The 114,479-nt window shown below is 59.9% G+C and carries 110 protein-coding genes (1 of these 110 running past the window's edge); 56 read left to right on the forward strand and 54 right to left on the reverse strand.

Annotated elements, in window-relative coordinates; translation table 11 throughout:
- Positions 1-133 precede the first annotated feature (133 nt).
- Together JH25_RS13435 and JH25_RS13430 are read right to left on the reverse strand one after the other, a co-directional pair.
- Positions 134-1,354, reverse strand: a complete 1,221-nt coding sequence (locus tag JH25_RS13435) for a CaiB/BaiF CoA transferase family protein (protein ID WP_032878530.1) — start codon at positions 1,352-1,354, stop codon at positions 134-136.
- Between the two features lie 13 nt (positions 1,355-1,367).
- A complete protein-coding gene (locus JH25_RS13430; RefSeq protein ID WP_005783512.1) occupies positions 1,368-2,549 on the reverse strand; it encodes an acyl-CoA dehydrogenase in 1,182 nt (393 codons plus the stop codon).
- A gap of 156 nt (positions 2,550-2,705) precedes the next feature.
- Between JH25_RS13430 and JH25_RS13425 the strand changes: the two genes are divergently transcribed.
- The 19 genes from JH25_RS13425 to JH25_RS13335 all read left to right on the forward strand — a co-directional run bounded on the left by JH25_RS13425 (position 2,706) and on the right by JH25_RS13335 (position 23,003).
- A complete protein-coding gene (locus JH25_RS13425; RefSeq protein WP_005783510.1) occupies positions 2,706-3,605 on the forward strand; it encodes a LysR family transcriptional regulator in 900 nt (299 codons plus the stop codon).
- A 452-nt stretch (positions 3,606-4,057) separates the two neighbouring features.
- Positions 4,058-5,179, forward strand: a complete 1,122-nt coding sequence (locus tag JH25_RS13420) for a Re/Si-specific NAD(P)(+) transhydrogenase subunit alpha (RefSeq protein WP_005783509.1) — start codon at positions 4,058-4,060, stop codon at positions 5,177-5,179.
- 15 nt (positions 5,180-5,194) lie between these two features.
- A complete protein-coding gene (locus tag JH25_RS13415; RefSeq protein ID WP_005783507.1) occupies positions 5,195-5,518 on the forward strand; it encodes an NAD(P) transhydrogenase subunit alpha in 324 nt (107 codons plus the stop codon).
- Positions 5,518-6,954, forward strand: coding sequence for an NAD(P)(+) transhydrogenase (Re/Si-specific) subunit beta (locus tag JH25_RS13410; protein ID WP_005783504.1), 1,437 nt, complete (start codon positions 5,518-5,520; stop codon positions 6,952-6,954). Before JH25_RS13415 ends, JH25_RS13410 begins: the two co-directional genes overlap by 1 nt.
- A 179-nt stretch (positions 6,955-7,133) precedes the next feature.
- Positions 7,134-8,627, forward strand: a complete 1,494-nt coding sequence (locus tag JH25_RS13405; protein ID WP_032878531.1) for an acetyl-CoA hydrolase/transferase family protein — start codon at positions 7,134-7,136, stop codon at positions 8,625-8,627.
- Between the two features lie 318 nt (positions 8,628-8,945).
- Entirely contained in the window at positions 8,946-9,161 is a 216-nt protein-coding gene (locus JH25_RS13400) for a DUF1127 domain-containing protein (protein WP_005783500.1), read from the forward strand.
- Positions 9,162-9,489: 328 nt separating this feature from the next.
- Positions 9,490-9,810, forward strand: a complete 321-nt coding sequence (locus JH25_RS13395) for a DUF2388 domain-containing protein (RefSeq protein WP_032878532.1) — start codon at positions 9,490-9,492, stop codon at positions 9,808-9,810.
- A gap of 105 nt (positions 9,811-9,915) precedes the next feature.
- Positions 9,916-10,224 carry a DUF2388 domain-containing protein gene (locus JH25_RS13390; protein ID WP_032878533.1) on the forward strand — a complete coding sequence of 103 codons (309 nt, stop codon included), beginning with the start codon at positions 9,916-9,918 and terminating at the stop codon, positions 10,222-10,224.
- Positions 10,225-10,250: 26 nt separating this feature from the next.
- Positions 10,251-10,571, forward strand: a complete 321-nt coding sequence (locus tag JH25_RS13385) for a DUF2388 domain-containing protein (RefSeq protein ID WP_005783494.1) — start codon at positions 10,251-10,253, stop codon at positions 10,569-10,571.
- On the forward strand, positions 10,568-12,529 hold the full coding sequence (locus JH25_RS13380) for a DUF7844 domain-containing protein (RefSeq protein ID WP_032878535.1): 1,962 nt from the start codon (positions 10,568-10,570) through the stop codon (positions 12,527-12,529). The genes JH25_RS13385 and JH25_RS13380 overlap by 4 nt, the downstream gene beginning before the upstream one ends.
- 367 nt (positions 12,530-12,896) lie before the next feature.
- Positions 12,897-14,204, forward strand: a complete 1,308-nt coding sequence (locus JH25_RS13375; protein WP_003187405.1) for a CitMHS family transporter — start codon at positions 12,897-12,899, stop codon at positions 14,202-14,204.
- Positions 14,205-14,268: 64 nt separating this feature from the next.
- Positions 14,269-15,036: a TerC family protein gene (locus JH25_RS13370; protein ID WP_005783489.1), complete on the forward strand. Its 768-nt coding sequence runs from the start codon at positions 14,269-14,271 to the stop codon at positions 15,034-15,036.
- Between the two features lie 212 nt (positions 15,037-15,248).
- On the forward strand, positions 15,249-16,907 hold the full coding sequence (locus JH25_RS13365) for a Na/Pi cotransporter family protein (RefSeq protein WP_005783487.1): 1,659 nt from the start codon (positions 15,249-15,251) through the stop codon (positions 16,905-16,907).
- Positions 16,908-16,965: 58 nt separating this feature from the next.
- On the forward strand, positions 16,966-18,351 hold the full coding sequence (locus tag JH25_RS13360; protein ID WP_032878537.1) for a M16 family metallopeptidase: 1,386 nt from the start codon (positions 16,966-16,968) through the stop codon (positions 18,349-18,351).
- Positions 18,352-18,420: 69 nt separating this feature from the next.
- Complete coding sequence (locus tag JH25_RS13355) at positions 18,421-19,452, forward strand: DUF5924 family protein (RefSeq protein ID WP_005783485.1); 1,032 nt, start codon at positions 18,421-18,423, stop codon at positions 19,450-19,452.
- 54 nt (positions 19,453-19,506) lie between these two features.
- A complete protein-coding gene (locus JH25_RS13350) occupies positions 19,507-20,655 on the forward strand; it encodes an MlaE family ABC transporter permease (RefSeq protein ID WP_032878538.1) in 1,149 nt (382 codons plus the stop codon).
- Positions 20,652-21,455 (forward strand): ABC transporter ATP-binding protein, encoded by an 804-nt coding sequence (locus JH25_RS13345; protein WP_014716351.1) that lies wholly within the window; start codon positions 20,652-20,654, stop codon positions 21,453-21,455. The genes JH25_RS13350 and JH25_RS13345 overlap by 4 nt, the downstream gene beginning before the upstream one ends.
- Position 21,456: 1 nt before the next feature.
- A complete protein-coding gene (locus JH25_RS13340; RefSeq protein ID WP_005783479.1) occupies positions 21,457-22,395 on the forward strand; it encodes an MlaD family protein in 939 nt (312 codons plus the stop codon).
- The gene (locus JH25_RS13335; RefSeq protein WP_032878540.1) at positions 22,392-23,003 is read left to right on the forward strand and encodes an ABC-type transport auxiliary lipoprotein family protein; all 612 of its coding nucleotides are present in this window, start codon (positions 22,392-22,394) and stop codon (positions 23,001-23,003) included. Before JH25_RS13340 ends, JH25_RS13335 begins: the two co-directional genes overlap by 4 nt.
- 92 nt (positions 23,004-23,095) lie before the next feature.
- Here JH25_RS13335 and JH25_RS13330 read toward each other — a convergent pair whose 3' ends face one another.
- The 5 genes from JH25_RS13330 to JH25_RS13310 all read right to left on the reverse strand — a co-directional run bounded on the left by JH25_RS13330 (position 23,096) and on the right by JH25_RS13310 (position 27,523).
- A complete protein-coding gene (locus tag JH25_RS13330) occupies positions 23,096-24,325 on the reverse strand; it encodes a nucleoside recognition domain-containing protein (RefSeq protein ID WP_005783476.1) in 1,230 nt (409 codons plus the stop codon).
- Positions 24,326-24,424: 99 nt separating this feature from the next.
- Complete coding sequence (gene gltP / locus JH25_RS13325; protein ID WP_005783475.1) at positions 24,425-25,756, reverse strand: glutamate/aspartate:proton symporter GltP; 1,332 nt, start codon at positions 25,754-25,756, stop codon at positions 24,425-24,427.
- A gap of 769 nt (positions 25,757-26,525) precedes the next feature.
- Complete coding sequence (locus JH25_RS13320; RefSeq protein ID WP_032878541.1) at positions 26,526-26,993, reverse strand: inhibitor of vertebrate lysozyme family protein; 468 nt, start codon at positions 26,991-26,993, stop codon at positions 26,526-26,528.
- A 2-nt stretch (positions 26,994-26,995) separates the two neighbouring features.
- On the reverse strand, positions 26,996-27,160 hold the full coding sequence (locus JH25_RS28110; protein WP_003187386.1) for a DUF1328 domain-containing protein: 165 nt from the start codon (positions 27,158-27,160) through the stop codon (positions 26,996-26,998).
- 78 nt (positions 27,161-27,238) lie between these two features.
- Complete coding sequence (locus JH25_RS13310; RefSeq protein WP_032881167.1) at positions 27,239-27,523, reverse strand: hypothetical protein; 285 nt, start codon at positions 27,521-27,523, stop codon at positions 27,239-27,241.
- Positions 27,524-27,915: 392 nt separating this feature from the next.
- Here JH25_RS13310 and algB point away from each other — a divergent pair, with 392 nt between their 5' ends.
- Together algB and JH25_RS13300 are read left to right on the forward strand one after the other, a co-directional pair.
- Entirely contained in the window at positions 27,916-29,262 is a 1,347-nt protein-coding gene (gene algB / locus JH25_RS13305) for a sigma-54-dependent response regulator transcription factor AlgB (RefSeq protein ID WP_032878543.1), read from the forward strand.
- Positions 29,263-29,272: 10 nt separating this feature from the next.
- The gene (locus tag JH25_RS13300) at positions 29,273-31,060 is read left to right on the forward strand and encodes an ATP-binding protein (RefSeq protein ID WP_032878545.1); all 1,788 of its coding nucleotides are present in this window, start codon (positions 29,273-29,275) and stop codon (positions 31,058-31,060) included.
- A gap of 65 nt (positions 31,061-31,125) precedes the next feature.
- Here JH25_RS13300 and JH25_RS13295 read toward each other — a convergent pair whose 3' ends face one another.
- The 6 genes from JH25_RS13295 to JH25_RS13270 all read right to left on the reverse strand — a co-directional run bounded on the left by JH25_RS13295 (position 31,126) and on the right by JH25_RS13270 (position 36,606).
- A complete protein-coding gene (locus JH25_RS13295; RefSeq protein WP_032878546.1) occupies positions 31,126-31,902 on the reverse strand; it encodes an N-acetylmuramoyl-L-alanine amidase in 777 nt (258 codons plus the stop codon).
- Between the two features lie 88 nt (positions 31,903-31,990).
- Positions 31,991-34,036, reverse strand: coding sequence for a GGDEF domain-containing protein (locus JH25_RS13290; protein WP_032878547.1), 2,046 nt, complete (start codon positions 34,034-34,036; stop codon positions 31,991-31,993).
- Positions 34,033-34,911, reverse strand: coding sequence for an endonuclease/exonuclease/phosphatase family protein (locus JH25_RS13285; protein WP_005783460.1), 879 nt, complete (start codon positions 34,909-34,911; stop codon positions 34,033-34,035). Before JH25_RS13285 ends, JH25_RS13290 begins: the two co-directional genes overlap by 4 nt.
- A gap of 10 nt (positions 34,912-34,921) precedes the next feature.
- Positions 34,922-35,557, reverse strand: coding sequence for a thiol:disulfide interchange protein DsbA (dsbA, locus tag JH25_RS13280; RefSeq protein WP_032878548.1), 636 nt, complete (start codon positions 35,555-35,557; stop codon positions 34,922-34,924).
- Positions 35,558-35,724: 167 nt separating this feature from the next.
- Positions 35,725-36,351 (reverse strand): c-type cytochrome, encoded by a 627-nt coding sequence (locus JH25_RS13275; RefSeq protein WP_032878549.1) that lies wholly within the window; start codon positions 36,349-36,351, stop codon positions 35,725-35,727.
- A gap of 33 nt (positions 36,352-36,384) precedes the next feature.
- Complete coding sequence (locus tag JH25_RS13270) at positions 36,385-36,606, reverse strand: cytochrome (protein WP_032878550.1); 222 nt, start codon at positions 36,604-36,606, stop codon at positions 36,385-36,387.
- 192 nt (positions 36,607-36,798) lie between these two features.
- Here JH25_RS13270 and yihA point away from each other — a divergent pair, with 192 nt between their 5' ends.
- A complete protein-coding gene (yihA, locus tag JH25_RS13265) occupies positions 36,799-37,440 on the forward strand; it encodes a ribosome biogenesis GTP-binding protein YihA/YsxC (protein ID WP_005783451.1) in 642 nt (213 codons plus the stop codon).
- A 268-nt stretch (positions 37,441-37,708) separates the two neighbouring features.
- Here yihA and polA read toward each other — a convergent pair whose 3' ends face one another.
- Entirely contained in the window at positions 37,709-40,504 is a 2,796-nt protein-coding gene (polA, locus tag JH25_RS13260; RefSeq protein ID WP_032878551.1) for a DNA polymerase I, read from the reverse strand.
- Between the two features lie 74 nt (positions 40,505-40,578).
- Between polA and JH25_RS13255 the strand changes: the two genes are divergently transcribed.
- Positions 40,579-40,869 (forward strand): DUF2782 domain-containing protein, encoded by a 291-nt coding sequence (locus tag JH25_RS13255; RefSeq protein WP_032878552.1) that lies wholly within the window; start codon positions 40,579-40,581, stop codon positions 40,867-40,869.
- A gap of 55 nt (positions 40,870-40,924) precedes the next feature.
- On the forward strand, positions 40,925-41,878 hold the full coding sequence (locus JH25_RS13250) for a homoserine kinase (protein ID WP_032878553.1): 954 nt from the start codon (positions 40,925-40,927) through the stop codon (positions 41,876-41,878).
- A 112-nt stretch (positions 41,879-41,990) separates the two neighbouring features.
- Here JH25_RS13250 and JH25_RS13245 read toward each other — a convergent pair whose 3' ends face one another.
- On the reverse strand, positions 41,991-42,920 hold the full coding sequence (locus JH25_RS13245) for a zinc ABC transporter substrate-binding protein ZnuA (RefSeq protein ID WP_032878554.1): 930 nt from the start codon (positions 42,918-42,920) through the stop codon (positions 41,991-41,993).
- Positions 42,921-42,978: 58 nt separating this feature from the next.
- Here JH25_RS13245 and zur point away from each other — a divergent pair, with 58 nt between their 5' ends.
- From zur to JH25_RS13225, 4 genes are read left to right on the forward strand one after another with little or no spacing between them, the layout of a single operon-like run.
- Positions 42,979-43,461, forward strand: coding sequence for a zinc uptake transcriptional repressor Zur (gene zur / locus JH25_RS13240; RefSeq protein WP_005783442.1), 483 nt, complete (start codon positions 42,979-42,981; stop codon positions 43,459-43,461).
- A complete protein-coding gene (gene znuC / locus JH25_RS13235; RefSeq protein ID WP_032878555.1) occupies positions 43,461-44,231 on the forward strand; it encodes a zinc ABC transporter ATP-binding protein ZnuC in 771 nt (256 codons plus the stop codon). The genes zur and znuC overlap by 1 nt, the downstream gene beginning before the upstream one ends.
- Positions 44,224-45,012, forward strand: coding sequence for a zinc ABC transporter permease subunit ZnuB (znuB, locus tag JH25_RS13230; RefSeq protein ID WP_032878556.1), 789 nt, complete (start codon positions 44,224-44,226; stop codon positions 45,010-45,012). Before znuC ends, znuB begins: the two co-directional genes overlap by 8 nt.
- 37 nt (positions 45,013-45,049) lie before the next feature.
- Positions 45,050-45,769 (forward strand): PA5502 family lipoprotein, encoded by a 720-nt coding sequence (locus tag JH25_RS13225; RefSeq protein ID WP_032878557.1) that lies wholly within the window; start codon positions 45,050-45,052, stop codon positions 45,767-45,769.
- 100 nt (positions 45,770-45,869) lie between these two features.
- Here the strand turns inward: JH25_RS13225 and katE are convergent, their stop codons facing one another.
- Positions 45,870-48,011, reverse strand: a complete 2,142-nt coding sequence (gene katE / locus JH25_RS13220) for a catalase HPII (RefSeq protein WP_032878558.1) — start codon at positions 48,009-48,011, stop codon at positions 45,870-45,872.
- Between the two features lie 265 nt (positions 48,012-48,276).
- Here katE and JH25_RS13215 point away from each other — a divergent pair, with 265 nt between their 5' ends.
- The 3 genes from JH25_RS13215 to JH25_RS13205 are packed head-to-tail and all read left to right on the forward strand — an operon-like array spanning position 48,277 to position 50,780.
- Positions 48,277-49,284 (forward strand): methionine ABC transporter ATP-binding protein, encoded by a 1,008-nt coding sequence (locus JH25_RS13215; protein WP_032878559.1) that lies wholly within the window; start codon positions 48,277-48,279, stop codon positions 49,282-49,284.
- On the forward strand, positions 49,284-49,958 hold the full coding sequence (locus tag JH25_RS13210; protein ID WP_005783435.1) for a methionine ABC transporter permease: 675 nt from the start codon (positions 49,284-49,286) through the stop codon (positions 49,956-49,958). The genes JH25_RS13215 and JH25_RS13210 overlap by 1 nt, the downstream gene beginning before the upstream one ends.
- Before the next feature lie 51 nt (positions 49,959-50,009).
- Positions 50,010-50,780, forward strand: a complete 771-nt coding sequence (locus JH25_RS13205; protein ID WP_032878561.1) for a MetQ/NlpA family ABC transporter substrate-binding protein — start codon at positions 50,010-50,012, stop codon at positions 50,778-50,780.
- 143 nt (positions 50,781-50,923) lie between these two features.
- On the opposite strand, the gene JH25_RS13200 is transcribed toward JH25_RS13205, so the two are convergent.
- From JH25_RS13200 to JH25_RS13180, 5 genes are read right to left on the reverse strand one after another with little or no spacing between them, the layout of a single operon-like run.
- Positions 50,924-51,559, reverse strand: a complete 636-nt coding sequence (locus tag JH25_RS13200; RefSeq protein ID WP_005783433.1) for an SCO family protein — start codon at positions 51,557-51,559, stop codon at positions 50,924-50,926.
- Positions 51,556-52,455, reverse strand: a complete 900-nt coding sequence (cyoE, locus tag JH25_RS13195; protein ID WP_032878562.1) for a heme o synthase — start codon at positions 52,453-52,455, stop codon at positions 51,556-51,558. The genes JH25_RS13200 and cyoE overlap by 4 nt, the downstream gene beginning before the upstream one ends.
- A complete protein-coding gene (locus JH25_RS13190) occupies positions 52,443-53,522 on the reverse strand; it encodes a COX15/CtaA family protein (RefSeq protein WP_032878564.1) in 1,080 nt (359 codons plus the stop codon). The genes cyoE and JH25_RS13190 overlap by 13 nt, the downstream gene beginning before the upstream one ends.
- Before the next feature lie 10 nt (positions 53,523-53,532).
- On the reverse strand, positions 53,533-54,117 hold the full coding sequence (locus JH25_RS13185; RefSeq protein WP_005783430.1) for a hypothetical protein: 585 nt from the start codon (positions 54,115-54,117) through the stop codon (positions 53,533-53,535).
- Entirely contained in the window at positions 54,083-54,847 is a 765-nt protein-coding gene (locus JH25_RS13180) for an SURF1 family protein (protein ID WP_032878565.1), read from the reverse strand. Before JH25_RS13180 ends, JH25_RS13185 begins: the two co-directional genes overlap by 35 nt.
- 32 nt (positions 54,848-54,879) lie before the next feature.
- On the opposite strand from JH25_RS13180, the gene JH25_RS13175 reads away from it, so the two are divergent.
- Positions 54,880-55,083, forward strand: coding sequence for a twin transmembrane helix small protein (locus JH25_RS13175; RefSeq protein ID WP_032878566.1), 204 nt, complete (start codon positions 54,880-54,882; stop codon positions 55,081-55,083).
- Between the two features lie 6 nt (positions 55,084-55,089).
- Here the strand turns inward: JH25_RS13175 and JH25_RS13170 are convergent, their stop codons facing one another.
- From JH25_RS13170 to coxB, 4 genes are all read right to left on the reverse strand, one after another.
- Positions 55,090-55,977: a cytochrome c oxidase subunit 3 gene (locus tag JH25_RS13170; RefSeq protein WP_005783427.1), complete on the reverse strand. Its 888-nt coding sequence runs from the start codon at positions 55,975-55,977 to the stop codon at positions 55,090-55,092.
- Positions 55,978-56,012: 35 nt separating this feature from the next.
- Positions 56,013-56,564 carry a cytochrome c oxidase assembly protein gene (locus JH25_RS13165; RefSeq protein WP_032878568.1) on the reverse strand — a complete coding sequence of 184 codons (552 nt, stop codon included), beginning with the start codon at positions 56,562-56,564 and terminating at the stop codon, positions 56,013-56,015.
- A gap of 63 nt (positions 56,565-56,627) precedes the next feature.
- Positions 56,628-58,211, reverse strand: a complete 1,584-nt coding sequence (gene ctaD, locus JH25_RS13160) for a cytochrome c oxidase subunit I (protein WP_005783425.1) — start codon at positions 58,209-58,211, stop codon at positions 56,628-56,630.
- Between the two features lie 58 nt (positions 58,212-58,269).
- Positions 58,270-59,397 (reverse strand): cytochrome c oxidase subunit II, encoded by a 1,128-nt coding sequence (coxB, locus tag JH25_RS13155; protein ID WP_005783424.1) that lies wholly within the window; start codon positions 59,395-59,397, stop codon positions 58,270-58,272.
- Between the two features lie 369 nt (positions 59,398-59,766).
- Between coxB and JH25_RS13150 the strand changes: the two genes are divergently transcribed.
- Positions 59,767-60,414, forward strand: a complete 648-nt coding sequence (locus JH25_RS13150) for a hypothetical protein (protein WP_032878569.1) — start codon at positions 59,767-59,769, stop codon at positions 60,412-60,414.
- Between the two features lie 131 nt (positions 60,415-60,545).
- Here JH25_RS13150 and JH25_RS13145 read toward each other — a convergent pair whose 3' ends face one another.
- The 6 genes from JH25_RS13145 to JH25_RS13120 form a co-directional block, all read right to left on the reverse strand.
- A complete protein-coding gene (locus JH25_RS13145; protein WP_032878570.1) occupies positions 60,546-62,093 on the reverse strand; it encodes a SulP family inorganic anion transporter in 1,548 nt (515 codons plus the stop codon).
- Positions 62,094-62,178: 85 nt separating this feature from the next.
- The gene (locus JH25_RS13140; RefSeq protein WP_005783421.1) at positions 62,179-62,907 is read right to left on the reverse strand and encodes a carbonic anhydrase; all 729 of its coding nucleotides are present in this window, start codon (positions 62,905-62,907) and stop codon (positions 62,179-62,181) included.
- Between the two features lie 228 nt (positions 62,908-63,135).
- On the reverse strand, positions 63,136-64,194 hold the full coding sequence (locus JH25_RS13135; protein ID WP_032878571.1) for a PA0069 family radical SAM protein: 1,059 nt from the start codon (positions 64,192-64,194) through the stop codon (positions 63,136-63,138).
- 81 nt (positions 64,195-64,275) lie between these two features.
- Entirely contained in the window at positions 64,276-65,574 is a 1,299-nt protein-coding gene (locus JH25_RS13130) for a cytochrome c (protein ID WP_032878572.1), read from the reverse strand.
- Between the two features lie 12 nt (positions 65,575-65,586).
- Complete coding sequence (locus tag JH25_RS13125; RefSeq protein WP_005783418.1) at positions 65,587-67,371, reverse strand: GMC family oxidoreductase; 1,785 nt, start codon at positions 67,369-67,371, stop codon at positions 65,587-65,589.
- Positions 67,372-67,373: 2 nt separating this feature from the next.
- On the reverse strand, positions 67,374-68,126 hold the full coding sequence (locus tag JH25_RS13120) for a gluconate 2-dehydrogenase subunit 3 family protein (protein WP_032878573.1): 753 nt from the start codon (positions 68,124-68,126) through the stop codon (positions 67,374-67,376).
- Positions 68,127-68,401: 275 nt separating this feature from the next.
- On the opposite strand from JH25_RS13120, the gene JH25_RS13115 reads away from it, so the two are divergent.
- Positions 68,402-69,058 carry a dual specificity protein phosphatase family protein gene (locus JH25_RS13115; protein ID WP_032878574.1) on the forward strand — a complete coding sequence of 219 codons (657 nt, stop codon included), beginning with the start codon at positions 68,402-68,404 and terminating at the stop codon, positions 69,056-69,058.
- Positions 69,059-69,164: 106 nt separating this feature from the next.
- Here the strand turns inward: JH25_RS13115 and JH25_RS13110 are convergent, their stop codons facing one another.
- Together JH25_RS13110 and prlC are read right to left on the reverse strand one after the other, a co-directional pair.
- On the reverse strand, positions 69,165-69,440 hold the full coding sequence (locus tag JH25_RS13110; protein ID WP_032878575.1) for a YheV family putative zinc ribbon protein: 276 nt from the start codon (positions 69,438-69,440) through the stop codon (positions 69,165-69,167).
- The gene (gene prlC / locus JH25_RS13105) at positions 69,437-71,488 is read right to left on the reverse strand and encodes an oligopeptidase A (RefSeq protein WP_032878576.1); all 2,052 of its coding nucleotides are present in this window, start codon (positions 71,486-71,488) and stop codon (positions 69,437-69,439) included. Before prlC ends, JH25_RS13110 begins: the two co-directional genes overlap by 4 nt.
- 102 nt (positions 71,489-71,590) lie before the next feature.
- Here prlC and JH25_RS13100 point away from each other — a divergent pair, with 102 nt between their 5' ends.
- Together JH25_RS13100 and JH25_RS13095 are read left to right on the forward strand one after the other, a co-directional pair.
- Positions 71,591-72,133 carry a gamma carbonic anhydrase family protein gene (locus JH25_RS13100; protein WP_005783413.1) on the forward strand — a complete coding sequence of 181 codons (543 nt, stop codon included), beginning with the start codon at positions 71,591-71,593 and terminating at the stop codon, positions 72,131-72,133.
- Positions 72,130-72,789 carry an HAD family hydrolase gene (locus JH25_RS13095; RefSeq protein WP_032878577.1) on the forward strand — a complete coding sequence of 220 codons (660 nt, stop codon included), beginning with the start codon at positions 72,130-72,132 and terminating at the stop codon, positions 72,787-72,789. Before JH25_RS13100 ends, JH25_RS13095 begins: the two co-directional genes overlap by 4 nt.
- Positions 72,790-72,884: 95 nt before the next feature.
- On the opposite strand, the gene JH25_RS13090 is transcribed toward JH25_RS13095, so the two are convergent.
- A complete protein-coding gene (locus tag JH25_RS13090) occupies positions 72,885-73,928 on the reverse strand; it encodes an aminopeptidase (protein ID WP_032878578.1) in 1,044 nt (347 codons plus the stop codon).
- A gap of 110 nt (positions 73,929-74,038) precedes the next feature.
- On the opposite strand from JH25_RS13090, the gene JH25_RS13085 reads away from it, so the two are divergent.
- Positions 74,039-74,461 (forward strand): PA0061/PA0062 family lipoprotein, encoded by a 423-nt coding sequence (locus tag JH25_RS13085; protein ID WP_005783410.1) that lies wholly within the window; start codon positions 74,039-74,041, stop codon positions 74,459-74,461.
- A 1-nt stretch (position 74,462) separates the two neighbouring features.
- Here the strand turns inward: JH25_RS13085 and JH25_RS13080 are convergent, their stop codons facing one another.
- On the reverse strand, positions 74,463-74,702 hold the full coding sequence (locus JH25_RS13080) for a DUF1161 domain-containing protein (protein ID WP_005783409.1): 240 nt from the start codon (positions 74,700-74,702) through the stop codon (positions 74,463-74,465).
- 211 nt (positions 74,703-74,913) lie between these two features.
- Complete coding sequence (locus tag JH25_RS13075) at positions 74,914-75,345, reverse strand: OsmC family protein (RefSeq protein ID WP_032878579.1); 432 nt, start codon at positions 75,343-75,345, stop codon at positions 74,914-74,916.
- A gap of 220 nt (positions 75,346-75,565) precedes the next feature.
- On the opposite strand from JH25_RS13075, the gene JH25_RS13070 reads away from it, so the two are divergent.
- The gene (locus JH25_RS13070; RefSeq protein ID WP_032878580.1) at positions 75,566-76,567 is read left to right on the forward strand and encodes an LLM class flavin-dependent oxidoreductase; all 1,002 of its coding nucleotides are present in this window, start codon (positions 75,566-75,568) and stop codon (positions 76,565-76,567) included.
- 57 nt (positions 76,568-76,624) lie between these two features.
- Here the strand turns inward: JH25_RS13070 and JH25_RS13065 are convergent, their stop codons facing one another.
- A complete protein-coding gene (locus JH25_RS13065) occupies positions 76,625-76,846 on the reverse strand; it encodes a DUF1161 domain-containing protein (RefSeq protein ID WP_032878581.1) in 222 nt (73 codons plus the stop codon).
- Between the two features lie 116 nt (positions 76,847-76,962).
- Positions 76,963-77,178, reverse strand: coding sequence for a dodecin (locus tag JH25_RS13060; RefSeq protein WP_005783406.1), 216 nt, complete (start codon positions 77,176-77,178; stop codon positions 76,963-76,965).
- Between the two features lie 157 nt (positions 77,179-77,335).
- On the opposite strand from JH25_RS13060, the gene JH25_RS13055 reads away from it, so the two are divergent.
- On the forward strand, positions 77,336-77,662 hold the full coding sequence (locus JH25_RS13055) for a DUF883 family protein (protein ID WP_003187304.1): 327 nt from the start codon (positions 77,336-77,338) through the stop codon (positions 77,660-77,662).
- An 8-nt stretch (positions 77,663-77,670) separates the two neighbouring features.
- Here JH25_RS13055 and JH25_RS13050 read toward each other — a convergent pair whose 3' ends face one another.
- Entirely contained in the window at positions 77,671-78,567 is an 897-nt protein-coding gene (locus JH25_RS13050; protein ID WP_032878583.1) for a LysR family transcriptional regulator, read from the reverse strand.
- A gap of 111 nt (positions 78,568-78,678) precedes the next feature.
- On the opposite strand from JH25_RS13050, the gene trpB reads away from it, so the two are divergent.
- The 3 genes from trpB to JH25_RS13035 all read left to right on the forward strand — a co-directional run bounded on the left by trpB (position 78,679) and on the right by JH25_RS13035 (position 82,543).
- Positions 78,679-79,905 carry a tryptophan synthase subunit beta gene (trpB, locus tag JH25_RS13045; RefSeq protein WP_005783404.1) on the forward strand — a complete coding sequence of 409 codons (1,227 nt, stop codon included), beginning with the start codon at positions 78,679-78,681 and terminating at the stop codon, positions 79,903-79,905.
- Positions 79,906-80,715 (forward strand): tryptophan synthase subunit alpha, encoded by an 810-nt coding sequence (gene trpA, locus JH25_RS13040; RefSeq protein ID WP_005783403.1) that lies wholly within the window; start codon positions 79,906-79,908, stop codon positions 80,713-80,715.
- A gap of 169 nt (positions 80,716-80,884) precedes the next feature.
- Complete coding sequence (locus JH25_RS13035; RefSeq protein ID WP_032878584.1) at positions 80,885-82,543, forward strand: FAD-dependent oxidoreductase; 1,659 nt, start codon at positions 80,885-80,887, stop codon at positions 82,541-82,543.
- 35 nt (positions 82,544-82,578) lie between these two features.
- Here JH25_RS13035 and JH25_RS13030 read toward each other — a convergent pair whose 3' ends face one another.
- The 6 genes from JH25_RS13030 to JH25_RS13005 all read right to left on the reverse strand — a co-directional run bounded on the left by JH25_RS13030 (position 82,579) and on the right by JH25_RS13005 (position 88,230).
- A complete protein-coding gene (locus JH25_RS13030) occupies positions 82,579-83,883 on the reverse strand; it encodes an MFS transporter (protein ID WP_005783401.1) in 1,305 nt (434 codons plus the stop codon).
- Positions 83,884-83,967: 84 nt separating this feature from the next.
- Positions 83,968-85,116, reverse strand: coding sequence for a galactonate dehydratase (dgoD, locus tag JH25_RS13025; protein ID WP_005783400.1), 1,149 nt, complete (start codon positions 85,114-85,116; stop codon positions 83,968-83,970).
- Between the two features lie 48 nt (positions 85,117-85,164).
- Complete coding sequence (locus JH25_RS13020; RefSeq protein WP_005783399.1) at positions 85,165-85,785, reverse strand: 2-dehydro-3-deoxy-6-phosphogalactonate aldolase; 621 nt, start codon at positions 85,783-85,785, stop codon at positions 85,165-85,167.
- A 1-nt stretch (position 85,786) separates the two neighbouring features.
- Positions 85,787-86,746: a 2-dehydro-3-deoxygalactonokinase gene (locus tag JH25_RS13015; protein ID WP_032878585.1), complete on the reverse strand. Its 960-nt coding sequence runs from the start codon at positions 86,744-86,746 to the stop codon at positions 85,787-85,789.
- A gap of 176 nt (positions 86,747-86,922) precedes the next feature.
- A complete protein-coding gene (locus JH25_RS13010; RefSeq protein ID WP_032878586.1) occupies positions 86,923-87,249 on the reverse strand; it encodes a DOPA 4,5-dioxygenase family protein in 327 nt (108 codons plus the stop codon).
- Between the two features lie 30 nt (positions 87,250-87,279).
- Positions 87,280-88,230, reverse strand: coding sequence for a choline sulfate utilization transcriptional regulator (locus tag JH25_RS13005; protein ID WP_032878587.1), 951 nt, complete (start codon positions 88,228-88,230; stop codon positions 87,280-87,282).
- A 103-nt stretch (positions 88,231-88,333) separates the two neighbouring features.
- Between JH25_RS13005 and betC the strand changes: the two genes are divergently transcribed.
- The 3 genes from betC to JH25_RS12990 all read left to right on the forward strand — a co-directional run bounded on the left by betC (position 88,334) and on the right by JH25_RS12990 (position 92,509).
- The gene (betC, locus tag JH25_RS13000) at positions 88,334-89,848 is read left to right on the forward strand and encodes a choline-sulfatase (protein WP_032878588.1); all 1,515 of its coding nucleotides are present in this window, start codon (positions 88,334-88,336) and stop codon (positions 89,846-89,848) included.
- A gap of 18 nt (positions 89,849-89,866) precedes the next feature.
- Positions 89,867-90,781 carry a choline ABC transporter substrate-binding protein gene (choX, locus tag JH25_RS12995; protein ID WP_032878589.1) on the forward strand — a complete coding sequence of 305 codons (915 nt, stop codon included), beginning with the start codon at positions 89,867-89,869 and terminating at the stop codon, positions 90,779-90,781.
- A gap of 159 nt (positions 90,782-90,940) precedes the next feature.
- Positions 90,941-92,509, forward strand: coding sequence for a SulP family inorganic anion transporter (locus tag JH25_RS12990; protein ID WP_032878591.1), 1,569 nt, complete (start codon positions 90,941-90,943; stop codon positions 92,507-92,509).
- A gap of 6 nt (positions 92,510-92,515) precedes the next feature.
- Here the strand turns inward: JH25_RS12990 and aroE are convergent, their stop codons facing one another.
- Together aroE and hemF are read right to left on the reverse strand one after the other, a co-directional pair.
- Complete coding sequence (aroE, locus tag JH25_RS12985) at positions 92,516-93,334, reverse strand: shikimate dehydrogenase (RefSeq protein WP_032878592.1); 819 nt, start codon at positions 93,332-93,334, stop codon at positions 92,516-92,518.
- Complete coding sequence (gene hemF, locus JH25_RS12980; RefSeq protein WP_032878593.1) at positions 93,334-94,266, reverse strand: oxygen-dependent coproporphyrinogen oxidase; 933 nt, start codon at positions 94,264-94,266, stop codon at positions 93,334-93,336. The genes aroE and hemF overlap by 1 nt, the downstream gene beginning before the upstream one ends.
- 177 nt (positions 94,267-94,443) lie before the next feature.
- Between hemF and JH25_RS12975 the strand changes: the two genes are divergently transcribed.
- Positions 94,444-95,421: a quinone oxidoreductase family protein gene (locus JH25_RS12975; RefSeq protein ID WP_032878594.1), complete on the forward strand. Its 978-nt coding sequence runs from the start codon at positions 94,444-94,446 to the stop codon at positions 95,419-95,421.
- Between the two features lie 94 nt (positions 95,422-95,515).
- Here the strand turns inward: JH25_RS12975 and JH25_RS12970 are convergent, their stop codons facing one another.
- The 3 genes from JH25_RS12970 to JH25_RS12960 form a co-directional block, all read right to left on the reverse strand.
- Positions 95,516-96,073, reverse strand: a complete 558-nt coding sequence (locus JH25_RS12970) for an L-threonylcarbamoyladenylate synthase (protein ID WP_032878595.1) — start codon at positions 96,071-96,073, stop codon at positions 95,516-95,518.
- A gap of 77 nt (positions 96,074-96,150) precedes the next feature.
- Positions 96,151-97,251, reverse strand: a complete 1,101-nt coding sequence (gene dprA, locus JH25_RS12965; RefSeq protein ID WP_032878597.1) for a DNA-processing protein DprA — start codon at positions 97,249-97,251, stop codon at positions 96,151-96,153.
- Between the two features lie 63 nt (positions 97,252-97,314).
- Complete coding sequence (locus JH25_RS12960) at positions 97,315-98,091, reverse strand: hypothetical protein (protein ID WP_032878598.1); 777 nt, start codon at positions 98,089-98,091, stop codon at positions 97,315-97,317.
- 135 nt (positions 98,092-98,226) lie between these two features.
- Between JH25_RS12960 and def the strand changes: the two genes are divergently transcribed.
- From def to JH25_RS12935, 5 genes are all read left to right on the forward strand, one after another.
- Positions 98,227-98,733: a peptide deformylase gene (gene def, locus JH25_RS12955; protein WP_005783383.1), complete on the forward strand. Its 507-nt coding sequence runs from the start codon at positions 98,227-98,229 to the stop codon at positions 98,731-98,733.
- Between the two features lie 69 nt (positions 98,734-98,802).
- A complete protein-coding gene (fmt, locus tag JH25_RS12950) occupies positions 98,803-99,756 on the forward strand; it encodes a methionyl-tRNA formyltransferase (RefSeq protein ID WP_032878599.1) in 954 nt (317 codons plus the stop codon).
- The gene (gene rsmB, locus JH25_RS12945; RefSeq protein ID WP_032878600.1) at positions 99,753-101,063 is read left to right on the forward strand and encodes a 16S rRNA (cytosine(967)-C(5))-methyltransferase RsmB; all 1,311 of its coding nucleotides are present in this window, start codon (positions 99,753-99,755) and stop codon (positions 101,061-101,063) included. The genes fmt and rsmB overlap by 4 nt, the downstream gene beginning before the upstream one ends.
- Positions 101,064-101,085: 22 nt before the next feature.
- Positions 101,086-102,459, forward strand: coding sequence for a Trk system potassium transporter TrkA (gene trkA / locus JH25_RS12940; protein WP_032878602.1), 1,374 nt, complete (start codon positions 101,086-101,088; stop codon positions 102,457-102,459).
- An 18-nt stretch (positions 102,460-102,477) separates the two neighbouring features.
- Positions 102,478-102,789, forward strand: coding sequence for a tetratricopeptide repeat protein (locus JH25_RS12935; RefSeq protein ID WP_032878603.1), 312 nt, complete (start codon positions 102,478-102,480; stop codon positions 102,787-102,789).
- A gap of 134 nt (positions 102,790-102,923) precedes the next feature.
- Here the strand turns inward: JH25_RS12935 and JH25_RS12930 are convergent, their stop codons facing one another.
- On the reverse strand, positions 102,924-103,811 hold the full coding sequence (locus tag JH25_RS12930; protein WP_005783378.1) for a lysophospholipid acyltransferase: 888 nt from the start codon (positions 103,809-103,811) through the stop codon (positions 102,924-102,926).
- A 40-nt stretch (positions 103,812-103,851) separates the two neighbouring features.
- A complete protein-coding gene (locus tag JH25_RS12925) occupies positions 103,852-104,409 on the reverse strand; it encodes a DNA-3-methyladenine glycosylase I (protein ID WP_005783377.1) in 558 nt (185 codons plus the stop codon).
- An 81-nt stretch (positions 104,410-104,490) separates the two neighbouring features.
- Between JH25_RS12925 and glyQ the strand changes: the two genes are divergently transcribed.
- The 4 genes from glyQ to JH25_RS12905 all read left to right on the forward strand — a co-directional run bounded on the left by glyQ (position 104,491) and on the right by JH25_RS12905 (position 108,887).
- Positions 104,491-105,444 carry a glycine--tRNA ligase subunit alpha gene (glyQ, locus tag JH25_RS12920; protein WP_003213601.1) on the forward strand — a complete coding sequence of 318 codons (954 nt, stop codon included), beginning with the start codon at positions 104,491-104,493 and terminating at the stop codon, positions 105,442-105,444.
- Entirely contained in the window at positions 105,441-107,495 is a 2,055-nt protein-coding gene (gene glyS / locus JH25_RS12915; protein WP_032878605.1) for a glycine--tRNA ligase subunit beta, read from the forward strand. Before glyQ ends, glyS begins: the two co-directional genes overlap by 4 nt.
- The gene (gene gmhB / locus JH25_RS12910) at positions 107,495-108,034 is read left to right on the forward strand and encodes a D-glycero-beta-D-manno-heptose 1,7-bisphosphate 7-phosphatase (protein ID WP_177327431.1); all 540 of its coding nucleotides are present in this window, start codon (positions 107,495-107,497) and stop codon (positions 108,032-108,034) included. Before glyS ends, gmhB begins: the two co-directional genes overlap by 1 nt.
- 82 nt (positions 108,035-108,116) lie before the next feature.
- On the forward strand, positions 108,117-108,887 hold the full coding sequence (locus tag JH25_RS12905; RefSeq protein ID WP_005783374.1) for a lysophospholipid acyltransferase family protein: 771 nt from the start codon (positions 108,117-108,119) through the stop codon (positions 108,885-108,887).
- 181 nt (positions 108,888-109,068) lie between these two features.
- On the opposite strand, the gene JH25_RS12900 is transcribed toward JH25_RS12905, so the two are convergent.
- On the reverse strand, positions 109,069-111,348 hold the full coding sequence (locus tag JH25_RS12900) for a CHASE2 domain-containing protein (protein ID WP_032881171.1): 2,280 nt from the start codon (positions 111,346-111,348) through the stop codon (positions 109,069-109,071).
- A gap of 371 nt (positions 111,349-111,719) precedes the next feature.
- On the opposite strand from JH25_RS12900, the gene JH25_RS12895 reads away from it, so the two are divergent.
- Complete coding sequence (locus JH25_RS12895; protein ID WP_005783372.1) at positions 111,720-112,442, forward strand: response regulator transcription factor; 723 nt, start codon at positions 111,720-111,722, stop codon at positions 112,440-112,442.
- A 103-nt stretch (positions 112,443-112,545) separates the two neighbouring features.
- Here the strand turns inward: JH25_RS12895 and gyrB are convergent, their stop codons facing one another.
- On the reverse strand, positions 112,546-114,479 hold the 3' portion of the coding sequence (gene gyrB, locus JH25_RS12890; protein ID WP_005783347.1) for a DNA topoisomerase (ATP-hydrolyzing) subunit B. It continues 484 nt past the right edge of the window; only the last 1,934 of its 2,418 coding nucleotides appear in the window; its start codon lies off the right edge, out of view — the gene reads right to left on this strand; it ends in the stop codon at positions 112,546-112,548.

Consider the following 114,479-nt stretch of genomic DNA (forward strand, 5'->3'; position numbering starts at 1 on the left):
GCGGCGAATTATAGGCTTCCAGAATCTGCCGTCAACTCTTAATTCTGCTTTTCTATCAATTAGTTAGAATTGATTAAAAAACCACCACCACTTATAGGAACGCCATGAGTGCCCTCTATATAGAAGGAATCATTCAGACGATGCCCGCCTCCTTCAACGCAGCCACATTAGCTGCCCCTAACCCCAAAATCCCCTGCAGCACCTGAAGCGTGTGCTCCCCCAGGAGAGGTGGTGCATTTCGATATTCCACTGGCGTCTTGGACAAGCGTATCGGGCTGGCAACCTGAGGCACCATCCCCGCCAGCGCATGGGGAAGCTCCATCGCCAGGCCGCGCGCCTGGACCTGAGGATCGGAGAAAACTTGCGCCAGATCATTGATCGGTCCACACGGCACGCCCACTCGCTCCAATTGCGACACCCACTCAGCCGTTGTCTTGAAGACAGTCGCCTGGCGGATCAACGGAATCAGCGCAGCACGGTTGGCCACTCGCGCCTGGTTAGTGGCGAAACGCGGGTCATCCCCCCATTGCGGCTGCCCAGCAACTTCAGCGAACTTGCGGAACTGGCCGTCATTACCCACCGTCAGGATGAAATCACCATCAGCCGTAGGAAAGTCCTGATACGGCACGATGTTCGGATGCGCATTGCCCAGGCGTTTTGGCGAGACTCCGGTGGTCAGGTAATTCATCGCCTGATTAGCCAGGCAAGCCACCTGCACATCCAGCAGCGCCATATCGATATGTTGCCCACCGCCATCATGATCGCGGTGAGCCAACGCTGCCAGGATCGCGACGGTCGAATAGAGTCCCGTGAGAATATCGGTCAATGCCACACCGACTTTCACCGGCCCTGCGCCCTCATCACCTTCAGGCCGGCCGGTCAGGCTCATCAACCCACCCAGCCCTTGAATCATGAAGTCGTAGCCGGCACGCGCGGCATAAGGCCCCGTCTGCCCAAAGCCCGTGATCGAGCAGTAGATCAACTCAGGATTTATCTCCTTGAGCGACTCGTAATCCAGCCCATAAGCCGCCAGACCACCCACTTTGAAGTTCTCGATCAGGATGTCTGACTTGGCCGCCAGATCACGCACCAGTTTCTGCCCTTCAGGCTTAGTGAAGTCGATGGTCACCGATTCTTTATTTCGGTTGGCGGACAGATAGTACGCCGCCTCACTGGTATTTTCGCCGTATGCGTCCTTGAGGAAGGGCGGCCCCCAGGCGCGCGTGTCATCACCGCTGCCTGGCCTTTCGACCTTGATCACCTCGGCCCCAAGGTCCGCAAGAATCTGCCCGGACCAAGGGCCCGCCAGTACACGCGATAAATCCAGTACCCGCAGGTGGGAAAGCGCGCCCATGTCCGTGCTCCTATTAATAGAACGCCTGAAGACCGGTCTGTGCGCGCCCAAGAATCAAGGCATGCACGTCGTGGGTTCCCTCATAGGTATTGACCACTTCGAGGTTGACCAGGTGGCGCGCCACCCCGAATTCGTCGGAGATGCCGTTGCCGCCCAACATATCGCGGGCCATGCGGGCGATGTCCAGGGACTTGCCACACGAGTTACGCTTCATGATCGATGTAATCTCGACCGCTGCGGTCCCCTCGTCTTTCATCCGCCCCAGACGCAGGCAACCTTGCAGAGCCAAGGTGATCTCGGTCTGCATATCGGCCAGCTTCTTCTGGATCAACTGCGTTGCAGCCAATGGCCGACCAAACTGCTGACGATCCAGGGTGTACTGGCGCGCGGTATGCCAGCAGAACTCAGCAGCCCCCAACGCCCCCCAGGAGATACCGTAGCGCGCCGAATTCAGGCAAGTAAAAGGCCCCTTCAAGCCACGCACATCCGGAAAAATGTTCTCGTCCGGCACAAACACGTTATCCATGACAATTTCGCCGGTAATGGACGCTCGCAAGCCGACCTTGCCGTGAATCGCCGGGGCGCTAAGGCCCTTCCAACCTTTTTCCAGGACGAAACCACGGATATCGCCTGCATCATCTTTGCCCCACACCACAAACACGTCGGCTATCGGGCTGTTGGTGATCCACATCTTCGCGCCGGTCAGGCTGTAGCCGCCATCTACCTTTCGCGCACGGGTAATCATCGCGCCCGGATCAGAACCATGGTTGGGTTCGGTGAGCCCGAAACAGCCAATCCATTCTCCGGACGCCAATTTCGGCAGGTATTTTTGTTTTTGCGCCTCGGTGCCGAACTCATTGATCGGCACCATGACCAGTGACGACTGAACACTCATCATCGAACGATAGCCGGAGTCGACACGCTCCACCTCACGCGCAATCAGCCCGTAGCTGACGTAGTTCAAGCCGCTGCCACCGTACTGCTCGGGAATCATCGCCCCCAGCAAACCGGTTTCTCCCATCTCACGGAAAATAGCGGGATCAGTCTTTTCATGACGGAAGGCTTCGAGCACGCGAGGGGCCAGCTTGTCCTGAGCAAACTGCTCGGCACTGTCACGCACCATGCGCTCCTCTTCGGTGAGCTGTTGATCCAGCAGCAGTGGATCGATCCAGTTGAAGCTTGCCTTGCCAGCCATGAATAAGTCCTCGCGGATAAAAACTGAAGTCGTGATTCAGACTAGGCCGGCCACGCGCAGAGGGCAAACGAGGTTTCTGCATAGGGTTGTGCTAATTTCTCACTCCGTAATACTCGAAAAGCCCATAAATGCGCCTTATCTGTGAGGGCAACGTACATGCGCAGAAAAATCCCTAGCACCACCGCGCTTATCAGCTTCGAAGCGGCAGCCCGTCACGAAAGCTTCACCAAGGCGGCACAGGAGCTTTCCATCACCCAAGGCGCCATCTGTCGACAGATCGCCAGCCTTGAGGAGTTTTTAAGTGTCGAACTGTTTCGCCGCTCGCGTCGCGGGGTGAAGCTGACAGAGGCAGGGCTCTCTTACAGCCGCAGAGTTGCTACACAGCTGGACGCCGTAGAGCGCGACACCCTCTCGGTCATGGGTCAGCAGGGCACCAACGCCATCGAGTTGGCGGTGGTACCGACCTTCGGCACGCAATGGCTGATTCCACGCCTCAAGGACTTTCAGGACCGGCACCCGGAGGTGACCGTGAATCTGACCAATCGGACACGCCCGTTCCTGTTCGCCGACACCGCGTTCGACGCCGCGATCTACTTCGGCGATGCCGATTGGTCCGGCACAGAGTCACACCGGCTGATGGGAGAAAACCCTGTCCCGGTGTGCAGTCCACACTTACTTGGAGGCCGCGCGCACTTAACTCCTCAAGAGATCGCCGAATTACCGCTGCTACAGCAGACAACACGCCCCTATGCCTGGCGTCAGTGGTTCAACGCGCAACAGCTGAGTCTGCCTCGCGACATGACAGGCCCTCGATACGAGCTATTCTCGATGTTGTCCCAAGCGGCTATGCATGACATGGGCATCGCACTGATACCACCCTTCCTCATCCAGCGCGAGCTGAAGGAGCAGCGACTGGTGATTGCGAGCACCGAAACGCTAAGCAGCGAAAAGGCGTACTACCTCATGATTCCCGATAAAAAAGTCGAATCGGCCTCCCTACACGCATTCAAGGACTGGCTGATTGAACAATCAAAGCGCTATAACCCCGGCATTTAAAGGATAAAGCTGCCTTGTTGACCCTGTAGTCAGGTTAATTTGAATCCTACAGATATACGTATATGTCGCATTTAGACAGTCTGTACCGGTTGAGCAAAAACAAGGCTCAAAGCCATGATCTACATGGCTTGTAGCGACTAATACCAGCCTATAAGCGACCATTCACATCGGCGATTGGAAAACATCGAATAAATACCCTTGACCCTTTAAAGACTTGTATTTAAAGAGGTTATTCAAGGCGGTTGCGACAATCAGTCACAGGGTGACTTGTAGTTAATTTTTCGTCACCCGTCATAATCTCTTGAAGGCCGTAAAGTTCGCCTGCAAAATGCCGCGCCCCGCTGTCATTTCAGCGGGATCGTGCTGATCGGTCGCCCCAGTTGCGCCACTCGCGGTGCACTGGCCTTTTTACAAAAAGATCAAAAGCAAAAAGATCATGCAGGAGATTTGACGTGCACATTGGTGTTCCTCTCGAAACCCAGACCGGTGAAACGCGGGTGGCTGCCACCCCGGAAACCATCAAGAAGCTGATCGGCCAGGGCCATAAGGTCACTGTACAAAGCGGTGCAGGCATCAACGCCAGCATCGTCGACAGTGCTTATGAAACGGCAGGCGCAACCATTGGCAGTGCCAGCGATGCGTTCGGCGCCGAGCTGATCCTCAAGGTGGTTGCCCCCAGCGACAGCGAACTGGCGCTGATCAAAAGCGGCACCGTATTGGTGGGCATGCTCAATCCGTTCAGCAACGAAACCATCGCCAAGCTTGCCGAATGCGGCATCACCGCCTTCGCCCTCGAAGCCGCGCCACGCACTTCACGGGCCCAAAGCCTCGACGTGCTGTCTTCGCAAGCCAATATCGCCGGTTACAAGGCTGTGTTGCTGGCCGCTCATCACTACCCGCGCTTCATGCCGATGCTGATGACCGCCGCCGGCACTGTGAAAGCTGCGCGCGTGTTGATCCTCGGCGCCGGTGTCGCGGGCCTGCAAGCTATCGCCACGGCAAAACGCCTGGGCGCGGTCATCGAAGCGTCCGACGTCCGTCCGGCGGTAAAAGAGCAAATCGAATCCCTGGGCGCCAAGTTCGTCGACGTGCCCTACGAAACCGATGAAGAGCGTGAATGCGCCGTCGGTGTCGGCGGCTACGCGCGCCCGATGCCCACCAGCTGGATGCAGCGCCAGGCCCTGGCCGTGCACGAACGCGCGAAGCAGGCCGACATCGTCATCACCACCGCACTGATTCCAGGCCGCAAGGCACCTACCCTGCTTAGCGCCGATACCGTCGCGCAGATGAAACCCGGCTCGGTGGTCATCGACCTCGCCGCAGCTCAGGGCGGCAACTGCCCGTTGACCGTCGCTGACCAAGTCGTGGTGGAAAACGGTGTGATCATCTGCGGCCCGACCAACCTGGCAGGCGCTGTCGCCGCAGATGCCTCGGCCTTGTACGCGCGCAACCTGCTGGACTTCCTGAAGCTGGTCTTCACCAAGGAAGGGCAGTTTGAAATCAACCTCGAAGACGACATCGTCGCCGCGTGCCTGATGTGCCGCGACGGCCAAGTCATCCGCAAAAACGCCTAAGCAGGGATTCAGACGATGGAAGAGCTTATCTCCCCCGGTATCTACAACCTGATCATCTTTGTGCTGGCGATTTATGTCGGTTACCACGTGGTCTGGAACGTTACCCCCGCGCTGCATACGCCATTAATGGCAGTGACAAACGCGATTTCCGCGATCGTGATTGTGGGCGCCATGCTGGCCGCCGCCCTCACCGTGACGCCGTTGGGCAAGACGATGGGCACCCTGGCGGTAGCTTTGGCTGCGGTTAACGTGTTCGGCGGTTTCCTGGTTACGCGTAGGATGCTTGAGATGTTCAAGAAGAAAGCGCCCAAAGCTGTGAAAGAAGAGGTGCAGAAGTAATGAGCATGAATCTGGTGACGACGCTCTACCTGATCGCGTCGATCTGCTTCATCCAGGCCCTCAAAGGCCTGTCGCACCCCACCACCTCCCGACGCGGCAACCTGTTCGGCATGCTCGGCATGGCACTGGCGGTGCTGACCACCGTAGGCCTGATCTATAAGCTCGGCGCGGAGCTGGCCACCGCCGGTATCGGCTACGTCATCGTCGGCCTGCTGGTCGGCGGCACGGCCGGCTCGATCATGGCCAAACGCGTAGAAATGACCAAGATGCCGGAGCTGGTGGCGTTCATGCATAGCATGATCGGCCTGGCAGCGGTGTTTATCGCGATTGCAGCGGTCGTCGAGCCGCAATCCTTGGGTATCGTCAAACACTTGGGCGATTCGATCCCGGCCGGTAACCGCCTGGAGCTGTTCCTCGGTGCCGCCATCGGTGCTATCACCTTCTCCGGCTCGGTGATCGCATTCGGCAAGCTGTCGGGTAAGTACAAGTTCCGCCTGTTCCAAGGCGCACCGGTACAGTTTGGTGGGCAACACAAGCTGAACCTTGTGCTCGGCTTGGCAACCCTGGGCCTGGGCCTGGCGTTCATGTTCACCGGCAACCTCACTGCGTTCGCGCTGATGCTGGCCCTGGCCTTCGTGCTGGGCGTGCTGATCATCATCCCGATCGGCGGCGCCGACATGCCGGTAGTGGTATCGATGCTCAACAGTTATTCCGGCTGGGCAGCGGCGGGCATTGGTTTCTCGCTGAACAACTCGATGCTGATCATCGCCGGCTCCCTGGTCGGCTCCAGCGGCGCGATCCTGTCTTACATCATGTGCAAGGCGATGAACCGCTCCTTCTTTAATGTACTGCTGGGCGGTTTCGGCAATACGCCAGACGCCGGTGCAGCAGCTGGCTCGAAAGAAGCTCGGCCGGTGAAGTCCGGCTCGGCCGACGACGCTACCTTCCTGCTGACCAACGCCGACACGGTCATCATCGTGCCGGGCTATGGCTTGGCTGTCGCACGGGCACAACACGCGCTTAAAGAGCTGACCGAGAAGCTCACCCATCGCGGCGTCACCGTGAAGTACGCGATCCACCCGGTGGCGGGCCGTATGCCTGGACATATGAACGTGCTGCTGGCCGAGGCCGAAGTGCCTTACGACCAGGTGTTCGAGATGGAAGACATCAACTCTGAGTTCGGCCAGGCTGACGTGGTGCTGGTGTTGGGCGCCAACGATGTGGTCAACCCGGCGGCCAAGAACGATCCGAACTCACCGATTGCCGGTATGCCGATCCTCGAGGCGTTCAAGGCCAAGACCATCATCGTCAACAAGCGCTCGATGGCCAGCGGCTATGCAGGCCTGGATAACGAGTTGTTCTACCTGGACAAGACCATGATGGTCTTCGGTGATGCCAAGAAGGTCATCGAAGATATGGTCAAAGCCGTCGAATAACACTGCGCCAGCGCAATACCCGAAACCCTGGCCTCACGTAGGCTGGGGTTTTTTATTAGCGGATGAAACCCGACCAAAGGCTCTAAATCGCCACCTGGCATTCGACCATGGTAGCGGGCCGAAACTTTTTGAAATCACTACACTGCCCACCTTGCTTCCGTAGCCTGAGATAACAATTCATGTACCGTGATCGTATCCGCTTGCCTTCGTTGTTGAACAAGGTCATGAGCGCGGCAGACGCCGCTGCACTGATCGAGGACGGCATGACCGTCGGCATGAGCGGCTTCACCCGCGCCGGTGAAGCCAAGGCCGTCCCCCACGCCCTGGCCGAACGCGCCAAGACTTCGCCCCTCAAAATCACCCTGATGACCGGCGCCAGCCTGGGCAACGACCTGGACAAGCAACTGACTGAAGCTGGCGTACTGTCGCGACGCATGCCGTTTCAAGTCGACAGCACGCTACGCAAAGCGATCAATGCTGGCGAGGTGATGTTTATTGACCAGCACCTATCGGAAACCGTCGAGCAACTGCGCAACAACCAGCTCAAGTTGCCGGACATTGCGGTAATCGAAGCGGTCGCCATCACTGAACAAGGGCACATCGTGCCCACCACGTCCGTAGGCAACTCAGCCAGCTTCGCAATTTTTGCCAAGCACGTGATCGTCGAGATCAACCTCGCGCACAATCCGAACCTGGAAGGGCTGCATGACATCTATATCCCGACCTACCGGCCGACGCGCACGCCTATCCCGCTGGTGAAGGTCGACGACCGCATTGGCAGCACTGCGATTCCGATCCCGCCAGAGAAAATCGTCGCTATCGTGGTCACTAACCAGGCCGACTCTGCCTCAACCGTGACGCCGCCTGACGGTGACACTCAAGGCATCGCCAACCACCTGATCAACTTCCTCAAGCAGGAAGTTGACGCCGGACGCATGACCAACAAACTCGGCCCGCTGCAAGCCGGGATCGGCAACATTGCCAACGCGGTGATGTGTGGCTTGATCGATTCGCCCTTCGAAGATCTGACGATGTACTCGGAAGTGCTGCAGGATTCGACCTTCGACCTGATCGACGCCGGTAAGCTGAGCTTCGCATCCGGCAGCTCGATTACCTTGTCGGAGCGCCGCAATGCCGACGTTTTCGGCAACCTGGAGCACTACAAAGACAAGCTGGTACTGCGCCCACAGGAAATCTCCAACCATCCTGAAGTGGTGCGCCGCCTGGGCATCATCGGTATCAACACCGCGCTGGAGTTCGATATCTACGGCAACGTCAACTCCACCCACGTCTGCGGCACGCGGATGATGAATGGCATTGGCGGCTCCGGGGACTTCGCGCGCAACGCGCACCTGGCAATCTTTGTCACCAAATCGATTGCCAAGGGGGGCGCGATTTCCAGCGTGGTGCCGATGGTCAGCCATGTGGACCACACCGAACATGACGTGGACATCCTCGTCACCGAAGTGGGCTTGGCCGATCTGCGCGGCCTGGCACCGCGGGAGCGTGCGCGGGTGATCATCGACAACTGTGTGCATCCGGCCTACCGCGACGCGCTCAATACTTACTTCGAAGCCGCCTGCGCCATCGGTGGGCACACGCCGCATATCCTGCGCCAGGCACTGAGTTGGCACATCAACCTGGAAGAAACCGGGCATATGCTCAAGGCTTGATGAATACAGATCCGAGCTGATGCAACTACAGTTTCATCAGCTCGGCAGCCTAGCCAGTGTCTATGCAAAAAACTGTACTACTGTACCGCTCATTTCCTACTTAAATATCCCACAACTCATCTTGAAAACACCAATTTCGCACCTTTTGGGTGCGCACAGGTACAGTTGCCCCATTTCCGTACCGTACAGCCGTATTAAACAGTTAACTGGCCCCTCACAATACAGGTGAACTGTATCTAGAGAGTCTTGCGCCGGGGGAGGATCATTAGCATCAGTTAAACCACTACCTAATCCCGCCACAAGCGGAAGGATGTCATCATGGAACGTACACTCAGTTCCGAACTGTTCTTCGAAGAGAAAGCTGTAAACACCAACGCTTCCCTGCCTTTGCGCGTTCTCGCCAACCTGATGTTGTGGCAGCGCCGCATCTCCAGCCGCCACCAATTGGCTCGCCTGGATTCGCGTCTGCTGGCTGACGCCGGTATCAGCGAAGCTCAACGCTACGAAGAGCTGAGCAAGCCGTTCTGGCGCTAAGCAGCGCCCGCTGGCCCTGACCCACCGGGTCCACCGCCAGCACTCTGATTTGTTAAAGCAAAGCCCGCCCCGGGTAACCGGAGGCGGGCTTTGTTGTTTCTGCGAAAGGGCATTGAATCGGTAGGATTTCCACCTACAGGTACAGTTTTAATAAAATTATTATTAACCAGTACAGTTAAATTACAGGCTTCCTGTTGCACCGGTCCAAGCCTAATATCCACTCACCACGTGGCGAACCCTGTAGAGCGAGCGTCTGATGCTCAACAGTCCCAGTCCGTCTCACTGTGGCCGCGTCGCGCCACCTTATTTCGTCTACAGGAGTTACCCCATGTCCCGCCTTCGCCTGCTGTGCACCGCCGCTGTGCTGACCCTGGCCGCCAACGCTAACGCGAGCAGCTTCATCATGACCACCGACTCGATCGTTGGCGCCCTGAAAGCCACTTCCGACGCCACCTCCGATGCGACCTCCTCCCTGCGCGACAATAAGGTCGTACAGGCCGCCCGTGATGACGCAGCCAGCTTCGTCGCCAGCGAAGGCGCTATCCGTGGCGTGAAACTGGAAAGCGCCCTGGCCCACATCCGCCAGCAAGCGCCGCAACTGGCCATCGCTACCGATGCACAGCTGGCACAGGCAATCCTGGCGATCTGATCTGCGGCAACAGACGGGAGCGCCTGCCGCTCCCGAATGCCTCGGCGCTGGCCCTCGCCTGGTCATTGCGCTAGCCTTGGCGCTCGTTTTCAGTTGTCGAGTCCCATGGCTTTTTCATACCGCCTGTTGATTGTTCCCGTACTGTTTTGCGCCTGCTGGTCACCCTTGGCTTTGGCCATGGATGTGTCCACCCAGAGCACCGTTGTCAGCGTGTATGCCACCGGCAAGGTGACCTCTGCGCCGTTCGACAACAAGTTGGTGATGGCCGCTCAGGATGATGCTGCCGCTTTCATTGCCACTGACGGCCAATGGCGGGGCGCACGCCTGGAGTCCGCGCTGGATTATCTGCGCCACAGTCGGCCAAAACTTCATGCGAGCGACCTTGAACTGGCGCAAGCAATTCTCGTCCAATAGTTATCTTTGTATTTCGGAGTCACTCGATGCGTAGCCCGTTGATCGTCGCCGCCCTCGGCCTGCTGTTTTTGGTCGATGTCGCCCAGGCGCAAACCTTGAAGGCCACCAGCAACATCATCGTGCGTGCGTCGGCGCGCACCATTGATTTCACCTCAGACACCACCACGTCCATCCGCGACTCCAAAATCGTGCGCGAAGCCCACGACGACGCCGCCAGCTTCGTAGCCACAAATGGAGAGATCCGTGGTGCCCAGCTTGAAGCTGCGTTCGATACCCTTCGCACCCGCGTGCCAGAAGCCCGTGATGCCAGCGACCAGACCCTCGCCGAAGCTATCCTCGCTCTGTGAGGCGCATCAAAACCTGGCTCCTGGCCGGGGTTGTGCTGTTGTGTGCAAGTACAGCCCAGGCCAGCCTGCAACTGCGGCTCAAAACCGATGGTTTGAGCCCGGCCGAACAGCAGGCCAGCCAGGCATTGCTCGATGAAGCGCTGCGCGCCTTGCCGCCACGTTTTGTCGAGCAATTGGATCGGCGGATTGATGTCGGCTGGACCGACAAGATGCCTGAAAATGCCTATGGCCAGGCGTCCCTGGTGTCCGAGCTGGACCTTAATCAAAACCTGCTCGCCAGCCTGACCGACGGCAGCGCCGCCACCCTCAAAACCAATCGCCCCCACGGCACCGTGCGCCAGGAATTGCTCGCCACGGTGCTGCATGAACTGACCCACATCTATGACCGCGCACGCCTGTGGCCCAAAGACGAGCGCGCACTGATCCAGCGTTGCAGTCGCCAGAACAACATTACCGGCTTGATCGGCCTGCCCGATCAATGCCGTGGCCAGAACGACCGGCGCTTCACTCTCAGTGATGATCCCCGCCTGCTGGACCTCGCCGGCTGGCCACAATATGTCGGCCGCCGCGGCGAGCGTGAACAGCATAACAATCAGGTGGTGCGCAGCCCGGACATCTACGAAACCACCAGCCCGTTGGAGTTCGTGGCGGTCAACATGGAGTACTTCCTCCTCGACCCCAGCTACGCCTGCCGACGCCCCGCGCTGTTCCGCTATTACAAGGAACATTTCGGCTGGGCGCCGCCCGAACAGCAACCCTGTGCCAAGACATACCCGTTCCTGAACGCCGGCAATGACTTCGCCAAGACGCCACTGGGGCAAATAGACCCGGAGCGGGTGTATGAAATCGACTACCTGCTCGCCGAAGCCAACCAGAATCTGGTGAGCCGCTGGGGCCATAGCATGCTGCGGCTGGTGATCTGCGCGCCAGGTCGCCCGCGTGGCCCTGACTGTCGGCTGGATCTGGACCGCCACCTGGTGCTGTCCTACCGCGCCTTCGTCGGTGACGTACAGCTGTCGAGCTGGGATGGCCTGGTGGGCAAGTACCCGTCGCGATTGTTCGTATTGCCGCTGGCCCAGGTCATCGATGAATACACCAAGACCGAATTACGAGGCCTGGCGTCGGTACCGCTGAAGCTCAACCGCCAGGAAATCAACGACACCGTCGAGCATGCGGCTGAAATGCACTGGAGCTATGACGGCAACTATTTCTTTATCTCCAACAACTGTGCGGTTGAAAGCCTGAAACTGTTACGCAGTGGCAGTGCCAACCCGCAACTGACCGGCCTGGACAACATCACCCCCAACGGTTTGCTGCAAGTGCTCAGCGCACGTGGCCTGGCCGATACCAGCGTATTGAATGACAAGCGTGAGGCGTTGCGCCTGGGGTACCACTTCGACTCATTCCGCGAACGCTACCAGGCGATGTTCGATGTACTGCGCAAGCGCCTGCCGATCAAGCAGACCCAGGTCGAAGACTGGCTGGCCCTGGATGCGCAAGCGCGCCGCCAGTGGTTCAGCCAGGCCGACCTGCGTACCAGCGCTGCATTGTTGTTGCTTGAACAAGCCAGCTATCGCAAGCAACTGATGCTCGCTCAGGACGAAGTCAAACAGCGCTATCTCAATGCCCGCGAGCTGAAAAATGGCGGCATGGAGAAAGCCAACAACACGCTGCAACAGATCCTCGCCAACAGTGGCTTTCTCAGTCGCCCGGCCGAGTTGCTCGACAGTGGCGGCTATGGCCTACCGCAACCTTCGGAAGCCAAGCGCCTGGAGTCGGAGAGCGCCGAACGTCAGAAGCAGTTGCAATCATTGACCGGCGAGCTGGATAAAGAGGTGAGGGCGCTGCTCGATCCGGCCCGCGCTGCCGAGATTGCGGCGTGTGAGGCCAACCTCAAGCAGTTGGGTGAGCATCTGCGTGCGCTGCATAAAGCGGCCGGCGGCCTCGAACTGCCCTAAAAACATAGCGGTACACAATCAGATTGTGGGAGGGGGCTTGCTCCCGATAGCGGTGTATCAGTCACTGGAAATATTGACTGAACTCCAGCTATCGGGAGCAAGCCCCCTCCCACATTTTTATCTGCATGAGCCTTAAAACCGTGTGTCACCAGTTTCTCCAGCGAAAGCTGGCTGAAAGCTTACCCGTCTAGGATCGCCCCAACTGCCGGCAACAGACCGGCTGTAAACAACAACAATGGTGATTCCCGATGTCCGCTCGTACCCGCCTGTTCGCACCCACTCCACCCGTACGCCTCGTGCCTTTCGTTCTGCGCTGACCCTCACCCGGTTCGCCATTCCCTAGCCGCGCTACGCCTGGAGTATTCCTATGCTGACTTTCCTTGGCTTTGCCATGGTCATCACGTTCATGTTCCTGATCATGACCAAGCGCCTGTCTGCGCTGATCGCCTTGATCATCGTGCCCATCCTGTTTGCACTGTTCGGCGGTTTCGCGCCGAAGATCGGCCCAATGATGCTCGAAGGCATCACCAAGCTCGCGCCAACTGGCGTGATGCTGATGTTCGCCATCCTCTACTTTGCCTTGATGATCGACTCCGGCCTGTTCGACCCGGCCGTGCGCAAGATCCTCAAGATGGTCAAGGGCGACCCGCTGAAAGTCTCGGTCGGCACTGCCGTGCTGGCTTTGGTGGTATCCCTGGACGGTGATGGCGCCACCACCTACATGATCTGCGTCGCCGCCATGCTGCCGCTGTACCAGCGCATAGGCATGAGCCCGCGGATCATGGCCGGTCTGATCATTCTCGCCGGCGGTGTAATGAACATGACACCCTGGGGTGGCCCGACGGCTCGTGCGGCCAGTGCGTTGCATGTTGATCCGTCCGACATCTTCGTACCGATGATTCCGGCCATGGCCGCTGGCGTCGTGGCGATCCTGGTAATTGCCTACATGTACGGCAAGCGTGAGCGCGCACGCCTGGGTGAACTGCACCTGCAGGGCGACGAGATCGACCACAGCGAAATCAGCGTGTCGCAATTCCCCGACGCCCGCCGCCCGAAACTGATCTGGTTCAACGGCGCCCTCACCCTGGCCCTGATGTGCACCCTGATTGCCGGCCTGTTGCCGCTGCCGGTGCTGTTTATGGTGGCGTTCAGTATCGCGATGATCGTCAACTACCCGTGCCTGCAACAGCAGAAAGACCGCGTCGCGGCCCACGCCGGCAGCGTCTTGGCGGTCGTCGGATTGATCTTCGCCGCCGGGATCTTCACAGGCATCCTGTCGGGCACCGGCATGGTCGACGCCATGTCAAAAAGCCTGCTGGCGGTCATCCCGGAAGCCATGGGCCCGTACCTGGCAGTGATCACTGCGCTGGTGAGCATGCCGTTCACCTTCTTCATGTCCAACGATGCGTTCTATTACGGCGTACTGCCAGTATTGGCCGAAGCGGCCAGTCACTACGGCATCACCGCGGTAGAAATGGCCCGTGCGTCGATCGTCGGGCAACCCGTGCACCTGCTCAGCCCGCTGGTACCTTCGACTTACTTGCTGGTGGCGCTGGCGGGTATTGAGTTCGGCGACCACCAACGCTTCACCTTGAAGTGGGCAGTGCTGGTATGCCTGTGCATAATGTTCGCCGCATTGCTGATGGGGATTTTTCCGCTGTTCAGCACTCTATAATCGTACTGACTCACCGCGCGGCGCTACAGCTTGCGCGGTTTAACACTTGCTCAAAGGAATACACATGGAATGGCTGACCAATCCGGAAATCTGGATTGCCTTCTTCACCCTGACGGCTCTCGAGATCGTCCTGGGCATCGATAACATCATCATGATTTCGATCCTGGTCAGCCGCATGCCCAAGCATATGCAGGCGCGCACCCGGATCTTCGGCCTGGCACTGGCCATGGTCACGCGCATCCTGTTGCTGCTGTCGATCACCTGGGTCATGCAACTGACCGCCGACCTGTTCGTGGTGTTTGGCCAGGGCATTTCCGGCCGTGACCTGATCCTGTTCTTCGGTGGCCTGTTCCTGCTGTGGAAAAGCTCCCAAGAGATGTACCATGCCCTGGAAGGGGAAGACGAAACCAACGACGAGCCCAAAGGCGCCGGTGGCAAGTTCATCTACACCATCATCCAGATCGCCATCATCGACATCGTGTTCTCCCTGGACTCGGTGATCACCGCCGTCGGCATGGTTTCCCATGTGCCGGTGATGGTAGCTGCAATCGTCGTGGCCGTACTGGTGATGATGCTGGCTGCCGGCACCATCAGCGAGTTCATCGACAAGCACCCGTCGCTGAAAATGCTGGCGCTGTCGTTCCTGCTGGTGGTGGGTACCGTGCTGATCGCCGAATCCTTCGACGTGCATGTGCCAAAAGGCTATGTCTACTTCGCCATGGCGTTCTCGCTGGCAGTGGAAGCGGTGAACATCAAGATGCGTACCGCCATCGCCAAAAAGAAGAAGCAGCAGGATCCAGTGAAACTGCGTAAAGACATTCCGGGTCAATAAACCTGACCCGCTGCTGAAATGGGGCGCTTGCGCCCCATTTTTTCGTCTGCCAAAAAGCTGATTTCATGACAGTTTTGTTTCAATCCCCACTTTAGCTATGCGATGCTGGCGCAGAGCCCATTCGCCAACTACAGCTTAAGTACAAGACGTAGAACGGCACGCGGTAACTTTCCTTCGCTCCTCCTGGAGCGCACCCACACGGGGGGCCGAGCATGCTGACCCTGCTCAATCTGCTTTCCGCCGTGACCCTGCTTATCTGGGGCACGCACATCGTCCGTACCGGCATCCTGCGGGTCTACGGCTCCAACTTGCGCCAAGTCATCGGGCAGAACATGTCCAAGCGCTGGCTGGCCTTTATCGCCGGGATCCTGGTGACCGCCATGGTGCAAAGCAGCAACGCCACGGCGATGCTGGTCACTTCCTTTGTCGGCCAGGGTTTGATGAGCCTTACACCGGCCTTGGCCACCATGCTTGGCGCCGACGTCGGTACCGCGCTGATGGCGCGGGTGCTGACCTTCGACTTGTCCTGGCTGTCGCCGCTGCTGATCTTCCTTGGGGTGATTTTCTTCCTGTCGCGCAAACAGACGCGGGCAGGGCAGTTGGGCCGGGTGGGGATCGGCCTTGGGCTGATCATCCTCGCGCTGCAATTGATCGTCGAGGCCGCCGGGCCCATCACCCATGCCCAGGGCGTCAAGGTGATCTTCGCCTCGCTGACCGGCGATATCTTGCTCGACGCCTTGGTCGGCGCGCTGTTCGCAATGATTTCCTACTCCAGCCTCGCAGCCGTGCTGCTTACGGCCACCCTGGCCGGCGCCGGCGTGATCGGTTTGCACGTGGCCATCGGCCTGGTGATCGGCGCGAATATCGGCAGCGGTGTGCTGGCATTTCTAAGCACCAGCATGCAAAACACCGCCGGCCGCCAAGTGGCCCTGGGCAGCCTGTTGTACAAACTGATCGGCCTGTTGCTGATCATTCCTGTGCTTGACCCGCTCGTGGGCTGGATGGACGGTCTGGACTACAGCGCACAAGGCATGGTCATCACCTTTCACCTGCTCTATAACGTCACGCGCTGCTTGATTCTGCTGCCCACCATTGGCCCTATGGCGCGGCTGTGCGCCTGGCTGTTGCCCGAGCGCGAAGAAACCAATGGCAAGGCCAAACCACGCCACCTCGACCTGGCCGCGCTCACCACGCCGAGCCTGGCCTTAGCCAACGCCGCGCGAGAAACCCTGCGTCTGGGTGACCTGATCGACAATATGCTCACCTCCATGCAGGAGGTGCTGCGCGGTAATCAAACCGCAATCACCCAGCAAATGCGCAGCCTCAGCGATGATGTCGAGGCGCTCTACAGCGCGATCAAACTCTATCTGGCGCAAATGCCCCGTGAAGACCTGAGCGAACAAGACAACCGCCGCTGGGCGGAGATCATCGAGCTGTCGATCAACTTGAAGTTGGCAGGTGACTTGATCGAACGCATGTTGCGCAAGGTCCAGCAGCAGAAAACCTCGCAGCGGCGGCAATTTTCCGAAGTGGGCCTGGAAGAACTCAGCGGTTTGCACAGCCAGCTGATCGCCAACCTGCGCCTGGGTCTGTCGGTGTTCCTCAGCGGCGACCCGGAGAGCGCTCGCCAATTGCTGCGTGAAAAGCGCCGCTTCCGCGCCCAGGAACGTCGCCTGGCTCACGCCCACGTCAGCCGCCTGCAGCGCAAGATCGTACAGAGCCTGGAAACCAGCTCCCTGCACCTGGAGCTGATCGCCGACATGAAACGCTTGAACTCGTTGTTTTGCAGCAGCGCTTATGTAGTCTTGGAAACGTCCGACACTGGCGCACTCTCCACCGAAGATATTGCCGACATCACCCATTCGCCCTGAACGTACGACGGCCAGTGAAGTCAGTTAACAATGGACCTCACTCGCCAGGAAGCTTGTTATGCGTCGCCTGTTACTCGCCTGCCTGCTTCTAGGATCGGCACACACCTTTGCCTTCGACCGTCAGCAAGTCGAGGGCTACACCTTGCCCAACGGCCTGCAGCTGCTGCTCAAACCGGGCACCGAACGCGGGCACGTGGCCATCCGCCTGGTGGTCGGCGTGGGCCTGGATGATTTCGGTTGCGAAGACAAAGAGCTGCCCCACCTGTTCGAACACCTGCTGTTCAGCGGCATCGACGGCGGTGGCGAAGGCGACCTCGAAGACCGCATGCAAGCGTTGGGCGGCGAATGGAACGCCTACACCAGCAACGCCGACACCACATTCGTCATCGAGGCCCCCGCGCACAACCAACGCAAGGTGCTGGACCTGCTGCTGGCAATCCTGACCCGCACGCAGTTGACCGATGCCAATATCAACGCCGCCAAGCAGGTGGTCGAGCGCGAAGACGGCGGCCATTATTCGCACCTGCAACGTTTGCTGGATCGCCAAGACCTGGGCCACAGCGCCAGCAACCAATTAGCCGTCGAGTTGGGGCTCAAATGCGCCGAACGCGCGCAGGTCGGCCACCTGACCCGCGATCAGTTGGAGAAACTGCGCAAAGCCTGGTACGCGCCCAACAACATGACCCTGATCGTCGTCGGCGATCTGGACAAGCTGCTGCCAGCCTACCTGGAACGCACCTACGGCCAGCTCGACCCGGTAGACCCGAGCGAGCATCGCCCGCTGCCGCAGATCCAGCACACCGCCGCCCGCCAGCGCGACCTGGTGCATGGCTGGGTCGGCGATGGCGCCAAACTGCACTGGCTGTTCCCCGAGCCGGTGCTGGACGACCAGCATGACGAAACCTACGACCTGCTCAAGGACTATCTCGATTGGGCGCTGTATCGACAACTGCGTCTGAAGCACGGTTTGTCCTACGGTCCGTGGAGCGAACGCGAAGTGCTGGGCGGCGTAGGCTTCCTGAGCCTGAACGCCGACCTCGAACGGGAAAATCTCCCTGAAGCCGAGCAAGTCTTGCAAGACCTCAAGGCCCAACTGCTCAAGGACGGCCTCGACCCGAAGGTGTTCACTCGCCTGCAGCAGGCTGCCATTGCCCGCCAAGCCTGGGCGGTACAGGGCAACAGTGCGTTGGCCGATTATTACTGGAGTGCCGCCGGCGACTACGCTGACGGCCGCTTCAGCGACCCGGCCAAGCGCATCAAGGCAGTGAGCCTTTCGCAAACCAACCAGGCGATGCGCGAGGTCTTCAAGCAACCGGGCTACTGGCGCATCGAAAAGCCGTTGTTGAGCTATGACGCCCTGACCTGGATAGGTGCGGGCGTGCTTGGGCTCATCGCCATAGTGTTGATTGGCGTTCGGCGTTATCGCCAACGGATCATGGAATGAAGCACCGAGCCCAGCGCTAAGACGTTATTCTGTCTGGGATTTTTTCCTACAAAGACTGCGAACCGCCGAATGCCAAACCTGACCCATCTAATCCAGCGCATCCTCGAACTGATCAAGCGCTACCCAGGGGTAATTGCACTCGGCGGTTTTATCTCGGGTGTGGGCAGCTTCATCCTGGTGGACCGCCAGCAAGGCATGGCCAGCTGGATCGCCGTCATCATGCTGGTCAGTTGGTTGTGGCTGATGCTGGAAAACAGCTTCACCCAACTGTTTGCCAAGCTCTTCAAGCGCGAGATCCCGGAACCGCTGCTGCGCTATGCCACGCAGATGATCCACCAGGAAAGCCTGTTCTTTGTGCTGCCGTTCTTTTTCGTCACCACCGCCTGGAACAGCGGCCAATCGCTGTTCACCGGCCTGCTCGGCGCGGCGGCACTGGTGTCGATCATCGACCCGCTGTACTACAAGTGGCTGGCGCCCAAGCGCTCGCTGTTCCTGGCCCTGCACACCCTGACCTTGTTTGCCGCATTGCTCACCGCGCTGCCGATTATCATGCACCTGACCACTGCCCAGAGTTACAAGCTGGCGCTGGGCGTGGCCATGGCGCTGTCGATCCCGAGCCTGGCGGTCAGCCTGCCGCTGCGCAGCCTCAAAGGCTGGGCGATGCTGCTGGGGGTCACGGCGGCGATCGGATGCGCCGGCTGGTTCCTGCGCAGTTGGGTGCCGCCGGCCACCCTGTGGATGACCGAAGTCGCCATCAGCACCCAACTGCAGGACCGCACCCCGGGCGATGACCTCAAGGAGGTCACCGCCGACCAGTTGCGCAGCGGTGGCCTCTACGCCTACACCGCAATCAATGCCCCACGCGGGCTGGATGAGCGGATCTACCATGTGTGGAAATTCAACGGCAAGGAAGTCGACCGCATTGCCCTGGATATCCATGGTGGGCGCAAGGAGGGCTATCGCGCCTGGACGCACAAGCAGAATTTCCCGGGCGACGCAGCGGGGCGCTGGCAAGTGCAGGTCCTCACCGAGGACGGCCAGGTGATCGGCGTCTTGCGCTTCAAGGTGATCGACACAGCACAAGCGGACAACCCAAAGTAGGTCAGATCGTGCTATTACGTAGCCATTGTGGATAGCCAAACAAGCTCGGAGCTTATGACCACTCGCACGACCGCCGGCGCAGCCCATCTTGATACGTCCAGCACCCCGCCTTCGCTGCGGATTACCGGCGACTGGACGCTTGCCCACTACGCCAACCTGAAAAAGCTGTCGGACACACTCGACGGCCAATACGACGCCGGCGCCCGAATCGACCTTAACGGCCTCGGTGCGCTGGATACCGCCGGCGCGTCACTGCTGGTCGAGCTGCTGGGCCCCGACCGCATCCAGCACTGCGCCGAGCAGACCGATTGCAGCCTGTCGGCCGCCGACCGGGCGCTGCTCAAGACGGTCTACCGCTCCCTCAATGATTTTTGCGTCCCGCTCAAAGAGCCGGAAGAAAGCGCCGGCATCCAGGTGCTGGCCCGTATCGGCCGCGCGGTGGACACCGTCTGGCAAGACGCCAAGAAACTCCTGGGTTTTATTGGCCTGATCCTTGAGACCTTCGTCCGCGGGATGTTTCGACCCAAGCGCTGGCGCCTTACGCCGATGGTCGCCCATATCGAACAGACCGGTCTCGATGCCGCACCTATCGTGGCCCTCCTGACCTTTCTGGTGGGCGCGGTGGTGGCGTTTCTTGGCGCCACCGTGCTCAAGAGTTTTGGCGCAACGATTTTTACCGTGGACCTGGTGGCGTTCTCTTTCCTGCGCGAATTCGGCGTGCTGCTCACCGCGATCCTGATCGCTGGCCGTACCGCCAGTGCGTTCACCGCGCAAATCGGCTCAATGAAGGCCAACGAAGAAATCGACGCCATCCGCACCCTGGGCCTGGACCCGATGGAGCTGCTGGTATTGCCGCGGGTTCTGGCGCTGCTGGTGGCGCTGCCGATGCTGACTTTCCTGGCGATGCTCTCGGGGATTGTCGGCGGCGGCGTGGTGTGTGCGGTGGCCCTGGATATTTCACCGGCGATGTTCCTCTCGCTGTTGCAATCGGACATTGGCGTGCAGCACTTTTTGGTGGGCATGGTGAAGGCGCCGATCTTCGCTTTCCTGATCGCGGCCATTGGTTGCCTGGAAGGCTTCAAGGTCAGCGGCAGCGCCGAATCAGTCGGCGCGCACACCACCTCCAGCGTGGTGCAATCGATTTTTGTGGTGATCGTGCTGGATGCGGTCGCCGCGATGTTCTTCATGGAGATGGGCTGGTGAGTCGTCTACACCGTGCGCCCACTGAGGCGGTGATTGAAGTGCGCGGCTTGTGCAACCGCTTTGGTAGCCAGAGCGTGCATGAAAACCTCGACCTGGATTTATACAAAGGCGAGATTCTGGCAGTGGTCGGCGGCTCCGGCAGCGGCAAGTCGGTGCTGCTGCGCAGCATCGTCGGCCTGCGTCGGCCCAGCGAAGGTGAGGTGCGGGTGTTCGGCAAGAATCTGCCCAGCCTGCCTGAGCACGAACGCTCGCTGGTGGAGCGGCGCTTTGGCGTGCTGTTCCAGAAGGGCGCGCTGTTTTCCTCGCTGACCGTTACCGAGAACGTTGCCCTGCCATTGATCGAACATGCCGGCCTCAGCCGCGCCGACGCCGAGCACTTGGCGGCAGTCAAGCTGGCCCTGGCCGGGCTACCCCTGTCGGCCGCCGACAAATACCCGGCTTCGTTGTCCGGCGGCATGATCAAGCGCGCGGCCCTGGCCCGTGCGCTGGCACTGGACCCGGACATCCTGTTTCTCGATGAACCCACCGCTGGCCTCGATCCGATTGGCGCAGCGCAGTTCGACCAACTGATCCTGACCCTGCGCGATGCGTTGGGCTTGAGCGTGTTCCTGGTCACCCACGACCTCGACACGCTGTACACCATCACCGACCGCGTGGCGGTGCTGGCGCAGAAGAAAGTGCTGGTGGCCGACGCCATCGATGTCGTCTCGGAAACGGACGACGCCTGGATTCACGAATATTTCCACGGCCCCCGGGGCCGCGCGGCATTGGATGCCGCTCAATCGCTCAACGAGGTATGACATGGAAACCCGAGCCCATCATGTGATGATCGGACTGTTCAGCGTAATTGTGGTGGTCGGCGCTATGCTCTTCGGCCTATGGCTGGCCAAATCCAGCGTCGACAGCGCCTTCCAGGATTACGAAGTGATCTTCAACGAAGCGGTCAGCGGCCTGTCCCAAGGCAGTGCGGTGCAGTACAGCGGGATCAAGGTAGGCGACGTCACCAGCCTGCGCCTGGACCCCAAAGACCCGCGTCGCGTCCTCGCCCGCATCCGCCTGGCCGGGCAGACGCCGATCAAGGAAGACACCCAGGCCAAGCTGGCGCTGACCGGCATCACCGGCACCTCGATCATCCAGCTCAGCGGCGGCACCCCGCAGAGCCCGGAACTCAAGGGCAAGAACGGCAACCTGCCGGAAATCATCGCCTCGCCATCGCCCATCGCGCGCCTGCTCAATAACAGCAACGACCTGATGACCAGCGTCAACCTGCTGCTGCACAACGCCAACCACATGTTCTCCCGGGAAAACGTCGAACGCTTGAGCAACACCCTGGATAACCTGCAACAAACCACCGGTGCCATCGCCGAGCAACGCGGCGACATCAAGGTGGTAATGCAGCAATTGATGCAGGTGAGCAAACAGGCGGGTGCCGCGCTGGAACAAACCACCGTGTTGATGCGCAGCGCCAATGGCCTGCTCAACGAGCAAGGCAAGCAAGCCTTCGGCAGCGCCGAGCAGGCGATGAAATCCCTGGAACAAAGCACCGCCACCATCAACAGCTTGCTGACCAACAACCAGGACTCGGTGAACAGCGGTATGCAGGGCCTCAACGAACTGGCGCCAGCGGTGCGTGAGCTGCGTGAAACCCTCGGTTCGCTGCGCGCCATCTCCCGTCGCCTGGAAGCCAACCCCAGCGGTTACCTGCTGGGCAGTGACAAGAATAAGGAGTTCACGCCATGAAGCGTGCTTACCTGATGATCGCCCCTGTGGCCCTGGCACTGCTCAGCGCCTGCTCGATTCTGCCCAAGCCTGACCCGTCAGACGTGTACCGCCTGGTGTCCACCCAACCAACCACCCAAGGCACGCCGGTGAGTTGGTCGCTGCGCGTAGCCAAACCCCAGACCAGCGAGTTTCTCGACAGTCCACGCATTGCCGTGGTGCCTGACGGCAACCTGATCAGCAGCTATGCGAACTCACGCTGGAGCGACCCGGCGCCGGTACTCTTACGCAACCGCCTGCTGGACGGCTTCCAACGCGATGGACGGGTAACGCTGCTGAGTACTGACGAGACCAACCTGCAAGCCGACTATGAGTTGGGCGGGCAGTTGCAGGCGTTTCAAAGTGAATACCGGGGTGACGCGGTGGAGGTGGTGATTCGCCTGGATGCGCGTTTGGTGCGCGGCAGCGATCAGCGGATTATTGCCAGCCGGCGGTTTGAGGTAAGGCAGCCGGTGGGTGATACCAAGGTGCCGGCGGTGGTGGCAGCCTTTGGAAAGGTGGGGGATCAGTTGAACAAGCAGGTGGTGGATTGGGTGGTGCAGCAAGGCAAGGCTTCCTCTAAACGCTGACAGCCTCATCGGGGGCAAGCCCCCTCCCACACTTGATCTGCGAATGCATTCAAAATGTGGGAGGGGGCTTGCCCCCGATAGCAATCTAAGGCTTAACCGAAGAACCAGTAGCACACCGCAATAGCCGCCACGACACCGGCAAACTCCGCCAGCAACGCACAGCCCACCGCATGTCGTGCGCGCTGGATGCCCACCGAACCAAAGTACACCGCCAACACATAGAAAGTGGTCTCAGTACTGCCCTGTATTGTCGCCGCCACCAAGGCCGGGAAGCTGTCCACACCCTGGGTCTGCATGGTCTCGATCAGCATCGCCCGTGCCGCACTGCCGGAGAAAGGCTTGACCATCGCAGTCGGTAGCGCGTCGACAAACCGCGTATCCATGCCCGTCCAGGCCACCACATGGCGAATCCCTTCCAGGCCGAAGTCCAACGCCCCCGAGGCCCGCAACACGCCCACCGCACACAGCATCGCCACAAGGTAGGGCAACAGGTTCTTGGCCACGTCGAAGCCTTCCTTGGCCCCTTCGACGAAGGCCTCGTACACCTTGACCTTGCGCAACGCGCCAATCACCAGAAACAGCATGATCAGGCCAAACAACGTGAGGTTGCCCAGGATCGAGGATAAACCGGCCAGCGCCGTGGCCGAGAGTGTCGCCAGCAGCGCCATGAAGCCGCCCAGCACCAACGCGCCAGGAATCAGATAAGCCAGCACCACCGGGTCCCACAACCGCAGGCGTTGCATCACCGCCACCGACAGCAGGCCCACCAGGGTCGATGCGCTGGTGGCCAGCAGGATCGGCAGGAACACCAGCGTCGGGTCGGCGGCGCCTTGCTGGGCGCGGTACATGAAGATGGTCACCGGCAACAGGGTCAGCGAGGACGCATTGAGCACCAGGAACAGGATCTGCGCGTTGCTCGCCGTGTTGGGGATGGGGTTGAGTTCCTGCAAGGCCTTCATGGCTTTCAGGCCGATGGGCGTGGCGGCGTTGTCCAGGCCCAAACCGTTGGCGGCGAAGTTGAGGGTGATCAGGCCGATGGCAGGGTGACCGGCAGGCACTTCCGGCATCAGCCTTCGAAACAACGGGCCGAGCGCCTTGGCCAGCCAATCGACGATCCCGGCTTTTTCAGCGATGCGCAAAAAGCCCAGCCACAAGGTCAGGGTGCCGAACAGCAGCACCATGACTTCCACCGACAATTTGGCCATGGCGAAAATGCTTTCGACCATCGCCGCAAAAATCCCGGCGTTACCGCCCACCAGCCATTGCGCCAGTGCTGACACCATTGCCACGACAAAGAAGCCAAGCCACAGGCCATTTAGCATCAGTTGAATCCCCCCGAAAGATGGGGCGAATGATAACGGGGCTGACAGAAACGACAAACCCCGGAATTATCCGGGGTTCGTGTCAGCGCAATCGTGCTATCAGCCGCGAGTAGTCTCGCCGGCTGGCAACGCTTCCTTGCTGCGCCAGTGCGGCAGGGAGTTCCAGTAGCGCTCGCCCTTGGCGTCGTCGTACATGCCTTCCCAACGGGAGATGACCAATACGGCCAAGGCATTGCCGATCACGTTCAGTGCGGTACGCGCCATGTCCATCACACGGTCGACACCGGCGATAAACGCCAAGCCTTCCAGCGGGATGCCCACGCTGCCCAGGGTAGCCAGCAACACTACAAAGGACACACCCGGCACGCCGGCGATACCTTTGGAGGTAACCATCAGGGTCAGAACCAGCATCAGTTGCTGGCCGATCGACAGGTCAATGCCATACAGCTGGGCAATAAAGATTGCCGCGATGCTCTGGTACAGGGTCGAACCGTCGAGGTTGAACGAATAACCGGTCGGCACCACGAAGCTGCAGATCGCCTTCGGCGCGCCGTAGGCTTCCATCTTCTCGATCACCCGGGGCAGCACAGTTTCGGAACTGGCGGTGGAGTAAGCCAGTACCAGCTCATCCTTGAAGATGCGCATCACTTTCAGGATCGAGAAGCCAAACAGACGGGCGATCAGGCCCAATACCGCGAAGGCGAAGAACAGAATGGCGACGTAAACCAGGATCACCAGCTTGGCCAGCGGCAGCAAGGAGGCAAAGCCGAAGTTGGCGACGGTCACCGCGATCAGGGCAAACACGCCGATAGGGGCGTACTTCATGATCATGTGAGTGACTTTGAACATGCTCTCGGACACGCCCTGGAACATCGTCACCAGCGGCTCGCGCAGCTCAGGCTTGAGGCTCGACAAGCCCAGGCCGAACAGCACCGAGAAGAAGATGATCGGCAGCATTTCACCACGGGCAACCGCCGCGAAGATGTTCGATGGGATCAGGTTGAGGATGGTTTCGATGAACGCATGTTCATGCTGCACCTCGGCGGCGGTGGCCTGGTACTTGGAGATGTCGACGGTACCCAGGGTACTCATGTCGATGCCGGCGCCCGGGTGGAACAGGTTGGCCAGCAGCAGGCCAACCACGATGGCGATGGTAGTGACCACTTCGAAGTAAAGGATGGTTTTGACGCCGATGCGACCGAGCTTTTTCGCGTCGCCCACACCGGCAATGCCGACGATCAGCGAGGAAATCACAATCGGGATCACGATCATCTTGATCAGGCGGATAAAGATATCGCCTGCCGGCTGCAATACATTGCTGATCCACCAGGCCTTTTCAGCACTGAAATGGTTGAGCACTGCACCGATTGCGATCCCCAGTACCAAACCGATGAGGATCTGCCAGGCGAGGCTTAGCTTTGCCTTCTTCATGTCATTACCCTTACTTCAAGTGGACTTATGGCAAATGCGCCAGCTGCAACGCTCGAAAGCGAAAAAGTGTGTGCATCAGCCTCCATGGAAGGTCACCGCAGCGTGGCCGAAATGGCTTACTGGTAGGCGAAAAAAGGCGCAACTATTCCCATGCAAGGGAGCGACGTCTAATGCCGTAAACGCCTACCCTATGCCGAATCGGCATGGCTTTTTTTGAAAATAATTGTCCAAACGGTCAGTTCGAATACGCCATTCAGGCGGGTGAATATGCCGTGAGGCGGCCAAATCAGGCTCGCTCAGTGATACTGAACGACTTGCAACGTTTGGCAGAAATGCGTGAGAAATCCATCACCTAGCACCGGAAATGTCCTATGGCGCGTCTGAAAATTTCTCGATAGATGGTCGCGTCGACATACCCGGTAATGGTTGGCGAGAGGCAAAAAGCAAAATTGCGACTATGAGAGGCATAAAGCGAGAGCCATAAAGCGAGAGCCATGAAGCGAGAGCCATGAAGCGAGAGCCAAGCGCGGGCATGAGAGTCATAAGCCCGCCGCAAGTTCAGCAAGCTTGAGGACTTGTGAACTTGCGTCGCAGCTTTTCCCCTGACCCGGCCCTTTCGCAGGCACTCCCTGTGCCCGTAGGTCACGCCGATCTTGATCGATCAGAGCAACCCGGCCCCCTGGTCATGCACCACCCTTGGCGAGTGATGCAAACAGAAAGAAGCGCAGGGGCTTCTTTCTATGGACGCTGGCTCCGTCTCAGACGGAACCTAGTACCAATTCGGATCTTTCTTCAGTTGTTCCATCAACAGCTTTTGCATGCCTTCATCCGGCGTACCGAGGAAACGGTAATCGGCATGCCGTGTCGGGGACTTGTCGGCCGGCAAACCGGCTGGGACTTCCACCAACATCGCGTAGGCATCTTCCTTATCGAAACTGAAGGCCACGATCAAACGCTTGCTCCGGCAGGTATCCGCGGTTTCACACAGCGGCCCGACCAAGTACTTGTCGCCATCTTCCTCGACAGCGTTCATTTGCTCAGCGGTGCCGGACAGGTTCATCACCCATTCCGGCAGACGCTCTTCTTTCTTCACCACGCCTTGCCAGGTTTCACGGTATTGCGGATCCGAATTGAGCAATTCGTTCGCCCGGGATTGCCCGTCATTGGCGGCCATCGCCAGACCGCTGCCGCCCAGTAGCAGGGCGGCAGCCAAGGCTTTAAACGGCAGAGTGGTCATATTCAACCTCGGCCTTTACGACCAAAGAAGAACGAAGCAATGAACATCACCAGGAAGACGACAAACAGGATCTTGGCGATGCCGGTGGCGGTGCCAGCGATACCACCGAAGCCCAGGACTGCAGCGACAATGGCGATGATCAGAAATGTGATTGCCCAACTCAACATGGTGATTCTCCTTATGCTTCTATAGGGGTAACAGCGGTAGTGCCGTGCAGTCGCTCAACACAAGCGACTTGTTCTTGCCTAGAACACCCAGCGCTCTTGAGCAGGCAGTTCATCCAGGGTGGAATCCTGATCGACCAAGCTCAATTGCGGGGCAGTTACATTAGCGCTGGCGCTGCCAATGGAACGGAAATGGTTCTGGGTCATCACCGGACGCTCAAATTGCGGGGCTGGCTGCTCACTCTGCTGCCAGTGCTGCATCTGCTGGCCGGCAATCAACGTGACCATCAAGGCCAGGCTGGCAAACAGGCCCTGCTGCATACGCAGCGGCGATACACGCAATTGGCTGAGGCTTTGGCGAGTCATGCTGCTGTTCTCCCGCATTCTGATTATTCGTTCATGACACTCTTGGGAGGGATATTGCAGACTGCGTGCCAGCTTTATTGCAAAATAAAACACAATAAAATCAATAGGTTATGTGACATGAAAGGATGTTGCACCCAGCATCCTGCACGATGCCTCTTTAGATGCCGTGCGAAATGCACGATGGCCAGTGGTCGGGTCAGGGGATCGAAAGCGCACGCTCAGTTGCCGAAGTCGCGATAACGCACAAAAAGGCTATCAGCCGGCGCTTTGTAGGAAGGCGTGTAGATACCTACACGAAGATGCCTTTTATGAATCAGAATAAACCATGCAACTTGCCCGATTATTCCGGGACTAAACACCATCTTATTTAATAGTTAAGGAGCGCGGGACAGATGGATTCAGCCAAGGAGCTTCAAGGCCGCATTCTTTTAGTGGATGACGAATCCGCAATCCTCCGCACGTTCCGTTATTGCCTGGAAGACGAGGGCTACACCGTTGCCACCGCCAACAGCGCCGCCCAGGCCGATGCCCTGATGCAGCGCCAGGTGTTTGACCTGTGCTTTCTGGACTTGCGCCTGGGCGAGGACAACGGCCTGGATGTACTCGCGCAGATGCGTATCCAGGCTCCGTGGATGCGTGTGGTGATCGTCACGGCCCACTCCGCCGTGGATACCGCCGTGGACGCAATCCAGGCCGGTGCCGCCGACTACCTGGTCAAACCTTGCAGTCCGGACCAATTGCGCCTGGCCACCGCCAAGCAACTGGAAGTACGCCAGCTCTCTGCGCGACTGGAGGCCCTGGAAGGCGCAGTGCGCCAGCCCAAGGATGGCCTCGACTCTCACAGCCCGTCGATGATGGTAGTACTGGAAACTGCGCGCCAAGTGGCCGGGACCGATGCAAACATCTTGATCCTTGGCGAGTCCGGCACCGGTAAAGGTGAGCTGGCCCGTGCCATTCACGGCTGGAGCAAACGCTCCAAGAAGTCTTGCGTGACCATCAACTGCCCGTCACTGACCGCCGAGCTGATGGAGAGCGAACTGTTCGGCCATAGTCGCGGCGCGTTCACCGGCGCCAGTGAAAGCACCTTGGGACGCGTTAACCAGGCTGACGGCGGCACGTTGTTTCTCGACGAGATCGGCGATTTTCCCCTCACGTTGCAACCAAAGCTGCTGCGCTTCATTCAGGATAAGGAATATGAGCGTGTGGGCGACCCAGTCACTCGCCGCGCCGACGTGCGCATCCTCGCCGCCACCAACCTGAACCTGGAAGACATGGTGCGCGACGGCCGCTTCCGGGAAGACTTGCTGTACCGCCTCAATGTCATCACCCTGCACCTGCCGCCGCTGCGCGAACGCAGTGAAGACATCCTTACCCTGGCTGACCGCTTCCTGGCACGCTTCGTCAAGGAATACGCCCGCCCCGCGCGCGGATTCAGTGATCAGGCCCGTGAAGCGCTGCTCAACTATCGCTGGCCCGGCAACATTCGCGAGCTGCGTAACGTAGTGGAGCGCGCCAGCATCATCTGCCCTCAGGAGAAGGTAGAGATCAGCCATTTGGGGATGGCTGAGCAACCGACCAACAACGCGCCCCGTATCGGCGCGGCGTTGAGCCTGGACGAACTGGAAAAAGCCCACATCGGCGCCGTGCTCGCCACCAGTGACACGCTGGATCAAGCAGCCCGCACCCTCGGCATCGACGCGTCGACCCTGTACCGCAAACGCAAACAGTACAACCTGTGAGCAGGACCTTATGAAGCTCGCGATGAAACTGCGCACTCGGTTATTTCTGAGCATTTCAGCGCTGATCACCGTGGCCTTGCTGGGATTGATCCTGGGCCTGGTCAGCGTCATGCAAATGGCCAAGACCCAGGAATCGCTGATTCGCAGTAACTTCATCACCCTGGATCTGGGACTCAAATTGCGTCAGAGCCTGGGCGACCAGCTGATCATGATGCTGGAGAAACGACCCGACCCTGAGGCCCTGAGGGCCTCCAAGCAGCATTATTTCGACCTGCTGGACCAAGGCGTTGCCCATGAGCAGTCGATCGGTAAAAGCCATGGCTTTGGCCAGGCCCGCTCCGACTACCAGAACCTGCTCGAAGCGTTCGACCAATCCCAGCAGGAAACACCGCCGCCGGGCAGCAAGGAAAAAATCACTGAAACCTTCAACATACTGCGCAACGGACTGATTGCCGATCACAAGCAGGCACTGGAGAACATCAGCGCCAGCGAGCACAAGTCCCGTGAGCGCGCGTTATTGATTGCAGGGCTGCTCGGGTTGGTGGGCCTCGCAGTGTTGATCATTGGCTTTGTCACGGCCCATGGCATCGCGCGGCGTTTTGGCGGACCGATCGAGGCACTGGCCAAAGCCGCCGACAAGATCGGACAGGGCGATTTTGAAGTGACGCTGCCTATCTCCTCAGCAGCGGAAATGAATCAGCTGACCCGCCGTTTCGGCATCATGGCCGAAGCATTGCGCCAGCATCAGGCCACCAATGTCGATGAACTGCTGGCCGGCCAACAGCGCCTGCAAGCCGTGCTCGACAGTATTGATGACGGCCTGCTGATGATTGATCGGCAGGGCTGCCTGGAGCACCTCAACCCGGTAGCCCAGCGCCAACTGGGCTGGGACCAAGAGCGCCTAGGTCAGGGCCTGGGCGAAGCCCTGGGTCGTGCAGAAATGGATGAACAACTGCAACTGGTGCTGCGCGGCGGCAACCTGGAGCGGGCGCCGGATGATCTGGAAGTAGAGGTCGAGGGCGAACTGCGCCTGCTGACCTACAGCCTGACCCCTGTGAGCCATACACAGGGTCATATTCTGGGGGCTGTGATGGTGCTGCATGACGTTACCGAACAGCGCGCCTTCGAACGAGTGCGTAGCGAGTTCGTGTTACGCGCCTCTCATGAGCTGCGCACGCCGGTGACAGGCATGCACATGGCCTTCGGCCTGTTTCGCGAGCGAGCCAAGTTCCCGGCCGACTCCCGTGAAGCGGACCTGCTGGATACGGTCAACGAAGAAATGCAGCGCCTGATGCAGTTGATCAACGACTTGCTCAACTTCTCGCGCTACCAGAACGGCCTGCAAAAACTCACCCTGGGGGCCTGCGATGTGACCGATCTGTTGGAACACGCACGGGCGCGATTTGCCGAGCCCGCCAATGCGCAGCACATTGAGTTGCTGGTGGAAGCTCAGCCGGAGTTGCCGCGACTGTATGCCGACCAGGTGCAACTGGAGCGCGTACTCGACAATTTGCTCGGCAACGCGTTGCGCCACACCGCCGAAGGCGGGCAGATTCGCCTGCAGGCACGGCGTCATGGCGAGCGTGTGATTATCAGCGTTGAAGACAACGGCGAAGGTATTGCCTATGGCCAGCAAGGGCGGATCTTCGAGCCCTTTGTGCAGGTGGGTCGCAAGAAAGGCGGCGCAGGCCTGGGGCTGGCCCTGTGCAAGGAGATCGTGCAGTTGCACGGCGGCCGCATGGGCGTGTATTCACGACCAGGGCAGGGTACGCAGTTCTATATGGCATTACCGTTGTAAAAAAACAGCGCTCTGTGGCGAGCAAGCTCCCTCGCCACAGCAAGCTCGCTCCTACATCTACACAATCAGCGCTGGTTCAAGGCCCGCAGGATCGCAGCACTTTCAGCATCCGGAGTGCCATCAAACAATGAAGGGCGGAAGCGCATCTGGAAGGCGGCGATCACGTGCCGCGTGGCCACATCCAGCTCCCCGGTCTGCGGCGTCTGATAGCCCAGGCGAGCGAGTTCTTCCTGGAACCAGGTGACGCTCGGCAGCTGAGCGCCGTACTGCACCTGGAATCGTGCCACGGCCTGTGCATCCGGCCAGACGGCCAGACCTTCTGCGGCCAGACGCTTCCAGGGGAACAGCGGCCCCGGGTCCAGCTTGCGCAGTGGGGCAATGTCGCTATGCCCGATGATGTTCTTGGGGTCGATGCCGTTACGCTTGCTGATGTCCTTGAGCAGCACGATCAGCGACTGCACCTGCGCTTCGGAATACGGGTACCACACACGCCCTGTCGGCGTATCACGGAACCCAGGGTTGACGATCTCGATGCCGATGGAGCTGGAATTGAGCCAGGTGCGCCCCATCCACTCGCTTTCCCCCGCGTGCCAGGCACGCTGGCTTTCATCCACCAGCTTGTAGATGGTGCCTGAGGCGTCGTCGCCGATCAGGTAATGGCTGCTCACCTGGCCATGGGTCAGCAATGCCAGCGAGCGCTCAAGGTTGGTAGAGGTGTAATGCACGACAACAAACTGCACGCGGTTGTCGTGGTTCACCGAAGGGTGGCTGGTATTCAGCCGCGGGCCGCTGGCGCAACCGGCGAGCAGGAGAAACACAAAAGCAATAGACAAGGATTTCATGGCAGGAGCAGTACACTGAGAGACGATAATGCAACAGTGTAACGTAACGTAATTAGCCCGGCGGTCAAATTACAAAATGGAACATCTTTTATGCCACCTGCACTTGATTGCGTCCCGCTGCCTTGGCCCTGTAAAGCGCTTCATCGGCTCGCTTGAGGGCCAAGTCGCTGCGCTCGCCAGGTTGAAACTGCGCTACGCCCATGGACACCGTGATCGTCACCGGCTCGCCCTTGAAGTGGAACGGGCATGCCTCGATGGCCGCGCGCAATACTTGAGCGACAGCCAAGGCATCCGCCAAGGCTGAGTCGGGCATCAGCAGCACAAACTCCTCACCGCCGAAACGCGCGATGAAGTCGGTGGGCCGCAGGCGCTTGCTCAGCACGTTGGCGATGATCTTGAGCACCTTGTCACCCGCCAGATGACCGTAGCCATCATTGATGCGCTTGAAATGATCCAGGTCGAGCATCGCCAGCGACAGGCTGTTGCCGCGTTGATGCCAGGCGTTGACCTCGTGATCAAGGCGTTCGCTCCACGCTGCCCGGTTGGGCAGGCCGGTTAGCGGATCGAGCAAGGCCTTCTGGCGCTGTACTTCCAGGTGCTCACGGTAGCCCTGGGCTTCCTGCTCCATGTTGGCCACCCGCTCAGCCAGGGTTTTGAGGCGCGCCGCCACTTCCTGCTCACGTTGGTCACGCTGCTGCTGATGCTCGTCCATGGTCCCGAGCAAGCCTTCGAGATGGCTTTCGAGTACCTGCTTGAGGCTGCTCAGATCGGCGGCTTCCTGCACGCTGCTTTGCAACCCGTCGACCTGTTCACGAATCTGCGTATCCAGCTCCCGCGCGGCCAGGCTGCTATCGGCGTGGCCCTCGCTGGCAACCTGCAGGTGGCCCTGAAATGCCTCAAGGCGCTCGTTGAGTTGCTTGAGATAAGCCTCGAACTCATGCTGGCCACTGTCGGTGATCGCCAGCATCAGCACCGCCAGGTCATCCAGGATCGGGATCAGCTCGTACCAATTCAAGCCGTGGGCAAGCCGCTCGCGCATGGCTTCGGCCTGGGGCCGGTGACGTTCAGGCAGGGACAGATCTTCCAACAGGCCCAGTAACGTATCTTCAATGTGCTTGGCCACCGAGCTGTAGGACGGCTCAGGCGAGTCGGGCAGGGCGTATATCCCATCGGGCTGCAGTTCGTCGGGCTCGGGAACTTCCAGCACAGGGGGGAGAGACAGGCTACCTATGCTGGTTTGATCCGGCGCGTCGACTTCAACCTGCGGCGCTTCAATAAAGGCGGCGAGCGCGCTTTCAGGGGCTGGCTCTTCTATCGGCGGCTCAGGGGCCTGCACAGGTGAAGCAATCGGGGCTGCAGAAGGCGGTGCCTCGAATGCGAAGGTGTCGCGAGCCGCTTCCACCGGGGCCGGCGCTACCAGTTCCGATGCGGGAGCGAGCGGCGTTTGTGGTTGCGGTGCAAAGGCACGCAAGGCCTGGGTCAACTCTTCGGACTGTACGGGCTCCTGCGGCTCGGGCGAAGGTGGCGGCGCAGCGGGCTTTGACGGCGCCACCTGCGCGGTGGGCAGTGGCGCAGCGTCAACCTGCGGCGCTTCACTCGATGCCTCCTTACTGCCAAACAGGCGCTGCAGCAGCCCAGGACCCGCGCGTGAGGCTTCGCTTTCAGGCTCCAGATTATTCAGCGCCTGCCCTTGCAGGCTGCTTAGCTCACTGAGCAACAGCGGTATCTCCCGCGCCTGGCCGACGCGGCTATCGAGCTGTTTGGCAAAGGCCTTCAGCGGGCGGGCCACCTCGCGGGGCAACGCAAGCTTTTGCAGCTGGGCAACCAGGGCCGTGAGTGCGGTGCTGATCTGGTCAACCCGGGTTTCGCGGCGCTGCTCGGAATCCAGCACAGCCTTTTCCAGGCGCGGCAACAGCGCTGCGAGGGCTGCGTCCATGTCGTCCGTGCGCACTACATCACGCATTTCTTTCATGCATTGATCAACAGCGCGGTCAGTCCCTTCAGCCGCCAGCGTGCTGCGCACCAGGCCGCGGCGCAGCAGGTCGAGGCGGGCGGCCCAGCGGCGTTCGAGCTTGTCTTGTTGCTCGATGCTCTTGAGGTATTTCTCTTTCCAGCGCTGGGCGTCGTCGCTCATGCAAGAGGTCCGCGAGGGCCTGGGCTCAACGCGGGTAATGCATCAGCGGTAAGCGAACCCGGCAGACGAATCTCTACCGCGACGGGCAGGTGATCGGAAATGGGCTGCGCCAGCACTCGCACACTTTCCAGTGTAAGGCTCGGGCTGAGCAGGATGTGGTCAAGGCAGCGCTGCGGGCGCCAGCTGGGAAATGTGGCTTCGACTTGCGGGGCCAACAGGCCCAGGTCGCGCAGCGGGGAATTCTGCAACAGGTCGTTGGCATGGGTGTTCATGTCCCCCATCAACACCTGGTGCTTGTAGTTACCAATCAGGTCACGCACATAGGCAAGCTGCAGGTTGCGGGTACGTCCGCCGAGTGCCAGGTGCATCATCACCACCACCAAGGCTTCAGGACCTTCACCGAAACGCACGAGGATCGCACCGCGGCCTTTCGGACCCGGCAGCGGGTGATCCTCGATGGCGGTCGGCTTCAAGCGGCTGAGCACACCATTACTGTGCTGTGCCAGGCGCCCCAGGTTGCGGTTGAGCTGCTGATACCAGTACGGAAACGCGCCGAGCTGGGCAAGATGCTCCACCTGGTTGATGTAGCCCGAGCGCAGGCTACCGCCGTCAGCCTCCTGCAAGGCGACCAGGTCGAAGTCGCTGAGCAGGTCGCCGATCTTCTGCAGGTTACCGGTACGCCCCTTGTGCGGTAGAACGTGCTGCCAGCCACGGGTGAGGTAGTGCCGGTATTTCTCGGTACTGTTGCCCACCTGAATGTTGAAGCTGAGCAGGCGCAAGCGGCTGTCTGCCGGCAGGCCCGTGGCTTGCAGGTGGTGTTCGTTGACCTGCGGCTCGTGCAGGCCAACGACGCGTTCGGTACCCCAACGGCGCATGGCGGGCCCCTTACTTGGCTGCGCGTTCTTTAGCGATCAGTTGGTCGGCAACATTGAGGACCGCTTCAGGACCACCGGCAGTGCCCAGGTCGAAACGATACTTGCCGTTGACGATCAGGGTTGGAACGCCTTGCACACCGTACTTCTGCGCGAGCTCCTTGGCCTGCTTGATCTGGCCCTGGATGGCGAAGGAATTGAAAGTGGCCATGAACTTGTCCTTGTCCACGCCCTGGGTGGCGACGAAGTCAGCCATTTCGTCCGGCTTGGTCAGGCGCTTGCCCTGCTTCTGGATCGCTTCGAAAACAGCGTTGTGTACTTTGTGTTCCACGCCCATGGCTTCGAGCGTCAGGAACAGTTGGCCGTGGGCATCCCATGGGCCACCAAACATGGCGGGAAGGCGACGGAAGTTAACGTCCTTGGGCAGCTTTTCAACCCATGGGTTGATGGTCGGCTCAAAAGCGTAGCAATGCGGGCAGCCATACCAGAACAGCTCCACCACTTCGATTTTGCCGGGTACCGACACCGGTACAGGGTTAGCCAATTCAACGTAGGTTTTACCGGCTTCAAGCGGCACATCGGCTGCTTGCGCGGTCATGCCGAAGAGGCTGGCAGTGACGAGAGCGGCGCTGAGGATCAGATTACGCATGCTTTACTCCTGGACAAATAAAGTCGCCTCACGCGACCTTTGTTGTGACAGGTCTACGCGGGCATGAGTTCGTTAGTGTAACGGCAGCGGCCACAAAAAAGGGCGGCCTGAGCCACCCTTTTATGCTTGCATCGCGGGATTAATCGAGTGTTAACGTTGCGTGCAACTTAATGCAGGCCCTGGATGTAACTGGAGACGGCTGCAATGTCTTCGTCACTCAGCTTGCGAGCGATGGTGCGCATGATTGCGGCGTCGCCATCATTCGCTCGTCCGGCCTCTTCCTTACGGAAATCGGTCAGCTGTTTGGCGATATAGGTAGCATGCTGGCCACTCAGGTGCGGGAAGCCAGCGGCGGCGATGCCAGCGCCATTTGGCGAGTGGCAACCGGTGCAGGCAGGCAAGCCTTTTTCCAGGTCACCGCCACGGAACAGCTTTTCTCCGCGAGCGACCAATTTAGGATCAGCAGCTCCCACACTGCCTTTCTGGCTGGCAAAATACGCCGCGAGGTCCGCCAGGTCCTGATCGTTGAGATTGGTCAGCATGCCGGTCATTTCCAGCACTGTGCGCTTGCCGTCCTTGATGTCGTGCATCTGCTTGCTCAGGTAACGTTCACCCTGGCCGGCCAGTTTGGGGAAGTTCGGCGCCGGGCTGTTGCCATCCGGCCCGTGGCAGGCACCACATACGGCGGCTTTCGCTTGACCGGCAGTGGCATCACCTTTGACGGGGCCCTCTGCAGCGACGGCAGCGCCTGTGATGCCCAAGGTCAACAGCAGACTCACGATCAGTTTGTTCATCAGCTAATCCAACTACGGCTAAGGGTTTAAGAGTTATCTACCGGGTTTACTCACCGCCAACTCAATGACGGCCTGGTAATCCTCAGTACTGCAGTCCATGCACAAACCACGCGGCGGCATTGCCTTGAAACCCTGGGTCACGCGCTGCATCAGCATGACCACGCAAACTCGGTTGTACAGCGCTTGTGGATCCTGTGTAGCCTGAGCGCCGTAAAGCGGGTTCAGGACACCAAAAGCGGCAACCATTGAGGCCATACATCGACCTTTTCAGGGTTTGAGAGCGTTTTGCGTTCTAATGCGCAATAAAGGTCTTTCGCTCCCGTGAACTTCATCCTTCGCTGGGACAAAGCACACACAAAATCTGCGGCATTATATACTGGCGCTACTGAAACGGAAACGACACCGCTTGCCGCACCCTTTTTCGGCACCGCCCACATCGGAAATCTCATGCAACTCAAGAATCCCATCCTCGGCCTGTGCCAACAGTCCACGTTCATGCTCAGCGCCGCCAAAGTGGACCAATGCCCCGATGACGAGGGCTTTGAAGTCGCCTTTGCCGGCCGCTCCAACGCTGGCAAATCCAGCGCACTGAACACCCTGACCCACGCCAGCCTGGCGCGCACCTCGAAAACCCCGGGTCGCACGCAACTGCTCAATTTCTTCAAGCTAGACGATGATCGGCGTCTGGTCGACCTGCCGGGCTACGGTTATGCAAAAGTACCTATCCCGCTGAAGCTGCACTGGCAGCGTCACCTTGAGGCTTACCTGGGTGGCCGGGAGAGTTTGAAGGGTCTGATTCTGATGATGGACATCCGCCATCCGATGACTGACTTCGACCTGCTGATGCTCGACTGGGCCGTCGCCAGCGGCATGCCGATGCACATCCTGCTGACCAAGGCCGACAAGCTCACCTACGGCGCAGCCAAGAACACGCTGCTCAAAGTGCAGTCCGACATCCGTAAAGGCTGGGGCGATACGATCACTATCCAGCTGTTCTCGGCGCCGAAGCGCATGGGCCTGGAAGAGGCTTACACGGTGCTGGCCGGCTGGATGGAATTGGCGGACAAAGGCGCAGAAGCTACCGAGTAACTTTTCTGCGGGCAAAAAAAACCCCGGACTTCGTATGGGGAGGGAAGTTCGGGGTCCAAGTTCCGGACCGCTAGGGCGGGGTCCAGATATCTGCCAACACTTAACACAACATAGGAGCATTGAAGGGCTTCACCACCCATTCAGTAACTCTGAGTGGCAGTTCACAGGTTAAGTTCCGGCAGCTCCAAAAAACTATTGGAAATAACTGACGGCGATTTGCGCTCTAAAGCACTGCGCCAGCACCCTCGGTGTTGGCGCAGCTCTGCAATCAGTGCGCTTGGTCCCAGTTATCGCCCACGCCCACATCCACCACCAACGGTACGTCCAGCTGGGCTGCAGCACTCATATGTTCGCGAATCTTCTCGCTGACTTGTGGGACCAGGTCCTCACGTACCTCCAGCACCAATTCGTCGTGCACTTGCAGGATTACCTTGGCATCCAGGCCCGACTCGGTCAGCCAGTTATCCACCTGCACCATGGCTTTCTTGATGATATCCGCCGCCGTGCCCTGCATGGGCGCGTTAATGGCTGTGCGCTCTGCCGCAGCGCGCTCCTGAGGCTTGTTGGAGTTGATATCCGGCAAGTACAGGCGCCGCCCGAAGAAGGTTTCCACATAGCCTTGGTCCGCTGCCTGGGCACGCGTGCGCTCCATGTATTCGCGAACACCTGGATAGCGGGCGAAGTACACATCGATGTAAGCCTTGGCGGTCTTGGTATCGACGCCGATGTCCTTGCCAAGCTTCTGGGCTCCCATGCCGTAGATCAGGCCGAAGTTGATTGCTTTGGCACTGCGGCGCTGGTTGGACGTGACTTCAGCCAGCTCAACCTTGAATACCTCGGCAGCCGTGGCGGTGTGCACGTCCAGATCGTTTCGGAAGGCGTTCATCAGCCCTTCGTCCTTGGACAGGTGCGCCATGATCCGCAGCTCGATCTGGGAATAGTCCGCCGCCAGCAGCTTGTAGCCCTTGGGCGCGACAAACGCCTGGCGAATCCGCCGCCCTTCGGCGGTGCGCACCGGGATGTTCTGCAGGTTCGGGTCGCTGGAGGACAAGCGCCCGGTTGCCGCTACCGCCTGATGGTAAGACGTATGAATGCGCCCGGTGCGAGGGTTGATCTGCTCCGGAAGGCGGTCGGTGTAGGTACTTTTGAGCTTGCTCATGCTGCGGTACTGCATCAGCACCTTGGGCAACGGAAAATCATCTTCGGCCAGTTTGGCCAGCACTTCTTCGGCGGTGGAAGCCTGCCCCTTGCCGGTCTTTTTCAACACCGGCATCCCCAGCTTCTCGTAGAGAATCGCCCCAAGCTGCTTGGGTGAACCGAGGTTGAATTCTTCACCGGCGATCTCGAAGGCCTGGCGCTCCAGCTCGACCATCTTGTTACCCAGCTCGATGCTCTGGATGCCCAGCAGCTCCTTGTCCACCAATGCGCCCTGGCGCTCGATACGTGCCAGTACCGGCACCAACGGCATCTCGATATCCGTCAGCACACTGGCCAGGCTCGGGATCGCGGCCAGCTTTGCGTGCAGCTCCTGATGCAGGCGCAAGGTCACATCGGCATCTTCGGCTGCGTAAGGGCCTGCCTGTTCAAGGGCAATCTGGTCGAACGTCAGCTGCTTGGCGCCTTTGCCGGCAATGTCCTGGAAGCTGACCGTGTCGTGGTCCAGGTACTTCTTCGCCAGGCTGTCCATGTCATGGCGGGTCGCCGTGGAGTTCAGCACGTAGGATTCGAGCATGGTGTCGAAGGCGATGCCACGCACAGTGATGCCCTGTGCAGGGTCGCCACCGATGGCGCAGTTGGCGAGGATGTTCATATCGAACTTGGCGTGCTGGCCAACCTTGAGTTTGGTCGGGTCTTCCAGCAGCGGTTTCAAGGCCAGCAACACGGTGTCCCGATCCAATTGATCCGGCGCGCCGATATAGGAATGGGTCAGCGGGATGTAGGCGGCTTCATGGGGCTGCACAGCAAACGAGACCCCAACCAATTGCGCCTGTTGAGCGTCAATGCCGGTGGTTTCGGTATCAAAGGCAAACAACGGCGCATCGTTGAGTTTTTTCAGCCACACGTCGAAGGTGGCCTGGTCCAGGACGGTGGTGTAAACCGCCTCTACCGGTACCGATATAACGGCCTCGACCGGCGTTTCGGCGGCAGGTGCAACCTCGCTCGCCGACTTGAGCTCCACACGCTTGGCATCGCGCTGGATCTCGTCGTACCAGCTCTTGAACTCAAGCAGCGTGTACAGCTCCAGCAGCTTTTCGCGATCCGGCTCGATCAGGTGCAGGTCATCCAGGCCCACGTCCAGTGGCACATCGATCTTGATCGTCGCCAACTGATAGGACAGGAATGCCATCTCCTTGTGCTCTTCAAGCTTGGCTGGCAGGGTTTTGGCCCCGCGGATAGGCAGCGTCGGCACAATATCCAGCTGCTCATAAAGCTCTTTGAGGCCGCCATTCACTCCCACCAACAAGCCCGAGGCGGTCTTCGGCCCAATACCCGGGACGCCTGGGATGTTGTCGGACGAATCGCCCATCAACGCCAGATAGTCGATGATCTGCTCGGGAGCGACGCCGAATTTCTCCTTTACGCCCTCAACGTCCATCGAGCTACCGGTCATGGTGTTGACCAAGGTAATGTGCCCGTCCACCAGCTGTGCCATGTCTTTATCGCCGGTCGAAATCACCACCGGGCGGCTGGCGGCCGCGCCGCTGCGCGCCAGGGTGCCGATCACGTCGTCAGCCTCGACGCCTTCGACGCACAGCAACGGGAAGCCCAGGGCGATCACGCTTTGATGGAGCGGCTCGATTTGCAGGCGCATGTCATCGGGCATACTCGGGCGGTTGGCCTTGTACTCGGCGTACATCTCATCGCGAAAGGTCCCACCCTTGGCGTCGAACACCACCGCGAACGGGCTGTCCGGGTACTGCTTGCGCAGGCTTTTGAGCATGTTCAACACGCCCTTGACCGCACCGGTCGGCAGGCCTTTGGAGGTGGTCAGCGGTGGCAGCGCGTGGAAGGCGCGGTACAGATAAGAAGAACCGTCCACCAGGACGAGGGGCGCTTGGCTCATGAGCAGGATCAACCTTTTCGGCGGGTCAGGCGCTAGAATAGCCGGACCAATGAAAACAAAGGGACAAGGTTATCATGCGTACATTCAATCGCCTGCTGTTGACCGGTTTGATTGCACTCGCTCCGATGGCTGCCATGGCGGCAGACGATGCCCCTTCGGCAGACCCGGAAGTTACCATTCGCACGGAAGGCGACAAGACTATTCAGGAGTACCGCCAGAACGGCTTCCTGTACGCAGTCAAGATCACAAAAAAAGGCTTTCCACCGTATTTCCTGGTGCGCGCGGACGGAACCGATGCGAACTTCATCCGCTCTGACCAGCCGGATATGCTGATCCCGTCATGGAAGATCTTCGAATGGAAATGATTTCTTAATTTTAACCGGCGCTGCTAAGCCAGCGCCCGTAACGGCAGTTTTAACCATGTCTGTGTTCACCCCCCTGGCTCGGCCCGAGCTGGAAACCTTTCTCGCCCCTTATGGGCTCGGCCGCCTGCTTGATTTCCAGGGGATTGCCGCTGGCAGCGAAAACACCAATTTCTTTATCAGCCTGGAGCAGGGTGAGTTTGTCCTGACCCTGGTTGAGCGCGGCCCCGTGGCAGAAATGCCGTTCTTCATCGAACTGCTCGACGTGCTCCACGACGCCGACCTGCCGGTGCCGTACGCCTTGCGTACCACCGACGGTATCGCTTTGCGCGAACTCAAGGGCAAACCCGCCTTGCTGCAACCGCGCCTGGCCGGCAAGCACATCAAGGACGCCAACGCCCAACATTGCGCCCAGGTCGGCGACCTGCTCGGCCACCTGCACTTGGCGACTCAGGGCGAAAAAGTGCTGGAGCGCAAGACCGACCGCGGGCTGGACTGGATGCTCAGTGAGGGCGCGCAGCTGATTTCACACCTCAACGACGCACAGCAGCGCCTGCTGCAGGACACATTGAGCGAGATCGAAACCCACAAAGCTGACATCCTCGGCCTGCCACGGGCCAACGTTCACGCCGATCTGTTTCGCGACAATGCGATGTTCGAAGGCACACACCTTACGGGCTTGATCGACTTCTACAACGCCTGCTCGGGGCCGATGCTCTACGACGTGGCGATTGCCTTGAATGACTGGTGTTCGGATGCCGATGGCGTGCTTGATGGGCAACGAGCGCGGGCGCTGCTGGGAGCCTACGCGGGGCTGCGACCGTTCACCGCGAAGGAGGCCGAGCTATGGCCGACCCTGCTGCGTGTGGCGTGCGTGCGTTTCTGGCTGTCACGACTGATCGCCGCGGAGTCGTTTGCCGGCCAGGATGTTCTCATTCACGACCCCGCTGAGTTCGAGCACCGTCTGGCGCAACGCCAGCAGGTCAGTGTCCACCTGCCGTTCGCGCTCTAAAAGGCCTACTCGGTCAAAAAAATGTGGGAGCTGGCTTGCCTGCGATAGCGGTGTCGACTGACACGCCGCCATCGCGGGCAAGCCAGCTCCCACATTGGTTATGCGGCGATGGTTAAAGCGACTCCAGACAGCCAGCCAAATCATTACCTAGCTTCTCCAGGACCTGCTCATAACCCTGAGCGGTAGCCGGGGTATAGCCACCCAACGCATCCAGCTCCGCCAACTTCACCGGCAACCCGGCAACCAGCGTCTCGGCCAATCGCGGCCGCAACGGCGGCTCGCTGAACACGCAGGTCTTGCCCACCTCCTGCAAGCGCGTGCGCATCGCCGCTACATGCTGGGCACCTGGCTGCACTTCGGCGGCCACGCTGAATACGCCGGTGTGCTTGAGGCCGTAAGCCTCTTCGAAGTAGTCAAACGCCTCATGGAATACGAAGTAAGGCTTGCCATCGACGCTCGCCAGTCGCTTTTTCAAGCGCGCATCCAACGCATCCAGGCGCTCACCAAAAGCTTTGGCGTTGCTCTGATAACGCTCGGCGTTTGCAGGATCAGCCGCACTGAGGTCCGCAGCCATGCGCGTGGCGATTACCCGCGCGTTCACCGTTGACAACCATAAATGCGCATCGACGCTGCCAGGTCGATGATCATGGTCATGCTCGTCGGCATCGTCGGCGTGGGAATGGCTATCTTCGCCGAAAATACGTAATTTCATCCCTGGCAGGTCCTGCACCGCCACGGTATTTGCCGTACGGCCTTTCAACACGCGCGGCAAAAAGGTTTCCATGTCCGGTCCGATCCAATACAACAGGTCCACCGACTGCACGCGCCGTACGTCGGATGGGCGCAATGCGAAGTTATGCGGCGACGCACCCGGCGGCAGCAATACCTCCGGAACCGCCACACCGTCCTGCACCGCCGCGGCAATCAGCTGCAACGGCTTGATGCTGGTCAGCACCTTCACATCGGCCTGAGCGGCACCCGCAACGAAAAAACTGGTGACAAATACGACAAAAACGGGAAAAAGTCGGGACACGATGACCACTCAATGGCGTAGGAACGGGTAACATAATAACGTCTCTATCAAATATCTGTCGCCGCTCATGCCTAAAACACCGCTTGCCAGCCGTCCCCACGACCACTCTCACTGCGTGCACACCGCATTGTCAGAGGCCGATACCCTGTGCGCACAAAAAGGCTTGCGCCTGACCGCCTTGCGTCGCCGGGTGCTGGAGTTGGTGTGGCAGAGCCACAAACCGCTGGGCGCGTACGACATTCTTGGCGTACTCAGCGAACAGGACGGCCGCCGCGCTGCACCACCTACCGTGTACCGCGCACTGGATTTCCTGCTGGAAAATGGCCTGGTTCACCGTATCGCCTCGCTCAACGCGTTTGTCGGCTGCAACCACCCGGAGCACGCGCATCAGGGCCAGTTCCTGATCTGTCGCGAGTGCCACGCGGCCATCGAGCTTGAACAAAAAAGCATCAGTGACGCCATTATCCAAAGCTCTGCCGACGTCGGCTTCAAGGTCGAGGGGCAAACGGTTGAAGTGGTCGGCCTGTGCGCGGGCTGCCAGGGGGCTTGATGAGCAACGCGTTGATCCGTCTGGAGCAGGTCGGCGTCACGTTCGCCGGACAGAACGTGCTGGAAAACATCGCGCTGAGCGTGGAGCCGGGGCAAATCGTCACGTTGATCGGCCCCAATGGCGCAGGCAAGACCACCTTGGTGCGCGCCGTGCTTGGCCTGCTCAAACCCGACAGCGGCAGTGTATGGCGCAAGCCCAAACTGCGCGTGGGCTATATGCCGCAAAAACTGCATGTGGACCCGACCCTGCCGCTGTCCGTATTGCGCTTCCTGCGCCTGGTGCCCGGTGTCGACCGCGCCCGTGCACAGGTCGCGCTCAAGGAAGTCGGCGCCGAGCAGGTGATCGACAGCCCGGTACAAAGCATCTCCGGCGGCGAAATGCAGCGCGTGCTGCTGGCCCGCGCCTTGTTGCGCGAGCCAGAGTTGCTGGTGCTCGATGAGCCCGTACAAGGCGTCGACGTCGCCGGCCAGGCCGAGTTGTACAGCCTGATCACCCGCCTGCGCGACCGCCATGGCTGCGGCGTGCTGATGGTCTCCCATGATCTGCACCTGGTGATGAGCACCACCGACCAGGTGGTCTGCCTCAACCGCCATGTGTGCTGCTCCGGCCACCCGGAACAGGTCAGTGGCGACCCGGCGTTCGTGGAACTGTTCGGCAAAAACGCCCAGAGCCTGGCGATCTACCACCATCATCACGACCACGCCCATGACCTGCATGGTGCCGTTGTCGATACTCCCCACGTTCATGGAGATAGCTGCAAGCATGGCTGATTTTCTGCTCTACGCCCTGCTGGCAGGCTTGGCTCTGGCACTGGTGGCGGGCCCGCTGGGCTCGTTTGTGGTCTGGCGGCGCATGGCCTATTTCGGTGACACCTTGTCCCATGCGGCGTTGCTGGGCGTGGCCATGGGCTTTCTGCTGGACGTGAGCCCGACCATCGCCGTAACCGTGGGCTGCCTGCTGCTGGCGGTACTGCTGGTGACCTTGCAACAACGCCAGCCGCTGGCCTCCGACACCCTGCTGGGCATCCTCGCGCCAAGCACCCTGTCCCTGGGCCTGGTGGTATTGAGCTTCATGCATGAAGTGCGCATCGACCTGATGGCCTACCTGTTCGGCGACCTGCTGGCGATCAGCCCGACTGATCTGGCCTGGATCCTCGGCGGCAGCGCTGGCGTACTGGTGTTGTTGGTGGCCTTGTGGCGCCCGATGCTGGCGATCACCGTGCATGAAGAACTCGCCCGGGTTGAAGGCTTGCCCGTCGCAGGGCTGCGCATGGCCCTGATGTTGCTCATCGCCGTGGTGATCGCTGTCGCGATGAAGATAGTCGGCGTATTGTTGATCACGTCGCTGCTGATCATTCCCGCCGCCGCCGCCCAGCGTCATGCCCGCTCACCGGAGCAGATGGCAATCGGCGCCAGCCTCCTGGGAATGTGTGCAGTGTGCGGGGGCCTGGCGCTGTCCTGGTTCAAGGACACGCCAGCCGGGCCGTCGATTGTGGTTACGGCGGCCGCCCTGTTTCTGCTGAGTTTTGTCCTGCCCCGTCGAGGGGTGTAGACTTGCTCGCTTTTTGCGCAAATAGAGAGTCGCAGGAATGAAGCCGTTCACCTCCCGTTATCTGCTCCTTGCCGCATTTTCCCTGCTGCTGGGTGCCTGTCAAAGCACGCCGCCCGCTGCCCCCGAGGCCCCGGACTCACGCGCTGTGGCCATCGCGCAGCTGGAGCAAAACCTGGCCAGCAGCGAACTGGCAACCGCCGAAGACCAACTTGCGGCGTTGCAGGCCCAGTCCCCCAACGATCCCGCACTTGAGGCCTATCAGCGTCAACTGGCCGAAGCCTACCTGCAGCGCAGCCAGATCGTGCTGCAAAAAGGCGATGTCAACGCCGCCGCCACCGCCCTGAGCCGGGCCCGCGCGCTGATGCCAAAAGCCCCGGCACTGACCGGTGGCGTCAACAGCGCTATCAGCCATGCGCGCAAGGCCGAGCTGGATCAGGCAGAAGCCGCGTTGAAAGCCGCCGAAGCCAAGCCTGCGGCCAAGGTCATCGACCCCGCAGCGCCGAGCACCACCGTGGCGCTGAACCTCGCGGATGTCGAAGACATGCGTCATCAGTTGGACGCCATCGCCACCGACGTGGTGAATTACCAGTGCGATGTCAGCATCCAGGTGCCACGCACCCAGGATTACCCGTGGCTGGCCACATTGCTGACCAAACGGGTGAAACGAATTGATTCGGGGTATGACCTGAAGATTCACCGACAGATCCTGAAACACATTCCGGCGCAGGTTGTGCTGATTCCGCGCAAGGCGGACTAAAAGCATCGCAGGCAAGCCAGCTCCCACATTTGAAGGGTGAACACATTCAAGTGTGGGAGCTGGCTTGCCTGCGATGACGATCTAACAAACAACCGATAATTTAAGCCGGAATCGCCTTGGATTTCGGCTCCCGCTCCCAAACCCGATGGTGTGCAATCGCAGCAAAGAACGCCTTGAACGCCTTGGCATCAGCGCCCACGATCAACCCCGCATCCGCTTCCAGCTTCAGCAAGTCCAGCAACGGTTTCACATCACTGGCCACCGCAATCGCCTTGAGGTGCTTGTACGCTTCCAGTACGTAATGCAACGCCACGCCATCGCCGCTCAACGCCTTCACCGAGTCCTTACCGCCCGGGATAAACACCGCGTCGAAGGCAATGGACGGCATGCCTTCCATCGAAGCGTCTACGGGTAGCGTCTTGCCATCGGCAGTGGTCACAGGCGCCGAAGTCGGGCCCAGCAACTTGGCATGGGCACCCTCTGCCTCCAGCGCTGCCTTGAGCGCATCAATTGCCGCACCATCAACGCCGTTAGCCGCCAGAATCGCCACCTTGCGCGTCTTGATATCGCCAGACAGCAAATTCACCTGGCTCAATGCCGGTGATTCCTTCAGCGATGTTTCACGTGCGGGCACCGTGCCCTTGGTCGGCGCTGGCAAGCCCAGGTTCTGCGCCACGCGTTTGGCCAGTTCCAGGTCAATGTTGGCCAGGATCTCGTTGACTTGACGCGCCCGGATAAACTCGCGCTCAACCTTGCCCAACTCGAAGCTGTAGGCCGCGATGATGTGCTCTTTCTCGTGGTGGCTCATGCTGTTGTAAAACAACGTGGCCTGGGAGAAATGGTCGCCGAACGACTCGCTGCGCTCGCGCACTTTATTGGCATCGACGCGCTCGTAGTAGGACTCGAAACCTCCATCGGCAGGACCGGCAGGCGTTTCTTTCGGCCAGCCACCATCAATCGAGTTCGGCTCGTACGAGGCCCGCCCTTTATCGATCACGGTGCGATGTTGAGCGTCGCGCTGGCCGTTATGGAAAGGCACTACCGGGCGGTTGATCGGAATCTCATGGAAGTTGGGGCCGCCCAACCGACTGATCTGCGTATCCGTGTAGGAAAACAAGCGGCCTTGCAGCAGCGGGTCGTTGGTAAAGTCGATGCCCGGCACGATATGGCCAGGGCAAAACGCGACCTGCTCGACTTCAGCGAAGAAGTTATCCGGGTTACGGTTGAGCACCATCTTGCCCAGCGGTGTGATCGGCACCAGCTCTTCAGGGATAATTTTGGTCGGGTCGAGCAAGTCGAAATCGAACTTGTGTTCGTCTTCTTCCGCCACGATCTGCACACCCAGTTCCCACTCGGGGTAATCGCCGCTCTCAATCGATTCCCACAGGTCACGGCGGTGATAGTCCGTGTCCTTACCGGCCAGCTTTTGCGCCTCGTCCCATACCAGGGAGCACGTGCCTACTTTTGGGCGCCAGTGAAATTTCACGAAGCTGGATTTACCTTCGGTATTGATCAAGCGGAAGGTGTGCACACCAAAACCCTGCATGGCGCGCAGGCTTTTTGGAATCGCCCGGTCAGACATGGCCCAGATCACCATGTGCGCCGACTCCGGCTGCAACGACACGAAATCCCAGAAGGTGTCGTGTGCCGAGCCGCCGGTAGGTATCTCGTTGTGCGGCTCAGGTTTTACCGCGTGTACAAAGTCAGGAAACTTGATCGCATCCTGAATGAAAAACACCGGCATGTTGTTGCCCACCAGGTCGAAGTTGCCTTCGTCGGTGAAGAACTTCACGGCAAAACCGCGCACATCGCGCACGGTGTCGCCGGAACCGCGCGGGCCCTGCACCGTGGAAAAACGCGCGAATACCGGCGTTTTATGCTCAGGCGTGCGCAGGAAACCGGCCTTGGTCAGTGCCGAATGGTCACCATAGCTCTGGAAATAACCATGGGCGCCGGTACCACGGGCATGCACGATGCGCTCAGGGATACGCTCATGGTCAAAGTGCGTGATCTTTTCACGCATGATGAAGTCTTCCAGCAGCGAAGGGCCACGGGCGCCGATTTTCAGGCTGTTCTGGTTGTCGGAAATCTTCACGCCCTGGTTGGTGCGCAGGGCCTGGCCGGTCGCATCGGAACGGAATTCTTCCAACGCCTGCAATTTGGCGTTGGTATTGCCTCGGTCCAGGGTATCAGTGCCCGCGACTTCACTCTTGGGCGGGGTGGCTGGCTTCTTGGTACTCATCAGTCAAAACTCCTTAGTCAAAGTGGCCAGAGCGTTCCCCGGCTCGTTTGAGCGAAACCCCAGGCACGGCACCCGGGAGATCGAATTGCTTAAGTAGTGACTGACAGGGTTTTGCGCCGTTCCTTTTTTATGACCTTTGGTCTCGTTATTGCCAAATCGCTGGATGGATACGAAATAAATGCTAAGAAACACTAGATGGACAGGCTAAAATGCGCGCCCGGCTAACCGCTGATCCCTTTTCAATGCGCCCCACAAGGTTCGCTACGTGATCGAGTTTCAAAACGTCCATAAAACCTACCGCGTCGCCGGTAAGGATATCCCCGCACTGCACCCCACCAGTCTGCGCGTCGCCAATGGCCAGGTGTTTGGCCTGATTGGCCACTCGGGTGCGGGTAAAAGCACACTGCTGCGCCTGATCAACCGCCTGGAAGAACCCAGCGGCGGGCAGATCACGGTCGACGGTGAAGAAGTCACCGCCCTGGATGCCAACGGCCTGCGGCGCTTGCGCCAGCAGGTCGGGATGATCTTCCAGCACTTCAACCTGCTGGCGTCCAAGACCGTGGCCGACAACGTCGCTCTGCCACTGACGCTTGCCGGTGAATTGTCGCGCAAGGAGATCGACCAGCGCGTGGCTGAGCTGCTTGCTCGCGTCGGCCTGTCGGACCACGCCAGGAAGTACCCGGCGCAGCTGTCCGGCGGTCAGAAACAGCGCGTCGGTATTGCCCGCGCCCTGGCGACCAAGCCAAAGATCCTGCTGTGCGACGAAGCCACCAGCGCCCTCGACCCACAGACCACCGCGTCAGTCCTGCAACTGTTGGCCGAGATCAACCGCGAACTGAACCTGACCATCGTGCTGATCACCCATGAAATGGATGTGATCCGCCGCGTGTGTGACCAAGTTGCAGTGATGGACGCTGGCGTGATCGTCGAGCAAGGTTCGGTCGCCGATGTGTTCCTGCACCCAAAGCATCCGACCACCAAGCGTTTCGTTCAGGAAGCCGAACAGGTTGACGAAGGCGAGCAGCGCGACGACTTCGCCCACGTGCCGGGCCGCATCGTACGCCTGACGTTCCAGGGCGATGCGACCTACGCGCCATTGCTGGGTACCGTCGCTCGCGAAACAGGCGTGGACTACAGCATCCTGGCCGGTCGTATCGACCGCATCAAAGACATCCCTTACGGGCAACTGACCCTCGCCGTCACCGGCGGTGACATGGAGGCCGCGTTTGCGCGCTTCACCGCCGCCGACGTTCACATGGAGGTCCTGCGCTGATGGACGTTTTCCTGAGTTTCTTTGCCAATATCGACTGGTCCGAAATCTGGCTCGCCACCGGCGACACCATGACCATGCTGTTCGGCTCGCTGTTCTTCACCGTGCTGTTGGGCCTGCCTCTGGGTGTGCTGCTGTTCCTGACCAGCCCGCGCCAACTGTTCGAACAAAAAGGCCTGTACGCGCTGCTGTCGCTGATCGTGAATATCCTGCGCTCGCTGCCGTTCATCATCCTGTTGATCGTGATGATTCCGTTCACCGTCCTGATCACCGGTACATCGCTGGGCGTTGCCGGCGCGATCCCGCCGCTGGTCGTAGGTGCTACGCCATTCTTTGCGCGGCTGGTAGAAACGGCCCTGCGCGAAGTCGACCGCGGCATCATCGAAGCCACCCAATCCATGGGTGCGAGCACCCGCCAGATCATCACCAACGCCTTGTTGCCCGAGGCGCGCCCCGGCATTTTTGCGGCGATTACGGTGACGGCGATTACACTGGTTTCCTACACGGCCATGGCCGGTGTAGTCGGAGCTGGTGGCCTGGGTGACCTGGCGATCCGTTTTGGTTACCAGCGCTTCCAGACCGATGTGATGGTAGTCACCGTGGTAATGCTGTTGATCCTGGTGCAAATTCTGCAAACCGTCGGCGACAGGCTGGTGGTGCATTTTTCTCGAAAATAACGGCCATTGCCGGCTCACAGCCGGCAGATGCCCGAACAAGGAGCTTGCTGGATGAAAAAACTACTGGTTGCCTTCGCTGCCGTTGCCGCGTTTTCCGCCCATGCCGAGACGATCAAGGTCGCTGCCTCGCCGGTGCCTCATGCGGAAATCCTCGAATTCGTGAAGCCTGCCCTTGCCAAAGAAGGCGTGGATTTGCAGGTCAAAGTTTTCACCGATTACGTGCAGCCAAACGTGCAAGTGGCTGAAAAACGCCTGGACGCCAACTTCTTCCAGCACCAGCCGTACCTGGATGAGTTCAACAAGGCCAAGGGCACTCACCTGGTGAGCGTTGGCGGCGTGCACCTGGAGCCGCTGGGCGCCTACTCCAGCAAGTACAAGAAACTGGCCGACCTGCCTGACGGCGCCAACGTGGTGATCCCTAACGACGCCACCAACGGCGGTCGTGCGCTGTTGCTGCTGGCCAAGAACGGTCTGATCACCCTGAAGGACCCGACCAACATCCTGTCGACCATCAAGGACATCACCGGCAACGATAAAAACCTCAAGTTCCGCGAACTGGAAGCCGCCACCCTGCCGCGCGTGTTGACCCAGGTCGACCTGGCACTGATCAACACCAACTACGCCCTGGAAGCCAAGCTGGATCCATCCAAGGACGCCCTGGTCATCGAAGGCAGCGACTCGCCTTATGTGAACATCCTGGTGACCCGCGAAGACAACAAGGATTCGGACGCAGTGAAGAAGCTGGTTGCAGCCTTGCACACGCCTGAAGTGAAAAAATTCATCGAAGAGAAGTACAAAGGCGCGATCAAGCCGGCGTTCTGACCCGCCTAGATCTCCAAAACACTGAAGATCAAAAATGTGGGAGGGGGCTTGCTCCCGATAGCAGGGTGTCAGTCGATGCATGAGCTGACTGACCCACCGCTATCGGGAGCAAGCCCCCTCCCACATTTGGTTTTGTGTTGTCTTTACTTGCGTTGGAGCAAGCCTGGCAACTGCGCTACCAGTTTCTGGTTGTTCAGCGGCGCTCGGATAAAGCCACGCTGGGTACCATCCGGGCCGATCAGCGCCAGGTTGCCGCTGTGGTCCACGGTGTAGTTCGGCTTGCTGGTATCTGCCGGAATGAAGGGGATGCTGACGGCATTCGAAACCTTCTGCACATCCTCAACATTCGCGCCGGTCAGGCCCTGGAATTGCGGGTCGAAGTAACCCAGGTACTGCTTGAGCTGGGCCGGAGTATCGCGGTTCGGATCGACGCTGACCAAAATCACCTGCAACTTATCCACAGCCTCTTTAGGCAGCTCGCTCTTGATCTGGCGCAGCTGGGCGAGGGTGGTCGGGCAGATGTCCGGGCAGAAGGTGTAGCCGAAGAACAACAGACTCCACTTGCCTTTCAATTCATTGGCCAGCACCGGCTGGCCGTCCTGGTTGGTCATGCTCACTGCGGGCAACTGGCGGCTTTGCGGCAGCAGGATGATGCCCGCGTCGATCAGCGCGGTCGGGTCGCCCTGGCCTTTGCCCGAGAGCACTTTGTTGACGGTCAGGCCCATGATCAACGCCACCAGGGCCACGAGGATGAAGACGGTTTTTTGAGTTCGAGTCATAGGTTCAACAGTAAGTAGTGGTCTACGAGCAGGGCGATAAACAGCAACAGCAAGTACCAGATAGAGTACTTGAACGTGTTGATCGCCGCGTGCGGCTGGGTGCCACGGTACAGCACCCAGGCCCATTGCAGAAAGCGTGCGCCCAAAACCAGGGCAGAGGCCAGGTAGAGCACGCCACTCATATGGATGACATAGGGCATCAGGCTCACCGCCAGCAAGGCGGAGGTATATAGCAGGATATGCACCTTGGTGTAGTGCTCGCCATGGGTGACCGGCAACATGGGGATGTCGGCCTTGGCGTATTCCTCTTTGCGGTGAATGGCCAGGGCCCAGAAGTGCGGCGGGGTCCAGGCGAAGATAATCAGCATCAACAGCAGGGGTTCGGCACTCACATGCCCGGTGACGGCCACCCAACCCAGCAGCGGCGGCGCTGCGCCGGCCAGGCCACCGATGACGATATTTTGCGGCGTCGCCCGCTTGAGAAAACCGGTGTAGATCACCGCGTACCCGAGCAGCGACGCCAATGTCAGCCAGGCCGCCAGCGGGTTGGTGAACGCCAACAGCAGCGCCAGGCCCGCCACCGCCAGCAACAACGCAAAGGCCAATGCTGCAGCGGGCGATACACGGCCCTCAGCCAGTGGCCGCTTATGGGTGCGCGCCATCAGCGCATCAATCCGCCGATCAACCACATGGTTCACCGCCGCCGCGCCGCCTGCACACAGGGCAATGCCCAGGTTACCGAACACCAGCACCGTCCACGGCACGCCAGCGCGGGTGGCCAGGAACATGCCCACCAGCGAGGTGATCAGCATCAGCACCACCACTTTGGGCTTGGTCAGCTCCAGATAGTCACGCCAGATTGCCCGATCGTGACCTGCGCCGATCAGGGTCGCCATGGCATCTCTCCTTTAAGGGTGATCAGGCCTGAGACCTGTTTGCGCGGGATGAACCGCCAACCGAGCGTCAGCGGGGCGCGAACCCGGACCAGGCTCGTGCGGGCGTGGTAATTGACCAGCACCAGGCTCAGCAACAAGGCCGCTCCACCCGCGTTGTGACCCACCGCCACCGGCAGCGGCAGGCCGAACGCCACATTGCTCACACCCAGGCAGATTTGCGCAGCCAGGGCGATCAGCAGCAAGCCCGCCAACCGCGTCATGCCCACTGCACGCAGTTGCCAGGCCAACCCCAATAGCACCAAGGTGACCAGTACCGCGCCGATGCGATGGGTCAGGTGGATCGCCGTGCGCGCCTCGCTATCAAGTTGGCCGCCCAGGTAATTGGGGCCGATATGCTGGGTCAGGTGAAAGCCATTGGCAAAATCCGCCGCCGGCCACCATTGGCCGTGACAGGTCGGTAGGTCGACACAGGCCACGGCCGCGTAGTTGGAACTGACCCAACCGCCCAGCGCGATCTGCCCGATTACCAGTACCAGCCCCGCCGTTGCCCAATATTGCAGGCGCCTGGGCACAATCAACGCAGGCAGCACACCGGACAGGCGCAAAGTGAGCAGAAACAACAGGCTCAAGGTCGCAAAGCCGCCCAGCAGATGCCCCGTCACCACCTGCGGCCAGAGCTTCAACGTCACCGTCCACATACCAAAAGCCGCCTGGGCGAACACCACCACCAATACAAACAATGGCAGTTTCACCGGTTGGCCCGGATCGCGTCGATGGCTCCACGCACGCGCCGCCAGCAGCGCGATCAGCAGCCCCAGGGTGCCGGCGAAGTAGCGATGGGTCATTTCTGCCCAGCCCTTGTCAGCCTCTACCGGCGCATCCGGAAAATGCAGTTCGGCATGGGCCAGTTGGGCTTCGCTTTGCGGCACGCTGATAAAGCCGTAGCAACCGGGCCAGTCCGGGCAGCCGAGCCCGGCGTGGGTCAGCCGGGTATAGGCACCGAGCAGCACGACGATCAGCGCCAATAAGGTGGCAAACAGCGCGAGGCGAAATCCAGGCTTGGCCATGACGGTGCCCCTATCCGATGTTCGACAGTTTCAGCAGCAGGCGCAGGTCGTTGAGCAAGTCCTTGCCCTTGACCTTGGCGTCGTAGCGCAGCACCAGGTTGCCGTGGGGGTCGACGATCCACAGTTGAGCCTCACCGGGCGCCGCGGCGTTCCTGGCAAAGGTCGACACATCCAGCGGGTAGCGCTGCAGTTGCGGGTACTCAGCCTTGAGCTTGGCCTCATAGTCGGTGCTCAGCGGTTGCGCAGCCGCCAGGGCATGGTTGGCGCGGGACGCATCACGGCCAAGGCTGATTTGCAGTTGGCGCGCCAAGTACACCAGTTGTTGGCAATCGGCGGCGCAGGCGGTGGGTGCGGTGACCAACAGTTGCCACCGACCTTCGCCGGCCTGCACGCCGATATCGGCACGGGTCTGGCCGTTGCCGATCAGTTCACCGTGATAGCTGCGGCTGTCCGGCACCCAGAACTGCAACTTGTACATGAAGGTGGCCAGCGCCATCGGACCGATCACCATCATGAGGATCAAAATCAGCTGCCAGCGCCCTTTGCGCCGGTCCGGCGTTTCAGACGTGCTGGGTGGATTCATGGCCGCTCCCATGGGGCTTCTCCTTTTTGTTGTGCCATCCGAGGTAGAGGTAAAGCACCAGCAGTGCCAGTGCCATGGCGAACCACTGCACTGCGTAGGCCAAGTGTTTTTCCGGGCCCATGGCAACGATAGGCCAGGTGGTTTCGTACGTACCCGGGCCCGCTTCGGCACGCAGTTCGTAGGCAAAGCCGCTGCGCCCCAGCTCGTCCCACAGCGCGGCGGGATGCAGTGCGGTGAGCAAACGTGGCCATTGCGCGCTGGCAGGGTCGGCATGCAGTTGGAAGGTCTCGCCGGGGGCGACGTACACCCAGGCGTCAAGATTCAATGCCTGTTCAGGCGTGGAGAAGGCCGGCGGCGTGCGCCGGTCCGGCCACGGCAACCAGCCGCGATTAAGCAACAGCCACAGGCCGCTAGCCTGGTCCTGAAAGGGTTGCAGCAGCTCGACACCTGCCTTGCCGTCACGCATACGGTTATCCAGCAATATGCTGTGCGCAGCGTCCAATTGCCCGCGAAGATGGACGCGGCGAAAGGCAGGGTCGGCCATATCATTGAGCTGCGCACTGCTGATCGCCTCGGCAGCGCGGCGCTCGGCATAACGCTCCACCAGCAGCTGTTTTTCATGCCCACGGGACAGTTGCCAGAACCCCAGGCTCACCATGAGCGGCAGCAACACCAGCACCACCAGCGTCGGCGCGATACCTGGACGAAAGCGCTGCATGGCACTGGCTATACTGGATCTCATCGCCCCTCCCTCTGTAGCCCTGGAGCCAGACCATGCTCAAAGCAGCCATTGCCCTGATGCTGATCGCGACTGTCGTGAGCCTGTTCAGTGGCCTGTTCTTCCTGGTCAAGGACGAGGGCAACTCCAACCGCCTCGTCACTGCCTTGACCGTGCGTGTGGTACTGGCCGTGATCACCGTGGGCCTGATCGCCTGGGGCTTTTTCAGCGGCCAACTGGTCTCTCATGCGCCTTGGTAATCCGCCTCACAGCACATAAACAAAGAAAAACAACCCGATCCACACCACGTCCACAAAGTGCCAATACCAACTGGCCGCCTCGAAGCCGAACTGGTGCTCGGCGTTGAAATGCCCACGCAGGATGCGCATCAGCATCACGAATAAAATGATGGTGCCGATGGTTACGTGGGCGCCGTGAAAGCCCGTCAGCATGAAGAACGTGGCGCCGTATACCCCTGAACCCAGGGTCAGGCCCAGTTCTTTATAGGCGTGGATGTACTCCTCGGCCTGGAACCCGAGAAACGCCAAGCCCAACAGCACTGTGATCGCCAGCCAGATTTTCAGCGCACCCCGATGGCCTTTACGCAGGGCATGGTGGGCGATGGTGATGGTCACGCTGGAGCTCACCAGCAGGATGGTATTCACCAACGGCAGGCCCCACGGGCTGATGGTGCCTTCAGGCGCAGGATAGAGCTTGGGGTCAGGGTTATTGAGCAAGGGCCAGGCGAACTCGAAGTTCGGCCACAGCATATGCGCAACGCCTTTGGAGCCCTCACCTGCCAGCCATGGCGCCGACATGTGCCGCACATAAAACAACGCACCGAAGAACGCGATAAAGAACATCACCTCCGAAAAGATGAACCAGGTCATGCCCCAGCGAAACGAGCGGTCCATTTGCGCGCTGTACAGCCCGTCGCGACTTTCCTTGATCACAGCACCGAACCAGCCAAACAGCATGTAGGCCAACAACAGGCCGCCGACGAAAAAGATCCACGGCCCGTGGGATTCGGGGCGCGCAGCCTTCAAGTCGTTGAACCACACCGCCAGGCCGTACACGGTGACCAGCAGGCCAATCGTGGCAATTATCGGCCATTTGCTTTGCGCTGGTACGTAGTACGTATCATGAGTCGACATGTATTCGCTCTCCTGATTGAGGGGGCAAACAGTAGCTAGCCCCCGGTCCTCGCGGCCACGGGCGGTTGGCGCGCAGTGATATCGAACAGCGTGTACGCCAGGGTCAAATGCTTCACATCCTTGGGCATCGCGCGGTCGACGATAAAACGCACCGGCATCTCGATGCGCTCACCCGGCTGAAGCACTTGCTGGGTGAAGCAAAAGCATTCGGTCTTGTGGAAATACATGGCCACTTCGGCCGGGGAAATACTCGGGATCGCCTGGGCGGTCATCGGCTTATTGGTGGGGTTGTAGGCCACGAACAGCATCTCGTTGACCGCCCCCGGGTTGACCACAATCTCATCGGCCTTGGAATGAAATTCCCAGACCATGTCGATGGCGTTGGTGGACAGAAACTGCACCCGAACCTGACGTGAGGGGTCGACCATTTGCTCGCCCTCGTACTGCCCGGCGGTCTTGCCGTTGATGCCGAAGGCCTTGCACATCACGTCGTAGATCGGCACCAGCGCGAAGCCGAAGGCGAACATCGCCAGTACCAGGATCAGCAGGCGGGTGACCAGGCGTTTGATCGGCACGGAGTCAGACATGACACCCACCCAAGGCTGGTGCGCCCCTCCCACATGGACCGCGTTCGCAACACACAGAGGTATTCATTTGACCTCCGGCGGGGTGGTGAAGGTGTGATACGGCGCAGGCGAGGGCACGCTCCATTCCAGGCCCTCGGCGCCATCCCAGGGCTTGGCCGGTGCCGGCGTACCCCCACGGATGCACTTGATGACAATGAACAGGAAGAAGATCTGTGTGGCGCCGAACATAAAGGCACCAATGGACGAAACCATGTTGAAGTCGGCGAATTGCAGGTTGTAGTCCGGCACCCGCCGCGGCATACCCGCCAGCCCCACAAAGTGCATGGGGAAGAACGCCATGTTCATGCCCACGAAAGACAGCCAGAAATGCAACTTGCCCAGGGTTTCGTCGTACATGTGGCCAGTCCATTTCGGCAGCCAGTAGTAGGCCGAAGCGAAGATCCCGAAGATCGCGCCGGGCACCAGTACGTAATGGAAGTGCGCCACCACAAAGTAGGTGTCGTGGTACTGGAAGTCCGCCGGGGCAATCGCCAGCATCAGCCCGGAGAAGCCGCCAATGGTGAACAGGATCACGAAGGCCACCGCAAACAGCATCGGCGTCTCGAACGTCAGCGAGCCCTGCCACATGGTGCTGACCCAGTTGAATACCTTCACCCCCGTGGGCACGGCGATCAGCAGGGTCGCATACATGAAGAACAACTCACCCACCAGCGGAATGCCCACCACGAACATGTGGTGCGCCCAGACGATGAACGACAGGAACGCGATGCTCGCCGTGGCGTAGACCATCGAGGTGTAGCCAAACAGCGGCTTGCGCGAGAAGGTCGGGATGATCGAGCTGACGGCGCCAAACGCCGGCAGAATCATGATGTACACCTCGGGATGGCCAAAGAACCAGAACACATGCTGGAACAGCACCGGATCACCGCCACCGGCCGCGCTGAAGAAGCTGGTACCGAAGTGGATATCCATCAGCATCATGGTCACGCAGCCCGCCAGCACCGGCATCACCGCGATCAGCAGGAACGCGGTGATCAGCCAGGTCCACACGAACAGCGGCATCTTCATCAAGGTCATGCCGGGGGCACGCAGATTGAGGATGGTGGCGACCACGTTGATCGCGCCCATGATCGAACTGATGCCCATCAGGTGGATGGCAAAGATAAAGAACGTCACGCTTTCCGGCGCATAGGTGGTGGAAAGCGGCGCATAGAAAGTCCAACCGAAGTTCGGCCCGCCACCGGGGCTGAACAAGGTGGAGACCAGCAGCAGGAACGCCGCCGGCAGCAGCCAGAAGCTGAAATTGTTCATGCGCGGCAGGGCCATGTCCGGCGCGCCGATCATCAGCGGGATCATCCAGTTGGCCAGCCCGACGAAGGCCGGCATCACCGCGCCGAACACCATGATCAGGCCGTGCATGGTGGTCATCTGGTTGAAGAACGCCGGCTGCACGATCTGCAGGCCTGGCTGAAACAGCTCGGCGCGGATCACCATGGCAAACGAGCCACCGAGCAGGAACATGGTGAAGGCAAACCACAGGTACATCGTGCCGATGTCTTTGTGGTTGGTGGTCAGCACCCAGCGCATCAAGCCTTTGGCGGGGCCGTGGGCATGGTCGGCATGACCGTGGTCGATCACAGTGCTCATGGCCGTTCTCCTGCAAGCGAGTGAGCGGGGCGATTCAGGGTATTGGCGTTGAAAGTAGTCATTTGCTTTCGGCCTGTTTCAAAGCCAGCACGTCTTTGGGCGTGACCATGTCGCCTTTGTTATTGCCCCAGGCGTTACGCTCGTAAGTCACCACGGCGGCGATATCCACTTCCGAGAGTTGTTTGCCGAAGGCTGCCATCGCGGTGCCGGGCTTACCGTGGAAGACGATGCCCAGGTGATCGGCGGCGGGGCCGGTGGCGATTTTCGAGCCCTTGAGCGCCGGGAACATCGGCGGCAAACCTTGGCCCTCAGCCTGGTGACAGGCAACGCAGGTGGTGTGATAGACCTTGTCGCCACGGGCCACCAGTTCGTCCAGCGTCCACTCTTTGGAGGTCAGCTCCTTGAGCTTGGCCGCTTCTTCCTTGCGCTCGCCGAGCCAGGTGTCGTAGTCGGCCCGGGACTTGACCTCGACCACGATGGGCATGAAGCCGTGGTCTTTGCCGCAAAGTTCGGCGCACTGGCCGCGGTAGATGCCGGGTTTCTCGACACGGGTCCAAGCCTCGTTGACGAAGCCCGGGATGGCATCGCGCTTGACCGCAAAGGCCGGCACCCACCAGGAGTGGATCACGTCGGCGGCGGTCACCAGAAAGCGCACCTTGGCACCCACCGGCAACACCAGCGGCTGGTCGACTTCCAACAGGTAATGTTCGCCCTTGGTGGCCTGGTTATGAATCTGCTCGGCGGGCGTGGCCAGGTTGCTGAAGAACTCCACATCCTGGCCCAGGTATTTGTAGTGCCACTTCCACTGGTAGCCGGTGACCTGGATATCGATATCCGACTCACTGCTGTCGTAGATGTTGATCAGGGTCTTGGTCGCCGGAATCGCCATGGCCACCAGGATCAGCAGGGGCACGACCGTCCAGAGAATTTCCACCGTGGTGCTCTCGTGAAACTTGGCCGCGACCTGGCCCGTGGATCGCCGGTGCAAAATCATCGACCAGAACATCGCGCCAAACACGACGATGCCGATCACCACACAGATCCAGAAAATGGTCATGTGCAGGTCAAACACGGCGTGACTGACTTCAGTAGCCCCTGGCGCCATATTCGTTGTCCAGGCGGCGTGCGCCTGGCCGAATACCGACCACAACAGGAGGCCCATCCATACGTGTGGATGTCGCGTCATTGCGGGTTCCCCTTTATGTTTCTTGTTATCCCGCCGGTTTGCACCTGCGGCCAAGGGAGCGGCTTCCATACTGCTTACAACCGCCAAGCCTTGCCTGCGCCATGCAGTTGGGCGTCATCAGCTAATTGCGTACAAAACCGAGTATAGACAGCCCTAGCAACCCCGCAATGTGTGGGGGCAAATGAATAGAAACAGACAGACGGACCCCGTAAAATGGGCGGCGGAATCGTTTATCCGACGAACGATGGCATTTCGATATAACGCCTGCCTATAACCATGAAATAATTATGACAAATGCGTCTTAGGCGCTCGTATAAACGAACTACCTTATCCTCTCCCTTTTCCTACGCCTGTTTCACTGGAGCCTTCATGAACACCGCCGCATTGCGCGAGCAGATTTCCCGTGCCCATCAACACGAAGCCAGCACCGGCCAACTTGCCACTCAGTTGGGACAACAATTGCCGCACCTGCACTCGGCCATTTCCCTGGCTGACGGTGATCGCAACATCGTTATGACGCGCTTTGTCACCGCTTACATCGACCTGGTTCCCGATTTGCTGGACGCTGCCAATGACGTGGCCCGCGAGGCCGGAATTGAAAGCCAGATCAAGCCGGTGCTGAAAATCGCCGAACACTTCTTCCTGCAACCCCCCGCGATCCTGGCCGGCCACGAAGGTCTGGACGGCCTGCTGGACGAAGCTTACCTGGCCCATCGCTTGGTGGAGGAGGTCAACGATCTGTATATCAAGCATTTCGGCCAGCCGTTGATTCCGGCGGATACCACCGTGGCCAACGTGATTGCCCATCAATTGATCGGCGAAACATTCGCCAACCAATTGGATGAAGCCGTACACCACGCAGTGGATGAAATGCTCAACGAAGACAGTTTTGCGCTGGAGTCGGTCGAGGCGTACCGCGAGACCCTGAAGAGCCCGAGCACCGAAGCGGCATGGAAGCGCTGGCCGTGCCTGTCGCGCCAGCTTGGGGTTGAGCTGACGCTGGATCAGCCTGCATAAAACTGCCATTTTACGGCGATCAAATGTGGGAGGGGGCTTGCTCCCGATAGCGGTGTATCAGCCAAAGAGATTTTGACTGGTCCACCGCTATCGGGAGCAAGCCCCCTCCCACATTTTTTGATCGGGTTTCGTCAGGTAACGGACGGCGCCGAACCTATTCCCACCGTCGTACGTACCCGACCTTCCAACCGGCGCTTCAAGCCACGCGCCTCGATCACCAGCGTCGAACCCTTGGCCGCATTGGCCCGTCCCCACTCCTCCAGCAATTCCAGACAAGAGTGGTCGATGTAACTCAAGTTACTCAGCGGCACATGCAACGTGGTCCCCGCAGGCACCGCCGACAGCACCTGAGTCAGCGCCGGCACTTTCAGAAAGGTCGCCGCACCCGTCAAGCGCAGCTCCATCTCCCCCTCTTGAGGCAGGTCGATCAAGCTGACTTTCAGCCGCGAAGCCTTGAAGGCCAGTTTGAGCAGCGTAAGTCCGAAGCCCACCAGCACACCGGTCAGCAAGTCGGTGAAGATGATCGCCAGTGCCGTGGCCGCATAGGTGAACATCGGCATCCGCCCGTAACGTCCCAGCGCCTTGAACGCCTTGACGTCCACCAGCTTGATCCCGGTGTACACCAGCACACCCGCCAGGCTCGCGACCGGAATGCTTTGCAGCACGCTCGACAGCAAGAGCACGAAGCCGAGCAACCACAGGCCATGGAACATCGCCGACAAGCGAGTGGTAGCCCCGGCCTGGACGTTGGCCGAGCTGCGCACGATCACGCCGGTCATCGGCAGGGCACCCACCAGGCCGCAGAGCATGTTGCCGACACCTTGGGCAGACAATTCCTTATCGAAATCGGAACGCTGGCCGCTGTGCATACGATCCACCGCTGCGGCAGACAGCAGGGTTTCGGCGCTGGCGATAAACGCTACGGCGAAAGCTGCGATCAACAGCTGTGGGTCAGCCAGGTTGAGCAGATCGCTGGGGCGCAGCCAGTCAATGGCATCCGCGAGATTTTCCGGGACCTCCACGCGCTTGACCTGCAGGGCCAGCACCAGGCTGGTGACGGTCGCCAGCCCCACCCCCAGCAGGGCGCCCGGCACAAAACGCAATTGCCGCGGGCGGAATTTGTCCCACAGGTACATGACCAACATGGTCGACAGACCGAGCAGGCCGGCCTGCCACCCGAGCCCGCCACCCAAGGTCGGAAGCGCTTCAGCCACCGCCGCCGGGAAGCCTGCCAGGTTATCCAGCCCGGATGGCTTGGGCGCCCCATCAAGCATCACATGGATCTGCGAAAGCACAATCAACACGCCGATCCCCGCCAACATGCCGTAGACAACCGCCGGCGCCGTGACACGAAACCAGCAACCCAGGCGCAAACGCCCGGCCACCAGTTGTAGGAAGCCGGCCAGCAGCAGGATCGGCCCCAGCATCATCATGCCGTGTTGGCGCACCAGTTCGAACACCAGTACCGCCAAACCCGCCGCCGGGCCGCTGACTTGCAGCGGCGACCCCGCCAACCAGCCCACCACCAGGCCACCGATGATCCCGGTGATCAGCCCCTTGGCCGGCGGCATACCGGATGCGATCGCAATGCCCATGCACAGCGGCAAGGCAACCAGAAAAACAACCACCGAGGCGAGCAGCTCTCGTGGCAAAACAGCTTTCAATTGAGCAGCACGCATGATGACTCTCCCGAGGCATTCGCCGGGCGCGGTAAAGCCTGGCTGCGTCCATGGCAGCCACCGCGTTACCCGGCAGGGAAGTGTTTTAGAAGCGCGCTTTAGGCGTCGCTGAAGGGATCGGCTCGGTGCCGTTCAGCGGTCGGAACGCCGCTTTGTCCGCATCGTAGGCCCGAATTTCGCTGGTCTCGATGTTGTAGATCCAGCCATGGATAAACAAATGACCATTGGCCATGCGCGAAGCCACGGAAGGGTGGGTGCGCAAATGTTGCAGTTGGGCGATAACGTTTTCTTCGGTCAGCACCGCCATGCTCTCGCCTTCGTTGGCGCAGTCGCAGTTGTCATGGACCATGGTCTTGGCGACCTCGGCGTGACGCAGCCATGCCTTGACCGTCGGCATCTTTTCCAGGCTGTCTGGGTTGAGTACCGCGCGCATCGCGCCGCAGTCGGAGTGCCCGCACACAATGATGTGCTGTACACCAAGGGCAAGCACCGCATACTCGATGGCCGTGGAGACACCACCGTTCATTTGGCCGTAGGGAGGCACCACGTTACCGACGTTACGGGTCACGAACAGGTCGCCCGGGGAGCTTTGGGTAATCAGCTCGGGCACGATGCGCGAGTCGGCGCAGGTAATGAACATTGCCCGCGGGCTCTGGGCCGTGGCAAGTTTCTTGAAGAGTTCTTCCTGCTGAGGGAAGACGTCGTGATGGAAATGCAAAAAACCGTCAACGATGTGTTGCAGCGCTGCATCGGCGGACTCCGCCACAGGGGCTGAAGCCGACGCAGCCAACGGCTGTTTATCCTTGTCACTCATGATTCATCCTCTTGATCAATGCAGGGGAGGGTTCAGGTCAGTTCGACGCCAGGGCAGTGAAATAGTTGTAAAACCACCGCAGAACAGGGCACCGACTCGTCAGTCACTCGCTGAACAAGGTAACCGCTGAAACTTAACTCAAACTGAATGAAACGCTCTAGATCGCGGGTTTCAGTGATGTCAAAAGGCGACTATTCCTACGGTAAATTCACCGCCATCTTCTTCAGTTTACAACAATGTCATCTGTCTGCCCGGTGGGCAGAATGCGGTGCAATCCAGGTTGAATCCTTCGCGTCGGTTCAGCCCCAAACGCTTGATCGCCTTGCTGAAGCGTTGAGCCAGCAAATCGGCAAAGGGCCCTTCACCCCGCATGCGCACACCGAAGCGGCTGTCATACACCTCACCACCGCGTACCTGACGCACCAGGCTCATCACATGAGCCGCACGCTGCGGGTAGTGTGCCGCCAGCCACTCCTCGAACAGCGGCGCCACTTCCAACGGCAGGCGCAGCATCATGTACGCCGCGCTTTGCGCACCGGCCGCATGAGCCTCGGTCAGCAGGTTTTCCAGCTCACTGTCGTTGATCATCGGAATCATCGGCGAGCACAACACACCCACCGCAATACCCGCGTCGCGCATCACCCGAATGGCCCGCAACCGCGCCTTCGGCGCCGCCGTGCGTGGCTCCAGGATGCGCTTGAGCTCGTCATCCAGGCTGGTCAGGCTGATCATCACCGCCACCAGGCGCTGACGGGCCAACTCGGTGAGCAGGTCCAGATCACGCAGGATCAGCGAGCCCTTGGTGATGATCGTCACCGGGTGACGGTAGCGTAGCAGCACTTCAAGGGTTTGCCGCGTGATCCTGTATTCGCGTTCGATAGGCTGGTACGGATCGGTGTTAGAGCCCAGGTTGATCGGCGCGCACACATAGCCAGGCTTGGACAGCTGCTGCTCCAGCACATCGGCCGCATTGCTCTTGGCAATCAGCCGGGTCTCGAAGTCGAGCCCCGGGGACATGTCCCAATAGGCATGGCTGGGCCGTGCATAACAATAGATGCACCCATGCTCACAGCCGCGGTAAGGGTTGATCGAGCGATCGAACGGCAAGTCCGGCGAGTTGTTGCGGGTGATGATGGTCTTGGCCGTTTCGATACGCACTTCGGTGCCTTGAGTGGGCGGCACCTCCTGGTACCAGCCATCGTCCTCGGCCACGCTGACCGTAGGTGCAAACCGGTTGTGCAGGTTGGTGGCCGTGCCCCGACCCCGGGGCGGCAGCGCAGTAGTCATGAAAACGCCTCGATACTGTTTTTATATACAGTATCGAGGCGCGGGGTTGCTGACCAGTGCCGTTGGGCGGCTAGAGTGGGATCAGTGCTTTTGCGTCACCTGCCCCAGATCATCGCCCGACGTGGTGCGCATATCGCTTTTGCGCAGACCTGCCACATCGCTGGCGTTTACCGGCGCACCTTGGTTGCCCCAGCTGCCACGGATAAAACTGACCACATCGGCCACTTCCTGGTCCGACAGCCGCCAGGCGAATGCCGGCATGGTGAAGGTGGACGGCGCGGTATGCGTCGCCGGCAAGGTACCGCCGTTCAACACAATGTTGATCAACGACGTGGCGTCCGCCGTCTGCACGACCGGGTTACCCGCCAGCGCCGGGAACACCCGCGTATAGCCATGACCATCGGTGCGGTGGCAGGCCGCGCAGTTGTCGATATACACCGAGGCGCCCGGCTTGCTGTCATCACCTTTCCAAAGCGCCTCGGCCACCTGCTTGTCGTACTGGTGCGGCTGATCCTTGGGGTCCACCGCCGGCAGGCTCTTGAGGTAACGGGCGATAGCGGTCAAGTCATCTTCTGACATGTACTGCATGCTGTGGACGACAACATCGCTCATACCACCGAACACCGCACTGCGGTCACTGCGACCGGTCTTGAGAAACTGCACCAGTTGCTCTTCGCTCCAACTGCCGAGACCGTCCTTGTGGTCGCCGCGCAGGCTTTTCGCAATCCAGCCCTCCAACGGCGCGCTGCCGGACAGGAAGTCGTTGCCGTCAGTGGCGCTCAGGGCTTTTTCCTGCATGGTCAGGGCACGCGGCGTATGGCAGGCGCCGCAGTGTCCCAGGCCTTCCACCAAGTACGCGCCACGGCTGATCACCGGATCCGCTGCGGCTGGTGACGGTTGCGTCTCGACCGCCGGCGCAAACATCCAGCGCCACGCGGCCAGCGGCCAACGCATACTCAAAGGCCAGGGGATATCGCTGTCCTTGTTCTCTTGGGCGACCGGCTCGACGCCCTTCATGAAGTACGCATACAGCGCTTGCATATCGCTATCGCTGACACGCGCGTAGGACGGGTAGGGCATCGCCGGGTAAAGCGTACTGCCGTTCTTGGCGACGCCATGGCGCACGGCCTTGTCGAAGTCTTCGAAGCTGTAGTCGCCCAGGCCGGTCTTGTCTGGGGTGATGTTGGTGGAGTAGATCACGCCGATGGGTGTTTCCATCGGCAGGCCACCGGCGAAGGGTTTGCCGCCTTTGGCGGTGTGGCAAGCCACGCAGTCGCCGGCACGTGCCAGGTATTCACCCTGCTTGATCAAGTCAGATTCCGCAGCGCTCACCGAGCAGCTGCTGAAGAGCGCCAGGGAGGCGATAACGAGTGCTTTCATGGTCATCGCTCCTTATGCCTGAACCAGTGGGCCGGGGTTTTTCAGGTACTGCTCGCGGATTGCTCGAGCTGACCAATAGGTCAAAGCTGCCACCAGGCCGGTAGGGTTATAGCCCAAGCCCTGTGGGAAAGCGGACGCGCCCGGGACGAACACGTTGTGCACATCCCAACACTGCAGGTAGCGGTTCAACGCACTGGTTTTCGGGTCGGTGCCCATGATGGCGCCGCCGTTGAGGTGGGTGGTCTGGTAAGAGGCGGTATTGAAGTGATCACCGACTTTTTTACCCAACACGGCGATGGCCTTGGGGTTCATCGCCTGTGCGACCTTGCCCATTTTCTCGACCATGAAGCGGTTCATCTTGATGTCGTTTTCCTGCCAGTCGAACGTCATGCGCAGCAGCGGCAGGCCGTAGGCATCGCGGTAAACCGGATCCAGATCCAGATAGTTACTACGGTAGGATTGATGGGCACCGTGAGCATCCATCGACACCTGGTGGGTGTAGTAATCGGCGGTGGCACGCTTCCAGGCGCTGCCCCAGGCCGGCGTGCCCGGCGGGTTGGAAGTACCGGCAATCGGCCGGCTGCCCGCCTGGTTTACCCACATCGGCGAGCCCCCCACGAAGCCGTGGGGGCCGTGGTCGAAGTTGTCGGCGTTGAAGTCGTCGATGGCCACGCCATTGCCGCCCGCGCCGATGAAGTTGTTGGTGTGGGTGTCCTTATCAAAGAACGCCTTGATGGTGCCCATGTTCTGGTAAGCGAAGTTGCGGCCTACCACGCCCTCATTGGTAATCGGGTCGTAGGGTTTGCCGATGCCCGACAGCAACATCAGGCGCACGTTATGGAACTGGAACGCGCCCAGAATCACCAGGTCTGCCGGCTGCTCGCATTCGCGGCCCTGGGCATCGATATAGGTCACGCCGGTGGCTTTTTTCTTGGTGCTGTCGAGGTTGACCTTGAGTACGTGGGAATTGGGCCGCAACTCGAAGTTGGGCACCTGGCGCAGGGCCGGCAGGATGTTCACGTTCGGCGACGCTTTGGAATACATGTAGCACACGTAGCCACTGCAAAAGCCGCAGAAATTGCACGGTCCCATCTGCGCGCCGTAGGGGTTGGTGTATGGCCCCGACGTATTGGCCGACGGCAGGTTGTAAGGCTTGTAACCCACCTCCGTCGCTGCTTTCTGAAACAGTTGTGCGGAGACCGTATTCTTCTGCGCCTCCAACGGGAACGGGTTGGAACGATCCGGCGCGTAAGGGTTGCCCCCACGGCCTTCGCCTACCAACTGACCTTTGACCGTCCAGGCCTGCCCGGAGGTACCGAAGACTTTTTCCGCATAGTCGAAAAACGGCTCCAGCTCTTCATAGCTGACGCCGAAATCCTGGATGGTCATGTCCTTGGGAATGAAGTTCTTCCCGTAGCGTTCCTCGTAATGGCTGCGCATACGCAACTCGATCGGATCGACACGAAAATGCACGCCCGACCAGTGCAGCCCCGCGCCGCCCACGCCGTTACCCGGCAGGAACGCACCGAGTTGACGGTTGGGCAGGGCCACATCATTCACACTATGGCGAATGGTTACTGTCTCTTTGGAAATGTCCTGGAACAGCTTCTTACGCACGCTGTAGGTCAATTCGTCGATGACCTGGGGATAGTTGCCGTCCGGATAAGTGTCCTGCATCGGGCCGCGCTCCAGCGCTACCACGTTGAGGCCTGCTTCCGTCAGCTCCTTGGCCATGATCGCGCCGGTCCAGCCAAAGCCTACAATCACCGCATCCACTTTCTTCATGATGGTCGCCACGTTTATGCCCTCTCGCCGCGAATGGAAACAGCCGGGAAGGGGTATTGCTCGTTGCGTTCCACCCAATCCATGAAGTCGGCGCGGGCGCCGGGGAAGCCGATCATGGTCCAGCCGACCATGCCTTTATTGCCGCCATGGATCGGGTCGCAGAAGAAACCTTCCTTGGTGTTTTGCAGCAACAGGTTAAAGAACATCTTTGGCGGCACGGCGTCGAAGTGCGCGGCAACTTCGCTGCCGCCAGCCTCCAGACGGCGTAGCATGTCGTCTCGGGTAGCGCTGTCTTGCGCAGCAAAAGCCTTGCCGTTGAACGCTTTCGACCAAGCGTCCGTTGCAGCGATACCCAGGCGATAGATTTCCTTGGGTACCAATTTGCTCTGCCAGCCCATTTCCGGCGGCGCATCGGCGTTGAAGGGACCTTGCATGAACCACAGGGCGCCGCTGGCGTAAGGGGTGTTCATCTGGCGGTCGATATATTCCGGCGCGCCAGCTTCCAGTGCGCCAGGGCCTTGGGCATCAGCCGGAATCAAGCGCTCGACGGCGGCGTTGATGAACGCCCATTCCTCGGCCGTGAAATAGCTCGGCTCATAGGCTTTATCGCTCGTCGCAGGTTTGGCCGGCGCCGCTTGGGCAGGCTCCGGCGTGGCCATCAGCATCGAACCACCCAGGCCGGTGCTGGCAACCGTGACCACCGGGATCAAGGTCAAGGATTTGCGTAGAAAGTCACGCCGGGGGTTGTCTTGATCTTGATCAGACATGGATACACCTCATCATGTGGTCACGGGTTTATCCGCCGCTTCTGGGAGCAGCGTGAAGGCTTGCCAAGCAATGGGATCCAAAAACATAGAACACATTGGCAAACAATAGTTACAAATGATAGCAGGCTAAGAATTGAGAAGAGTCGATTCAGCGAGAAAAACACCGGATCAGATCGGATGAATCACAATTCTTTGACGAAGACCTCACGCGACATTGACCGCCCCTAAGCGAATCTGCGGCCCATCAGCCACTTCCTTATTCGGTCACACTGTCCATGTTCAACACACGATTACTGCCTATCCTCGGCTTGGCGGTCATGGCCCTGTTCAACACGCTTCAAGCCCAGGCCGATGACGCGATCTCGATCCGCTCGCCGGAATGGGCCCAACCAGTGGGTGACCAGTACAACCTGCATCAAATGACGCCCACGCTCTATCGCAGCGCATTGCCAGACGGTGATGCACTGCCCATTTTGGAAGAACTCAAGATCGCTACCGTCATCAACTTTTTGCCGGAATCTGATGCGCAGTGGCTTAAATCATCTGATATCAAACAGGTGCAGTTGAGCTATCGCACCAACCATGTCGACGATTCCGACGTGTTGGCGGCGATCAGAGCGATTCAGACAGCAGAAGCAGATGGCCCGGTGTTGATGCACTGCAAGCACGGCGCCGACCGGACTGGCCTGATGGCAGCGATGTATCGGGTGGTGGTTCAGGGATGGAGCAAGGAGGACGCGCTGAACGAGATGACCTTGGGCGGCTTCGGCAGCAGCAATGGCTTCAAGGACGGGGTTCGCTACATGATGAAAGCCGATGTCGACAAGTTGCGTACAGCTTTGGCGAATGGCGATTGCAGCACCAGCGCGTTCGCGTTGTGCTCAATGAAAGACTGGATCACCACAACGGGCCAGGAAGAGAAAAAATTGTAGGCGTGAGCTTACTTGCGAATAACTGAATGACACCGCGTTTACTTAGGGAAACCGCGTTATCGTTAACGTTTTTCGCGAGCAAGCTCGCTCCTACAGTGAGTCCGGTTTAGTCTTTTTTGAGCTTGGGATTGGGGAAGAACTGCACCGCCTGCACTTTTGGATCCGCCGGCGCTTTCAATGCCGATGTATTGACCCGCGTGCCCAACTCCTTGGGCACCGAAAGCCCCTGATCATTCAACGTATCGGTATACCCGCAGGCCACGCATTCGCGATGCGGCACGCTGTCTTCGGTCCACATTTTCAACTTGTCCGGCTCACTGCACGCCGGGCAGACCGCCCCGGCGATAAATTGCTTTTTGGTAATCACAGGCGCTTCACTCATGCTGCCGCGTCCTCACTCAGGCCGCTGTGGCGCAAGAGTGCGTCAATCGACGGCGCCCGTCCGCGGAAGTCGACGAACAGCACCATCGGCGCCTGGGAACCGCCACGCGCCAGGATCGCTTCGCGAAACGCACGCCCGGTCTGGGCATTGAGCACACCGTCTTCTTCGAACTTGGAGAAGGCATCGGCCGAAAGCACTTCGGCCCATTTGTAGCTGTAGTAACCCGCCGCATAACCACCGGCGAAGATGTGCGCGAAGCTGTTGGGGAAGCGGTTGTAGGCCGGCGGACGCATCACCGAGACTTCATCACGTACACCTTCAAGCACCTGCGCCACGCTGCGGCCATCGCCATGAGTGGCGTGCAGCTCAAAGTCGAACAACGAGAACTCCAGCTGACGCACCATCATCAGGCCGGACTGGAAATTCTTCGCCGCGAGCATTTTTTCCAGCAGATCCTGGGGCAGGGGCTCGCCGGTTTCATAGTGGCCGGAGATCAGCGCCAGGCCCTCGGGCTCCCAGCACCAGTTCTCCATGAATTGGCTCGGCAATTCCACCGCATCCCACGCCACGCCGTTGATCCCGGATACACCGGCGTGCTCGACGCGAGTCAGCAGGTGATGCAGGCCGTGGCCGAATTCGTGGAACAGGGTGGTGACTTCATCGTGGGTCAGCAGCGCAGGCTTGCCGCTGTCGGCTGGCGTGAAGTTGCACACCAGGTTGGCGACCGGGCTTTGCAGCACGCCGTCGACCGTGCGACGACGATCGCGGGCACCGTCCATCCAGGCACCGCCACGCTTGTTGGCGCGGGCATACAGGTCGAAGAAGAAGCGCCCGACGTGCTCGCCATTTTCTTTGATTTCAAACAGGCGAACGTCCGGGTGCCAGGTGTCGAAGCCCTTCTGTTCGGCAATCTCGATGCCGTACAGGCGTTGCACAATGGCAAACAGGCCGCCCAGCACCTTGTCGATCGGGAAGTAAGCACGCAGGGCTTCCTGGGACACGCTGTAGCGCTGCTCACGCAATTTTTCGCCATAGAAACCGCTGTCCCAGCTTTGCAGGTCGGCGCAGCCTTGTTCGGCGGCGTAAGCCTTGAGCTGTTGCAGATCCTGTGTGGCGAACGGCTTGCTGCGTTTGGCCAGGTCCCGCAGGAAGCTCAGCACCTGGTCGCTGGAGTCGGCCATCTTGGTCGCCAGGCTCAGCTCGGCGAAGGACGCGTAACCCAACAATTGGGCCAGTTCCTGACGCAGGTCGAGAATCTGTTCCATCACCGGGCCGTTATCGTTCTGACCGGCATTCGGGCCCTGGTCCGACGCACGGGTGCAGTAGGCCGCGTAGACCTCTTCACGCAGGGCGCGGTCCTGGGCATAGGTCATCACGGCGTAATAGCTGGGGAATTCCAGGGTGATCAGCCAGCCGTCGAGGCCCTTGGCCTGGGCGGCGGCAGCCATTTGCGCCTTGGCCGAGTCGGTCAGGCCGGCGAGGGTGGCTTCATCGGTGACGTGCTTGGTCCAGGCCTGGGTAGCGTCCAGCAACTGGTTGGAGAATTTGCTGCCCAGCTCGGAAAGCTTGCTTTGCACTTCGGCGTAGCGCTTTTGCTGCTCCGGCGGCAGGTCGATACCCGACAGGCGGAAATCGCGCAGGGAGTGTTCCAGAATGGTTTTTTGCGCCACGTCGAAACCGGCGGCCTCGGGGCTGTTGGCCAAGGCGTCGAAAGCCTGGAACAGTTCACGGTTCTGGCCCATCTCGGTGGAGTAGGCACTCAAGGCGGGCAGGCAAGCCTCGTAGGCTTCACGCAACTCGGCGCTGTTGCACACTGCATTGAGGTGGCTGACCGGGCTCCAGGCAGCGCCAAGGCGGTCGTTCAGTTCATCCATGGCCAGGACCAGACCGGCCCATGTCGGATTTTTGCCCTGGCTTTGCAGGATGTCTGCGATAGCCACACGGTTGTCGGCGAGGATCTGTTCGATGGCCGGCTGGACGTGCTCGGCACGGATCGCCGAGAACGGCGGCAGGTCGTAGGACTGCAAAAGAGGGTTGTTCGCGCTCACGGTTGGCACCTTGGCTGAAGAAACATGTAAGAACAAAGATGGGGCCATCTTAATTACAATCAACACCCACCGCAGCTATCAGCAGAAGAGAGAGAGGCTATCGTGACCCTTCGCACCTATCAGAACCACACGCCAACCCTGGGCGCCGGGGCTTTTGTCGATATTTCGGCGGTGGTGATCGGCGATGTCGAAATCGGCCCCGACAGCTCGGTTTGGCCGCTGACCGTGATTCGCGGCGACATGCACCGCATCCGCATCGGCGCACGCACCAGTGTGCAGGACGGCTGCGTGTTGCACATTACCCATGCAGGGCCGTTCAATCCTGATGGTTTCCCGCTGCTGATCGGCGACGACGTGACCATCGCCCACAAGGTCATGCTGCATGGTTGCACGGTGGGCAACCGCGTCTTGATTGGCATGAGCAGCATCGTGATGGACGGCGCCGTGGTCGAGGACGACGTGATCATCGGCGCCGGCAGCCTGGTGCCACCCGGCAAGAAACTCGACAGTGGTTTTTTGTATGTGGGCAGCCCGGTTAAACAGGTCCGCGCGCTGACTGACAAGGAGCGCGCCTTTTTCACCTACAGCGCTGCGAACTACGTGAAGCTCAAGGACCTGCACCTGGCAGAAGGATTCGATCAATGACCCTCAACCACCCAACGGTCCTCTTCGACCTGGACGGCACGCTCACCGATCCGCGTGAGGGCATCACCCGTTCGATCCAGTACGCCCTTGGCAAATTGGGCATCGACGAACCTGACCTGACCAAGCTTGAACACTTCATCGGCCCGCCTCTGCTGCAAGCGTTCATGCACTTCTACGGTTTCGACGAGGCCAAGGCCTGGGAAGCGGTGAATTTCTACCGCGAGCGCTTCAAGGTCACCGGGCTGTATGAAAACCGCGTGTTCGACGGCGTGATGCCGCTGCTGGAAGACCTGAACAGCCAAGGGCGCCAACTGTACGTGGCCACCTCCAAGCCATGGGAATTTGCCCGCGAGATTGCGCGGCATTTCGACTTTGCCAAGCACTTCAAGGTGATTTACGGCAGCGAACTGGACGGCACGCGTACCAACAAGGTCGAGTTGATCGCCCACTTGATCCGTGAGGAAGGGCTGGACCCGGCCACAACCTTGATGATCGGTGATCGCAAGCATGACCTGATCGGCGCACGCAGCAATGGGTTGGATTCGGCGGCGGTAGGGTATGGGTTCGGCAGTTTTGAAGAGTTGAGTGCCGAAGCGCCGACCTGGCACTTCGAGACGTTGGCACAGATGCACCAGGCATTTTTGCAGCGCTCTTGAGACCGCTTTCGCAGGCAAGCCAGCTCCCACAGTTGGCCGATTTTCAACATGAGAATGCGGTCAACTGTGGGAGCTGGCTTGCCTGCGATGAGGCCCTAACGGCCAACCTTCTCCAACTGCCTCAACGCCGCTTTACGCTGCTCCACCGGCAACCCACCCAACTTCTCCACCGCCGCATAAAACCTCACCCAATCCCCACCTTCCTGCGCAAACAACGCCGCAAACGCCGGTACCCACTGGTCATACAACCCAAACGGCAAAAGCCGAGCGTTATTCATCGGCTGGTTGATCCAGGCGTCATAACGCTTGTCACCACCCCATTGGCTATCACGCAGTTGCCGGTATTCGCTGCGCAACTGCTCGAATTGCGCCGCTTTGGCCCGGCGCATCGCGTCCGCTGCCAACGGCTGCGCATACAACGCCTCCAGGCGTTTGCGGGTATCGAGAATCAGCCGGATGAATTGATCGCGTTGCTTCAACGCCGCATCGCTGACAGGCGCCAGGCCCCGTGCCGCCCGCCACTGACGGGTGCCTTCCTGCTCGACGAACGTGGCGAATGACTCGTTGAACTCGGTGTCATCCTTCACGTAGAAACGCTGGTGGGCCAGTTCGTGGAAGATCAGAGTCGCGAGGCGCTCATCACCCCAACTCATCATCGAACTCATGATCGGGTCGTTGAACCACCCCAGGGTGGAATAGGCTTCGACGCCACCGATCGACACGTCCATGCCTTGTTGCCGCAACAGCGCCGCCTCGCCACGCGCCGCGCCTTGGTTGTAGTAGCCGCGATAGGCAACGCAACCGGCGATGGGAAAGCAGTGGTTTTCAGGAGCCAGAGAAAATTCCTGCGTGGCGAAGACATTCCAGACCACATAGGGCCGGCCGATATCGGCGTATAACCGGTAGCTTTGATTATCCGGCAGATGCAAGTGCTCACTGGCAAAGGTGCGAGCTTTTTGCGATTGCACGAGATGCTCGCGCAATAGTTGAGGGCGAGTCTGGTCGGCGATAACTTCGGCAACCGGCTCCCGGGCCCGCAATAACTGCCACTGACCGCTCGCCAACTGACTGTAATAACTGACGCTGGAACAACCGCTGAGTAGCACAACCATCAACCCTGGAAGAAAACACCTGATCATGCACCGACTGCTCCTGGGTGATTTATTCGCCAGACTATCGCGCTTGAACGGGATTTTTCCATGGCGCGGCATGTTTATACTCAAGCCTCTTCTCGCGTTGAGTACCTGCCATGCGTCAGTTTCCATTGCCCGTTGCCGCCCTCCTGCTCAGCGCTTGCACTTCGGCCCCCATCCCGCCTGTCGACCCGCAACAGGCCTGGGTGGATTTCACCACGCCGACGCCGGGCTCCAAATTGGTCATGGCTCAGCGCCTGGACGGGAAAAACCTCAACGACGGGCGCTTCTTCCAAATGCCTCCCGGCCCTCACGAGCTGATGGTGCGCTTTGACTTTGAAGTGCCCGCCGGCGGCGGTTTGGGGGGCCTTAGCCAGATGATGTATCGCACCTGTTTCATGACCCTGCAGTACGACCATTTCCAGGCCGGCCAACGCTATGTGCTCGAAGGTCGCTCGCTGGCGTTCACGCCCAACATCCGGCTGTATGACTCAGCGCGCCAGTTGCTGGCCGAAGAACGCAGCGTCAACTGCATCTGAGTCAGTCATTGTTTTTCTGATAGATGATGCGCTTGGTACCGTTTTCGCACGAACCGACGATCATGGCGCTGTCATGGTTCTCGGCTTCTTCGGCAGTGATTATTTCCAGGGTGTAGGACGGAATCGCCTTGGCCTGGATCTTCACTTCGATTTCTTTCCTGAGCTCTTCACAATCTTTTGGCGCGGCCACGGCCGAAGTGGCCAATACACCGCAGATGATTGCCAAGGCAAAACGTTTCATGTGTGTAGCTCCCTGAATGCGCTGCGCACGAGTGTGCGCCTAGGCTGCATGGGCTATTCGACCACATTTTACAAACACGAGTTCTGATTTAACGCACAACTGAAAATGTGGGAGCGGGCTTGCTCGCGAATACGGAGTGTCAGTCCCCGAGATATCGGCTGATCCACCGCATTCGCGAGCAAGCCCGCTCCCACACAAGAGTACTGCTGTGTCAGTTGACCAGCGTGGCATCCAAGGTGATGGTTGCATTCAGCACTTTGGACACCGGGCACCCTTCCTTGGCCTTTTTGCTCAGTTCATCGAACTGCGCCTGGCTCGCGCCCGGGATCTTGGCTTTAAGGATCAGGTGCACGGCAGTGATCGCGAATCCGCCCTCGACCTGGTCCAGGGTCACGTCGGCCTGGGTATCAATGCTGTCAGCCTTGAGCCCGGCATCGCCGAGAATCATGGAAAACGCCATGGAGAAACAGCCGGCGTGAGCTGCGCCGATAAGCTCTTCAGGGTTGGTGCCCTTGCCGCCTTCGAAACGGGCCTTGAAGCCGTAGGGCGCTTCGCGCAGCACGCCGGTTTCAGTGGATATGGAACCCAGGCCTGTCTTCAGATCACCTTCCCAATGCGCGGATGCCTTTTTAACGATACTCATAGCTTTCTCCTCGAACGGTGGTTTTGCGTCAGTAAGGGTTCTGAGGATAGACCCGTGGGCAAAGTTCACCTTGTCGGAAAAACCTAGCGATACAGTAGGAAATTTCGGAGCCACCTATTGAATCTCGGGTATATGCCCTTATTGCATGAAGTATGCACATGCAGCGGCAGGTTTTAGCTCGTTTAAAAAAGCCTGTACGCCCTATTGGAGAAGCAGGCTGATGAAATCGCTGTCCGACGTAAAGTTTTCGACCCTCGACCTGGTGCCCGTGCGTGCCAATGGCAGCCCGGCGCAATCGCTGCGCAATTCCCTGGACTTGGCCCAACACGTGGAAAAGTTCGGCTACAACCGCTTCTGGGTGGCTGAGCACCACAATATGGACGGCATCGCCAGCTCGGCCACTTCAGTATTGCTCGGCTATCTGGCTGGCGGCACCTCGACCATTCGTGTCGGTTCCGGCGGCGTCATGCTGCCTAACCACGCGCCATTGGTGATTGCCGAACAGTTCGGCACTCTGGAAAGCCTCTACCCAGGCCGTATCGACCTGGGCCTGGGCCGCGCGCCCGGTTCTGACCAGATGACCGCTCGCGCCCTGCGCCGTGAACGCTCCGGCAGTGCCGATGACTTCCCCGAAGACGTAGCCGAACTCATGGCCTACCTGGGCCCGCGTACGCCCGACCAACGGGTGATCGCCGTACCGGGCACGGGCACCAATGTGCCAGTGTGGCTGTTGGGTTCGAGCCTGTTCAGCGCGCAATTGGCCGGTGAGCGTGGCTTGCCCTACGCCTTCGCCTCCCACTTCGCACCGCGCCTGATGCATGAGGCGATTCGTGTGTACCGCAATCACTTCAAGCCTTCGGCGGTACTGGACAAGCCCTACGTGATGCTCGGCATTCCACTGGTGGCAGCCGATACCGACGAACAGGCCGATTACCTGGCCACCTCGATGTACCAACGCATCCTCGCGCTGATGCGCGGCCAGAGCCTGGTGCAGCGCCCACCGGTAAAAACCATGGACGGCTTGTGGCTGCCCCATGAAAAAGACGCGGTGGGTAGCTTCCTTGGCCTGGCCATGGTGGGTAGCCCGGCGAAGATTCGCGCCAAGCTGGAGGTGTTGATCGAGCAGACCGGCGCCGATGAGCTGATTTTTACCAGTGACCTTTATGAGCACGCCGACCGGATTCATTCCTACGAGCTGCTGGCACAGGTGATGAAGGACTGAAATCCAAGCGAAAAAAACCGACGCACTTGCGTCGGTTTTTATGTCTGGAGCACGGAATCAACCGCGCTTGTAGACAATTTCCTTGGTGTCGCCGCCGCACGTCCCTACGACGTCACCACCCGCTGCGGCACCTTTATCTACGATTTCCAAAGAGTAATGCGGTACGCCCTTGGCATCGATTTTCGCTGCGATCTCGCTTTTCAGCTCCTCACAGTCCTTGGCTGCCATCGCCGTACCCGCAATGCTCAACAAACCCACCGCCAACAGAAACTTCTTCATCCGTTACTTTCCTTGCGCTGATCAAAAAGAGCGTGCCAACGCTCATCGCATCGGCACGCATTCGTTGTAGCGCAGGTTATGGCAATCGGCCAGCGGGCAAAGTTCAACTGAGCGGATTAACTACTCGCAATTCGGAACCCCACTTTCAGCGTGACCTGGAAGTGCGCGGCCTTGCCATCCTTGATGTGACCACGGGTTTCAGTCACCTCGAACCACTCCAGGTGCTTGATGCTTTTGTTGGCTTCAGCCAGAGCATTGTTGATTGCGTCTTCGATGCTGGTGGTGGAAGAGCCCACCAGTTCGACTTTCTTGTAGGTGTGATGATCACTCATGGCGTTTCTCCTATAGGTCGTCAATCAAGACTAGCAGCGAATGTGCTTACTGCTTCTGGCGACCGCTGGGAGGTGAAAGTTCAGAATTACTGCACTTTCTGAAACCGGCGCAGTCGGTATCTACACACGCCACTCAATCACTTCAGGAGATGTCCACATGGCCAACACTTCTTTACGCAAAGCGTCGCTGGAAAGCATGGAAGCCGAGATTTCGAGCCTGCTCAAATCTCTGGAGAGCCTCAAGGACGACGCGTCCGATGAGTCGCGCAAAACGCTGAAGGCCCTGAAAAGCAATGCCGAGAACGCCCTCAAGCACTCTCGCCACCTGATCAGCGACGCCTATGAAGAAAGCAAAGTCAAAATTCGTGAAACCAGTGCTGCCACCCGTGACTACGCACAAGAGCACCCATGGACGACCGCCGGCGTTGCCGTAGGTGCACTGGGCTTGCTGGCAGCCTACCTGCTGTGCAAGCGCGGTGACTGATTGACCGGTTACACCGGTTGACGCAACAGCTCAGCCTTGAGCCATTGCGCCAACTGCCCGGCGCGCCCGTCTGCGGCGCGCTTGGGTAGCCACAACGCCAGGTGCGCCGGGGTTTCGCTGAAGCCCCACGGCGCCACCAGGCGACCCGCTCGCAGGTCCTCTGCCACCAGTGGTTCTGGCGCAATCGCCACTCCCAATCCTGCTACTGCCGCTTCCAGCAAATAATACAAGTGCTCAAACCCCTGGCCGAGTTTCAACGCGCCGGGCTCGATGCCGTGTTGCCGCGCCCAACTGGGCCAGGCCTGGGGTCGTGAGGTGGTGTGCAACAACGCTTCGCTTACCAATGCCGTTGCTGGAGCCTGACGCAACTGTTCAAAACCTGCGAAACGAGGGCTCAACACCGGGCCGATGCGCTCGCTGGCCAGCTCATACACCTGCATATCTGCCGGCCACGGCGGCTCGGCGAATACCAGTAAGGCGTCCAGGCCTGGCCGCCGGGGGTCCAGATCGCCTTCGCCCGCCGACAGGTGCAGGCGCAAATCTGGCAAGTCCGCATTCAAGCGCCCCAGCCGGGGGATAAACCAGCGCGCCAGCAAACTGCCCGAACAGCCGAGCACGAAGGGCGCGTCGACGCCGCTTTGGGAGAGTTCGGCGCACGCGTCCCGCAGCCGCTCGAAAGCCTCCACGCTGGCATCCCGAAGCCGTACGCCTGCATCTGTGAGTTTAAGGCCACGTCCATCCTTGACGAACAGGCTCACACCCAAATGTTCTTCCAGTACTTTCAACTGCCGGCTGACCGCACCGTGGGTCACGTGCAGTTGCTCAGCGGCTTGGCTGACGCTACTGAAGCGGGCGGTGGCTTCAAAAGCACGCAAGGCATTGAGGGGTGGTAGGTCGCGGCTCATCTGTGAGTTTTCCTGACAGGTTACGGCGATCTTATCGGTTTTCAGGCCAAAGCGTCAGGGGTAGAGTGGCCGTCATTGCCTCTCAACACACATTCATTCCTGGAGCGCCCCATGACCCAGTCCCAGACCGATCTACGCAACGGCCCTGACGCCAACGGCCTGTTTGGTGCGTTCGGCGGCCGCTACGTGGCTGAAACGCTGATGCCGTTGATCCTCGACCTGGCCCGTGAATACGAAGCGGCCAAAGTGGATCCAGCGTTCAATGAAGAATTGGCCTACTTCCAGCGCGATTACGTCGGACGCCCAAGCCCGCTGTACTTCGCCGAACGCCTGACGGAGTTCTGTGGCGGCGCCAAGATCTATCTCAAGCGCGAAGAGCTGAACCACACCGGCGCGCACAAGATCAACAACTGCATCGGCCAGATCCTGCTGGCACGGCGCATGGGCAAGAAACGCATCATCGCCGAGACCGGTGCCGGTATGCACGGCGTAGCCACCGCTACCGTTGCCGCACGCTTCGGCCTGCAATGCGTGATCTACATGGGCACCACCGATATCGAGCGCCAGCAGGCCAACGTGTTTCGCATGAAGCTGCTGGGTGCCGAAGTGATCCCGGTGGTCGCCGGCACCGGCACCCTCAAAGACGCCATGAACGAAGCCCTGCGTGACTGGGTGACCAACGTCGACAGCACCTTCTACCTGATCGGCACCGTGGCCGGCCCGCATCCTTACCCGGCCATGGTGCGCGACTTCCAGGCCGTGATCGGCAAGGAAACCCGCACCCAACTGCAAGCCCAGGAAGGCCGCCTGCCGGATAGCCTGGTGGCGTGCATCGGCGGTGGCTCCAACGCCATGGGCTTATTCCACCCGTTCCTGGATGACACCAGCGTCGAAATCATCGGCGTCGAAGCAGCGGGCCATGGCATCGAAACCGGCAAGCACGCCGCCAGCCTCAACGGCGGCGTACCCGGCGTGCTGCACGGCAACCGCACCTTCCTGCTGCAGGACGACGACGGCCAGATCATCGACGCCCATTCGATTTCCGCCGGCCTCGACTACCCCGGCATCGGCCCTGAGCACGCCTGGTTGCATGACATCGGCCGCGTCCAGTACACCTCGGTAACTGATGACGAAGCCCTGGATGCATTCCACAAATGCTGCCGCCTGGAAGGGATAATTCCTGCGCTGGAAAGCGCCCACGCCCTGGCTGAAGTGTTCAAGCGCGCACCCACCCTGCCCAAGGATCATCTGATGGTGGTCAATCTCTCGGGCCGTGGCGACAAAGATATGCAGACCGTGATGCATCACATGGAACAGTCCAAGCAGGAGAAACACTAAATGAGCCGCCTGCAAACCCGCTTTGCGCAACTCAAGGAACAAAACCGCGCCGCCCTGGTGACCTTCGTCACCGCTGGCGACCCGGGTTATGACGCCTCGCTGGCGATCCTCAAGGGCTTGCCGGCCGCCGGCGCCGACGTGATCGAGCTGGGCATGCCCTTCACCGATCCGATGGCAGACGGCCCGGCGATTCAACTGGCTAATATCCGTGCGCTGGACGCCAAGCAAAACCTGGCGAAAACCCTGCAAATGGTCCGCGAGTTCCGCACCGACGACAGCGACACCCCTCTGGTGTTGATGGGCTACTTCAACCCCATTCACAAATACGGTGTGCCGCAGTTTATCGCCGATGCGAAGGCAGCCGGCGTCGACGGCCTGATCGTGGTCGACATGCCACCTGAGCACAACGGCGAGTTGTGCGACCCGGCTCAGGCCGCGGGCATCGACTTTATCCGCCTGACCACGCCGACCACCGATGACGTGCGCCTGCCGACGGTGCTCAACGGCAGTTCCGGGTTTGTGTATTACGTGTCGGTAGCAGGCGTGACCGGTGCCGGCGCCGCCACGCTGGAACACGTCGAAGAAGCGGTCACGCGTCTGCGTCGCCACACCGACCTGCCGATCAGCATCGGTTTCGGTATTCGTACACCGGAACAAGCTGCGGCCATTGCGCGCCTGGCCGACGGTGTGGTGGTGGGTTCGGCACTGATCGATCACATCGCCAATGCCGGCAGCGACCAGCAAGCGATCGATGGCGTGCTGAGTCATTGCGCGGCGCTGTCGGCAGGTGTGCGCAACGCACGCAAGTAAGCACCTGCGTTTTGATACTTGCGCTACGCTGAGGGGTGACACCACGTCACCCCAACGCACTTCCATGCCTATTGCCGTCTAACCACCCTCGCAAGCCCCCCGCATTTCTTGCTTCCCGGTCGTTAAGTTAGTTGCATCAGAAGTCATCCCTGGCTCTCAGGAGTACATCATGGCCTTTGATCTCATTACCTCTTCAGACTCCCGTCACTCAACCTTGCAAAAGGGCTTCAACCTGCGCTGGCCGTTGGGCAATGTGCAGGGTCAGTCTTCGCAAAATGGCGCCAACCTGATCTACCTCTGCCGCAACCCACAAGACATCATTGACGCCGCCGCGCAGGCATTGGCCCTTCCCGAGGGGCGCATCACCGTACGCAGTGGTGGTCATTGCTACGAAGGCTTTGTCGCCAACAAGATGCCCGACAGTCCACTTGAGGTACTGTCGATTCTGGATATCAGTGCGTTGAACCAGGTGGTCTATGACGCCAGCGGGCAAATCGGCTCCGAGCTGGACCCCAGCGCTGCTGAACGCTATAGCTTTCGCCTGGAAGCCGGCGGACAAAACTGGGATGCCTATGTCGCGTTATACAAGCTGGCCAACAAAACCCTGCCCGGTGGCTCGTGTTATTCAGTGGGCCTTGGCGGACATATTTGCGGGGGCGGCTATGGGCTGCTGTCGCGCAAATATGGACTGGTATGTGACTGGCTCAGCGGTGTGGATATCCTGGTGCCCGACAGCCTTGGCAAAGGCCTCGAACCGCGCCACGTTTCTCGCGACAGCACCAATCAGGACGAACTGGACCTGTTCGCCGCGTGTTGCGGTGCCGGTGGCGGACAGTTCGGCATCATCACCAGCTATTACTTCAAAGACCTGCCACCGGCACCGAAAGAGGTACTGTGGCTGGTGTTGGAATGGGACTGGTCCGTACTGACCAAACCTGCACTCGATAACCTGCTGGTGGCCTATCAATCATGGTTCGCCAGCAATCAAAGCAACACGGACACTTGGGGCCTGGCGACCAAGCTGGAGATGCGCCACCAGCACACAGGCAATGTGACCCTGGGTATTCACTATGTGGACAAGGATGGCGAACTGAACGAGCGAGCCCCTTTCGATGATTTTGTCGACAAGATGCTGACAGCCATCGGGCTACCTGCTACCGAGTCAGTGGTGCCGTTTCACGTCATCCATCAGCCGCGTGGTAGCTGCGCGGGACGCACCATCAATTCATTGGAATCCGCCGAGGAAGCTACCCAACGCGTGGATTGGCTGGTATGCCAACAGACATTGAATGGCTCGGGGGACAACCAGCGTGGGCGTTATAAGTCGGCTTATCAGAAGGGCGTGTTCAGCCCTCAAGTGCTGGACGCCATCTGGACCACATTGACCTGGCCAGACCCTGATAACCACCTGACACAAAGCCTCATTCAGATTCAGTCTTTCGGTGGCCAGATCAATGCCGCCAGCGAGCCAGTGCGCAGGGAGTCGTCAGCCGCTCAGCGCTCGTCATACCTCAAGTGGCAACCGCAATGTTACTGGCGCGGCGATAGCGCCGCCTCGGATCAAGCCCATGCCGACTGGATCCGAGGGTTGTACTTTAACGCGTTCGCCGATGATCAGGGCGTACCGGTCAACGACGAGTTTGAAGGTTGTTACATCAATTATCCCGACCTCGATATGACCTACATCGGTGGCAATCCGGCCAATGGTAAAAACCCACAGTGGTACAAGATCTTCTTTCCCGACCTGATCATCGAAAGCCGCCTGCGGCGTACCAAGCAGCGCTGGGACCCACACAACATTTTCCATAACGAAATGTCGGTGCCGTAATCGCGAAAGAAGGGCGACTCCAAGGTCGCCCTTTTTTACAGCTCGATCCGCTCGACTTTACCTACAAGCAATATGTAGGAAAGTGCTCCCAGCAACGCCAGCACCGCGATGTAAGTAATCGCCGGCGCAAACGACGAACCACTGGCCAGAAAGCCGATCACGATGGGCGTAGCGATTGCCGACAGGTTACCGATGAAGTTGAACACGCCTCCGGTCAGCCCCAGCAACCGCGCAGGCGCCAAGGTCGAAACCAGCGACCAAGTGATCGACGCCAGGCCATTGCCGAAAAATGCCACCGCCAGAAACGCGATGACCCACGCCGTGGAGTCCACGTAGTTGGCACCGATGATCGCCGTGGAAATCAGCAGCCCACTGATGATCGGCAACTTGCGGGCAAAGCCTACCGAGGCACCACGACGGATCAACCAATCGGAAAACACCCCCGAACACAGCACGCCCACAAAAGCGGCCAGGAACGGCAACGACGCCAACAAACCTGACTGGATAAAGTCCATGCCGCGGTATTTCACCAGGTACGTCGGGAACCAGGTCAGGAAGAACCACAGCGTGGAGTTCAGGCAAAACTGCCCCAAGTAAATGCCCCACAGCTTGCGCTTGCTCAGCACGATGCCGAGGTCGGTCCAACTGAAGGGTGCCTTGACGGTTTTCGCCTGCATGTCCACCAGCCCGCCACCGTCGCGGATCAATTGGATTTCGGCTTCGTTGGCGCCTTTGAAATCTTTGGGCTCGCGATACACCGCGTACCAGATCGCGGCCCACAGGATGCCAACGCCACCGGTAACGACAAACACCATGTGCCAGCCGTACTGATGCTGCAGCCACGCCAGTACCGGGGTGAGGAACGCCAGGCCGACGAATTGCCCGGAGGTGTAGACGCCAATTGCCGTGGCGCGCTCGCGCTCGGGAAACCAGGTGGTGACCACACGGCTGTTGATGGGATAGGCCGGCGCCTCCAACGCGCCAACGGCCATGCGCAACACGAACAACGCGATAAAGCTGGCGGCGAAACCAAGCATCACGGTGGCAATCGACCACAGCAGCAGGGCCGCCGTGTAGAGAATGCGCGGCGGCACGCGGTCAACCAGCCAGCCGCCGGGGATTTGCATGGCCGCGTAAGTCCAACCGAAAGCGGAGAAAATAAGCCCGACCTGCACCGGGTCGATACCCAGTTCGCTGGTCAGCGCAGGCGCGGCAATCGACAGGTTGCTGCGGTCCAGGTAGTTGATTACCACGGTGATGAACAGCAGCACCATGATGAAAAAGCGCTTTCGGCTGGGCGTGACTAAGGGTGCCTGCCCGGTGAGGGATTCAGGGTGCATGGGGTGCCTCTTTTTATGTTTGTTGAGGACAAAACGTGTTGAAGGAACGCGGTCAATGTGGGAGCGCATTCCTTCAGATAAAAATCACCACTCGGCAAAACTGCCATCGGCGTGGCGCCAGATCGGATTGCGCCAGCGATGGCCGATAGCCGCGCGCTCAATCACATATTCCTCGTTGATCTCGATGCCCAGGCCCGGGCCGTTGGGGATCTTCACAAAGCCCTGGTCATAGTCGAACACGCCCGGGTCGCGCACGTAGTCGAGCAGGTCGTTGCTTTCGTTATAGTGGATACCCAGGCTTTGCTCCTGGATAAATGCGTTGTAGCAAGCCGCATCCAGTTGCAGGCACGCTGCCAGGGCAATCGGGCCCAGCGGACAGTGCAGGGCCAGGGCCACGTCGTAGGCTTCGGCCATGTTGGCGATCTTGCGGGTTTCGGTAATCCCGCCTGCGTGGGAGGCGTCCGGCTGGATGATGTCGACGTAGCCTTCGCTGAGCACACGCTTGAAATCCCAACGCGAAAACAGGCGCTCGCCCAGGGCAATCGGCGTACTGGTCAGCGGCGCCAGTTCTTTCAATGCTTCGTAGTTTTCGCTGAGCACCGGTTCTTCAATGAACATCAGTTTGTAAGGATCAAGCTCTTTCATCAGCACCTTGGCCATGGGCTTGTGCACGCGGCCATGGAAGTCGACGCCGATACCGACGTTAGGGCCCACCGCATCGCGCACGGCAGCGACATTGGCCAGTGCCAGGTCGACTTTGTCGAAGCTGTCGAGGAACTGCAGTTCTTCGGTGCCGTTCATTTTCACCGCAGTGAAGCCACGAGCCACGGCCTCTTTGGCTGCACGGGCAGTGTCGGCGGGGCGGTCGCCACCGATCCACGAGTACACGCGAATCTTGTCACGCACCTGGCCGCCCAGCAGATCGCTGACCGAGACGCCCAGCGCCTTGCCCTTGATGTCCCACAACGCCTGGTCGATACCGGCGAGGGCGCTCATGTGCACGGCACCGCCGCGATAGAACCCGCCGCGATAGAGCACCGTCCAGATATCTTCAATATTGCGTGGGTCTTTGCCGATCAGGTAGTCGGACAGTTCTTCGACGGCGGCGGCCACTGTGTGAGCGCGGCCTTCGACCACGGGCTCACCCCAGCCAGTCACGCCCTGGTCGGTTTCGACCTTGAGGAAGCACCAGCGCGGCGGGACGATAAAGGTCGTCAATTTGGTGATTTTCATCTCTTGTCTCTCTTATGGATGCAGCGCCTGCGGGCGCGGAACTTGCTATCAGCTCAGGGCTTTCCAGGCGGCGACATAAGCCTGGGCACGGCTCGCGACCTGATCCACTGTCATTCCCGGCTTGAACAACCCGGAGCCCAACCCGAACCCTTTTGCGCCGGCGTCGATAAACACCTGCATGTTGTCCGGCGTAACACCGCCTACCGGCAGCAGCAGCGTGCCCGCCGGCAATACCGCCAGCCACGCCTTGATCACCGAAGGACCGATCTGCTCGGCCGGGAACAGCTTCAATACGTCGGCGCCTTCGGCCAGTGCGGCAAACGCCTCGGTTGGCGTCGCCACGCCAGGCGACAAGTACAGGCCTGCGGCCTTGGCGGCGCGCAGTACTTTGGCATCGCTATGGGGCATGACAATCACCTGTCCACCAGCCGCCTTCACCTGCTCGACCTGTTCAGGCGTCAACACCGTGCCGGCGCCGATCAGGCAATCGGCGGGCAGGCTGTCGCGCAGGGTGCGAATGCTGGTGTACGGCTCCGGCGAATTGAGCGGGACTTCGATCACACGAAAACCCGCGTCGTACAACACCTGGCCGATGGCCTGGGCTTCGTCCGGGCGTATGCCACGCAGGATTGCGATCAAACCGTTTTGCGCGAGTGCTTGCTTGAGCATGTCAGGCCTCCGTTACAGGTTGAGTGAGCCCAGCCGCCACGGCCAATTGCCACAGGCCGCGCTCGGTGGCTTCCTGCGCCAGGCTGACGTGGGCGAAGCCGCAAAGGGCCAGAGCGCGTTGATAGCGGGCGCAGAGTGGGGCGGCGCCAACCAGGATGATCGGCTTGGTTTTGGCGCTGTCTGGCAAACCGGCGAGTTCGTGGCCGATCAACAGGCCGGACAGGTAGTCGGGCTGCTGGTTGGGTGCAAGCTCAGCCGTCAGGCCCAGGGTACGGGCACTGAACAAGGTCGACAGCACGCCACGCCTGCCATCCTTTGAAAGCGCCACGTGCACGCCACGATCAAAGGCCTCGGCCTGGAATTGTTCGCTCGGCTGCTGAGTGCGGCCCAGGATGCTGTGCTTGCTCAATACCGCGAACAGTTCGCCGGTCATGAAGGTGTCGAAATGCGTAATGCAGCCTTCACTCACCTCGACCCATTTGGAGTGGCTGCCGGGCAACCCGATCAGCACTTGGGCCCCAAGCCCCTGCAGCACGCCGAGCACCTGGGTTTCTTCGCCGCGCATCACATTGGGTAAACCCGCTTGCTCAATCACCCCCGGCACAATATGCACATCCACCCCACGCAGGCTGCGCACGCGGTGCAACGCCAAGCCCAGGCTGGCGACATCCACAGGCGTGGCGCAATAAGCCGCCTCGCTCCAACCCTGCGCGCTGCCAACCATACCGCAGGCAATCACTGGCAATTCAGGCTGGGCGTCGAGCCAATCGCCGCAGGCGCTATCGAACGCCAACTCGAAGCCGTCAGTGCAATGAATACCGTTGATGTCCCGTGGCTCGCTGGGCAAATGCATGATGCCCCAGGCTTGCGCGCGCTGTTCCAGCACAACGCCCGCCGAGCCGAGTTTGTAAGCACGAAGGGAGCTGGTCCCCCAATCGAGCGCGATCAATTGCGCCTGCATCGCTTCACCTGAAATGAGTGGGTGCTGAAAAAAGCAGATGGGCGAATATAAACCTACGCGCCGGAATATCTCAATATATAAATATCGATCCCACATAATGAGACGAAGCAAGATTAATCCTACACCGTTCCCTGTTTTTACTTAGGGAAAGGCAAGGCGTTATCTGATAAGGAAAGTTAAAAAACCGACAGATCTAGCTCGCGCATCGCACCCATCCAGATCGCGTAGTCGGTGTGGTCCTTCAGGTCATCGCCGGTTTCAGGATGCAGGAAGACCACCAGGCCATCGCGGTGCAGCGCCAGCCACGGCAACACCACGCCGATGTATTCCGGCTCGAATGCCAGCTGACAACTCCAATCCGGGTGCGGGCCGACCGGCCGCTCATGCACACGGCCCATGCGCAACGGGAACAGCCTGGCGGCGTCCTCACAGAGCGTGCGCGCCTGGTCGATGGTGCTGGCGTCGAAGTAGATATGGGCGTGATAGCCCTTGATACGTTGCATGACGGACTCCGGATCCACGATGTGCCGATCCTAGACCGCAATCGAAGGCAGGGCCAGCCCGGTCAACGACTGCGCACTGCTGGCCTGTTCCGCCATCAGCCATTGGACAAAACGCTCAACCAACTGCCCGCGGCGTTTGCGCTGGGGTTGCACCACGTAATAACCGAAACGCGAGGTCACCGTGGGGCTGATCGGTCGGCACAGCCAGTTCTGTTCCAGCAGGTTATCCACCAGATGGCGCCAGCCGATGGCAACGCCCTGGCCGGCAATCGCAGCCTGAATCAGCAAGGTGTAGTTGTCGAAGCGCAATTGCCCGGGAGTTGGCGCAGCGGATATACCCAATTGGCGGAACACCCCGCTCCAGTCGAACCATTGGCTGTTGTTTTCCTGACGCAGGTGCAGCAACGGGTACTCGGGCAAGGATTGCACCGTCATCGGCGCGGCCTGAGCCTTGAGCCACTGCGGGCTGCATACCGGGAACACTTCCTCATTGAACAACCACAGGCTGTCGCCCTGCTTGAAACGGCCATCGCCGAACAGCACCGCCACATCGATATCGCTGCGCAGGCTGGCGTGGTTGCGCTCACTGGTAACCAGGCTCACATCCACCTGCGGGTTGGCCTGGTGAAAGCGATGCAGGCGCGGCATCAGCCAATAGGCGGCGAAGGCGAAGTCGGTAGCCACTTGCAGTACTTCGTGCTGGTCCTGTTGGGTGATGGTGCTGAGCCCTTGATTGATGCTTTGCAGGGCGCCCTGTACGTGCTCGAACAACAGCACGCCGGCGTCGGTCAGTTCGATACCGCGATAGATGCGGTCAAACAGGCGGATTGCCAGTTGTTCTTCAAGACGCTTGATCTGCTGGCTGACCGCCGGCTGGGTGGTGCCAAGCTCCATCGCCGCGGCGGTAAAACTGCGGTGGCGCGCCGCCGCTTCGAAGGCTCGCAGCAGATCGAGAGAGAGGTTACCCAGCGCTTCATACATAAGCTGTCGTTATCCTAGGCATTGCTTGTCATGGGCTTTACCCTGATTTCCATGGGCCGCATTCTCATTGGCATAAACACTTACTATGGAATGCCGAGAAACCATGAAGCGCAAGAACATTCTTTTCATCATGGCCGATCAAATGGCCGCGCCCATGCTGCCGTTCTACGGGCCTTCCTCGATCAAGCTGCCCAACCTCAGCCGCCTCGCCGCCCAAGGCGTGGTATTCGAGGCCGCCTATTGCAACAGTCCGTTGTGTGCGCCTTCGCGCTTCACTCTGGTCAGCGGCCAGTTGCCGAGCAAGATCGGCGCCTACGACAACGCTGCCGATTTCCCCGCCGATGTGCCGACCTATGCCCACTACCTGCGTCGCCTCGGCTACCGCACCGCGTTGTCGGGCAAGATGCATTTCTGTGGCCCCGACCAGTTGCACGGCTATGAAGAACGCCTGACCAGCGATATCTACCCCGCGGATTATGGCTGGGCGGTGAATTGGGATGAGCCCGACGTACGCCCCACCTGGTACCACAACATGTCTTCGGTGCTGCAAGCGGGCCCGTGCGTGCGCACCAACCAGCTGGACTTCGACGAGGAGGTGGTGTTCAAGGCGCAGCAATACCTGTTCGATCATATCCGCGAGGACGGTGATCGGCCCTTCTGCCTGACCGTATCGATGACCCATCCCCACGACCCTTACACTATTCCCAAGCCGTTCTGGGACCTGTACGACGACGCCGACATCCCTTTGCCTGCAACGCCGGCGCAAGCAGAGCTGGACCCACACTCCCAGCGTCTGCTCAAGGTCTATGACTTGTGGGATAAACCGCTGCCTGTGGACAAGATCCGCGATGCCCGTCGCGCCTACTTCGGTGCGTGCAGTTACATCGACAGCAATGTCGGCAAACTCCTGCAAACCCTGGAAGACACCGGCCTGGCTGACGACACCCTGATCATCTTCTCCGGCGACCACGGTGACATGCTCGGCGAGCGTGGCCTCTGGTACAAAATGCACTGGTTTGAAATGGCCGCCCGCGTGCCGCTGCTGATCAGCGCGCCGGGCCAATTTGCGGCTGGACGGGTCACTCAGGCCGTGTCCACCGCCGACCTGCTGCCGACCCTGGTGGAGCTGGCCGGCGGCGAGCTGGACCCACACTTGCCGCTGGACGGTCGCTCTCTGGTCCCGCACCTGCAAGGGCAGGGCGGGCATGACGAAGTGTTTGGCGAATACATGGCCGAAGGCACCATCAGCCCATTGATGATGATTCGCCGGGGCGCCTACAAATTTATCTACAGCGAGGACGACCCTTGCCTACTGTTTGATGTGCGCAACGACCCGCACGAGCGGGAAAACCTCAGCCTGTCAGCAGAACATCGCTCGCTGTTCGAGGCCTTTTTGTGTGAAGCGCGGGCCAAATGGGACATCCCGGCGATCCATCAGCAAGTGCTTGCCAGCCAGCGTCGGCGCCGTCTGGTGTTTGAGGCACTGACTCAAGGCACGCTCAAGAGCTGGGACCACCAGCCACAGGTGGATGCCAGTCAGCAGTACATGCGCAACCATATCGACCTCGACGACCTGGAGCGCAAGGCACGTTATCCACAACCCTGCCAAAACCAATAAACAGACAGAGGGAAGGCCATGCAAAAGTTGACCGTGGTACTGAGCATATTGGCGCTGGGCAGCGCCAACGTGTACGCAGACGCTCGCTGTGAAACGGTAAAGATGGCCGATCCAGGCTGGAGCGACATTGCCGCCACCAATGCCATTACCGGTTTTTTGCTGACGGGGATGGGCTACAAAGCCAAGGTCGATACCCTGGCGGTGCCGATCACTTTTGGCGGGCTCAAGGACGGTCAGGTGGATGTGTTTCTCGGCAACTGGATGCCGGCGCAACAAGGTTTTTATGACAAGTTCGTGGCCAACGGCGATGTGGTGCAACTGGCGAAGAACCTCGACGGCACCGAGTTCACCCTCGCGGTGCCGGACTACGTATGGGACGCCGGCGTACGTGACTTTGCCGACCTGAACAAGTTTGCCGACAAGTTCGACAAGAAGATCTACGGCATCGGCTCCGGCGCGCCGGCAAATATCTCGTTGCAGGAGATCATCAAAAAGAATGACTTCGACCTGGGCCAGTGGAAGCTGATCGAATCCAGCGAGCAGGCGATGCTCGCCGAGGTGTCGCGAGCGGTGAAGAAACAGCGCTTCGTCACCTTCCTCGGCTGGACGCCGCACCCGATGAACGTGCAGTTGAAGATGCATTACCTCAAGGGCGGCGAGCAGTATTTTGGCGCCACCGGTAGCGTGTATACCTTGACCCGCAAGGGTTACGCCCAAGCCTGCCCGAATGTCGCCAAACTGCTGACCAACCTGAGTTTCACCCAGGAGATGGAGAACGGCATCATGGCGCAGGTGGCCAACAACAAGGTCAGCAATGCCGAGGCGGCCAAAGCGTGGATCAAGGCCAACCCCGCGGTGCTGGACAAGTGGCTCGACGGCGTGAAAACCCTGGATGGCCAGGATGCGTTGCCCGCGGTCAAAGCCCAACTCTAAGATGCGCCTGGATCCAAATGTGGGAGGGGGCTTGCCCCCGATGACGGCCTATCAGCTATGAATGTATTGGCTGAAACACCGCTATCGGGAGCAAGCCCCCTCCCACAGGGAGCCGGTGTGTACTGATACTCTAAGCCAAACCTTCTACCCGAGCCTGCGATGCCCCGGCCCAACCGCCACACACTCTTCCCCTTCCTCAGCTGGCTCCCGCGCCAAACCCGCGCCAGCGTCGGCCGGGATGCGATCGTCGGCCTCAGTGGCGCCGTACTGGCCCTGCCACAGTCGATTGCCTACGCACTGATCGCCGGCCTGCCACCGGAATACGGGCTCTACGCGGCGATCATCCCGGTCTTGATCGCTTGCCTGTGGGGCTCTTCCTGGCACCTGATCTGTGGGCCCACGGCGGCGATTTCCATCGTGCTTTACGCCAGTATCAGCCCATTGGCCGTGCCAGGTTCCCAGGACTACATCACCCTCATCCTGTTGCTGACCTTCCTCGCCGGGGTGTTCCAGTGGTTGCTCGGCCTTCTGCGCTTTGGCGCGCTGGTGAATTTTGTCTCCCATTCGGTGGTGCTGGGTTTCACCCTGGGCGCCGCGGTGGTGATTGCCCTGGGGCAGTTGCCGAACCTGCTGGGGCTGGACTTGCCGAGCCAGGCCACCGCCCTCAACAGCCTGCTGGCGCTGGTCGACCATGGCGGTGAGTGGGATCGTGCGTCCCTGATCCTCGGGCTCGGCACTTTGCTGGTGGGCGCGCTGCTCAAGTCTCTGGTGCCACGCTGGCCGACGCTGTTGATCGCTTTAGTCCTGGGTAGCCTGACGGCATGGCTGTGGCCGACGATGTTCGGGCATGTGGCGCTGGTCAGTTCGTTTATCGGCCAGTTGCCGCCGTTCAGTCCATTGCCGATGGACCTGGACCTGGTACTGCGCCTGTTGCCCAGCGCGGTGGCGGTGGGGATGCTGGGGTTGGTGACCAGCCTGTCGATTGCGCGCTCACTGTCGGCTCGCTCGCAACAATTACTCGACGCCAACCAGGAAGTGCGCGCCCAGGGTTTATCCAACATCGTTGGCGGATTTTTCTCCGGCTACCTGTCAGCGGGTTCGTTCACCCGTTCGGGCCTCAGTTACGAGGCGGGTGCTTGTTCGCCCCTGGCTGGGGTGTTTTCGGCGCTGTGGGTGGCGTTATTTGCGTTGTTCGGCGCGACGTTGATCGCGCATATTCCCATCCCCAGCATGGCCGCCAGCATCCTGCTGATTTGCTGGGGTTTGGTGGATCATCGAGGGATTCGTGCTTTGTTTCGTGTCAGCCGCGCCGAATTCGTGGTGATGGGCCTGACGTGTGTCGCCACCTTGCTGCTGGAGCTACAAACGGCGATTTATGCCGGGGTGTTGGCATCGCTGTTTTTCTACCTCAAGCGCACTTCGCAACCACGGGTTCAGCAATGGCGCGATGGGGACGAGGATGTATTACGCGTGGGTGGCTCGATCTTTTTTGGCGCCAGCCATTACCTGCAAGTACGCCTGCAAAGTCTGCAGGGCACGCGGGTGGTGATCGAAGCGCAGCAGATCAATTTTATCGACTACTCCGGGGTGGAGATGCTGCATCAGGAGGCGCGACGGTTGGCGCGGTTGGGGCGTAGCCTGACCTTGCGTGGGGCCAGGCCGCAAGTAATCGAAGAGTTAAGAAAACTGGAAGGGGCCAAGAGTTGCCCCCTCCATTTCCAAGATTGAACACGATCAGGCCAATTGACGGCGTAGTTCGGCTAACACCGGCGCTGAATCAGGGCGCACACCACGCCACAGGAAGAAGGCTTCCGCTGCCTGCTCCACCAGCATCCCCAAACCATCCATCGCCACCACAGCGCCGTGTTCCGCAGCCCAGCGGCAGAACGCGGTAGGTTCCTTGGCGTACATCATGTCGTAGCAGAACGTCTTGCCCGGCTCGATCAGGCTGCCGGCAATCGGCGGTACATCGCCTGACAGGCTGGCGGACGTGGCATTGATGATCACGTCAACCGGCTCACGTAGCCAGTCGAAACCACTGGCAGACACCGGGCCCAGGTCGTCGAACAGCTCAGCCAGCAGCTCGGCCTTTTCCACGGTGCGGTTGGCGATGATCAACGAAGAGGGTTGCTGTGCCAGCAACGGCTCAAGTGCACCGCGCACCGCGCCACCGGCTCCCAACAACAGGATGCGTTTGCCTTGCAGGTTCAGCCCGGCGTTGACCGTCAGGTCGCGCACCAGGCCGGCGCCGTCGGTGTTGTCTCCCAACAACGTACCGTCCGCCAGTTTGCTCAGGGTGTTCACGGCTCCAGCGCGCTGGGCACGTTCAGTCAAGGTATCGGCCAAACGATAGGCGTCTTCCTTGAACGGCACGGTCACGTTGGCGCCACGGCCCTGGCGAAAAAACTCACGGGCGCAGTGGGTGAAATCCTCCAACGGCGCGAGCAACGTGCTGTAGTCCAGTTGTTCGCCGGTCTGCTCGGCGAACATACGGTGGATCAGCGGCGATTTACTGTGGCCGATGGGGTTGCCGAACACGACATAACGGTCCATCACACCGCCGCCTTGGCTGCAACGACGCCGAGCCAGTCGCGGTCTTGCAGGAAATAATCGGTGAGGCGCGCCTCTTCGCTACCGGCCTCGGCCTTCCAGTCGTAGCTCCAACGGACCTGGGGCGGCAGCGACATCAGGATCGACTCTGTACGCCCGCCCGACTGCAAACCGAACAGGGTGCCACGGTCATAGACCAGGTTGAATTCGACGTAGCGGCCCCGGCGGAACTCCTGGAACTGACGCTGCTGCTCGGTATACGCCATGGCCTTGCGACGCTGCACAATCGGCAGGTAGGCATCAATATAGGCATCGCCGATGGCACGGATAAAGGCGAAACAGGTGTCGAAGCCCCATTCGTTCAAGTCATCGAAGAACAGGCCACCGATACCGCGAGGTTCATTGCGATGCTTGATGTGGAAATAGGCGTCGCACCAGGCTTTATAGCGTGCGTACACGTCCGGGCCAAAGGGCGCACAAGCTTGCTCGGCCACACGGTGCCAGTGGACGCAGTCTTCTTCGTTGCCGTAATACGGGGTCAAGTCAAAGCCGCCACCGAACCACCACACCGGCTCTTCGCCTTCTTTTTCAGCGATGAAAAAGCGCACATTGGCGTGGGATGTCGGCACATGGGGATTATGCGGATGAATCACCAGTGACACGCCCAAGGCTTCAAACCCCCGACCAGCCAGCTCAGGCCGATGGGCACTGGCGGACGGTGGCAAACCGCTGCCAAACACGTGGGAAAAGTTAACGCCGCCTTTTTCGATCACCGAACCGTTCTCGATCACACGGGTGCGACCGCCACCACCGGCAGGCCGGGTCCAGGCGTCTTCGATAAAGCGAGCGTCCGTCTCGAAGGTTTCCAGGGCGTTGCAAATGCGATCTTGCAGGTCAAGCAGGTAGGCTTTAACGGCCTCGGTGCGGGTAGTCATGGCATCACCTTGAATCGGGCAAAGCTACGCGAGGCCATTGGGCGTCGGCGGCAAATGGGCGCACAGGATACCACTGCGCCCACATGCCACTGCACTTAGGTGCGCGGCAGTTGACGAAGATCAAGCTTAGGAGTCCGATAGGGGGCTACGCAGATTCGAACCCAAGGAGAAGTGCAGATGGCCAAACGTATCCAGTTCAGCGCCCACGGCGGCCCCGAAGTACTTGAGTATGTGGACTACACGCCAGCGGAGCCTGGCCCACAACAGGTGCGGGTGCGTAACGAGGCCATAGGTCTGAACTTCATCGACACCTATTTTCGCAGTGGCCTCTACGCACCGCCCGCGCTGCCATCCGGCCTGGGCGCTGAAGGCGCTGGTGTCGTCGATGCCGTGGGCAGTGAAGTCACCCAGTTCAAAGTCGGCGACCGCGTGGCCTACGGCAGCGGCCCGCTGGGTGCCTACAGCGAGTTGCATGTGTTGCCCGCCGCCAACCTGGTGCACCTGCCGGATGACATCAGTTTCGAGCAGGCCGCCGGGGCCATGCTCAAGGGCCTGACCGTGCAATATCTGCTGCGCCAGACCTACGAATTGAAAGGCGGCGAAACCATCCTGTTCCACGCCGCTGCCGGTGGCGTCGGCTCCCTGGCCTGCCAGTGGGCCAAGGCCCTGGGCGTGAAGCTGATCGGCACCGTGAGTTCGCCGGAAAAGGCCGCCCTGGCTAAATCGCTCGGCGCCTGGGAAACCATCGACTACAGCAAGGAGAATGTCGCACAACGTGTGCTGGAATTGACTGACGGTAAAAAGGTGCCGGTGGTGTACGACGGCGTCGGCAAGGACACCTGGCTGACCTCTCTGGACAGCGTGGCGCCACGGGGTTTGGTCGTAAGCTTTGGCAACGCGTCGGGCGCGGTGGACGGGGTGAACCTGGGCATTCTGTCGGCCAAGGGCTCGCTGTACGTGACCCGCCCGACGCTGGCGACCTACGCCAACAATCCGGCGAACTTGCAGGCGATGGCGGACGATCTGTTTTCGATGATCAAGAGCGGCAAGGTGCGCATTGATATCAACCAGCGCTACCCGCTGGCGGATGCGGCCAAAGCGCAGACCGAGTTGTCGGCGCGACGCACGACTGGCTCAACCATTCTGTTGCCTTGAGTGCGTCATCGCAGGCAAACCAGCTCCCACATTTGACCGCGATGACTGATCAAATGTGGGAGCCGGGCTTGCCCGCGATGGCCGTGCCTCGATCTCAGGAGGGGCGCACGACCTCACCTGTCACCAGGTCCCGAATCAGGCTTGGGTTCTTGCGCCCACCCAGCGCGCCACCCAACACCAAGTCCACTTGCCCGCGGAAATACTGCTCCACGCGAATACGCGTGCGTGCCGCCGGGCGCCCCTGAGGGTTGGCCGACGTGGAGATCAACGGCCCGACCTGAGCGCACAAATCCCTCACCAACGGGTGATCAGTGACCCGCAACGCCACGGTGTCATGCATACCCGTGACCCATTCGGGCAACAAGTCCTGGTGGGGCACCAGCCAGGTATTCGGCCCGGGCCAGGTGCTGGCCATGCGATCGATCCAGGTGTCCGGGAAGTCTTCGAACAGGAAGTCGAATTGACGAATGTTGTCCGCTACCAGAATCAGGCCCTTGTCCACCGAGCGGTTCTTGATCGCCAATAGCCGATCCACCGCTTCTTCATTCCACGGGTCGCAACCCAGGCCCCAGACCGCCTCGGTCGGATAGGCAATCACCGCGCCTGCGCGAATTTCCCGTGCGGCTTGCAGCACACGCCACCTGTTGACCATTATTTAATCTCCGGACTAAAGCTCTGGGCAGTTTACCGATCTTCGTTACAAAACCCAGCGCCAAAAACCGGCAGCACCTAAACCTGGCAACGCGCCAGCCAGCGCCCGCTTTCGCAGATGACCTGGCCTTCCAGCTCCAGCTCCGTAAGAGTCGCCAGCACCTGGGACAACGGCCGACCACTGGCAATCGCCAGGGCTTCACTGGTATGCGGCGCAGCATGCAGCAGTGCCACCAGTGGGTGGGTGATCGGCACCGGCGCAGGGCGCGATAACGCCTGCCAACCGCGCAGCGCCTCAAGGATGTGTTCGATGGTTTCCACCAGCACCGCGCCATCACGGATCAGTTGATGGCAACCCTTGGCACCGGGATGGTGAATGGAGCCCGGGATCGCATACACCTCGCGCCCTTGCTCTGCGGCCAGCCGTGCGGTGATCAGCGAACCGCTGGCCATGCTGGCTTCCACCACCAGAACCCCCAGCGAGAGCCCGCTGATAATCCGATTGCGCCGTGGAAAATTACCGGCCTGGGGCCCCGCGTCCAACGGAAACTCAGAAATCACCGCGCTGCCTTGGGCAATCATCGCGGCAGCGAGCTTGCGGTGGCGCTGTGGATAAAAATTTTCCAGCCCGGTGCCAAGCACCCCGACTGTACGACCGCCCACCTCCAGCGCTGCCTGATGTGCTGCGCCGTCAATGCCCAGCGCCAAACCACTGGTGATGACAAAACCGGCGCTCGCCAGGCTGCGGGAAAACGCGGCGGCCGTGTCCATGCCGGGGCGGGAAGCACGCCGGCTACCGACCATGGCCAACTGTGGTTTTTCCAGAATGCCCGGGTCGCCCGCAACGAATAACAGCGGCGGTGCGTCGTCGATCTGAGCGAGCAAGGCCGGGTACTCAGGTTGGTCCCACATCAGCAAATGCTGGGCCGGACGCTCTAACCAGGCCAATGCCGTACTGGCGCCATCACGGATTTGCGGGCTACGCCGGGCATCGGCGCTGATGGCGGGCAACCCGAGGGAACGCCAGGCACTGGCGGGGGCACTGAGGGCCTTGGAGGCGCAGCCGAACGCTTGGATCAATACGTGAAAACGCTTGGGACCCAGTTCTGGCAGCCTGTGCAAGCGTAGTCGGGCTTCCAGCTCTGCCGGAGAAATTTCGCTACTGTTTATCGGATTCATTTGATCATCCTTGACCGGAACAAGCTGTGGATAACTCTGTTGGTAACTTATTTAGCAGGCTATTTATTGCGCTTGTTGACGGGTCTCGAAACGATCCTTTACAGCCAGCGCGCGTGAAGCACTGAGCACCAAGGCGTAGCTGAGTTTTTCATAGGTGCGAAACACCAGAAGAGTGCCGGCCCGTTCTTCCGGGAGTTGGGTTGGCGTGCCGGTAAGGACGTCTCGCACCGTGGCACCCGCCTTGATCACCGTCAGTAACTGGCCTTCGATCAATCCATCGCGGCGGCCCTTGTTCAGGGTCACGGCGTCCAGCACACCAATCTGAGTGACGCCCCTGGGGATGTCGATGATGTGCCCTGCGATGAAAGCCGTTGATTTGGCTGACTCCAGGGTGTTCAGCGCGACCGGACGTTGGGCACCAAGCAAGCGGTCACTTGGACGGATTTCCTGGGTAACCCGCTGCACCGCCAGGGTGGTGAGGTCGTCGGCGAGTACAAAGCGTGCGGTGCCGATATCGTCGGCATTGATGCCCAGTAGCTCCTGGGTGCCTGGGTCGGTGTAGACCTTGCCTCGACGAAAGATTCCGTAGCTTGGCTGGGCCGGGTCCAGCTGACCGCGAGCATGCACGCGCTCACCGTTGGCCCCCAGCACGCGACCGCCTTGCGCTGCGACGATATAAGGCGCGTTGTCCAGGTCCTGGGGCGTATCGACAATCCGGTTATGCAGTAAAAAGTGCTGGATGGCCTGTTGCGTCGCGTGATCCAGGCGTTCAGTGGGCTTGGGAATCAACGCCATGGCGACGGGGGCCCACAGCAGCAAGACGAGTAGCGATTTCCTCATGGGGTGAATCTCCTTTATTATGTGCGTTCGCGTGAAATGCCTTGGCCCTCGTGGCTTCTGAGCGTTTCACACCGGCCGTGTGGGTCCATCCCACCGCCGATTGGTCTTTACCTCACATGTGCAGCAATTACGCTTATGGCTATTTTGAACATCCTCGAATTTCCCGACTCGCGCCTGCGCACGATCGCCAAGCCGGTGGCCGTAGTGGACGACAAGGTTCGTCAGTTGGTCGATGACATGTTTGAAACAATGTATGAAGCTCCGGGCATTGGCCTCGCCGCTACCCAGGTCAACGTGCATCTGCGTGTCGTGGTCATGGACCTGTCGGAAGATCGCAGCGAACCCCGGGTGTACATCAACCCCGAGTTCGAACCACTGACCGATGAGATGGGCGAATACCAGGAAGGCTGCCTGTCGGTGCCGGAGTTCTACGAGAACGTCGAACGCCCGTTGCGCGTGAAGATCAAGGCCCTGGACCGTGATGGCAAACCGTTTGAGCTGATTGCCGAAGGTCTGTTGGCAGTGTGCATCCAACATGAATGCGACCACCTTAACGGCAAGCTGTTTGTCGATTACCTGTCCACGCTCAAGCGGGACCGGATCAAGAAGAAGCTGGAAAAAAAGCATCGCCAGCAAGCTTGATGCCCTTCTTCCAAAGGCTTGCTGCGGCAAGCCTTTTTCTTTTGTGACTGTTTTTAACCGAGAACTCCCATGACCGAGCCATTGCGCATTGTTTTTGCCGGCACCCCTGAATTCGCCGCCGAACACCTCAAGGCGCTGCTTGCCAGCCCTTATGACATCGTCGCGGTGTACACCCAGCCGGATCGCCCGGCCGGTCGCGGGCAAAAACTGATGCCGAGCCCGGTCAAGCAACTGGCGCTTGAACACACTATTCCCGTGCTGCAACCGCCGACCCTGCGTAATGCCGAGGCCCAGGCCGAAATGGCCGCGCTGAAACCGGACCTGCTGGTGGTGGTGGCCTACGGTTTGATCCTGCCCCAGGCGGTGCTGGATATCCCGCGCCTGGGTTGCATCAACAGCCATGCTTCGCTACTGCCTCGCTGGCGTGGTGCGGCGCCGATCCAGCGCGCCGTGGAGGCGGGCGACAGCGAAAGCGGCGTGACCGTGATGCGCATGGAGGCGGGCCTGGACACCGGACCGATGCTGCTCAAGGTCACCACCCCGATCACCGCGCAAGACACCGGTGGCAGCCTGCACGACCGCCTTGCCGAAATGGGCCCACCTGCCGTAATCCAGGCCATCGCCGGCCTCGCAGCAGGCACCCTGGAAGGCGAGGTACAGGACGACAGCCTGGCCACCTACGCGCACAAATTGAACAAAGACGAAGCGCGCATCGACTGGAGCCGCCCGGCCGTGGAGCTGGAGCGCCTGGTACGTGCCTTCAACCCATGGCCAATTTGCCATAGCACCCTGAACGGCGAAGCCTTGAAGGTGTTGAACGCGACCCTGGCCGACGGCAAAGGCGCCCCCGGCGAGATTATCGGCGCCAGCAAAGACGGGCTGTTCGTCGCTTGCGGTGATCAGGCGCTGTGCCTGACACGTCTGCAATTGCCCGGCGGCAAAGCGCTGAACTTCAGCGATTTGTTCAATAGCCGCCGTGAGAAATTTGCCTTGGGCACGATCCTCGGGGTGGCCACTCAATGAACCCACGTCTGGCCGCCGCCAAGGCTCTCGCTGCCGTGCTCAACGGCAAGGCTTCGCTGAACAGTTCATTGCCCACGCAATTGGACAAGGTCGAAGACCGGGATCGCGGTTTCACCCAGGACCTGGCCTTTGGCACCGCCCGCTGGCAGCCAAGGTTGTCGGCACTGGCAGCCAAGCTGCTGCAAAAACCGTTCAAGGCGGCAGACGCTGATGTCGAGGCGCTGTTGCTGGTGGGCCTCTATCAACTGCTCTACACCCGCGTACCGGCCCACGCCGCCATCGGTGAAACCGTCGGTTGCGCCGACAAGCTGAAAAAGCCCTGGGCCAAGGCCCTGCTCAATGCCGTACTGCGCCGGGCCCAGCGTGAAAGCGAAGCACTGCTGGCCGAGCTGGAACATGATCCGGTGGTGCGCACCGCCCACCCGCGCTGGCTGCAAAAATCCCTGAAAGCCTTCTGGCCCGAGCAATGGGAGGCTATCTGCGCGGCCAACAATGCGCACCCGCCGATGATCCTGCGGGTCAACCGTCGCCACCATAGTCGTGATGCGTATCTGCAATTACTGGCCGACGCCGCCATCAACGCCACCCCGTGCGTGTACAGCACCGACGGCATCGTGCTCGAAGCCGCCACTGATGTGCGCAGCCTGCCGGGCTTTGCCGAAGGCTGGATCAGCGTGCAGGACGAGGCCGCGCAATTGGCGGCCGACCTGCTCGATTTGGCCCCCGGCCAGCGCGTACTCGACGCCTGCTGCGCGCCAGGTGGTAAGACCTGTCACATCCTTGAAGTTGAAAAAGACCTGGCCGGTGTAGTGGCTGTGGATCTTGAAGCCAAACGCCTGGTGCGCGTGCGGGAAAACCTTGCACGCCTGGGCCTCAGCGCCGACCTGATCGCCGCCGACGGCCGCGACACAGCGACCTGGTGGGACGGCAAGCCATTCCAGCGCATCCTGCTGGACGCACCTTGCTCTGCCACCGGCGTGATCCGTCGGCACCCGGACATCAAGCTGACCCGCCAGCCCGACGACATCGCCGCCCTCGCGGTGCTGCAAGGCGAATTGCTTGACGCCCTGTGGCCAACCCTGGAAGTCGGCGGCATCCTGCTGTACGCCACCTGCTCCACGCTACCCACCGAAAATACCGAGGTCATCCAAGCCTTCCTCGCCCGCACCAGCGGCGCGCGCGAACTGGACCTCGCTACCAGCGCCGGCATCAAGCAGCCCCACGGCCGCCAACTGCTCGCGCAGGAAGGCGGGCACGATGGCTTCTACTACGCCAAACTGATCAAGATCGCCGCCGCACGCGGCTGAATGGGTTTAAGGGAGTGACCGGATGAAAATCATCATCCTTGGGGCAGGGCAGGTCGGAGGCACGCTGGCCGAACACTTGGCCGGCGAAGCCAACGACATCACCGTGGTCGACACCGATGCCGAGCGCCTGCGCAACCTGGGCGACCGCCTGGACATCCGCACGGTACAAGGCCGGGCGTCGTTTCCAACGGTGCTGCGTCAGGCGGGTGCCGACGATGCCGACATGCTTGTGGCGGTGACCAACAGCGACGAGACCAACATGGTCGCGTGCCAGGTCGCTCATACGTTGTTCCACACCCCAACCAAGATCGCCCGGGTGCGCGAAGCGGCCTACCTGACTCGCGCCGGCCTGTTCGATAATGACGCCATTCCGGTGGACGTATTGATCAGCCCGGAACAGGTGGTCACCCACTACATCAAGCGCCTGATCGAAATCCCTGGCGCCTTGCAGGTGATCGACTTCGCCGAGGGCAAGGCGCAACTGGTGGCGGTAAAGGCGTACTACGGCGGGCCGTTGGTTGGCCAACAACTGCGCCAGCTGCGTGAGCACATGCCAAACGTGGAAACCCGCGTGGCCGCGATTTTCCGTCGTGACCGGCCGATCCTGCCCCAAGGCGACACGGTGATCGAGGCCGACGACGAAGTGTTTTTCATCGCCGCCAAGGCGAATATTCGTGCGGTCATGAGCGAAATGCGCAGGCTCGACGAGAGTTACAAACGCATCGTCATCGCCGGCGGCGGGCAGATCGGCGAGCGGTTGGCCGAGGCCATCGAAAGCCGCTACCAGGTGAAGATCATCGAGATGAGCCCGACGCGTTGCAGGCATTTGTCCGACACCCTCGACAGCACTGTCGTACTGCAAGGCAGCGCCTCGGACCGCGACCTGCTGATGGAAGAAAACATCGCCGACGCCGATATCTTCCTCGCCCTGACCAACGATGACGAAGCCAACATCATGTCGTCGTTGCTGGCCAAGCGGCTGGGGGCGAAGAAGGTGATGACCATCATCAACAACCCGGCCTATGTGGACCTGATCCAGGGCGGCGATATCGACATCGCCATCAGCCCCCAACTGGCGACCATCGGTACCTTGCTCGCCCACGTGCGGCGTGGCGATATTGTCAGCGTGCACTCCCTGCGCCGGGGTGCGGCGGAAGCCATCGAGGCGATTGCCCACGGTGATTCGAAGTCGAGCAAGGTGATTGGCAAGGCCATCCGCGATATCGGCCTGCCGCCGGGTACCACCATTGGCGCAATCATCCGCGATGAAGAAGTGATCATCGCCCACGACGACACGGTGATCGCCACCGCAGACCATGTGATTTTGTTCCTTGTGGATAAAAAACATATCCGCGATGTAGAGAAGCTGTTCCACGTGGGCTTGAGCTTTTTCTGATCAAACGGAGTGACCGACATGCTCGAATCCCTGGAAAAAATGCTCGCCAAGGGTGTGGATAATTCGCTGCTGCGTTTCGGCTTGGGCAAGGGTTATCTGGACTTGAAAGACAACGCCAAAGCCGCCGAGCATCTGGGCAAGTGCCTCGAGTTCGATCCGAAGTATTCGGCGGCGTGGAAGCTGTTGGGCAAGGCGCACCAGGCGCAGGGTGACAGTGCCTCAGCACGACAGGCGTGGGAAAAAGGCATTGAAGCGGCCCAGGCCCACGGCGACAAGCAGGCCGAAAAAGAGATGACCGTGTTCCTGAAGAAACTCGATCGCCAGGCTTGATACAGGACTAAATGTGGGAGGGGGCTTGCTCCCGATGGCAGTGTGTCAGCCAATGCATATTTGACTGAACCACCGCTATCGGGAGCAAGCCCCCTCCCACATTGTTTCTATATCGGTCTTGAGTCAGGTGTGAATCAGTACCACCGCGCCTCACCCGGCGGGCGCTTCTTGAAGCGCTTCATGCTCCACATGTACTGGCTCGGGTAGGCGCCGACATAGCGCTCCACCACTTTGCTCATCGCCGCGCAGGAGGTGGCGGTGTCGGTGCTGTACATGTCTTCCGGCGCCGCTTCCAGGATCACTTTGTAGCCTGAGCCGTCCGGCAGGCGCAACGCGTGCAGGAATACGCCAACAGCCTTGTGGCCCGCGAGCATGTTCGGCACGAATTTGCTGGTGAGGGCCTGGGTGGCGAAAAACGGTACGAAGATGCCGGCGGACTCGGCTGGTTCCGGGTCGGCAGGAATGCCTACCTGGCCGCCTTTGCGCACTTCCTTGATCACGCTGAGAATGCCTTCCTTGGTCGACGCCGCCACGCGGTTGCCCAATTGCACGCGTTGTTTGCGCAGCAGTTCGTCCACCGCCTTGAGCTTGGGCGGGCGATAGAAAATGATCGGTTTGCACTGGCTGCAATAGAAGTGGTTCAGCACTTCCCAGTTGCCCAGGTGACTGGTGATACCCACCACGCCTTTGCCCGAGGCCAGGGCTTGGTGCAACACTTCCAGGCCCTCGACTTCCCGCACCAGGTCGATGGAGCGCTGGGCTGGCCAGATCCACGCGCAAGCACTTTCGGTCAGGGACTTGCCGATGTCCATCAGGCTACGGCCCACCAGGCGCTCGCGCTCGGCCGGGTCCATATCCGGGAAGCATTTGGAGAGGTTGATCCGCACGGTGTCGCGGGAGCGGTTGGGGGTTTTCCACATGATCCAGCCGATGCCCGTGCCGACGGCTTGTACGGCGCGCCAGGGCAGCAGGGCAAACAACCGGAGAGCGCCTACCAGCAAGGCGCCTTTAAACTTTTCCACAGGTCACTCCTGATCGTGTGTGGTGCGCAAAACCGGCATTCTAACCGGCGTTGACCAAGTCCGCGTAACGGTCACAGTCCTGAGTGTGGTCCATGACCATGCCCGAGGCCTGCATGAAGGCGTAGCAGATGGTCGGCCCGACGAAGGTGAAACCGGCTTTCTTCAAGGCGCGGCTCATGGCTTCAGCCTCGGGTGTAATGGCCGGGACGTCGCTGCGATCCTTGAAGTGATTGACCTTGGGTTTGCCGCCGACAAATGACCACAGCAACCCCACCGGGTCTTCCAGCGCCAGCCAGGCCGCGGCGTTGCGCCGGGTAGCATTGAGCTTCAAGCGATTGCGCACGATGCCCGGATCCTGCATCAGCGCCTCGATTTCTTCATCGCTTAACCGCGCCAGACGCTGCGCATCAAAGCCGAACAAGACCTTTCGATAATGCTCGCGTTTGCGTAAAACAGTGATCCAGGACAGACCCGCCTGGAACCCTTCGAGCAAAAGCAACTCGAACAAACCCTGCGCATCGCGCAGCGGCGTTCCCCACTCTTGATCGTGATAAGCCATGTACAGCGGATCTTCAGAACACCAAAAGCAGCGTGGCATAAGGCTCCAGGGAGTGGTGGCGGGGCCGAATCGGGTATACTCCCGCTCTTTAAATCGCAGCCCAAGTAACAGGTGAATTTCGTGAGCCAGCCTACGCCAGCCGTGCGTACCTTCCAAGACTTGATCCTCGCCCTCCAGCAATACTGGGCCGAGCAAGGTTGTGTGGTACTTCAGCCCTACGATATGGAAGTAGGCGCCGGCACTTTCCACACCGCTACATTCCTGCGGGCCATCGGCCCGGAAACCTGGAACGCCGCTTATGTGCAGCCCAGTCGTCGCCCGACTGACGGCCGCTACGGCGAAAACCCGAACCGTCTGCAGCACTACTACCAGTTCCAGGTGGTATTGAAGCCCAACCCGGACAACTTCCAGGAACTGTACCTGGGCTCGCTGAAACATGTGGGCCTGGACCCACTGGTGCACGACATCCGTTTCGTCGAAGACAACTGGGAATCGCCAACCCTGGGCGCCTGGGGCCTGGGCTGGGAAGTCTGGCTCAATGGCATGGAGGTGACGCAGTTCACCTACTTCCAGCAAGCCGGTGGCATCGAGTGCTACCCGGTGACCGGCGAGATCACCTACGGCCTCGAGCGCCTGGCCATGTACCTGCAGGGCGTGGACTCGGTCTACGACCTGGTATGGGCTGACGGCCCGTTCGGCAAGGTGACTTACGGCGATGTGTTCCACCAGAACGAAGTGGAGCAGTCCACCTACAACTTCGAACACGCCAACGTCGAGAAGCTGTTCGAACTGTTCGACTTCTATGAAAGCGAAGCCAAGCGCCTGATCGAACTCGACCAGCCGCTGCCGCTGCCAAGCTATGAAATGGTGTTGAAGGCGTCCCATACCTTCAACCTGCTGGACGCCCGCCGTGCCATCTCGGTAACTGCGCGCCAGCAATACATCCTGCGTGTGCGCACGCTGGCGCGTTCCGTCGCCCAAGCCTATTTGCTGGCTCGCGCCAAGCTGGGCTTCCCGATGGCAACCCCTGACCTGCGTGATGAAGTGTTGGCTAAGCTGGAGGCTGCACAATGAGTGCTCAAGATTTCCTGGTTGAACTGGGCACCGAAGAGCTGCCACCCAAGGCACTCAATACCCTGGCCGATGCATTCCTGGCCGGTATCGAAAAAGGCCTGCAGACTGCCGGCCTGAAGTTTGAAGCCAAAAAAGTCTACGCCGCGCCGCGCCGCCTGGCTGTGCTGCTGACCGCGCTGGAAACCCAGCAGCCGGACCGCAACATCAACCTGGACGGCCCACCGCGCCAGGCAGCTTTCGATGCCGAAGGCAACCCGACACAAGCCGCCCTTGGCTTTGCCAAGAAATGTGGCGTAGAGCTGAGCGAGATCGACCAGAGCGGCCCGAAACTGCGTTTCAGCCAGGTCATCACCGGCAAGCCGACCGCCAGCCTGCTGCCGACCATCGTTGAAGACTCCCTGAACGACCTGCCTATCCCCAAGCGCATGCGCTGGGGTGCGCGCAAGGAAGAGTTCGTACGTCCGACCCAATGGCTGGTAATGCTGCTCGGTGACCAGGTCATTGATTGCACCATCCTCGCCCAGAAGGCTGGTCGTGATTCCCGTGGTCACCGCTTCCATCATCCCGAAAGCGTGCGCATCACTTCGCCGGCCAACTACCTCAACGACCTGCGCGCCGCTTACGTATTGGCCGATGCCAATGAGCGTCGCGAGCTGATCAGCAAGCGCACCGAAGAATTGGCCCGCCTGCAGGAAGGCACCGCCATCGTGCCGCCAAGCCTGCTGGACGAAGTGACCGCTCTGGTGGAGTGGCCGGTGCCGCTGGTGTGCTCGTTCGAAGAGCGTTTCCTCGACGTGCCACAAGAAGCGTTGATCACCACCATGCAGGACAACCAGAAGTATTTCTGCCTGCTGGACGCAGACGGTAAGTTGCTCCCGCGCTTTATCACCGTGGCCAACATCGAGAGCAAGGACCCGCAGCAGATCATCGCCGGTAACGAGAAAGTCGTTCGCCCACGCCTGACCGATGCAGAGTTCTTCTTCAAGCAAGATAAGAAGCAGAAGCTCGAAGACTTCAACCTGCGCCTGCAAAACGTGGTGTTCCAGGAAAAACTCGGCAGTGTCTACGACAAGGCCGTGCGGGTTTCCAAGCTGGCGGCCTACATTGCGCCACGCATCGGCGGCGACGCAGCCTGGGCCGCCCGTGCCGGCTTGCTGTCCAAGTGCGACCTGGCCACCGAGATGGTTGGCGAGTTCCCTGAGATGCAAGGTGTCGCCGGTTACTACTACGCCCTCAACGACGGCGAGCCGGACGACGTCGCCCTGGCCCTGAACGAGCAGTACATGCCACGCGGTGCCGGTGCAGAATTGCCGACCACCCTGACGGGTGCGGCCGTGGCCATCGCCGACAAGCTCGATACGCTGGTGGGTATCTTCGGTATCGGTATGTTGCCCACCGGTAGCAAAGACCCGTATGCCCTGCGCCGTGCGGCATTGGGCGTGCTGCGGATCCTGATCGACAAGAAGCTGGATCTCGACCTGACCCAGGCCGTGGTGTTCGCGGTCGGCCAGTTCGGGACCAAGGTCAAGCAAGCCGGCCTGGCCGAGCAAGTGCTGGAGTTCGTGTTCGACCGCCTGCGTGCGCGTTACGAAGACGAAGGCGTGGACGTTTCCGTCTACCTGTCGGTACGTGCCCTGCAACCGGGTTCGGCACTGGACTTCGACCAGCGCGTACAAGCCGTACAAGCGTTCCGCAAGCTGCCGGAAGCCGATGCCCTGGCGGCCGTGAACAAGCGTGTGTCGAACCTGCTGAGCAAGGCCGACAACCTCGGCAATGCCGACGTTGACCCAAGCCTGTTTGCCGATGCCAAGGAGTTCTCGCTGAACTCGGCCATCGCCAAGGCCGAGAACGCTGTGAAACCGCTGATCGCCGAGCGTAACTACGCTGAAGCGTTGGCGCGCCTGGCGTCTCTGCGTGAGCCGGTAGACGCGTTCTTCGAAGCGGTGATGATCAATGCCGACGATGCCGGCGTGCGGAAAAACCGTTACGCCATGCTCGCGCGTTTGCGTGGCCTGTTCATCAATATCGCTGACATTTCCGTATTGGGTTGATCATGTTGAAACTGCTGATTCTCGATCGGGACGGGGTGATCAACTACGACTCCGACGCTTACATCAAGTCGGTACAGGAGTGGATCCCCTTGCCCGGCTCGATCGAGGCCATCGCGCAGTTGAGCAAAGCCGGCTGGACGGTGGCCATCGCCACCAACCAGTCCGGCATCGCCCGCGGTTACTACGACATCGCCACCCTGGACGCCATGCACGCGCGCTTGCGCACGTTGGTGGCCGAACAGGGAGGTGAGGTGGGGCTGGTGGTTTACTGCCCTCACGGGCCGGATGAGGGCTGCGATTGCCGCAAGCCCAAGCCTGGCATGTTGAAAACTATTGCAGAACATTACAAGGTGCCCTTGGCTGGGATATGGTTCGTCGGGGACAGCCTCGGTGACCTGGAGGCGGCCAAAGCCGTCGACTCTCAGCCAGTTTTGGTAAAGACCGGAAAAGGCGAAAAGACCCAGGCGAAAAACCTGCCGGTAGGCACTTTGATTTTTGACGATCTGGCGGCGGTTGCCGCAGAACTTATTAACAACTAGCCGCCCTCGACTTCCTGACCAAGGATTGTTCGGGAGTGCGCTTTTAACAGGCGGGCCGTGTCCCGCAACGGTAAATGCCGCCATGTCGATCTTGCAGGCCATCAGAACCTTTTTCTTTTACCTGCTGCTGGGCACCAGTTCGTTTCTCTGGTGCACCCTGAGCTTTTTTATTGCCCCCTTCCTGCCGTTCAAGGCGCGCTATCGCTTCATCAACGTTTATTGGTGCCGTTGCGCGTTGTGGCTGAGCAAGGTGTTCCTGAACATCCGTTTCGAGGTCAAGGGCGCAGAAAACGTCCCGGACCAACCCTGCGTGATTTTGTCGAACCACCAAAGCACTTGGGAAACCTTCTTTCTTTCCGCGTACTTCTCGCCCCTGAGCCAGGTGCTTAAGCGTGAACTGTTGTACGTGCCGTTCTTTGGCTGGGCCATGGCCATGTTGCGCCCGATCGCCATTGACCGTGACAACCCCAAGGCGGCGCTCAAGCACGTGGCCAAGAAGGGCGACGAGTTGCTCAAGGACGGCGTCTGGGTACTGATCTTCCCCGAAGGTACGCGTGTGCCCTACGGCACCGTAGGCAAGTTCTCACGGGGCGGTACGGCATTGGCGGTCAACGCCAACCTGCCGGTGCTGCCCATTGCCCACAATGCCGGCAAGTTCTGGCCGAAGACCGGCTGGGCCAAACGCGCTGGCACCATCACCGTGGTTATAGGCGAGCCGATGTACGCAGAAGGCGAGGGGCCGCGTGCGATTGCTGCACTGAACGACCGCGCCGCTGCATGGAATGAAGCACAGCAGCGAGCCATGGGTTCCCTGCCTCCTGAGCCCTTGGTAGTCGAGACCCCGGCGATTTGAGGATCTGTGGATAACCTGTGCACGCTTTGTTGGCGAATTGGCTTTTTTGATTCATAACCTTCTGATTTAGCTGCATATTTCTGAAGGTCATAAAATCTCGAAAAACGTGCATAAGTTTTTTCTTCATAAAAAAACCGGTCCTTGTGACCGGTTTTTTATGCACAGCAGAAAAGTCGGTTTTTTAGTCTTCCAACTGCGGCAATAACAGGATGAATGTCGAGCCCTTGCCCAGCTCACTTTCACAAACGATGCGTCCACCATGCCGTTCCACCACGGCCTTAACCATCGTCAGCCCCAGTCCAAGACCGTCACTGCCCTGGGCCGAATCGAAACGCCGGTATTGGCTGAACAGTTCCGGTAAATCCTCGGGGGCAATCCCCGGCCCCTGATCGCTGATGCGGCATTCCAACCAACCCTGTGCACTGCCGTGCCTCAACCTGACGGTAGTGCCGGATGGGGAATATTTGATCGCATTCTCCAGCACGTTGAACAACGCACGGGTAAGCAATGATTGATCGGCATGGATCATGGCTTCATCCGCCTCATCCAGGTCGTTGACCAGATGGATGCCCTTGAGCTGCGCAATCACCGCAACCTGATCAAAGGCGTCCATCACCAGCATGGCGAACAAGGTAGGCTGGAACTGGTAACCGTCAGCCTCGGCCTTGGCCAATTGCACAAAGGATTCGGTAAGGCTCAATGCCCGTCGGACCTGTTGTTCGACCTGGGCAAAGACTGGCGATTCGCCGTTATGCACATCCAGCAGGGCGAGGATCGCCGAATGGGGTGCGCGTAGGTCGTGGGAGAGGAAACGCAGCATGGTCTCGCGATGCTGCTGGGCTTCTCGCTCCTTGCTCAGGTCCGTCAGGCTCAACAGCCATCCGAGGGCGAAGTCACCTTCGGCCGGAAGCAAGGGCGCAAGCTCCATCCGCAGACTGCGCTGGTGGATATCGCGGAACTCAACCAATTCCAGTGCTGACAGGGCAGGGCGTACGCCGTTATGCAGCGGGGGATAACCCAGATCGGCGAGTTGTTCGATGAGGTTTGAATTGACCAGGTCGTTACCAAACACATCACGGGCTACACGGTTGGCCAACAGAATATTGCCCTGTGGGTCGGTTATCAGCGTAGCCACCGGCAGGCACTCCAACCCGTCAGCCATAAAGCGCCGCGTATCACGCGTACGACTGACTGCCTGCTCAAGGGCAAAGATCCGCCCCTGCAACACATCACCCTTGCTGGCGGGCGCTCGACGACGCTCCGGCAGCACCTTGGGCTCGTTATCCAGCCGCGCCAGTTCCCAACCAAAGTAGGCCAGGATGACGCTCAGGCGCCGCCAGTTCCAGATGAGATAGCTGAGTAACAGCCCGATCAAACATGCGGCGGGAGACCACCAATGCCCAAGGCGCAGCAATGCCCATGAGGCCACCAGCGCCGCGGTCATGCCACCCAGGGTCATCCACAGGGCGTAGCGAGGGCGATACAGCAGAAGGCCCAGCAGCAAGGTCACCAGGGATGTCGCCAACAGGGCGGCAAGCCATCCGGGCAGGTCGACAATGCTGCGTCCCTGCAACAGACCATTGAGGATATCGGCCTGGATCTCCACTCCTGCAGTCGTGCCGACGGTGGAGGAGAGCGGTGTCACAAAACGATCGGCCATTCCATACGCCGTGGCACCTATCAGAATCAGCCGGCCGCGCAGTGTCTCGGGAGCTACCTCGCCGCGTAATACGCTGAGGTAGGACACGCTGGGAAAGTGGTCATCTTCCGAGGTGAAAGGCACGCGGATTTCATGCTCTTGATGCCACTGCTGGCTGCTGGGCTCCTGGGCAAGGCCCGGCATTACCGGTGCTTGCTCACTCAGCGCGAACGCCAGCCATGCCAATTGAGGGAGCGTGCTTCCCGGTGGGCCTTCACGCAGATACACGCTGCGTACGATGCCGTCGCTATCCGCTTCGACGTTGATATGCCCCACGCCCTTGGCGCACTTGAGCAACGGTGACAGCGGCTCTCCTGGCAGGCTGGGCCTTACACTGCTATCACCGACGATGGGCAGCAGTACATTGCCAGCATTGCAGACCGCATCAGCCAACCGTCGTCCATCGGCCCCCTTGCTAGGTTCGCTGAAGACTACGTCAAACAGAATGCCTGCCGGCTGGGCGGCGCTAAGGCGTTCAATCAGATCTGCATGCACACTGCGCGGCCACGGCCATGGGCCGAGTACTTCCAGGCTGGGCGCATCAATGGTAACCAGCAGAATCCGTGGATCCACCGGTAAAGGTGTCAGGCGGCGCAGGCTGTCGTAGAGAGGGTTATTCAGTGCCAGGCCCGGGCTCAAGGACAGGTAAACGGTAAAGGGCAGTAACACCAGACCGATCAGCAGCCATTCACGGACCAACCCGTGGAACAACAGCTGTGCCTGGGTGGGTTGGCGTTTCTCGGCTTTGCGCCATAGTTTCACAGGGCTACCACCGAAAGTATGCGAAGGCATTGATGGTCATCGGGTAAAGGTGCCATAGGCCCGCTCCCTCTCCATGTGGTGACGTTCAACAGTGTTCTGAAACAAGTGAAGCTTATTTCGGTCTCAGTTGAGGACTTTACCCAGAACCGTGCAACAAACCATACCTCACCTTGTTGCAGGGCAGGGTATGAGCGAGTCCTTTTCCTCACAGACAGGAGCCGGTATCTTTGCTTTGAGCATCACGGGATCTTATCAGCGTATCGAGAGATACAAGGATCGTAGAATCCGCCCATAATTGTTCAGATTCAGAGGCTGGCTTTGCACAGTCGCCACTCATTAAAGCAGTCGTATTTTTTGTAGGAAGGACCCCAATGCGAGTCGCAATACTGGATGACGAGCCCGCCGAGTTGCGACGGGTGGAACAGACACTGCGACAGATTCCCAGCACTGCGGAACAGCCATGGTCGCTGCATTTCTTTGAGCGCGGCGAAGACCTGCTGCGCCAACTGCGGCGGGAAACCTTTGACCTGCTGATCCTGGACTGGCAACTGCCGGATATCTCGGGCATTGCCTTGTTGCGCTGGACCCGCGAACACATGGAATCGCCCCCCGCGGTAATCATGCTCACCAGTCGCGATGCCGAAAGCGATATCGTCACCGCATTGAACAGCGGCGCAGATGATTACGTCAGCAAACCCTTTCGCCCCAACGAGCTCAAAGCACGCGTCAGCGCCGTCCTGCGACGTCACGGCTTGCAGAAGTCGGCTACCCAGGAAGTACAGAGCTTTAATGATCTAACCTTCGACGATGCCGAACTGACCGTCACCCGCGCCGGCAAACCCATTAACCTGACAGAGCGGGAATACCGCCTGGCCAGTTGCCTGTTTGCCAACCTGGCCCGGCCGCTGTCTCGCGAGTACCTGTATGAGCGGTTTTGGAGCCATGAGGAAATGGTCTCGTCACGGCCTTTGGATACCCATATCTACCGTCTGCGTAACAAGCTCGGGCTGACGGCGGATCGCGGCTGGCAGCTGTTGACGATCTATGGATATGGGTATCGTTTGGAGAGTGTGGCGACAACGGCGCAAAGTTGAAATCTTGATGTTCCACGTGGAGCATTTTAAAACGCTTAACCATCACCCAATAAAAAAGGCCAACGCTAAGCGTTGGCCTTTTTGTTCAAGCAGGTTTACCTGATCAGAAATCCAGGTTAGACACCGCCAAGGCGTTGCTCTCGATGAAGTCACGACGAGGCTCGACCGCATCACCCATCAGGGTGTTGAAGATCTGGTCCGCGCCAATGGCGTCTTCGATGGTCACACGCAACATACGACGCTGAGCCGGGTCCATGGTGGTTTCCCACAGCTGATCCGGGTTCATCTCGCCAAGACCTTTGTATCGCTGGATGGTATGGCGCTTGGTGCTTTCAGCCATCAGCCAGTCCAGGGCTTCCTTGAACTCTTTGACCGCTTTCTTGCGCTCGCCACGCTGAATGTAAGCACCATCGTCCAGCAGGGTGCTCAGTTGCGCGCCGAGGGTAACGACCGTTTTGTAATCGTTGCTGCCGAAGAAGTCGCGGTTGAAGGTGACGTAGTTGGACAAACCGTGGGAGATCAGTTCGACCTCCGGCAGCCACACGTTACGTTCGCGGTCTTCGCGCAGGCTGGCTTTGTACACCAGGCCAGACTTCTCAACGGTACGCAGACGCACTTCGTACTGGGCCAGCCAATCCTGCATGGCGGCGTGATCGCCCAACTGCTCCAGGCTCACGGCCGGCAGGTAGATGAAGTGCTCGGTCAGCTCCTGAGGATACAGGCGCGACAAACGCTTGAGCGTCTTCATGACCATACGGAAGTCGTTGACCAGACGCTCCAGCGCCTCACCGGAGATGCCCGGGGCTTCGTCGTTCAGGTGCAGGCTGGCATCTTCCAGGGCCGACTGCGTCATGTATTCTTCCATGGCGTCGTCGTCTTTGATGTATTGCTCTTGCTTGCCTTTTTTCACCTTGTACAACGGCGGTTGGGCAATGTAGATGTAGCCACGCTCGATCAGCTCTGGCAGCTGACGGAAGAAGAACGTCAGCAGCAGGGTACGAATGTGCGAACCGTCGACGTCAGCATCGGTCATGATGATGATGTTGTGGTAACGCAGCTTGTCGATGTTGTACTCATCACGGCCAATACCGCAGCCGAGTGCAGTGATCAAGGTGCCGACTTCCTGAGAGGAAATCATCTTGTCGAAGCGCGCCTTTTCAACGTTGAGGATCTTGCCCTTCAACGGCAGGATGGCCTGGGTGCGACGGTTACGACCCTGCTTGGCGGAACCGCCAGCAGAGTCACCTTCCACCAGGTACAGTTCGGAGAGGGCAGGGTCCTTCTCCTGGCAGTCAGCCAGTTTGCCAGGCAAGCCGGCGATATCCAGCGCGCCTTTACGACGGGTCATCTCACGGGCTTTACGCGCGGCTTCACGGGCGCGGGCAGCATCGATCATCTTGCCGACAACCAGCTTGGCCTCGTTGGGGTTTTCCAACAGGAAGTCGGAGAAGTACTTGCCCATTTCCTGTTCAACCGCGGTCTTCACTTCGGAAGACACCAGCTTGTCTTTGGTCTGGGAGCTGAACTTCGGATCCGGAACCTTGACCGAGATAATCGCCGTCAGACCTTCACGAGCATCGTCACCGGTGGTGGCGACTTTATGCTTCTTCGCCAAACCTTCCGCTTCGATGTAGGTGTTCAGGTTACGCGTCAACGCAGAACGGAAACCCACCAGGTGAGTACCGCCATCGCGCTGGGGAATGTTGTTGGTGAAGCACAACAGGTTCTCGTTGAAGCTGTCGTTCCACTGCAGGGCGATTTCCACGCCGATGCCGTCTTCACGCTGGATGTTGAAGTGGAACACCTGGTTGACCGCAGTCTTGTTGGTGTTCAGGTATTCAACAAACGCACGCAGGCCGCCTTCGTACTTGAACAACTCTTCCTTGCCGCTGCGCTCATCCTTGAGGACGATGCCAACACCGGAGTTGAGGAAGGACAGTTCACGAATCCGCTTGGCCAGGATGTCCCAGCTGAAGTGGATGTTCTTGAAGGTCTCAGCCGATGGCTTGAAGTGGATCTGGGTACCGGTGGTTTCAC

The organism is Pseudomonas sp. BRG-100 (assembly GCF_000737955.1).
Lineage (GTDB): Bacteria > Pseudomonadota > Gammaproteobacteria > Pseudomonadales > Pseudomonadaceae > Aquipseudomonas > Aquipseudomonas synxantha_A.

Bases quoted from the DNA above. Each gene is read 5' to 3' on its own strand.
- JH25_RS12990 (WP_032878591.1), top strand. From the start codon at position 90,941: ATGCCCCGGCCCAACCGCCACACACTCTTCCCCTTCCTCAGCTGGCTC.
- JH25_RS13120 (WP_032878573.1), bottom strand. From the start codon at position 68,126: ATGTCTGATCAAGATCAAGACAACCCCCGGCGTGACTTTCTACGCAAA.
- JH25_RS13210 (WP_005783435.1), top strand. From the start codon at position 49,284: ATGGACGTTTTCCTGAGTTTCTTTGCCAATATCGACTGGTCCGAAATC.
- dprA (WP_032878597.1), bottom strand. From the start codon at position 97,251: ATGAATCCGATAAACAGTAGCGAAATTTCTCCGGCAGAGCTGGAAGCC.
- JH25_RS13165 (WP_032878568.1), bottom strand. From the start codon at position 56,564: ATGTCTGACTCCGTGCCGATCAAACGCCTGGTCACCCGCCTGCTGATC.
- betC (WP_032878588.1), top strand. From the start codon at position 88,334: ATGAAGCGCAAGAACATTCTTTTCATCATGGCCGATCAAATGGCCGCG.
- JH25_RS13385 (WP_005783494.1), top strand. From the start codon at position 10,251: ATGCGTAGCCCGTTGATCGTCGCCGCCCTCGGCCTGCTGTTTTTGGTC.
- JH25_RS13295 (WP_032878546.1), bottom strand. From the start codon at position 31,902: ATGAAATCCTTGTCTATTGCTTTTGTGTTTCTCCTGCTCGCCGGTTGC.
- JH25_RS13255 (WP_032878552.1), top strand. From the start codon at position 40,579: ATGCGTACATTCAATCGCCTGCTGTTGACCGGTTTGATTGCACTCGCT.
- JH25_RS13055 (WP_003187304.1), top strand. From the start codon at position 77,336: ATGGCCAACACTTCTTTACGCAAAGCGTCGCTGGAAAGCATGGAAGCC.
- JH25_RS13075 (WP_032878579.1), bottom strand. From the start codon at position 75,345: ATGAGTATCGTTAAAAAGGCATCCGCGCATTGGGAAGGTGATCTGAAG.
- JH25_RS13135 (WP_032878571.1), bottom strand. From the start codon at position 64,194: ATGACTACTGCGCTGCCGCCCCGGGGTCGGGGCACGGCCACCAACCTG.
- JH25_RS13085 (WP_005783410.1), top strand. From the start codon at position 74,039: ATGCGTCAGTTTCCATTGCCCGTTGCCGCCCTCCTGCTCAGCGCTTGC.
- JH25_RS28110 (WP_003187386.1), bottom strand. From the start codon at position 27,160: ATGTTGAGTTGGGCAATCACATTTCTGATCATCGCCATTGTCGCTGCA.
- znuC (WP_032878555.1), top strand. From the start codon at position 43,461: ATGAGCAACGCGTTGATCCGTCTGGAGCAGGTCGGCGTCACGTTCGCC.
- glyS (WP_032878605.1), top strand. From the start codon at position 105,441: ATGAGTGCTCAAGATTTCCTGGTTGAACTGGGCACCGAAGAGCTGCCA.
- JH25_RS12970 (WP_032878595.1), bottom strand. From the start codon at position 96,073: ATGGTCAACAGGTGGCGTGTGCTGCAAGCCGCACGGGAAATTCGCGCA.
- JH25_RS13375 (WP_003187405.1), top strand. From the start codon at position 12,897: ATGCTGACTTTCCTTGGCTTTGCCATGGTCATCACGTTCATGTTCCTG.
- trpA (WP_005783403.1), top strand. From the start codon at position 79,906: ATGAGCCGCCTGCAAACCCGCTTTGCGCAACTCAAGGAACAAAACCGC.
- JH25_RS13395 (WP_032878532.1), top strand. From the start codon at position 9,490: ATGTCCCGCCTTCGCCTGCTGTGCACCGCCGCTGTGCTGACCCTGGCC.
- JH25_RS13170 (WP_005783427.1), bottom strand. From the start codon at position 55,977: ATGTCGACTCATGATACGTACTACGTACCAGCGCAAAGCAAATGGCCG.
- zur (WP_005783442.1), top strand. From the start codon at position 42,979: ATGCCTAAAACACCGCTTGCCAGCCGTCCCCACGACCACTCTCACTGC.
- gltP (WP_005783475.1), bottom strand. From the start codon at position 25,756: ATGAAGAAGGCAAAGCTAAGCCTCGCCTGGCAGATCCTCATCGGTTTG.
- JH25_RS13250 (WP_032878553.1), top strand. From the start codon at position 40,925: ATGTCTGTGTTCACCCCCCTGGCTCGGCCCGAGCTGGAAACCTTTCTC.
- JH25_RS13365 (WP_005783487.1), top strand. From the start codon at position 15,249: ATGCTGACCCTGCTCAATCTGCTTTCCGCCGTGACCCTGCTTATCTGG.
- JH25_RS12905 (WP_005783374.1), top strand. From the start codon at position 108,117: ATGTCGATCTTGCAGGCCATCAGAACCTTTTTCTTTTACCTGCTGCTG.
- JH25_RS13020 (WP_005783399.1), bottom strand. From the start codon at position 85,785: ATGCTCAAGCAAGCACTCGCGCAAAACGGTTTGATCGCAATCCTGCGT.
- def (WP_005783383.1), top strand. From the start codon at position 98,227: ATGGCTATTTTGAACATCCTCGAATTTCCCGACTCGCGCCTGCGCACG.
- JH25_RS13140 (WP_005783421.1), bottom strand. From the start codon at position 62,907: ATGAGTGACAAGGATAAACAGCCGTTGGCTGCGTCGGCTTCAGCCCCT.
- JH25_RS13175 (WP_032878566.1), top strand. From the start codon at position 54,880: ATGCTCAAAGCAGCCATTGCCCTGATGCTGATCGCGACTGTCGTGAGC.
- JH25_RS13180 (WP_032878565.1), bottom strand. From the start codon at position 54,847: ATGAGATCCAGTATAGCCAGTGCCATGCAGCGCTTTCGTCCAGGTATC.
- JH25_RS13015 (WP_032878585.1), bottom strand. From the start codon at position 86,746: ATGCAGGCGCAATTGATCGCGCTCGATTGGGGGACCAGCTCCCTTCGT.
- JH25_RS13205 (WP_032878561.1), top strand. From the start codon at position 50,010: ATGAAAAAACTACTGGTTGCCTTCGCTGCCGTTGCCGCGTTTTCCGCC.
- JH25_RS13095 (WP_032878577.1), top strand. From the start codon at position 72,130: ATGACCCTCAACCACCCAACGGTCCTCTTCGACCTGGACGGCACGCTC.
- hemF (WP_032878593.1), bottom strand. From the start codon at position 94,266: ATGACTACCCGCACCGAGGCCGTTAAAGCCTACCTGCTTGACCTGCAA.
- JH25_RS13320 (WP_032878541.1), bottom strand. From the start codon at position 26,993: ATGACCACTCTGCCGTTTAAAGCCTTGGCTGCCGCCCTGCTACTGGGC.
- JH25_RS13070 (WP_032878580.1), top strand. From the start codon at position 75,566: ATGAAATCGCTGTCCGACGTAAAGTTTTCGACCCTCGACCTGGTGCCC.
- JH25_RS12925 (WP_005783377.1), bottom strand. From the start codon at position 104,409: ATGCCACGCTGCTTTTGGTGTTCTGAAGATCCGCTGTACATGGCTTAT.
- JH25_RS13050 (WP_032878583.1), bottom strand. From the start codon at position 78,567: ATGAGCCGCGACCTACCACCCCTCAATGCCTTGCGTGCTTTTGAAGCC.
- JH25_RS13290 (WP_032878547.1), bottom strand. From the start codon at position 34,036: ATGAGCGACGACGCCCAGCGCTGGAAAGAGAAATACCTCAAGAGCATC.
- JH25_RS13270 (WP_032878550.1), bottom strand. From the start codon at position 36,606: ATGGCCTCAATGGTTGCCGCTTTTGGTGTCCTGAACCCGCTTTACGGC.
- JH25_RS12895 (WP_005783372.1), top strand. From the start codon at position 111,720: ATGCGAGTCGCAATACTGGATGACGAGCCCGCCGAGTTGCGACGGGTG.
- JH25_RS13065 (WP_032878581.1), bottom strand. From the start codon at position 76,846: ATGAAGAAGTTTCTGTTGGCGGTGGGTTTGTTGAGCATTGCGGGTACG.
- JH25_RS13340 (WP_005783479.1), top strand. From the start codon at position 21,457: ATGGAAACCCGAGCCCATCATGTGATGATCGGACTGTTCAGCGTAATT.
- JH25_RS13390 (WP_032878533.1), top strand. From the start codon at position 9,916: ATGGCTTTTTCATACCGCCTGTTGATTGTTCCCGTACTGTTTTGCGCC.
- JH25_RS13285 (WP_005783460.1), bottom strand. From the start codon at position 34,911: ATGCGCCGTTGGGGTACCGAACGCGTCGTTGGCCTGCACGAGCCGCAG.
- cyoE (WP_032878562.1), bottom strand. From the start codon at position 52,455: ATGGCGACCCTGATCGGCGCAGGTCACGATCGGGCAATCTGGCGTGAC.
- polA (WP_032878551.1), bottom strand. From the start codon at position 40,504: ATGAGCCAAGCGCCCCTCGTCCTGGTGGACGGTTCTTCTTATCTGTAC.
- JH25_RS13130 (WP_032878572.1), bottom strand. From the start codon at position 65,574: ATGAAAGCACTCGTTATCGCCTCCCTGGCGCTCTTCAGCAGCTGCTCG.
- JH25_RS13150 (WP_032878569.1), top strand. From the start codon at position 59,767: ATGAACACCGCCGCATTGCGCGAGCAGATTTCCCGTGCCCATCAACAC.
- JH25_RS13275 (WP_032878549.1), bottom strand. From the start codon at position 36,351: ATGAACAAACTGATCGTGAGTCTGCTGTTGACCTTGGGCATCACAGGC.
- JH25_RS13310 (WP_032881167.1), bottom strand. From the start codon at position 27,523: ATGACTCGCCAAAGCCTCAGCCAATTGCGTGTATCGCCGCTGCGTATG.
- JH25_RS12935 (WP_032878603.1), top strand. From the start codon at position 102,478: ATGCTCGAATCCCTGGAAAAAATGCTCGCCAAGGGTGTGGATAATTCG.
- yihA (WP_005783451.1), top strand. From the start codon at position 36,799: ATGCAACTCAAGAATCCCATCCTCGGCCTGTGCCAACAGTCCACGTTC.
- aroE (WP_032878592.1), bottom strand. From the start codon at position 93,334: ATGGACCGTTATGTCGTGTTCGGCAACCCCATCGGCCACAGTAAATCG.
- JH25_RS13110 (WP_032878575.1), bottom strand. From the start codon at position 69,440: ATGAGTGAAGCGCCTGTGATTACCAAAAAGCAATTTATCGCCGGGGCG.
- JH25_RS13335 (WP_032878540.1), top strand. From the start codon at position 22,392: ATGAAGCGTGCTTACCTGATGATCGCCCCTGTGGCCCTGGCACTGCTC.
- JH25_RS13030 (WP_005783401.1), bottom strand. From the start codon at position 83,883: ATGCACCCTGAATCCCTCACCGGGCAGGCACCCTTAGTCACGCCCAGC.
- JH25_RS13035 (WP_032878584.1), top strand. From the start codon at position 80,885: ATGGCCTTTGATCTCATTACCTCTTCAGACTCCCGTCACTCAACCTTG.
- JH25_RS13200 (WP_005783433.1), bottom strand. From the start codon at position 51,559: ATGACTCGAACTCAAAAAACCGTCTTCATCCTCGTGGCCCTGGTGGCG.
- fmt (WP_032878599.1), top strand. From the start codon at position 98,803: ATGACCGAGCCATTGCGCATTGTTTTTGCCGGCACCCCTGAATTCGCC.
- algB (WP_032878543.1), top strand. From the start codon at position 27,916: ATGGATTCAGCCAAGGAGCTTCAAGGCCGCATTCTTTTAGTGGATGAC.
- JH25_RS13090 (WP_032878578.1), bottom strand. From the start codon at position 73,928: ATGATCAGGTGTTTTCTTCCAGGGTTGATGGTTGTGCTACTCAGCGGT.
- JH25_RS13330 (WP_005783476.1), bottom strand. From the start codon at position 24,325: ATGCTAAATGGCCTGTGGCTTGGCTTCTTTGTCGTGGCAATGGTGTCA.
- JH25_RS13060 (WP_005783406.1), bottom strand. From the start codon at position 77,178: ATGAGTGATCATCACACCTACAAGAAAGTCGAACTGGTGGGCTCTTCC.
- trkA (WP_032878602.1), top strand. From the start codon at position 101,086: ATGAAAATCATCATCCTTGGGGCAGGGCAGGTCGGAGGCACGCTGGCC.
- trpB (WP_005783404.1), top strand. From the start codon at position 78,679: ATGACCCAGTCCCAGACCGATCTACGCAACGGCCCTGACGCCAACGGC.
- JH25_RS13435 (WP_032878530.1), bottom strand. From the start codon at position 1,354: ATGGGCGCGCTTTCCCACCTGCGGGTACTGGATTTATCGCGTGTACTG.
- JH25_RS13080 (WP_005783409.1), bottom strand. From the start codon at position 74,702: ATGAAACGTTTTGCCTTGGCAATCATCTGCGGTGTATTGGCCACTTCG.
- JH25_RS13300 (WP_032878545.1), top strand. From the start codon at position 29,273: ATGAAGCTCGCGATGAAACTGCGCACTCGGTTATTTCTGAGCATTTCA.
- JH25_RS13010 (WP_032878586.1), bottom strand. From the start codon at position 87,249: ATGCAACGTATCAAGGGCTATCACGCCCATATCTACTTCGACGCCAGC.
- coxB (WP_005783424.1), bottom strand. From the start codon at position 59,397: ATGACGCGACATCCACACGTATGGATGGGCCTCCTGTTGTGGTCGGTA.
- dgoD (WP_005783400.1), bottom strand. From the start codon at position 85,116: ATGAAAATCACCAAATTGACGACCTTTATCGTCCCGCCGCGCTGGTGC.
- JH25_RS13190 (WP_032878564.1), bottom strand. From the start codon at position 53,522: ATGGCCAAGCCTGGATTTCGCCTCGCGCTGTTTGCCACCTTATTGGCG.
- katE (WP_032878558.1), bottom strand. From the start codon at position 48,011: ATGAGTACCAAGAAGCCAGCCACCCCGCCCAAGAGTGAAGTCGCGGGC.
- JH25_RS13350 (WP_032878538.1), top strand. From the start codon at position 19,507: ATGACCACTCGCACGACCGCCGGCGCAGCCCATCTTGATACGTCCAGC.
- dsbA (WP_032878548.1), bottom strand. From the start codon at position 35,557: ATGCGTAATCTGATCCTCAGCGCCGCTCTCGTCACTGCCAGCCTCTTC.
- JH25_RS12975 (WP_032878594.1), top strand. From the start codon at position 94,444: ATGGCCAAACGTATCCAGTTCAGCGCCCACGGCGGCCCCGAAGTACTT.
- JH25_RS13005 (WP_032878587.1), bottom strand. From the start codon at position 88,230: ATGTATGAAGCGCTGGGTAACCTCTCTCTCGATCTGCTGCGAGCCTTC.
- JH25_RS13360 (WP_032878537.1), top strand. From the start codon at position 16,966: ATGCGTCGCCTGTTACTCGCCTGCCTGCTTCTAGGATCGGCACACACC.
- JH25_RS13225 (WP_032878557.1), top strand. From the start codon at position 45,050: ATGAAGCCGTTCACCTCCCGTTATCTGCTCCTTGCCGCATTTTCCCTG.
- JH25_RS13430 (WP_005783512.1), bottom strand. From the start codon at position 2,549: ATGGCTGGCAAGGCAAGCTTCAACTGGATCGATCCACTGCTGCTGGAT.
- JH25_RS13415 (WP_005783507.1), top strand. From the start codon at position 5,195: ATGGAAGAGCTTATCTCCCCCGGTATCTACAACCTGATCATCTTTGTG.
- JH25_RS13425 (WP_005783510.1), top strand. From the start codon at position 2,706: ATGCGCAGAAAAATCCCTAGCACCACCGCGCTTATCAGCTTCGAAGCG.
- ctaD (WP_005783425.1), bottom strand. From the start codon at position 58,211: ATGAGCACTGTGATCGACCACGGTCATGCCGACCATGCCCACGGCCCC.
- JH25_RS12960 (WP_032878598.1), bottom strand. From the start codon at position 98,091: ATGAGGAAATCGCTACTCGTCTTGCTGCTGTGGGCCCCCGTCGCCATG.
- JH25_RS13400 (WP_005783500.1), top strand. From the start codon at position 8,946: ATGGAACGTACACTCAGTTCCGAACTGTTCTTCGAAGAGAAAGCTGTA.
- rsmB (WP_032878600.1), top strand. From the start codon at position 99,753: ATGAACCCACGTCTGGCCGCCGCCAAGGCTCTCGCTGCCGTGCTCAAC.
- JH25_RS13405 (WP_032878531.1), top strand. From the start codon at position 7,134: ATGTACCGTGATCGTATCCGCTTGCCTTCGTTGTTGAACAAGGTCATG.
- JH25_RS13370 (WP_005783489.1), top strand. From the start codon at position 14,269: ATGGAATGGCTGACCAATCCGGAAATCTGGATTGCCTTCTTCACCCTG.
- JH25_RS13185 (WP_005783430.1), bottom strand. From the start codon at position 54,117: ATGGGAGCGGCCATGAATCCACCCAGCACGTCTGAAACGCCGGACCGG.
- JH25_RS13145 (WP_032878570.1), bottom strand. From the start codon at position 62,093: ATGCGTGCTGCTCAATTGAAAGCTGTTTTGCCACGAGAGCTGCTCGCC.
- znuB (WP_032878556.1), top strand. From the start codon at position 44,224: ATGGCTGATTTTCTGCTCTACGCCCTGCTGGCAGGCTTGGCTCTGGCA.
- JH25_RS13115 (WP_032878574.1), top strand. From the start codon at position 68,402: ATGTTCAACACACGATTACTGCCTATCCTCGGCTTGGCGGTCATGGCC.
- choX (WP_032878589.1), top strand. From the start codon at position 89,867: ATGCAAAAGTTGACCGTGGTACTGAGCATATTGGCGCTGGGCAGCGCC.
- JH25_RS13355 (WP_005783485.1), top strand. From the start codon at position 18,421: ATGCCAAACCTGACCCATCTAATCCAGCGCATCCTCGAACTGATCAAG.
- JH25_RS13410 (WP_005783504.1), top strand. From the start codon at position 5,518: ATGAGCATGAATCTGGTGACGACGCTCTACCTGATCGCGTCGATCTGC.